This window comes from Modicisalibacter muralis (assembly GCF_900102945.1).
Lineage (GTDB): Bacteria > Pseudomonadota > Gammaproteobacteria > Pseudomonadales > Halomonadaceae > Modicisalibacter > Modicisalibacter muralis.
Window position 1 is genome coordinate 1 of the sequence record NZ_FNGI01000002.1, and the last position, 113332, is coordinate 113332.

Here is a 113332-nt window from a genome sequence, read left to right on the forward strand (position 1 = left end):
TAGGCTTTGTCTGAAAAGTAGGTTCTGCTAATTTTTGCTATGTGACATCGGCATAGGTGCAATATGGCAGGACGCTACGAAATTACCGACTATGGTTGGTCCCTGATCGAAGACATTGTCTCGCCACCCCAGGTGATGGGCCGGCCCCGCCGGGATGACCGCCAAATGCTCAACGGGATCTTCTGGATCCTGTGCTCCGGCGCGAAATGGCGAGACCTCCCCGAACGGTATGGCCCCTGGAAGACCGTCTATCAGCGCTTTCGCCAGTGGCGAGACGACGGCACCTTCGACGCCTTGCTGTCACGCTTGCATCTTGAGCTGCGTGAAGATGGTCTGATGAATTTGGATACCTGGATGATCGATTCTACCGCTATCCGGGCAACCCGCGCCGCCTCGGGAGGTGGCAAAAAGGGGGATCAGGCGAACCCGTAGACCATGCGCTGGGCCGCAGCCGTGGCGGCCTGACCACCAAGCTCCATATGGTCTGCGATCGGAATGGCTATCCTCTGTCCTTCGTGTTGTCGCCCGGCCATCATGCTGATTCGAGCTATTTCATTCCCACGATGGAGACCATTCGATTGCCGAGCCCTCAGGGGCGGCCAAGGAAGCGTTGCCAACATATCGTGGCCGATAAGGGGTACGACAGTGATGCGCTGCGGCGCTACTGTGATCGGTATCGCATGCGTCCCACGATTGCTTATCGTCGGATGCATCGTAAGCCCCGACCAGGACTGCCGAGGATATTCGACAAGGTCAAATACCGGCAGCGCAACGTGATCGAGCGCTGCTTTGGCTGGCTGAAGGAGATCCGGCGGCTGTGCACGCGATACGACAAGTTGGCGAGCAGCTTCAGGGCAATGGTATGCCTGGCGTGCATAGTTCGTTGCTTGCGCGCTGACTTTTCAGACAAAGCCTAGAGCAACCCAGCCTTGTCGACAAGGTGGCACTTCCGCACTGTGGATCGGCGATACGATCAGGTCAAGGCGCTGCTGGTTAGCCAAATTTGTTATTGTCTCGCTAGACATCGCGATCACCGCAAGGAGGCAGCACATGGCAGGCAACACCTGCTCGGAGAACACCCCCACCACCATGTCGGCGATGCTGCTGACCGGCCACGGCGGCATCGACAAGCTGGTCTACCACCAGGACGTACCGACGCCCTCGCCCGCCGCAAGCGAGGTGCTGGTGCAGGTCACGGCAACGGCGAAGAACAACACCGACCGCAAGGCGCGTGAGGGGCTCTACCCCACCAGGGACAAGGGCGAGGTGACGTCGTTTCAAATCGGCGGTTCGCCGACGCTGACTTTCCCGCGCATTCAGGGCGCCGATGTGGTCGGCCGCGTGGTCGCGGTGGGTGATGGGGTGGCGGCCGAGCGCATCGGCGAGCGCGGCCTGCTGGACTTCAACCTCTATCCCGACACCCGCCGCAACATCAACCTGGCGCCGGATTATTACGGCCACGGTGCCGATGGCGGCTTCGCCGAGTACATCGCCGTACCGGCGGATCAGTTCCATGCGGTGGACAACCCCGAGCTGGCCGACGCGGAGCTGGCCGCGATGGGCATGTGCTCCTACCAGACCGCGCTACACATGCTCAACGCGGCGGGCGTGACGGCCGGCGAGCGCGTGCTGGTCACCGGCGCCAGCGGTGGCGTGGGCACGGCGCTGATTCAGCTTTGCCGCATTATGGGCGCGATTCCCTACGCCCTGAGCACGCCGGACAAGGCCCAGGCGCTGAGCGAACTTGGCGCAGAAGCGGTGCTGGATCGCTCGGCGATGCAGGACTTCACCGACAAGGTGCGCACCGTGACCGACGGCCGCCCTTTCGATGCGGTGATGGATCTGGTCGGCGGCGAAATGACCGACCGCTTCATCGACAGCATGATCTTCGATATGAAAGGCCGCGCCAGCTACCCACGCCTGAGCATCGCCGGGGCCAGCGGCGGCAACCTCAGCGAGATACTGTGGACGCGCATCTACCTGTATCAGGTGCAGATATTCGGCGTCTCTCACGGCACCCGCGACGAGGCCGAGCAGTTGGTGGCGTGGATCCGCTCTGGCCAGCTCAAGCCGGTGCTGCACGCGGCATTCAAGCTCTCCGACCTGCACGACGCCGAGAATTACTTCGTCGATCGCGGCAGCAACTTCCTGGGCAAGATCGTGATCGTCCCGGATTCGCAGTGGCAGGCACATGGCGCGCCCTTCGCGCTGGAAGCGCCGCGCTGAAGCGCCGCTAGGTTCCAGCCGCAGCGTTTCCTACACTGGTAGGGTAAACCACCCAACCAGGAAGGGGGTTCCATGCAAGCATGCAACTATCGCCGTGCCACCGGCGCCTTCGGCGTGGCGCTATTCGCCCTGGCGATGACGACAGCCATGGCGCAGGAGTCGAAGGAAAAGGTCCAGGGGGAGGCCCAGGAAGTGGTTGGGCAATGTCAGCAACAAGCCTTGCAGGGACCGGCGGGGCAAGCGCTGACCGGCAATCCGATATATGAAACCAATGCGGCCGACTACGAGCCCGGTAAAGCGTTCGAGTTGCAAATCAGCTTCCTTGGTCATGGCAACACCTTTCATACCGTTACCTGCCAGGTGGATGAACAGGGCAACGTGACCTACAAGGGCGTTGAGGAAACCGGGCAGCCTCAAATTTGAGTGTGGCGGCATGTTGATCGTCATCGGTGGTTTGCCGGGCACCGGCAAGACCACTATCGCGCGTGAACTCGCCAACCGATGCCAGGCGACCTACCTGCGCATCGACTCCATCGAGCAGACGCTGAGAAACGCGCGGGTGCTCGCCGATGAGGTCGGTGCGTCCGGTTACGAAGTCGCCTGGGCCCTGGCGCGGGACAACCTGAATCTCGGCCGGACGGTGATTGCCGAATGCGTGAATCCCCTGGCGATCTCGCGTGATGCCTGGCGCGAGGTCGCCAGAGGCACCTCCTCTCCATTGCTGGATGTAGAGATCGTTTGCTCCGATAGCGACGAGCATCGTCGCCGGATCGAGAGCCGGACAAGCGATATCTCGGGCTTGGTGCTTCCCACTTGGGAAGCAGTTCTGGCTCGCGAGTATGAACCCAGATCGGATGAGCGACTGGTGATCGATACCGCGACCGTGAGTGCCGATGAGGCGGCGGCGCGAGTCCTGGCGGTGATGCGGGCCCACGGAAACGCTTCGTGATCGTCGTCGATGGTCGTTCTCTTGGCATCATCGCTACGGCATTTCATCGCTAGCCGCGAAAAGTTCTTCCATCAGGATGGCAATGGCCAGCAGCCGAGCGTCGCTACCCGCCGAGGCCATTATCTGATAACCGACCGGTAGCTTTCCGGCCTCTCTTGGTAAAGGAATCGTGGCGGCGCAAAGCCCCAAGTAATTGGCGGGCTGCGTATTGCGGGTCATGCTCAGCGCTTGCTGGTGGCCACTCTCGGGATCCTCGAGTTCGGCAACTGCCGGGGCCACGCTGGTCGTAGTCGGGCTGACCCAGGCATCGTAGCCGCTGAACAAGGCATCGACCTCGCGAATGGCGACCCTTCTACGCGCTTCCAAGGCCAAATGGTCGATGGCAAGTGTTTGTAAGCCAGCGGCTGTGCGCCTGGCTATCACCGGGTCCATGAGATGTTTGTTGGCTTCGAAGCGCTCCGCTCCCAGGGTCGTCAAGAGGGCAACGGGCATACTCACGGGAAAATAGCGTTCGCGCTCGCGTGCCTGGGGAACCACCACTTCATCGAAGGCGACGCCTGCCGATTGCAGCCTGGCGGTGGCTGTCGCCATGGCATTTTCCACCTCAGGGCTCAGGTCGCCGAAGAAATAGTCTGTCGGCTTGCCGAAGCGTAATCTCGACAACTCCATCGAGGGTAAGGCCGCCCCGCGCTCGCCATGCAAGATGCCTGTAATTTCCGCATAAGCGGTGACTGCATCGCGCGCGGACCTGGCCAGCAAGCCGATGGAGTCGAGCTCTGGCGCAAGCGGGAAGGCGCCCTGCATGGGCCAGAGCCCGAAGGTCGTTTTCAAGCCGAAGACACCGCAGAGCGCAGCCGGCACTCGCACCGAACCACCGGTATCGGTGCCGATGGCCAAGGCGCACAGCCCGGCGGCAACGGCCACGCCCGCGCCGGAGCTCGAGCCACCTGGCAAACGATGAGTCGAAGGGTCGCAAGGGTTCCAGGGCGTTCCACGCGGGGTCGATACGCCGGTTATCCCGAACGCGAACTCGACCATCCTGGTTTTTCCCAGAATGACGCAGCCCGCACGCCACAATGCCTGGATGAACGGACCTTCTTTCGGGTCCGCGATATCCGAGATATCGATTCGGGAGCCGGCGGTCATTGGCATGCCGTCGACGGTAAACAAATCCTTCACGGTGATCGGCAGGCCCATGAGTGGGCCAAGGTCCGTGCCGCCAGCGCGTAACTGATCCACGGCCCTTGCAGCGGCAATGGCCTCTTCCACCGCAATGTACTCGAAGGCGCCGAGCTGCTTGTCGAGCGCTTGAATGCGCGTGAGATAGTCACGCGTCGTCTGCTCCGATGTGAGCTCGCCCGCACGAAATGCAGTGGCGAAGCCGTCAATGCCACCGGCGTCGAGGACAGGATCGGGAGGGAGCTTGAGCTTGAGCATGTGACACGTCTCCTGGGTGCCGAGCGAAGGGCGCATCTTGACGGATATTGTTCAACAAACTATGTTCTAAAAAAATATTAAACTCTACACCTTATACAACAATCATAAAGAGGTATGGAAAAATGACAATAAAACAACAGCTTAATAAGATATTACTGAGCTTGAGCCTATGCGCGGCCTCAACGCTTTTTGTTCAACAATCTTATGCCGCACCTGAATACGGCACCATTGAGCCAGACAAGCTACTGATTGGCTCGGACATGACATATCCGCCTTATGTCTATTTGAAAGAAGGTGAACCGGCCGGGTTCGAGATCGAGTTCATGGAGTCAGTCGCGAAGCACATGGGGCTGGAGCCTGAATTCGTGGATACACGCTTTGCACAGTTGATCGTTGGCCTGCGCTCCAACCGTTTCGATGTTATCGCCTCCCTCCTGTATATCACCCCGGAACGCGCCGAAGTGCTCGATTATGTTCCCCACACGCGGACTGGCACCTCATTGATAGTGCATAGCAGCAGCGATTTCGAACCGAAGGTACCCAAGGATTTGTGTGGCATGCGCGTCAGTTCGATAAGTGGAGCCTCATGGATTCCGAAGCTGAACAAGGTCTCGCAAGAGTATTGTCTGCCGAACGATAAGGGGGCCATCGATATTCGTTCATTTGCCACGGCACCTGTAGCAACACAAGCCCTTCTTTCAAAGGGAGTCGATGTACAGTTCGCCGATGCGGCCGTGGCAAAGCTAGCCGTCAGCAAGATGGAAGATGCACTAAAAATAACCTCTGAAAAACCCCTTTACCCGATTGCCGTGGGTCTCGGCGTCAACGAGAGCAAGCCAGAATTGAAAGCCGGCATTGCCGCGGCCATTGAAGAAATGAAAAAAAGCGGTGAATACCAAAAGATACTGGGGAAATACAATCTTAGCGAGCCCGACCAGAGCGAGGTAGAAAAAGCGCTTAAAGATAGCTGATGTCGTTTAATACCAGCTAGTTATGGGTGCCTCCATTGTCGCTGCGGAGGCACCTTGTTTTTAACGACCCAAGGGCGCCAAACTGATGTCTTTCGATTGGGAATATGCGCTTAGCCTCCTATGGTATGCCCCACTCTGGGAAGCCTCACTGGTCGTAGTGGCGCTTAGCGTGCTTTCGTGGCTAATAGCGACGTTTCTTAGTTTCTTCCTGGCGCTGGCCAAACTGTCTAGCTATCCCCTATTGAAACTACCGGTTTCAGCGTATGTCTGGTTTTTTAGAAGCCTTCCCCTGCTGGTCCTGCTTATCTTCATATATAACCTTCCTCAGGTCATTCCCTGGACAGGCAATTATCTTTCAGACCCTTTCACGGCTGGCCTGGTTGCCCTTATCCTGAGCGAAACGGCATACATCGCGGAGATCCATAGAGGCGGGCTATTATCGGTGCCGCCGGGGCAGCGTGAAGCGGGTCAGGCGTTGGGTATCAGTTACTTCGGCATACAGAAGCTCATCGTCATACCGCAGTCCATCAGAATCGCCCTGCCCACGCTGGCCAACCAGTTTATAACGATCGTCAAGCTTACCTCCCTCGTTTCCGTCATTTCATTGGCGGAAATACTGCTCGTCGGCCAACGACTGTACACTCAGAACTTCAAGGTTCTTGAAACGATGCTCGCCGTGGCATTCTTCTACGTGTTCATCGTCACCTTCTTCGACAACCTGCTCAAGTGGGGCGAAAGAAACCTGGATGTCACACATCGCAAGAGCCGGAAAAACTATACGGATAAAACCCAACTGGAAAAATCAGTATCCAGCAAGCCGGATTATCAAGAAAGCGCCTCACACGAAGCCGATGAAGGCCAATCCGGTGTCGTGATAGAAGCGACTGGAATCAACAAAAGCTTTAGCGAACTCCAGGTCCTGAAAGACGTATCCATCAGTGTGAAAAAGGGAGAAGCCGTATCCATCATAGGGCCATCCGGCTCTGGCAAGACGACGTTGATCCGCACCTTGAATGGCCTTGCCGTACCCGACACTGGAATCATAAAACTGGATGGCGAAAACATATTCTTTAGCCATCCAGACCAACCTCGCTCGCGCCGCTTGCCCCGACAGAACGAGATCAAGAAGATCGGCATGGTGTTCCAGCAATTCAACTTATTTCCCCATAAGAACGTTCTGCAGAATATTACGCTTGGTCCACGCTACCACCGTAGGGGAAGCAAGGCGCAGTTGGAAACCGAGGCCATGGGTTTTCTCGATAAAGTCGGCATGCTCGAGCACGCCTACAAATACCCACACCAGCTATCCGGTGGCCAACAACAGCGCGTTGCCATTGCTCGTGCGCTGGCAATGCACCCTAAGGTAATGCTATTCGATGAACCAACCTCGGCACTGGACCCCGAGCTGGTTGGCGAGGTATTGAAAACCATAGAGGTGCTGGCTCGCGAGGGCATGACACTCATCATCGTTACCCATGAAATGCAATTTGCCCGCCGCATATCGGATAAGATCTACTTCATGGACGAAGGCAGTGTCGTCCATAGCGGCTCCCCGCAAGATATGTTCGACAACTGCGACGAGCCTCGCGTCAGGCAGTTTCTCAAAGAATTCAATGGATCATGAAAATAGTGTAGATCATCTACCATGACGAAAGACGAGCACCCTTCACTATCGGCATTTGATAAAGAAACTGACGAGAGTGCCAGCGACAAATCCCTGTCCGATTGCGTAGCAGAAAGCCTGCGAGAAAAGATTATCTCGGGCGATATCATGCCGGGAAGCTCGCTGACCGAAGCGCACCTTTGTCATCAGCATGGCGCCTCGCGCAACACGATACGCGAGGCGCTTCGCCACCTTCGTTTAGAAGGCCTAGTGGTCAATATGCGCCATAAAGGCGCGAGGGTTAAGGCGCTCACCCTCCCCGACGTGCACGATATTTATAAGGTCCGCCACACGCTTGAATTGATTGCAGTAGAGCGCAGCGCCTTTGCGAGCGAGCCACTCTTCGATCATATAACGCAAGCCATCGAGTCGGGCGAGGCCGCCATCAAGAAGAACGATTGGAAAGAGGTGGGCACGCGAAGTTTGCAGTTTCATCAAGCGGTGGTGGCGTTGATCGAGAGCGAACGCATCAATGTATTTTTCAAGGCAATCGTCGCCCAGCTTCGCCTCACATTCGCATTATGCGAGGACGAGAAGCAATTCCAGATGGGCTGGATAGCTCGAGACAGGGTGATTCACGACTATTTGATAAACGGGAAGCGCCAGGAGGCCGCCGATGCGATGCAGCTTTATCTCAAGGATTCGGAGGCCATGGTCATAGACACCGTGCGTGCTTTTTACGCCCGCCAACCTGGATCAACCGGTACCTTCTAAACCAAGGAGCTGTGCGTCATGGACAATCAGGAAAACAATACGGCTGCTGCATACCAGGCCTCGGAAGGCAGCGCCCTGGCGGTCGACTCAAGCTTTTATAAAGCGATAGCCGACTCAACCCATCGTGAAATCGTCGACAACTTTGTCGTTCCCATTCGTAGCGGTCGCGCCTGGAAGGTTCCCGCCGGACATGTTTTCAGGATATTGACCAACGATGGACCCCAGGTCGGCGATCTCAACTTGTGGAACCTGAACAACCCCCGTGAGCGGATGTGGGCATCCAGAACGCGGCAATTGCAAAAAGCCCACGTCACCACCTTCGATCGGCTGTGGTCCAACCTTCCTTATCTGCGCCCGATGGTCACCATCACCCATGATACATTGAGCGACTACGGGAAGGATTCCGAGGGCGGGCGCGTCCATGATTTACTCGGCACCCGCTGCGACCCTTACGTCAACAAGCTGCTTACCGGCAAGGATTTTCACTTTCACTGCCATTCGAATCTCGTTCGCTCAGTATTGCCATACGGCCTGACCGAATTCGACGTGCATGATGTATTGAATGTCTTTCAATGCACGGGGCTCAATGAATCCGATCAATATTTCATGAAGGCCTGCCCTGCCGACAAAGGCGACTTTATCGAGTTTTTCGCGGAGATCGACCTGTTGTGCGCGCTATCGGCCTGCCCCGGTGGCGATCTTTCCGTACCCTTATGGGGGCCCGACGCCAGGGATCCAATCGATGTATGCCGGCCTCTCACGGTCGAAGTCTTCAGGCTCGACAAGGACTTATTAGCCGGCTGGGAATCACCGAAACCCGTCGATTACCCCGCCCTGCATGGGATGCATCCCGAAAGCGTAAAATGGCAACGGTAAAGCACATTCAGTCATTAAGATGTAAAGAAATCATGCATTCGGAAAAAGAGAAGATGCTGTCGGGAGAGCGCTACGATCCCGCAGATCCTGACTTGGTCGCTGAGCGGCTTCGTGCCAGAGAGCTATGCCTGGAGCTGAACAGTTTGCCGCCCCGTGCCTCCGATGCTCGGCGGCAAGATCTACTTACGCGCCTTTTCGGCACGCCAACCGATGCCTATGTTACCCCGCCTTTCTTTTGCGATTACGGCAGCAACATCGAACTGGGTAGCAATGTTTATTTCAACTTCAACTGTGTCGTTCTCGATGGGGCCAAGGTTACCATCGGAAGCAATGTTCTCTTTGGACCGGCAGTGCAGGTTTATACCGCCTTACATCCCATGGGTGTCGATGAAAGGCGCAGTGGCATCGAGTTCGGAGAACCGATTTTCATAGGCGACGACGTTTGGCTGGGAGGCGGGACGATCATTTGTCCTGGCGTCAGCATTGGCGACGGTTCGGTCATTGGCGCCGGTAGCGTCATAACCAGAGATGTCCCATCGGGAGTCTTTGCCGCAGGCAACCCGTGCCGTGTCATTCGCCCCGTCTAATCGATACCCCCGGATAGCTGTGGTCCGATTGCCCGCGTCCGCAGGTCTTGCGAATATGACGCCTTGCGCTCCGGAGACAACCCCATGCAAATAACGCCGATCACAGCAGACAATTTCGTGCTCTTCTGGCCGACCTTCAAGGCCGTGGTGCAGGCGCGGGAAACCTACGCCTTCGACCCGGATATCAGCTTCGATGACGCCTATGCCCTGTGGTGCGAACTCCCACAGTTCACCTATGTCGCCAAGGAGGACGGCGTGGTGCTGGGTTCGTATTACCTGAAGCCCAACGCCGCCGGGCCGGGCGATCATGTCTGCAACTGCGGCTACATGGTCGCCCCCGAGGCGCGCGGCAAGGGCGTGGCGCGCGCGCTCTGCCTGCACTCCCAGGACCAGGCCATCGAGGCGGGCTACCTGGCGATGCAGTTCAATGCGGTGGTGTCCACCAACGAGACCGCCATCGGGCTCTGGCAATCGCTGGGCTTCGCCATCATCGGCACGGTGCCCAACGGCTACCGCCACGCCCGTCAGGGACTCGTCGATACGCATATCATGCATAAGGCGTTGCGCTAGCGACTCACCAACACGATACCGCCCAGAATGACACCACCGCCGATCACGAAGTTGACCGTCAGCGGCTCATTTAGCAGCACGGCGCCGAACAGCACGCCGAAGATCGGTGACAGGAACGAGAACACGCCAAGCTGCGAGGCCCAGTAGCGGCGCAACAGCGAAAACCACAACAGCAGCGCTCCGAACGAGATCACCAGCGTCTGGAAGGTCAGGCTGGCCAGCGCCAGGCCGGTGACGTCGATTTCCTCAACATCACCAAGCAGGATCGCGGCCGGCAACAGCAGCAACGCGGCGACGCTCAGTTGGTAACACAGCGTCTGCTCGGGCGGCGCCTCGGAGAGCTTTGAGCGCCGCAGCACCAACGTGGTCGATGCCCACGACAGTCCCGCCAGCAAGCCGAGCGCATCGCCCAACATGAGCGCTCTCGCCTCCACACCGCTCGCCGTCGGCGCCATGGCGATCAACATGCCGGCGAATGCCATCACGACGCCCATCCATTGACGCCGGATCAACTGCTCGCCCAGCACCAGGAAATGCAACCCGAGCGCGGCGAACACCGGCGCGGTGTAGAGGAACACGGACATGTGCGAGGCCAGCGTGTAGTTCAACCCCAGCGCCACGAACGCGAACTCTGCGGTGAACCCCAGCCCGATGAGTAGCCCCGGCCCAAGATGGGTGCGGAAAGTAGTGATTCCGATACCGCGCCAGCACGCGAGTAGCGCGACCAACAGCGCCGCCACCAGCGAGCGCATGCCGACCTGGGCCAAAGGCGAGATATCCGCAGCCACGGCCTTGATGGCGACCTGCTGGAAGCCGAGTATCAGACAGAACAGCGTCATCAAGACACTGGCCGACATGTCGATGGACCGGCGAGCGTGAGTGCAACTCAACACCGAATCGACACATGGGGTGGATGTTCTGGAACCGTTCATGATGTCTCTCCTAGCTTGGAATGGAGGACATTGCAGCAATTGCAGTGACCGGTTCCAAACGATTACTCTGCCACCCTAGGCTCAGGAAAACTCAACTCATGAAGATCGAACGGCTGCCCCTCAATGCACTGCGGGCCTTCGCGGAAGCGGCGCGGGAAGGAAGCTTCAAGACGGCGGCGAATCGCCTGGGCGTGACGCCGGGCGCCGTCAGTCGCCAAATCAAGCAACTCGAGGACCGGCTGGGCGTGTCTCTGTTCGAACGCCACGCCAACGGGGTGCGGGTCAACGAGGCCGGGCGCCTGCTGGCCGAGGACGTGAATGCCGGTCTCGCGCGCATCGCCAATGGCGTCAGAGCGGCCAGCGAGCGCGCCAAGCCCGCCACCACGCTGACCCTGAGCGCCCCGCCGTCGTTCACCCAGTTCTGGCTGCTGCCGCGCCTGGCGGAATTCGAGGTGCTGGAAAGCCAGGTCGAGATATCCCTGGACGCGGACCAGGACCTGACGGCGCCGACCTGGCACGGCAACGGCGCACGGCTCGCCCTACGCTATGGGCGCGGCCCCTGGTCCGGTGTGCGGAGCGTGCGGCTGTTCGAGGACGAACTGTTCCCGGTCTGCTCGCCTACCCTGCTGGAACGCACGCCCATCGAGACGCCCGCCGACCTGCTCGCCCACCCACTGCTCGAAGTCGTCTGGCAATCGCGTCAGAGCATCGACTTCCCCGGCTGGCGGGAATGGTTCGACGCCGCTGGCCTACCCGATGTCGAAGTGCCAATTCAGCGCCGCTATTCGCTCTCCGGGTTGGCGCTCGACCAAGCCATTGCCGGGCGCGGCGTGATGCTCGCCAACCCCGCCGTGGTCGCCGATCGCCTGGCCAGCGGCGTGCTGGTACGACCCTTCGACGACCGCTACGTGATCGACTCGCCGTTTACCTACGACCTGATCCTGCCCGCCACCGGCAGCGCGCCACCGACGGTGCAGCGGTTTATCGACTGGCTGGTTGAGGAAGCAGAGCGGTTTCGGGGGCAAGTCGGTTAGAGGATCGATATTCAGCGCAGCGGTTGATGAGCATCATTTTTCAACCCAATACGGTTCTTCTGGTAAATGCTCCCGGCACGTTCACCCATATTATGCTGCCGAGGTATACTTAATGACCTTGAATTTCAGTAGGTTATAGCTCACTTGGTAAGAGCGTTTATTTACTTGAACGCGCCGGTACGAGAACCCAATAATAGAGCGTGCGGACTAATCACTGTTGAACAAATGCTGAACTGTTGGGCGTCACGAGCACGCAGGAGGTTGCGTCATGAAGGCGGATGATCTACGGGCAATGCAGGCCCCGCTGAAGGACCGCTACAAGGAGATTCCTGAGGCGGCGCTGATAACCCTTCGTGCGCAAGGCCGCGCAGGCGAGGACGTTAGCTGCAAGATCGAAACGGGAAAAGGTCTCGTTGTTGCAGGCCTGCACCCAGCCACTGGCGGTACCGGCCAGCAAGCTTGTTCTGGAGACATGCTCCTTGAGGCGTTGGTCGCGTGTGCGGGAGTAACCCTCAATGCAGTGGCTGCGTCGCTAGGCATTGTGCTGCGCGAGGCTGTCCTGACAGCAGAGGGAGACCTGGATTTTCGTGGCACGCTGGGGGTGTCCAAGGAGGTGCCCGTTGGATTCCAGAACATACGCCTGCACCTATTCTTGGACACGGATACCTCAGAGGAACAGCTGGCTACCTTGGTGCGCCTTACGGAGCGTTACTGCGTGGTTTACCAAACGTTGAAGAATCCCCCACCCATATCAGTTAGCAAGAGCGGGGCATCTTGAGAAGGGTGACGCCCAACAAGGGCTTGCAGGCGACGCGCCGCAAGCGGCGCGCGCCTGAAGCCGGACGCTATGTGTTTTGACACCTGATACGTTACAGGGTACACTCAAAGGATGATTCGAAGCTTCAAACACAAGGGCCTGGCCAAATTCTTCAAGTCCGGCAGCACCGCAGGGATTCAGGCCGCTCATGCAAAGAGGCTTCGGCTTATTCTCGGTAGACTAAATGCAGCGTCAGACGCCAAAGATATGGACTTACCAGGCCTCCGGCTGCACGAACTCTCAGGGAATCGCGCCGGAATCTGGTCAGTGACAGTTAGTGGTAACTGGCGTGTGACGTTCCGGTTTGAGGACGGAGATGCCGAGATAGTGAATTACGAAGATTATCACTGAGGTACCGCCGATGTTGATGCACAACCCGCCCCACCCTGGTGAAGTATTGCGAGAGCTTTGCTTGGAGCCCCTTGGTCTGTCTGTAACGGCGGCTGCAGAAGCGCTGGGAGTAAGCCGAAAAACTCTGAGCGCTGTATTGAACGGCAAGGCTGGCATTAGTCCCGAAATGGCTATCCGACTTTCTATCGCGTTTAATACCTCGGCAGAAAGCTGGCTGAACCAGCAGTCCCAATATGAACTCTGGCATGCTGAGCAACACCGCAAAGAGCTCAGGGTCAAAAAGCTTGTTGCTGCCTAGAGCAGCACATAACCAAGCAATGCCGATGCTACGAGAGCGGCCTAACAACTAGCAAGGCCCTCACGCCTCCCCTGCCATCGTCTCTTTCAATCGCGCCGCTTCGGCCATCCTCACCACACTCCCCACCACGATCAGGCACGGCGACGGCAGCGGATGCTTGGCCAGCTTCTCGGACATATCGGCCAGGGTGCCGATCAGCGACTGCTGGTCGGGTAGCGAGGCGTTGGCGATCAGCAGGATCGGCCAATCGTCGGGTAGGCCGGCGCCGCGCAGGCCGTGGCAGATCGCTTCGACCTTGGCCAGCCCCATGTAGAACACCAGCGTCTCGTTGGTGCGGGCGAGCGATGCCCAATCGGGCGTGCCGCCCTCGCGGCACAGCTGGGCGGTGATAAAGCGCAGTTGCTGGGCGTGGGCGCGGTCGGTGAGCGCCATGCCCATCGCCGCGGCGGCGCCGGAGGCGGCGGTGATGCCGGGGACGATCTCGGCGGGGACGTCGGCTTCGGCGAGCGCGGCAAGCTCCTCGCCCATGCGCCCGAACACGCCCGGGTCGCCGCCCTTGAGGCGTACCACCGACTTGCCCTCCCCGGCTAGCTTGACCAACAGCGCGCCGATCTCGGCCTGCGGCACGCTGTGCTGGCCGCGCGCCTTACCCACGTAGTAGCGCTCGCGACCGGGGGGAATCAGCGCTAGCACGTCATCGCCGACCAGCCGGTCGTAGACGATGGCGTCGGCCTGGCCGAGCAGTTGCGCGGCGCGCAGGGTCAAAAGACTCGCGTCTCCCGGCCCGGCACCCACCAGATAGACACTGCCGGGGCGGCACTCACCGCGGCCGAAAGCGGCTGGTGTCGTTCCGCGACGCCCCAGGCCGCCAAGCAACGACGCCGCGCGCGAAGCGCTGTGGGTCACGCGCATCAACAGGCTGGGCAGCAACAACAGATTGGAGAGTTCAGACCGCTTCGCTTTCAAGGGCTTCACCGGTGACAGCACGGGCCGTCTCCTCTTCGATCAGGGATTTGAGTTCGGGAATGCAGGAGCCGCACTGGGTGCCGCAGGCCAGCCGCGCGCCCAATGCCTCGACGCTGCTGTCGCCGGCGCGGATCGCCTCGATGATGGCCTTCTGCCCGACTTGATGGCAGCTACATACCGTCGGGCCGCTATCGGCCTCGCCGGCAGCGCAACCGGCCAGCAGGCGACGGCGCAGGTCGCTGGGCAGCGCTTCGCCGGCGGCGGCCTCGGCGAAGCGTTCATCAAGCCAGTGAAGGGCCGGCAACTCGGCGGGCGAGCCGACCATCAGCCACCAGCTCAACCGCCCCTTGATGAAACCGGCGGCGCGCAGGCGGCCGCTGGCGACATCCTCGGCCCATAGCGCCGGTTCGCCGGGCAGATTGGCGTTGGCCCAATCGAGCCAATCGCGATGGGCGTCACCACCGGCAAGCTGCCAGCGCTGGCAATGGGCGAGCGGAATGTATGCCCAGTAGGCGCTCTCGTCGCGCCAGTCGGGCTCGCAGTCGGCCCCATCAGCGAGGACCAGCGTCGCCTCCCAGCCCGGCATCAGCGGCGCGAGGCTCACCGCGCCGTGCTTGGATTCCGGCTGGCCGGAAAGCGGATCGACATGCGCGGCGAGCAGCCCGCCCATGCGCGCCCGCCCGCTGAAACTGTCGTTCCAGTGCATCGGCACGAACACCTCACCCCGACGCATGGCGTTCGAGACGCGCACGCGGCCGAGGTAATCCCCACCCGCGCCTTCCAGTCGGGCCAGTTGCTGATCCTGCAGGTGCAAGTCGTCGGCGTCCTGGGGATGCACCTCGATAAACGGCTCACTGCGATGATTCATCAGTCGCGGCGAGCGCGCGGTACGGGTCATGGTGTGCCACTGGTCGCGCACACGCCCGGTGTTGAGGCGCAGCGGGCGCGCCGCGCTGAGCGATTGTTGCGGCCCACGCGGACGCACGGCGATCAACCGGGCCCTGCCATCCGGAGTGGCGAAGCGGCCATCGGTGAACAGCCGCGCCGTGCCCTTGGGCGCGAGGGCATTGACCGGCCACTGGATCGACTTGAGGGCGTCGTAGGCGGCGCGATCCAGCCCAACCAGGCCGGAGATATCGAACAGTCGATTTCCACTTTCGTTCTCGAAGCCGGTCAACCGTGCGTGCTCGTCGAAGATCTCTCCGGGGTGCGTATAGGCGAAGGCCTCGGCGAAGCCCAGTCGGTTTGCCACTTGGCTGATGATCCACCAGTCGTGGCGCGCCTCACCGGGCGGCGCCAGCAGACCGCGCTGGCGCGAGATGCGCCGCTCGGAGTTGGTCACGGTGCCGTCCTTCTCAGACCAACTCGAGGCCGGTAGCACGATGTCGGCATACTGCAGAATATCGGCGTTGGCCATGCACTCGGAGACGATCACCAGCGGGCAGGCCGCGAGGATGCGTCGCACGCGGTTGACGTCGGGCAGGCTGACGCCGGGGTTGGTGGCCATGATCCACAGGGCGCGGATCTCGCCGCGTCCGATGGCATCGAACAGCTCGACCGCCTTGTGGCCGGGACCGTCGGGCAGGCTCGGCGTCAGCGTGTCGGTAGTCCAGAAGCGGGTGACACGGTCGATGGCACCGGGCGTGTGGTAATCCATGTGCGCGGCGAGCTGGTTGGCCAGCCCGCCGACCTCGCGCCCGCCCATGGCATTGGGCTGGCCGGTGATCGAGAACGGCCCGGCGCCGGGCAGGCCGAGCTTGCCGCCGGCCAGATGGCAGTTGGTGATCGCGTTGCACTTGTCGGTGCCGCTGCTCGACTGGTTGATGCCCTGGGAGTAGAGCGTCACCACGTGCAGCTGGCTGGCGAACCAGTAGAAGAAGGTCTCCAGGCGCTCGGGGGCGACGTCGCAGTCGGCGGCGATGGCTTCGATGGAGCAGTCGTCCTCGCGCGCTGCGGTCAGGGCGTCGTCGATGCCCTGGGTATGCCGCTCGAGGTAGACCCGATCCAGGCGCCCCCGCTCGGCCATGAAAGCTAGCAGCCCATTGAACAGCCGCGCATCGCTGCCGGGCCGGATGCCCAGGTAGAGATCGGCGATCTCGCAGGTATCGGTGACGCGCGGGTCGATCACTACCACACGCAACAGCGGGTTGCGCTGCTTGGCGCTGCGCAGGCGCTGGTAGAGCACCGGGTGGTTCCAGGCCAGGTTGGAGCCCACCAGCACTACCAGTTCGGCCTCTTCCAGGTCCTCGTAGTTGCACGGCACGGCGTCGGCGCCGAACGCACGCTTGTAGCTGGCCACCGCCGAGGCCATGCACAGCCGCGAGTTGGTATCCAGGTGCGGCGTGCCGAGAAAGCCCTTGAACAGCTTGTTGGCGACGTAATAGTCCTCGGTCAGCAATTGTCCGGAAAGATACCCGGCAACCGATTCGCGCCCATGCGCGGCCTGCGTCGCCCGCAGTCGCTCGGCAACGGTCGACAAGGCCGTGTCCCAATCGACTTCGACGCCATCGACCCGGGGTCGCGTCAGCCGCCCGTGGTGGCCCAGCGTCTCGGCGAGCGCCGAGCCCTTCACGCACAGCCGCCCGAAATTGGCCGGGTGATCGCGGTCGCCCTCGACGCCGGTCAGCATCTGGCCGTCGTGGGTGGCGATCACTCCGCAGCCGACGCCGCAGTACGGGCAGGTAGTGGAAACGCGCATGGCCATCCTTCGTTGAATCCGATGTTGGAGGAGTAAGCAAGCGCGAGACCGGCCACGGCTTTTTAGCGTTAAATCATATCGTTAATTAATTGATACGCGAGTCGATGCTCGGCTTTCACACCCTCCTCGCCTTGCCACGCGCCAGCCTGGTGCATAACCCAGCGCCACTGCACAGCGAGCGGTCGTTTCATCTGTCTACGGCAGCGTCACTGGCACGCAATTCACCATCAAGCCCATGAAATAACAGCGTTAAATACAGCCTTGGCACGCGGTTGGCTTTGTTGGTGGAGAACATCGGTCAACCTGCGGAGGAAACGCCGTGCAGCCTCACGAACATCTGCTGATCGTCGGCAATGGCATGGCCGGGCATCGCTTGCTCGAAGCCCTGCTCAAACATGAGCACCGGCCGCGACGGATCAGCGTGATTGGCGACGAGCGCACCCCAGCCTATAACCGCATTCTGCTATCGGGCTGGCTTGCCGGCGAAACCACGCGCGAGGCGCTGACCCTGCGTGATGCCGGTTGGTACGCCGAACAAGGCGTCGAGCTGATATTGGGTGAGCGGGTCAGCGAGATCGACCGCGGCCGCCAACGCGTGATCACCGATGGCGGTCACGAACTCGGCTACGACCGCCTGGTGCTGGCCACCGGCTCACGCCCGGCAATGCCCGACGTGCCGGGCATCGAACTCAGTGGCGTGCAGGGTTTTCGCGATCTCGATGATGCCAAGTCGCTGACCCGAGCCAGCCAGAGCGGTCGGCGCGCAGTGGTTGTCGGTGGCGGTCTGCTGGGGTTGGAAGCCGCCGAAGGGCTGCGTAAACGCGGCATGCAGGTCACGTTGTTGCAACGCGGCGAGCGGCTGATGAATCGACAGCTCGATTCCACGGCGGCAGAACTGCTGCGTCGTGAACTCCGCCGTCGCGGCCTCGATATCGTCACCAACGCTCGACTGGCGAGCCTTGAAGACGACGGTCACGGTCATGTTCGTGCGGTGCATCTCGAAGACGGCCGCCGCTTCGCCGCCGACTGCGTGGTCATCGCCGCCGGCATCGCGCCCAATGCCGAGTTGGGCAAACAGGCCTGGCTTGCTAGCCACCATGGCGTAACGGTGGATGCCTGGCTGACCACCAGCGACCCGACGATCCACGCCCTCGGTGAGTGCTGCGAATTTCAAGGCCAGACCTACGGCCTGGTCGAGCCGATCTGGCGCCAGGTCGAGGTACTCGCCGCGCATCTATGCGGCGAACCCGGCGACGGCTACGTCGAACGGCCCAGCGCCAGCAAACTCAAGGTCAGCGGCATTTCGCTATACGCCTTCGGCCCCACCGAGCCCGAAAGCGGCCACGAGGTACTGACCTACCACGACCCGCAACACGGCGACTATCGCCGCCTGCTGCTGCGCGACAACCGCATTATCGGCGCCGTGCTCTACGGCGACACCGCCTTCGGTCCCTGGTATTTCGAACAGTCGCTCACCGGGCGCGATCTCGGTGCCTGCCGTCAGGCGCTGCTGTTCGGCGCCGGCGACGCCAAACCGCTCCTCGAGGAGGCCGCCTAGTTACGTGCCAAAGCGTTTTCATCGAGGCCCGAGGGCAGGTCGGCGCGAAGGTCATTCGTCAGGAATGACGAATGTAGCGCCCAGGGAAGGGTTCACAGCGCCTTCGCAATGGTCCGGCACTCCGGGGTCTGCCCTCGGGACCGCCTCTATTCATCGCCGAAATTGGGACAGGAGTTCTTACCCATGAGCAAACAACGTCTGATCGTCATCGGCAATGGCATGGTCGGCCACCATCTGGTCGAACAACTGATCGAGCGCAATGCCACCGTGGATTTCGAGATCGTGGTGTTCGGCGAGGAACGCCACCCGGCCTACGACCGCGTACATCTGTCGGAATATTTTGCCGGTCGCGACGCCCAGTCGCTGGCGCTCGGCGAACCCGACTTCTATACGAATAACGCCGTCGACCTGCACCTCAACGAAGCGGTCATGCGCATCGATCGCGACGCCCGCGAGGTCGTCACCGAGCAAGGCAACTACCGCTACGACAATCTGGTGCTGGCCACCGGCTCCTACCCCTTCGTGCCGCCGATTCCCGGCAACGATCGCCCCAACTGCCTGGTGTATCGCACCCTGGACGATCTGGATGCCATCCGCGAATCGGCAAAAACCGCCAATACCGGCGTGGTCGTGGGTGGCGGCCTGCTCGGGCTGGAAGCAGCCAACGCCCTGCGCGGCCTGAATCTGGACACCGCCGTGGTGGAGTTCGTGCCTCGGTTGATGCCCATGCAGGTCGACACCGAAGGTGGCGAGTTGCTGCGCGAGAAGATCGAAGCGCTCGGCGTTCAGGTGCTGACCGGCCGCGCCACGCAGCACATCGAGGATGGCCAGGCCAGTTTCCATCGCATGGTGTTCAGCGACGACAAGGTGCTGGAAACCGACCTGATCGTGTTCTCCGCCGGCATTCGCCCCCGCGACGAACTGGCTCGCGACTGCGGCCTGGAAATGGGCGAGCGCGGCGGTGTCGTCGTCGACGATCAATGCCGCACCAGCGATCCGGCGATTCTGGCCATCGGCGAAGTGGCGGTATGGAATGGCTCGTGCTTCGGCCTGGTCGGCCCCGGCTATCAAATGGCCAAGGCGGCGGTCGCCACGTTGATCTCCAAAGGGCAAGGCGAGAGCGAGCTGTCCTTCCAGGGTGCCGACATGAGCACCAAGCTGAAGCTGCTGGGCGTGGACGTGGGCGCCATCGGCGACGCGCATGGCGATCAACGCCCCGGCACGCGGATGTACCGTTATCTCGATCAGATCAAGCAGCACTACCGCAAGCTGGTGGTCTCCAGCGATGGCAAGAAGCTGATCGGCGCGATGCTGGTAGGCGACAACAGCGTCTATGACACCTTGATGCAGTATTACAGCAACGGCCTGGAGCTGCCCGAGCGACCCGAAAGCCTGATTCTGCCCGCCGCCGAGGGCGGTGCACCAACGCTGGGCGCCGATGCGTTGCCCGAGACGGCGTCGATCTGCTCGTGCCATAACGTTACCAAGGGGGCAATTTGCGCGGCCATCGATGCCGGCGCCGCCGATCTCGGCGCGGTCAAGGGCGCAACCAAGGCCAGCACCGGCTGTGGCGGCTGCGCGGCGCTGCTCAAGAGCGTGGTTGATCACGAACTGGAGGCGCGTGGCGTCGAAGTCGACCCATCGATTTGCGAGCACTTCGCATATACCCGCCAGGAACTGTATTCGCTGGTGCGTGTTGAAGGCATCAAGACATTCTCGGCGCTGATCGAAAAACACGGCCGAGGCCCTTCATCAGCCCCGAAACTTGGCTGCGATATCTGCAAGCCGGCGGTGGCGTCGATTCTCGCCTCATGCTTCAACGAGCCGATTACCGATGTCGCCCACGTGCCACTGCAGGACACCAACGACACCTTCATGGCCAACATGCAGAAAAACGGCACCTACTCGGTGGTACCGCGCATTCCCGGTGGCGAGATCACCCCCGAGAAGCTGATCGTGCTCGGTGAGGTAGGCAGGAAATACCGCCTGTACACCAAGGTCACCGGTGGCCAGCGCATCGACCTGTTCGGCGCGCGCCTGGAAGACCTTCCCGACATCTGGGGCGAACTGCTCGCCGCTGGCTTCGAGACCGGCCACGCCTACGCCAAGTCACTGCGCACGGTGAAGTCCTGCGTCGGCAGCACCTGGTGCCGCTACGGTGTGCAGGACAGCGTGGGCATGGCGATCCTGCTCGAGAACCGCTACAAGGGCCTGCGCTCGCCACACAAGCTCAAGCTCGCCGTTTCCGGCTGCACCCGCGAGTGCGCCGAGGCGCAAAGCAAGGACGTCGGCGTGATCGCCACCGAGCACGGCTGGAATCTCTACGTCTGTGGCAACGGCGGCATGCGCCCACGCCACGCCGAGCTGTTCGCCACCGACCTCGACGATGCCACGCTGATTCGCTACATCGACCGCTTCCTGATGTTCTACGTGCGCACCGCCGATCGCCTGCAACGCACCTCGGTATGGCGCGAGAACCTCGAAGGCGGACTGGACACCCTCAAGGACGTGATCATCGACGACAGCCTCGGCCTGGCGGAAGAACTCGAAAGCCAGATGCGCACGGTGATCGATAATTATCACTGCGAATGGGCCAATGCACTGGATGACCCCGACAAACTCAAGCGCTTTCGCAGCTTCGTCAACGACGGGCGGCCCGACCCGGATATTATCGTTACCGAAGAACGTGGCCAATTGAGGCCAGCCTAGGAGAATGATTTCATGAGCACGGCAATGGCATTCAAACGTGATACCGAAGTGACCTGGCGGCAGATCTGCACCAGCGCCGATCTGGTCGCGCATTCCGGCGTGGCGGCGTGGCTGGAAACCGGGGATGGAAGCACTCAAATCGCCCTGTTCTATTTACCCAGCCCAAACACGCCGGAGCTTTCCACCGGCCCGAACACGCCGGAGCTACCCAGCCATGCGGGCGAGCTGTACGCCGTGGACAATCACGACCCCTTCTCAGGCGCCAACGTCATCGCGCGCGGCATCGTCGGCGATGTAAAGGGCGAGCCGGTCATCGCCTCACCGCTTTACAAGCAGCACTTCCGGCTAAGCGATGGCGTCTGCATGGAGGATTCGCAGACGCGCCTGCGCCACTGGCCAGCGCGTTTCGATGGCGACCGGGTAATGATCGCCATCGCTGCAGCGGCGGTTTTGGGCCGCATATAAGCGGCGGCATCGGGCCGCATCGAGGAAACAACGGCGGCATCGGGCCGCATTGAGCGGCTATCAGGCTGGTCGTTCATTGCGCGAATAGCTGTTCTTGCCGAATAGTGAAGAAGGCCCACCGCCGGCGATGGAGCGGTGGCGGTGATAAAGAAAAACCAGTATTAGCAGAACCATGCCGGGGATGTCGGTCATTAGCCCCGGCTTGATCATCGCCAGCGAACAGCCCAGTACCAGCACACGCTCCAACCAATGCATGCGCGTGACCATATAGCCCTGTATCGCGATAACGAAGGCCAATATGCCGACCGTTGCCGTGAAGACGACCCAGGCACCGTTGTACCAACTGCCCACGTCGATCAATAGTAGCTGGGGGTTGAAGAAGAACATGAACGGCAGAATCGCCGTGCGCATGTCGTAAGTGAACGCCTGGACGCCGGTGCGTATCGGGTCGGCCCGGGAAATGGCCGAAGCCGCATACGCCGCCAGCCCCACCGGCGGGGTGTCATCAGCGAGAATACCGAAATAGAACACGAATAGATGGATGGCGACCATCGGCACGGCGATGCCGGAGTCGGCCGCCAGGCTGGCGATCACCGGCGCCACCAGCGCCGCCATGACGATGTAATTGGCGGTGGTCGGCAGCCCGATACCCAGGATCAACGAAGCGATCGCCGAGAAAATCAGCACCAGCCAGATATTGCCGAAGGATACGACACCAATGACTTCGGTCAGGCCATAGCCCAGATTGGTCATGGTGACCATGCCGACGATAATCCCCGCGGCGCCCGTGGCAATCGCGATGGTGGTCATGTTGCGCGCGCCCATCTCGAAGCCCTGGAAGACCTCCTTGCAACCTTTCCATAGCCCGGAGGCAAGGCCGGCAGCGCCGCTGTCACGCACACCGCGCCAGGCCTCCTGGATCAGGATCAGCGCGATCAGCATGGCGATGGCATTGAGCGCGCTGCGCTCCGGGGTGAGCTGGATCCACATCAGTTCGTAGAGCAGGAAGACCACCGGAATCAGGTAATGGATGCCCTTCATGAAAGTCGGCCAGAATGGCGGCAGATCGGCCTTGGGCATGCCCGCTAGGTTCATCTTTAACGCTTCCATATGCACCATGAACAGCAGACCCAGATAGGACAGCAGCGCGGGCACGATGGCGTAGATGATGAGCTGGGAGTATGGAATATTCAGAAAGGTCGCCATGATGAAAGCCGCCGCGCCCATGATCGGTGGCATCAACTGGCCATTGGTCGAGGCCGCGCATTCGACCGCGCCGGCCTTGATCGGCGGGTAGCCGACCCTCCTCATCAGCGGGATGGTGAATGTCCCGGTGGTCACGGTATTGGCGGTCGACGAGCCGGAGACAACCCCGGTCAGCAGGCTCGCTACCACCGCCGCCTTGGCCGGCCCGCCACGGTACGAGCCCAAGCCGCTGTAGGCCAGGTCGACGAAATATTGCCCCGCGCCGGCGCGGTCCAGCAGCGCACCGAACAGCACGAACAGAAACACGAAGGTCGCCGATACCTGAATCGGCGTGCCCCAGATGCCCTCGGTGGAAATGTACAGTTGCTGAATGATCTGCTGCCAGTCGTAGCCGTTATGCAGAAAAATGACATCGGGCGGAGTCAACGGAATGATGCCGGCCGGGCCGGTGATGCCATACAGAATGACGATGCCGGCGATGATCGGCAGCGCAATGCCGACGATGCGCGTGGCCGCGATCGCCAGCGTAATCATGAGTATCGTGCCCACCCATATGTCGCGCGTGATGGGCAAGCCGCCTTGAACCGCGACCAGGTTGTAGTAGTTGACGACGATATACAGCGACGACGCGACACCGGCGATGGCCAGCAGCCAATCGCTCCAGGGGATACGCTCGGTGGGCCCCTTGGATGTCGGATAGGCCAGAAACGCCAGGGCAAAACCGAAGGCCAGGTGAATGGCGCCGACCTTCTGCGGGCTGATAGAGCCGAAATAGGTCGCGTAAAGCTGGAATACGCTCCAACTCACCGCAATCAGGATCAGCAGCCAGCGCAACCACTGCTGACGCGGCGCACGCGCACCGACATCGGCCGCGTCGACGATTCGCTGGGCCTCGGCTTTCTCCTCATCGGTCGCTTTACCAGTATCGTTATCGCTTGACTGATCGGCCATCGACCACTGCTCCCCTACCCTATGTCACGGTTTCGGGACCGCTCACGCAAATCGTCGGACCCCGGAATGACCGGGGCCCGACAGGTCGGAACTGACTATTCAGATGTTGATTTGGGTGGCATCAGGTCGCTGGGAACCTCGATACCCTGCTCCTTGTAGAACTTCACCGCACCGGCATGCAGGGGGATGGACATGCCTTCGATGGCGTTTTCCACGGTGAAGTACTTTTCCAGATTGGGGTTCTGCACGTCACTGTAGAAGGCGTCCAGCTTCTTGTTGAAGATCGTGTTCATGAACGTATAGACGTCGTCCTCGGACATCTCGGACGAGGCAGCGAGCATGGCCTTCAAGGTCACCGTCTGTACGTCTTCATCGACGCCGGGATAGGTGCCGGCGGGAATCGTGAACGGCGTATAGAACGCATACTCCTCCTGGAGCTGGTTGAGCTGCTCCTCGGTGATCGACACGACCGTGATCGGCGCGGTCTGCGCCGCCTCGACGATCGCCGCCGAACCCAGCCCGACGGTGTAGAACATTGCGGCGATCTGGTCGTCGCGCAGCAGACCCACGGCGTTACCTGAGCTGCCGCGTACCGCCGTCTGCAGGTCATCGAAGGTCAAGTCGAAGGCGCCCATGATGTTCTTGGCGTCCTGCTCGGTGCCCGAGCCCACGTCACCGACATACACACGCTTGCCGGCCAGATCGGCCACGCTCTCGATACCGGCGTCCGAGCGCGCCAGAATGTGAATGGCCTCCGGATATAGTCCGACCAGGCCACGCAGGTTCTCGATCTTGTTGTCCTTGAATGCCTCCACGCCGGTACCGTTGTAAGCGTAATAGGCAATGTTGTTCTGCATCATGCCCATCTGCATCGAGCCCTCGCCGATGGCATTGGCATTGAATACCGAGGCCCCGGTGGAGCGAGCATTGGCCCGCAGACCGACATCGGCATCGTTGAGAATATTGGCGATGCCCACCGCAGTCGGGTAATACAAGCCGGACGTGGAGCCCGAGCCGATAGTAATGAATGAGGATTGAGCCCAGGCCATTGCCGTCGTCAAGGCCAGGCCGCAGCTTACCGCCAGGATGCGTTTGCCGAGTTTCAAACTCATTTCAGTTTCCCCTCGTGATTGTCTAAACACCGCTGTTTTTCAGGGTAAATCGGTGCTTCTTTTTAAACCTAACAGCGATAGCCGGAAACGCAAATGCGCTTGCGCTATAGCCCCCTGAGAATAGCCACCGGAACCGTCCGCCCGACTCGGCTATATTCTGTATAGCCTAGACGGCGAATCTAGGCTGCGAATGCACCATCGTTTGCTCAGGGAAAAAGGAGAGATCAATGGAAGAACGTACCTGCGCCTGCACCTATTGCGATTGCAAGGTGCCTGAAACCGCGGTACCGGTCGGCGACAAGTACTACTGCTGCGAGGCTTGCGCCACCGCGCACCCGGACCGGCAGCCGTGCCAGAACCCCGACTGCGATTGTCACAAGCACGGCTGGGGTGGTATCAAGACCTGAACCGATGTCAACCGTGGAAACGATCGCTGGCATTCTTCGCAAGGACGGTTCATCTTCAAAATGTCATGACTGTCCATTCATTCACCGCTTACAGGAGCCCACCGACCACCGACACGCACCAGAGAGGCGACGCTGAGCCACCAGCGCAGAGATAACGTCACAGCCCTGTCATCTTTCGCTGCCAGCGTCGACATCGCCGTTACTTCAAGGAGTGCTTCCGCCGATGGTACGAATCGACAAGAAAGCCACCCGCCTCTACGTGCTCGACACCAACGTCCTGATCCACGATCCCGCTGCGCTCTATCAGTTCGAGGAACACGACGTCGTCATTCCCATGACCGTGCTCGAGGAACTCGACAAGCACAAGAATGGCATTCGCGAAATCGCCCGCACCGCCCGTCAGATCAGCCGCACCCTTTCCGAACTCACCGCTCAGGTTACCTTCGACGAAATACAGCGTGGCATACCCTTGAGTGCCGGCGTCGCCGGTACCGGCCGTTTGCGTTTTCTGTGCTACAACGATTTGCGCCCTCTCGATCATCTGGAGGACAGCCCCGACAATCGCCTGCTTGCGGAAACCTGCCGCCTGCGCGACGAACGCCCCGATGCCTCGGTGATCCTGGTCACCAAGGACATCAATCTCAGGGTCAAGGCGTCGGCATTGAACGTGCCGGTGGAGGATTACCTCAACGATCGCGTGTTCAGCGACAACGACGCGATGATCGAGGGTACCAAGGTGTATACCGAGGCCGGCAAGGACGGCGCGGGCCTGTGGGAAACGCTGAACGTCGAGGTCAAGGTCGAGCGGGTCGATCACCACACCTTCTATCAACTCAGCGGCGAAATGCCCGACGATTGGCACCTTGGCATGCTGGTTTCCGATAGCGACAATGGCGCCGACTTCGAAGCCATCGTGCGCAACCTGACGCCCACCAGCGCACGCTTGCAGTTACTGACCAACTATCGCCATCACGCCGGCGTATGGGGCGTGCACGCCCACGACAGCCGTCAGAACTTCACCCTCAACCTGTTGATGGACCCGGATATCGACCTGGTGACCATCGCCGGCAGCGCCGGCACCGGCAAGACCTTCATGACGCTCGCCGCGGCCTTTCAGCAGACGCTGGACACCAAGCTTTTCGAGCGCATCGTGTTCACCCGCGCGCCGATCCCGATGGGCGAGGATATCGGCTTTCTACCCGGCACCGAGGAGGAAAAGATGTCGCCGTGGATGGGCGCCTTCCACGACAACATGGACAACCTGCTGCGCGACGAGAAGGACGGCAGCTCGAGCTGGAGCGAGGGTGCCACACGCCAGTTGATCGGCTCGCGGGTGCAGATCCGCTCGCCGACCTTCATGCGTGGCCGCACCCTCAACGACACCTTCCTGATTATCGACGAGGCGCAAAACTTCACGCCCAAGCAATTGAAAGCGCTGATTTCACGCGCCGGGCGCAATACCAAGATCGTGTGCCTGGGCAATGTCGGCCAGATCGACACGCCCTACCTCACCGCCAACACCTGCGGCATGGCCGCCTTGGTCGAGCGTTTCCGCGACTGGCCACATGCCGGGCATGTCACGCTGAAGAGCGTCGAACGTTCACGTTTGGCGTTGGCCGCCGAGGAGCTTTTATGACATCGAACACGGCATGAATGCCTGATAGCAGCGAGCCACGGGCTACGAGCACGCCACCGGCGTGGCTCGTAGCTCAGTGCTTATGATCGGCATTGATCGCCTTTTCGATCAACGCCTCGCTCTCGCTGCCCGGCCCCTTGGCCAGAATGGTCTGGGCCTCGTGGTAGAGGCAGATGTAGGCATTGCAGGACGCGCAGAACACCTTGTCATCGGGGTTGTGCACCTCGGATACGCGCATCAGGTGGCTGCCGCAGTTGGGGCAACCCACCGGCAGGCGCAGTTCCTCGGAAAGATCGGTCATGGGCATGCTCTCCTTTGCCACGCATAGGCGGTAATACCTATGCTTTACACCCTTGGGGTGGTCGAGGATTAATCAAGCGGCGGCGCCATGCTTGAACATCAGGCTTGAACATCAGGCTTGAACACCAGGCTAAGATTGTTGGCCGGCATCTCGACGACACGCTCGAGCGTCAGGCCATGCGACTGACCGAGGGACTCGACGGTCTCGAGATCGCGAATGCCCCAGCGCGCATCGCGACGTCGCAAGTCGGCATCGAAGGCGGCGTTGCTCGGCGCGGTATGGCTGCCCTCGCGCTTGAAGGGGCCATATAGATACAGCACGCCACCGACCGGCAGGCGCTGGGCTTCGGCGAACAGCGCCTCGGCCGCCTCCCACGGGGCGATATGCAACATATTGATGCACACCAGGGCGTCGTAATCCACGCTGGGCCAGGGGCGCCGCGTCACGTCCAGCGCCAATGGCGCGCGCAGGTTGGGTGGGCCGCCCTTGGCGCGCCAGGCACTGATCGATGCCCTGGCCGCCACATTGGCATCGCTCGGATACCAGGTCACCTGAGGCAGGTGATAGGCGAAATGAAAGGCATGTTCACCGCTGCCGCTGGCGATCTCGAGCACGGTGCTATCCTGGGGCAATATCTCATTCAATACCCCGAGAATAGGGTCGCGATTGCGCTGCACAGCGGGGCTGGAAAGACGTTCATCGACACCCTGATTATCGAACCCGTTCATACGACCCCCGCGTTTCGGTAAATAAGAGTCTCGGTAAAAGATCATGGTCTTTATCATCAGGTAAGCATGCCCACCGCATGGCGTCCATAGGTAAAGCAATAGGGGAATGACATTCATGACGGAGCACTTGATTCCCGCCCTGGGAACGCAACAGGCGCACCCATCGCCGCAGCGGGATTTGGCAAGCGCGGTGGCAAGATTGACGCCCGAGGACGGCATCTTTCCCTCGGCGATCCCGACGCTGTCGCTGATGCGCGCCAGCGCAGCATCGCCACCCACGGCGTGTATCACCGAGCCCAGCCTGTGCGTCGCCATACAGGGGCGCAAGCGCATGACGCTGGCCGGCCGGGCGTTCACTTACGACCCGCTCCACTATCTGGTCGTCTCGCTAGACCTGCCCGTCACGGCGCAGATCATCGAAGCCTCGGCCGAGGCGCCGTATTTATGCGTGAAGCTGGATATCGACTTCAGGATTTTGGGGGAATTGCTGCTCGAGAAGACGCCCGGCGAGCGGACGGAAAGAGCGGGCGACCCTGGTGGGCTTTTCGTCGCGCCGATGTCCGGTTCGTTGATCGACTCGCTGCTGCGCCTGATACACCTGCTGGACCGACCCCACGAGATTCCCGTGCTGGCCCCGCTGGTGCTGCGCGAGATTCATTATCGCGTGCTGTGCGGCGAGTTGGGCCATCGCTTGCGCGATCTCATCGCCATCAACGGACAGGAGAAGTCCATCGTCGAGGTCATACGCCTGCTGAAGGCCCACTACGCCGAGCCGCTGCGCATCGAGAGACTCGCCACGGCGGTGCACATGAGCCCCTCCACGCTGCATCACCGCTTCAAGGCCATGACGTCGATGTCGCCCCTGCAGTTCCAGAAGCAGCTTCGCCTGCACGAGGCGCGCCGTTTGATGCTGGTCGAGGGAGCGAGCGCGGCGACCGCCAGTCACCGGGTCGGCTACAACAGCCCCTCGCAGTTCAGTCGCGAATATCGCCGGCTCTTCGGCGCCCCGCCGCAACAGGAAATCGCCCAACAGCGCGATGTGGTGACTTAAAGTCGTTCACGCCCATGATAAACGCCCACCACGTCGGCCATCACCGCCAGGGCGATCTCGGCCGGCGTCTTGCTGCCGATGTCCAGGCCGATCGGCATACGAATGCGCTCGACCTGCTCTCGGTCGAGCCCGCCCGAGCGCCGCAAGCGCTCGGCGCGTGTCGCCGAGGTCTTGCGCGAGCCCATCACGCCGATGTAGAACGCCGGGGTTCGCAGCGCTTCGATCATCGCCAGGTCGTCGATGCGCGGATCGTGGGTCAGCGCCACCACCGCCGTCGAGGCGTGGCAGCCTTCGCGGGCGAGATACGACGACGGCAGTTCGGGACGCAGCTCGACATCCGCGACGTTGAAGGTGGCGATGAGTTCATCGCGCGGATCGCACACCACCACCTCGAAGCCCAGGCTGCGCGCGAACTCGGCGCAGGCCACGGAGACCGGCGACACCCCGGCGATGACCAGGCGGCGCGTCGGCCCCATGCGAATGCACACCCGATCACCCTTGCGCTGAATACGTGGACGTTGTCTTTCCGTCGGCGACGCCTCGTCGGTCTCGAGCCCCGTCGCCCCGGTTGCCAGGCTCACCTCGCGAACCAGACGACGCTGGCCATGCAGCGCCTCCCTGAGCGCGGTCAATAGCCGCAGCGATTCCCGCGTCGCCGGCAGGCGCTCCACCAGCACCTCGAGAATACCGCCACAGGGCAATGCCAGGCGCTGCCGATCGTCTTCGGATTCGCCATAGCGAACGACCTGGACCGGGGACTGGAAGTCGCCGGCCTGAAGCCGCGCCAGGAAGTCTTCTTCCACGCAGCCACCGGACAGCGAGCCGACACAGTGGCCATCGCGGCGCGCCGCCAGCAGCGCCCCCGGTTCACGCGGCGACGAGCCGTAGGTCGCCAACACCGTGCACAGCCAGACATCCTCGCCCGCCTGGCTCCAGCGAGCCGCGCTTTCAACCACTTCATTGTCGAGAGGCTGCATGGTTCAAGTAGTCAGCTTATTGGTGAATGGCAGCTTGCGCAGGCGCGTGCCGGTGGCGTCGAAGATCGCGTTGGCCATGGCCGGCGCCAGCGGCGGCACGCCCGGCTCGCCCACCCCGGTCGGCGCCTGCGTGGAGGGCACGATATGCACCTCGACCGCCGGCATCTCGTTAATGCGCAGCACCGGATAATTATGGAAGTTGGTCTGCTGGACGACCCCCTTGTCCAGGGTGATCTCGCCGTGCAGCACGGCCGCCAGCGCGTAGCCGATGCCGCCTTCCATCTGCGCCTTGATGACGTCCGGATTGACGGCGACGCCGCAATCCACCGCGCACACCACGCGATCGACGCGATAGCTGCCGTCCTGCCTGACCGTGACCTCGGCGACCTGGGCGACGAAGGAGTTGAACGACTCATGCACGGCAACGCCCCGGCCGCGCCGCTCGCCCTCGGCGCCGGGTTCGAGCGGCTGGCTCCAGCCGGCCTTGTCCGCGACCAGGTCCAGCACACCACGATGGCGCGGATGCCCGCCCAGCAGCGCACGGCGAAACGCCACCGGATCCTGCCCGGCAGCCACCGCCGCTTCATCGATCAGGCTCTCGGTGGAGAACGCCGTGTGGGTGTGGCCTACCGAACGCCACCACTGAATCGGTACGTCGATGTCCTGCGGCGTGTGCAGCTCGACCTGTAGATTGGGCACGTCGTAGGCCAGATTCGCGGCGCCCTCGACCGAAGTCGCGTCGACCCCGTCCTTGACCATGAACGCCTCCATGGCGGTACCGGCCGCGATCGACTGACCGACCAGACGCTGATGCCAGGCGATGAGCTTGCCGTCGGCGTCCAGCGCGAGGCGCCCGCGATGGAAATTCATTGGCCGATAATAGCCGCCCCGGGTGTCGTCCTCGCGCATCCACACCAGTTTTACCGGCGCATCGATGCCGTTATCGCGTGCCGCTTTGGTGATCGAGACCGCCTCCAGCACGAAATCCGAATGCGGGTTGGCGCGCCGGCCGAAGCTGCCGCCGGCAAAGAGTTGGGCCAGACTGACCTTTTCCGGAGCGATGCCCAGCAACTCCGCGACGGCGCTCCGGTCCAGGCCTTGAAACTGCTCGCCGTGCCAGATATCGCAGCGCCCATCGCCGAGTTGAACCAGACAGTTCATCGGCTCCATGGCCGCGTGGGCGAGATAGGGGAACTCGTAATCGGCCTCGATCAGTGTCGCCGGCTCGGCCAGTGCGGCATCCACGTCGCCACGCTGGCTCGCCATCGCCCCTTGCCCATCGGCCAACTCGCGATAACGCGCCATGATCTCGTCGCTGCCCAGCGTGAACGCCTGGCTCTCGTCCCATTCCACATTCAGTACGTCACGGCCCTGGCTCGCCGCCCAGGTGTTCGTTGCCAGCACCGCCACGCCGTCGAAACGCCACGGACCACCGGCGAATCGCACGACATCGACCACGCCCGGCACCTTTCGGGCCTCGGTATCCTCGAAGCGCTTGACGGTGGCGCCGAAGCGGGGCGGGTGTGCCGCTACCGCCACCAGCATGCCGGGCAGTTTCATGTCCTGGGTGAAGATCGCGCTGCCATCAGTCTTGGCCGGGCTATCGGGGCGCGGCGTTTTCAACGTCCCGATCAGCGTGAAATCCTTGGGGTTCTTGAGCGTGACGTTACCTGGCACCGGCTGTTCGGCAGCGGCCTCGGCAAGCTGGCCAAAATCGGCTTCGCGGCCCGATCCGGCATGACGCACCAAGCTCTGTTCGACGCTAATGCTACTGGCGGGCACGCCCCACTGCGCGGCAGCCGCCGCGACCAGCATGGCACGCGCGGTCGCTCCGGCCATGCGCATCTGCTCATAGGAATTGGCGATGGCGGTGCTGCCGCCGGTGCCCTGCATGCCGAAGGCCAGGTTCTTGTAGCGCTCGGCATCGGCGGGCGCGCCTTCCACCCGTACGCGGCTCCAGTCGGCATCGAGTTCCTCGGCGACCAGAGTCGCCAGGCCGGTATAGGTGCCCTGACCCATTTCCAGATGCTTGGCGATTACCGTGACGCTGCCGTCGCTGTCGATGCGCACGAAGGCATTGGGCACGAAGTCGGCCTGCGTGGTCGCCGCCGAGGCGTTGGCGCTATCGACGAGCAACGGCGCCAGATAGACCCCCAGCGCGAGACCGGCCGTACCTTGCAGGAAACGCCGACGGCTGACGTTGATCACCGCCGTGCTTTGCTGACTTTCCTGCACGGGCGATGGCATGCGGTCGAGAATTCTCATGTCAAGGCTCCTTTGGCAAATGCGTCAGGCAAGCGTGCTGGCGGCATCGTGAATGGCGGCGCGGATACGCACGTAGGTCGCGCAGCGGCAGATGTTGCCACCCATGGCGTTGTCGATATCGTCATCGCTGGGATTGCGATTGCCATTCAGCAGCGCGGTTGCCGTCATGATCTGCCCCGACTGGCAGTAGCCGCACTGCACCACATCGAGCTTGCGCCATGCCGTCTGCACGGCCTCGCCGACCGGGTTCTCGCCGACGGCCTCGATGGTCGTCACCTGCTTGCCGACGGCGGCGGAAACCGGCGTGACGCACGAACGGGTCGGCTGCCCATCGAGATGCACGGTACAGGCGCCGCACAACGACATGCCGCAACCGTATTTGGTCCCGGTGAGGTCCGCGACATCGCGCAGCGCCCACAGCAGGGGCATCTCGTCGGGTACATCGAGTTGGTGGGATTCACCGTTGATCGTCAGAGTCGCCATGATTCTCCTCGCGTTCTTCTGATTATGTGCAACATGGCGCGTCGCGGGGGCGCCATGCTGCCGAGTGAGTCGCTGAAAGATTCGAAGCCAGCCCCTGGAGGCTGGCTGGGTCCCGAGCGGTTCGCCTTCGGGACCCAGCCAAGTATAGAAAGGAAGCTTGCGAAGCGATTAGCTCATTAATGGCGGATGATTGCCTAATCCTGCCGTTGGCTGTCACCTGCCTACCGTGGCCATCCCCTCCTCCCCATAGCGGGAGCCGGCGGCAGCACGTGGCGGAAAGATGGCAGCGAGGCGTTGCAGGTCGTCATCGCCGAGAGTCAGATTCAGGGTGGCCAGGTTTTCCTGCAGGTAGCGGCGGCGCTTGGTACCGAAGATGGGCACGATGTCCTTACCCTGGGCCAGTACCCAGGCGAGCGCCAATTGGGCGGGCAGTACGCCTTTCTCCTCGGCCAGAGCCTTTACCCGTTCCACCAGTTGCAGGTTCTTCTGGAAGTTTTCGCCCTGAAAGCGAGGGTTGTGGCGACGGAAGTCGTCGACATCGAAGTCCTCCGGGGACTGAATGGCGCCGGTGAGAAAACCCCTGCCCAGTGGACTGTAGGGCACGAATCCCACACCCAGCTCGCGGCAGGTTTGTAGCGGGCCTTCTTCGGCATCACGCGTCCATAGCGAATATTCGGTTTGCAGCGCGGTGATCGGATGAACCGCATGGGCTCGGCGCAGGGTGTCGGGCGCCGCTTCGCTCAGGCCCAGGTAACGCACCTTGCCCTCTTCGACTAACTCGGCCATGGCGCCGACGGTATCCTCGATAGGCACCGTGGGGTCGATACGATGTTGGTAGTAAAGATCAATGGTTTCCACATCGAGCCGCTTCAGGCTGCCCTCCACGGCGCGACGCACATACTCGGGGCGACCGTTGACGCCTCGGGCATACGGGTCGTCGTCGGCACGCTGAATACCGAACTTAGTTGCCAGGAACACCTGCTCGCGCTTGCCGGCGAGCGCCTTGCCCACCAATTCCTCGTTGGTATGCGGACCGTACATGTCGGCGGTATCGATCAGGGTGACACCCTTTTCCAACGCCGCGTGAATCGTGGCGATGGATTCCCGGTCGTCCCTGTGCCCGTAGAAATCGCTCATGCCCATGCAGCCCAAACCCAGGGCGGACACGCGAGGACCGCCGTTACCCAGTTGACGTGTTTGCATCCCTGTCTCCTTGTCGAATAAGGCCAAAATCAGCCCAAGGCAGTGTGCGTATTCGCAATTACTAGATAAACAGGCGTTAATGGTTAACTCTATTCAGAAAATTTAAACAATAGATACGGGAAACAACATGGATCGCTTCAAGGCCATGCACGTGTTTACTCGGGTGGTCGAGGCAGGCAGCTTCACCCGTGCCGCCGAAACCCTGGAGATGCCGCGAGCCACGGTGACGGCCGCCATCCAGCAATTGGAAGCGCATCTCGGCGTTCGACTGCTGTACCGCACGACCCGCCGAGTCTCGTTGACGCTGGATGGCGGCGCCTATTACGAGCGCTGCCTACGCCTGCTTGACGAACTGGCCGATACCGAGGCCATGTTTGCCGATCAGCATCGGCCCACCGGGCGTCTCAAGGTCAATTTGCCAGGGCCGCCGGCACGCCGGGTGATCATCCCTGCGCTAATGGCCTTCTGCGATAAATACCCGCGAATCGACCTGGAAATGGGTGTCAGCGATCACCCGGTGGATCTCATCCAGGAGGGCGTCGACTGCGCGCTACGCATCGGGCCGCTAGCCGATTCCAGCCTGATCGCTCGACGGCTGGGGCAACTCACCGAAATCAGCTGCGCCGCGCCGGCCTATCTCGAGCGCCACGGCACCCCACGAACCCCGGCGGATCTCGACCGGCATCTGAGCGTCAACTATCACTCGGGTCGCACCGGCCGGCCGCTACCCTGGGAGTACACCGAAGATGGCAAGCTACGTGAGGTCACGATGGCCGGCCGGCTTACCGTGGACAATGCCGAAGCTTATATCTCCGCCGCCCTGGCCGGCTTTGGACTGGTGCAGGTGCCGCTCTACACGGCGCACCATTACCTACAGCGCGGCGAACTGGTGGAAGTGCTGACCGAACATCGCCCCGCGCCCAGCCCAATGTCCGTGGTCTATCCGTATAACCGCCATCTATCGAGCAAGGTGAAGGTATTCGTGGAATGGCTGACCCATACCCTGCGCGATCAGCCAGGCATGGTTTGATCCCGTCGATTGATTCGCGGGCTCTCGGGCCAGCGTTACTTGGTCGCGACGATAACCGGCGTATCGCGGTAGATATCCGCAAACAGGCGCTGGAGGTTGTCCACTTTCGGCCAATCGTGAACGACGATGTAGCGATGGTTCGGATTGCGGTAAGCGAAGTTCTGGTGATAAGCCTCGGCCGGGTAGAACGCGCTCAGCGGATCCACCTGGGTAACGATCGGCTTCTCGAAGACGCCAGCCTCGCCGAGCTGGGCTATATAAGCCTCGGCCATCGCTTGCTGCCGGTCATTGGCGTAGAAGATCGCCGAGCGATACTGCGGGCCAACATCCGGCCCCTGACGGTTCAGTTGGGTCGAATCATGGGCCACCGAGAAGTACACCTGCAACAGCTTGGCGTAGGAAATCGTCTGCGGATCGTAGGTGATTTGCACGGCCTCGGCATGGCCGGTCCGCCCGGAACTGGTAGCGCGATAACTGGCGGTGCTGCTGTCGCCGCCGCTATAGCCGGAAACGACGTCGCTCACGCCGTCCAGGTGCTGGAACACGGCCTCCATGCCCCAAAAGCAACCGCCCGCCAGCACGGCAGTCTGGGTATCGGCCGTTGAAGACGCCGGTAGGTTCGTGCTCGGCGGCGGCAACTCCACGCCATCGCCGGCGGCCGAGGCGGTCGATTGCCACAAGGCGAACAGCGCGGCGCTCCACAGGGCTGCGCCCACTCCCAGCAGCGGCTTACCCCGCTTACGACCCGATGAAGGTGTCTTGAGTAATGACAACATGGCATTGACTCCTTCTGAGTGAGGACACGTCCACGTTAGTCGCGAAGGCCGACGGCATTCATCACGATTCGGTCACGATGTTAATCGCGAATCATTTTTCCCAAGGCGGATGATCGCCCAACCGCCCGGCGAGAAAGTCGCTGAAGGCGCGCACACGCGGTGGTATCAGTCGGCGCTGCGGCATCACGGCATGGATATACGTCATCGGTATCGGATAATCCGGTAGCAGCACCTTCAAATCGCCACGGCCTATCTGCTCGTGAACGTGCCACAGCGAGTGCAGCGACAGGCCCAGCCCGGCCACCGCCGCATCGCGAATCAATTCGCCCTGGGTACTTTCGAAGCGACCTCCCACACGCTGGGTGATTTCATTGCCCTTGCCATCGGTAAAGCGCCAGACATTCTGGGGGCCACCACTGCCGACCAGTAACAGACACTCGTGCACAGCAAGATCCGCTGGCGTGAGTGGCGTACCGTGCCGACGCAGGTACGCCGGCGCGGCGCATACCACGCGCCGGTTGCTGGTCAGCCGGCGTGCCACCAGGGCAGAGTCGCGCAGCTCGCCAACGCGGATGCCGAGGTCGAAGCCCGCACCGACCAGGTCCAGCAATTCGTCATTGAGATTCATGCTGAGCCTGACATCGGGGTAAGCCGCCATGAACTCGGGCAGCAGCGGCGAAATGTACTGGTTGCCGAACGACGATGGCATGGTCACGCGCAGCGTGCCGCTGACGGTGCCCGCGCCCCGGCGCAGCCCCGAAACCAACGCATCCAGGTCCTCGACCAGCGCGCGCCCCTGCTCGGCCAGTTCCAGCCCCTCGGGCGTCGGGTGCAGGCTGCGCGTGGTCCGGTGCAGCAGGCGCACGTGCATCTCTCCTTCCAGCCGTTTCAGGCGCTGGCTGGCGACAGCCACGGAAATATCCAGGCGGCGCGCGGCGGCGCTGATCGAACCCGTGTCGAGCACGCGCAGAAACAGCTTGATGTCGTCGAGGCGATCCATGATATTCAATGATTAATTGAAAGTGATTAGTCATTTTGGTGGTTTTTGAATAAATGGCAAGCACCTACGCTGGTCGCCATTCCCAACCACCGGAGCCACCCATGTATCTTCCCCGCACTCGCTCCAAAACCCCGCCCGCGTTGTATGCGCTGGCCATCGGCGCCTTCGGCATCGGCACCACCGAATTCATGCCCATGGGCCTGCTGCAGCAGATTGCCGGCGACTTGCACGTGGGCATCGCCACCGCTGGCCTGTTGATCTCCGGCTATGCGCTGGGCGTGTTCGTGGGCGCCCCGTTGATCACGCTGGCCACACGCCGCTTGCCGCGCAAGGCGGTTCTGCTGGCACTGATGGGTATCTTCACACTGGGCAACCTGGCCAGTGCGCTGGCAACCGATTACACGACGCTGATGGCCGCGCGCATCATCACATCGTTGGCACACGGCACCTTCTTCGGCGTCGGCTCGGTGGTCGCTACGTCGCTGGTGGCCAAAGATCGCCAGGCTTCAGCCATCTCGACCATGTTCAACGGCCTGGCCGTGGCCACGCTGCTGGGCGTGCCGGCCGGTGCCTGGCTGGGTCTGCAGTTCGGCTGGCAGGCGTCGTTCTGGGCGGTGACTGCGGTCGGCATCCTGGCCATGGTAGCGCTGGCGTTGCTGGTGCCGGCCACGCAAAACGAGACCGCTCCGGTGGCATTGAGCACGGAACTGCGCACCATCGCCAGCAGGCCGGTACTGCTGGGCCTGGCAACCACCGTGTTCGGCTTCGGCGGCGTATTCGTGATCTATACCTACATCGCGCCCCTTCTGACCCAGATTACCGGTTTCGCCGACGCGGCGGTGTCACCGATCCTGCTGGTTTTCGGTGTAGGCATGATCATCGGCAACCCCTTGGGCGGACGCCTTGCCGATCGTCGCCTGACCTCCGCGTTGCTCGGTACGCTGGTCGCACTGGCTGTCGTCCTGGGCGTGTTCGGGCTGGTACTGCATAACCGCATTCTGACGGTGCTCCTCACCGGGCTGCTCGGCGCGGGCATGTTCGCCACCGTGGCACCGCTGCAACTGTGGGTCATGCAAAAGGCCGTCGGCGCGCCGAGCCTGGCATCCAGCCTCAATATCGGCGCATTCAACTTGGCCAATGCTCTGGGTGCATGGCTGGGTAGCCATGTGATCGCACGCGGCTTTGGCTTCTCCGCCCTGCCGTGGGCGGCCATGCTGGTAACCGCGATAGGGTTCGTGCTGGCGGCGTATGCACTGAGCGAGAAGCCTCGCGTGCGTACCGCGACCTGTCCGCAAGCCTGATTCGAACCGTAAACCCGATTTCCCAACCTTTAGGAGCATGACCATGGAATATCGCTTTCTCGGCACCTCCGGTATCAAGGTACCCGCTCTCGGCTTCGGTGCCGGCACGTTCGGCGGCAAGGGGCCACTGTTCAGTGCCTGGGGCAACACCGATGTCGACGAGGCCCGGCGCCTGATCGATATCTGCCTGGAGGCCGGGGTCAACCTGTTCGATAGCGCCGATGTTTACTCCGACGGCGCCTCGGAGTCGATTCTCGGCACGGCGATCAAGGGCCGGCGCGACGAGGTGATTCTCTCGACCAAGCTGACGCTACGCGCCGGCGAAGGAATCAACGACATCGGCGCCTCGCGCCATCATTTGATGCGCGCCACCGACCGCGCGCTCCAGCGCCTGGGCACCGATTACATCGACCTGCTGCAACTTCACCATTTCGACGCCATGACGCCGGTGGAAAGCGTGATGTCGACCCTCGACGACCTGGTGCGCGCCGGCAAGGTGCGATATATCGGCGCATCGAACTTCTCAGGCTGGCAACTGATGAAGTCGCAGGCCGTGGCCGAGCGGTATGGGTACTCGCGCCTCGTCGCCAACCAGACTTACTACTCGCTGGTCGGCCGCGACTACGAGTGGGAACTGATGCCGCTGGGCCAGGATCAGGGGATCGGCGCGATCGTCTGGAGTCCGCTGGGTTGGGGCCGCCTGACCGGCAAGATCCGTCGCGGCCAGCCACTGCCCGAGGGCAGTCGCCTGCACGACACCGCCGGTTTCGCGCCACCGGTGGACGAGGAACGCCTGTATCGCATCGTCGACACCCTCGAAGCCATCGCCGAAGAGGTGGGCAAGACGATTCCCCAGGTCGCGCTCAACTGGCTGCTGCGCCGCCCGACCGTGTCGAGCGTGCTGATCGGCGCGCGTAACGAGCAGCAACTGCGACAGAACCTCGGCGCGGTCGGCTGGCAACTCAGCGCCGGACAGGTGGCGCGGTTGGATGCCGCCAGCGCCGTGACGCCACCCTACCCGTATTATCCCTACTGGAACGGGCAGTTCGCCGAGCGCAACCCACCAGCGGTATGAATTCAGCGCGCTCGCCGCATGCCCTCGGCCAACTCACGCGTCAGGCCATGTACCGCCGCAATGGCGTCATGCGGCGTCGCAGCGCGTTCGACGCACTCTACCAGCGCCGAGCCGACCACCACGGCATCGCTGAAGCGGCCAAGCGTCGCCGCCTGCTCGGTATTGCGGATGCCGAAGCCGACCGCAATCGGCAGGTGGGTGTGCTCGCGCAGTTGACCTACCGTTCGTTCGACATGTTGTGACGTCGGCGCGCGGCCACCGGTAACACCGGTCACCGAGACGCAATAGACAAAGCCCGAGGCATTGCCGAGCACCCTGGGCAGCCGTTTGGCGTCGGTTGTCGGCGTAGCGAGGCGGATGAAATCGATGCCGTGTTGTGCCGCTGGCAGGCACAGCTCGTCGTCATGTTCGGGGGGCAGGTCGACCACGATCAGACCATCGACGCCGGCGCGGACGGCATCATCGAGAAAGCGCTCGACGTCGTAACGATAGATCGGGTTGTAGTAGCCCATCAGCACGAGTGGCGTTTGCGTATCCTCTCGACGGAAGGCGCGCACCAACTCGAGCGTCTGCGCCTGAGTCTGCCCGCTTTGCAGGGCGCGCAGCGCCGCCTTCTGGATCGCCGGGCCGTCGGCCATCGGGTCGCTGAATGGCATGCCGAGTTCGATCACGTCGGCACCCGCCGCCGGCAGCCCCTTGAGGATGTCGAGAGAGGTTTCGAAGCCAGGGTCGCCGGCAGTGATGTAGGTCACCAGTGCCGGGCGATTTTCCGCCTTGAGTGCGGCGAAGCGCTTATCGAGGCGAGAGGCGTCGTTCATGGAGGACTCCTTGGCAGGACTCATTGGAATTTCTCACCGAGATAGTGGGCGACGCTCAGCATATCCTTGTCGCCGCGCCCGCTCAGGTTGACCACCATCAGGTGATCGCGGGGCAGCGTCGGCGCCAGTTTGACGGCCTGGGCCAGGGCGTGGGCCGATTCGAGCGCCGGAATGATGCCTTCCTGGCGGCAGCACAACTGGAACGCATCGAGCGCCTCGTCGTCGGTGATCGAGACATAATCGACACGCCTCTGCTCATGCAGCCAGGCGTGCTCGGGGCCGATACCGGGGTAATCGAGCCCGGCCGAGATCGAGTGGGCGTCGATGATCTGGCCGTCCTCGTCCTGAAGCAGATAGGTGCGATTGCCGTGCAGTACACCCGGCGTACCGCCATTGAGGCTCGCCGCGTGCTGGCCGGTATCGACGCCCTTGCCGCCCGCCTCGACGCCAACCATGGCGACTGTCTCGTCGCCCAGGAAGGGATGAAACAGTCCCATCGCATTCGAGCCGCCGCCGATGCAGGCGACCAGCGAATCGGGCAGTCGCCCTTCCTGCGCCAGCATCTGCTCGCGGGTCTCTCGTCCTATCACCGCCTGAAAGTCGCGCACCATCGCCGGGTAGGGATGCGGTCCGGCGACCGTGCCGATGATATAGAAGGTATCGGCGACATTGGTCACCCAGTCGCGCAGCGCCTCGTTCATCGCGTCCTTGAGTGTGCCGGTGCCCGCCGTGACCGGAATCACTTCGGCGCCGAGCAGCTTCATGCGGAACACGTTGGGCTGCTGGCGTTCGATGTCGGTCGAGCCCATGTAGATCACGCACGACATGCCGAAGCGCGCCGCCACGGTGGCGGCGGCCACGCCATGCATGCCGGCGCCGGTCTCGGCGATGATGCGCGTCTTGCCCATGCGCCTGGCGAGCAGGATCTGACCGATGCAATTGTTGATCTTGTGCGCGCCGGTATGATTCAGCTCCTCGCGCTTGAGGTAGAGCTTCGCTCCACCGAGATGCGCGCTCAGCCGTTCGGCGAAATACAGTGGACTGGGCCGACCAACGTAGTCGCGCTGGAAGTAGGCGAGCCGGCGTTGGAATTCAGCATCTCCCCGGGCGGCGTCGTACTCGGCCTGGAGATCGAGAATCAGCGGCATCAACGTCTCGGCGACGAAGCGACCACCGAAGCGGCCGAAGAAGCCATTGGCGTCAGGCTGCATCGAATGTTGGGGCATGAGCTACCTCGAAAGGCCATGAGCGAGAAGGATGTCCACGAGGTTAGTGCAGGCGGGAACGGCGAAAAATCGATAAGATTGCAGCCATATGTGAGCTGGAGTAACAGATCGATGATTAACACCATGCCGCCTCTCAGCGCGCTTCGCGCCTTCGAGGCCACTGCGCGGCTGGGCAGCGTCACCGCCGCAGCACGTGAGCTCAACGTCACCCACGGCGCGGTCAGCCGTCAGCTTCGCAGCCTCGACGAGCATTTCGGCGTAGCGCTGTTCGCGAAGGCCGGTCGCGGCCTTGAACTCACCGATCAAGGCGAACGGCTACAGCGTGGCGTCGGCGAGGCATTCGCCCGCTTGCGCGACAGTTGCTCACGGCTCAAGCGTGACGTCGAGGATGCACCGTTCACGTTGGCCTGTCCGGGCAGCCTCCTGGCACGCTGGTTCATTCCCCGCCTTGACCGCCTCCACCATGAGTTGCCCGAACTCAAGCTGCATGTCTTTTCCAGCGAAAGCGAACTCGACCCCAGAAGCGACGACGTTAGCGCGACGCTGACGTTTTCCGCACCGCCGTGGCCGGCCGACATGCGGGTGATCGAGCTTGCAAGCGAGCACATCTGCGCAGTGGCGAGCCCCCAGCTCGCCGCGCGACTCGACCCTGAGCAACCGGCAACGCTGTTTGCCGCCAAGCTGCTGTATACCGCCTCGCGTCCTCAGGCCTGGCCGCAATGGGCAAGTGCGCATGCACTCGATTCGGCGCGCCTCGATCAAGCCCTGGACGAAGGCCAGGGCTTCGATCACCTCTATTACCTGATGGAAGCGGCAGTGGCGGGATTGGGGGTGGCGATCGCGCCCCGGCTGTTGGTAGCCGATGACCTGCGTAGCGGGCGACTCGTTGCACCCTGGGGATTTATCGAGACACCCGCCCGGCTATGCCTGTGGCTACCGCGCCATGCCGACCATAGGCGCAGCGTTCGACTCGCCGAATGGCTCAAGCGTGAATTGGACGACACGCCATTGCCGCGGTGACCGGCGCCTGGCTATTCGCCGCCCCCGGCGATATCCGCCGGTAGATCGTGATCGAGGCCGGTCAGGGTCGCGATCATACGCGCCCTGACGAACGGCAGCCTGATGGACCATGGCAGGACGAAGGTTCGCACGAAGCGGAAGAATCTCGATTCGCCCGAGGCCATCCGCGAGACGAGCTCTACCCGTCGCACCACCTGGCGATCGACCGCTCGGCGCAGGCCATCGTACTCCTGCAATCGGCCGCTTTTGACAAGTTGCGCGAATACCCAGGCGTCTTCCAGGCCGAGGTTCATCCCCCGCGCGCCAACCGGAGAGTGGATGTGGGCCGCGTCACCCGCGAAATGGATGGCGCCGTCCGTCAGGGTCGTATTGATACGATGCGACACGCGAAAGCTCGATTCCCACACGGGTGGGCCGTCCTGCTCGGCCTGGATCATGCGCTTCAACGGCTCGGGGCGGTTGCCCAGCACCCGCCACAGTGGGCTCTTCGCCTGATCACTCGCAGCATCGTCGACCACGCGAACCATGAACTGAAACTCGCCGCCGTCCGAGAAGAAAACGTGCGCGCGGTCGTCGTCAGGTGCCGCGCGCAGCGGCGCGTCGGCCAGGTGCCACTCGCGTGCGAACGAGGTGCCTGGAAAATCGATGCCTAATTGTTGTCGGGCCATGCTACGGGCGCCTTCCGCGCTCAGTAGCCAGGGGCATCGGACGATGTCACGCGCTCCACCGTTCGTCGCCTCGACAACCACCTCGACCCCATCGCGGACATTGCGACACTCGACCATCCGCATGCCGCGCTCGATGACGCCACCCGCCGCCTCCAGCGCCTCGCTGAGCAGCCGTTCCATGCTCGCCTGCGACAGCGCAATCAGAAACGGGTACTTCGGGTGGATTCCCGCGAACGACAGCGCCGCGATCACGCGCCCCTTGCGATGAAAATGAGCACCGTGAATGGGCTTTCCCAGCGCCAGAATTCGCTGGGCCACACCCGACGACTCGAGGAGTTCCAGCGTGCGCGGATTGACCGCTAGGGCCCTGGAGTGCGGTGATGGCGTATCGCGCATCTCGATGACACGCGGGGCTCGCCCCTGCATGGCCAGAAACAGCGCCGCCCCGAGCCCCACCGGGCCTGCGCCGACAATCAGAGGTCGATCGGCAGAATTCATGGCACCGCTCTATTCACCTGATGTTTTAGAGAATCTTATACCGCACTTCTGCCTCATGACCTGCATGTCGCATGAGCCCAATTTTCGACATACTGAACCATTGAGCCTACATGCTCAGGATCGTTTGCGAGCTCGGCCAGTTCCGAAAGTCGGTGCTGGCCGGTGAGAATGTCAATACGCCGACGATCGATGCAACGTCCGGTCAGCGCCTCGTATTCCGTCACGATCCGCTCCGTCAGATCGTGCGAGATGAAGTTCGAATAGATGAATTCCTGATGCAGCGGACCGAAGCCAGAATCCCCAAAGTCATATATACCAGTCAGTTGTTCCTGCGCATGATCGAACGCCATGTTCCAGCCATGGCCGTCAAAGAAACCGAAAGTCGTCCCGTAAGGATCATCCGGCAAATTCTCGAACGCCTCTACAATCGCCTCAGCATAGCTACGCAACGCAGGAGTCAAGGCTGGCAGGGCGATTGCCCGAATCGCATCCGGTGTTTGCCATGCCTCGATCGCTTCAGCGCCAGCATTCGCCATGCTTTGAGCGTCGAGTTCATGGAGCTGCGCATAGAAGCGCGCCAGTTCGGCCGCCATGCGCTGCCGGGTAGCTTCCGACAGGCCTTCATATTCGACCCTTAGCAGATGGTCGCCTTTTAGTTTTCGGTGATACGAAAAGGTCGGCGGGCCTTCATGAATCTCGATATTGGGGACTGTCATTGACACGACTGGACGAATGACTTCAAGAAGCCTGGCTTCTTTCAAAAGCGCCCTTTTAGCGACTTGATGTTTAGGAAACTTGAAGATCAGGCGATCATCGACATCTACGGCTGTCGAGTGCCAACCCATCGTCAGTGGCTTGAACTGCGCCCCTTTGAGCTGAGGGAACACGCTCAGAATGGTCTCTTTATAAGTATTGATGTCAGTCATTGTCTTTTCACGTCCATGTCGTCGGCGAATTTTCCATGACGTTACTGACGGTGGCAATGCCCACATATTCTGACATTCTTGAAAATCAAGATCAGTTATTCAGGCCCCGACATTTACCGCAAAAAAGACCCGCCTGGCGGCGGGTCAACAACAGCGCTGGGCTGTCGAGAGAGACGATGAACCTACTAATAAGTAGGTCTTAATGATGAAAGCGTTCGGCGGCTTCACGCGCCAGTGCGCGAATGCCATGCCAGTCCTCGGCGTCGATCAGCTTCTTGGGGGTTACCCAGGAGCCACCAACGCACATCACGTTGGGCAGCTTGAGATAGTCCTCGGCGTTATCCGGGGTGATACCGCCGGTGGGGCAGAAGCGCGCCTCGGGAATCGGCGCGCCGAAGGCCTTGATCGCCGCCGCGCCGCCGCTGGACTCGGCGGGAAAGAACTTGAAGCGACGATAGCCGTACTGCCAGCCGGTCATCAGCTCGGAAACAGTCGCCACCCCCGGCAGCATCGGCACCGGGCTGCCGATGCCGTGAAGATACAGCGCCTCGGTGGCGCCCGGCGTGACCACGAAATCGACACCGGCCTGCTCGGCCAGACGATACTGGGCGGGCGTCAGCACGGTGCCGGCGCCGATACTTGCGCCGGGCAGCGCATCACGCATGCGCCGAATGGCGTCCAGCGCGCAGTCGGTACGCAGGGTGATCTCGAGTACCGGCAGGCCGCCTTCGACCAGCGCGCGCCCCAGCGGCACGGCGTCTTCGAGGCGTTCGATGGTCAACACCGGAATAACCTCGGCCTTGAGGCAGATACTGTCGAGCTCGGTGGTGCGGGTAGAGGGCAGTTGCTTGTCGATGGTCATATCATCGGCTCCAGAAAACGCGTATCGAAGAGGAATACCAGACACTCAGGGCGCCCAGTAGATGGCCAGCGGACAGGCCAGAAAAGCGCGAATGGGTAGCTCGCGAGCGTCGTCGCCGGCCATCGCATGCGCCAGCACGGCGCGCTTGTCGTCACCGGCGATATGCAGCACATGGCGACGCGCCTGATGCAACCGGCTCGCGCTCAGGGTAATGCGTGGCTGCGCGACACTCGGCGCACGCACCGCCACCGTCGCCTCGTCGGTGGTCAGCGCCAGGCTCAGCTCGCCGCTGTCGGGGAACAACGAGGCGGTATGGCCGTCGCCGCCCATGCCCAGAATCACCACGCTGGCCGGCCAGGACAATCGCATCACGCGCTCGGCGACCGACGCCGCGCCCTGTTCGGGCGTGCCATCGCCGGTGGTCAACGGGTGAAAAGTGGCCGCGGCGGCCGGGCCCTGCAATAGATGCTCGCGCACCAGTCGGGCATTGCTGTCCTTGTCGCTCTCGGCGACCCAACGCTCGTCGGCGAGGGTCACGTCGATACGCTCCCAGGGCAGTTCAAAGGCCGCGAGGCGATCGAAGAACGCCAGCGGTGTCGAGCCACCGGAAACCACCAGCAGCGCACGTGGCTGGTGCTCCAGATCGGCGCTCAACGCGCCGGCGACCGACTCGGCCAATTGCCCTGCCAGTTGCTCGCGCGGTGACAGCGGTTCGCGGTTAGTGGAATCTCGGCTCATCGCTCAATAGTCCTCGTACCAGGAGCGCCCGTCCTGGGTAATCATGGCAATTGATGCCACCGGCCCCCAGGAGCCGGCAGGATAACGCCGCGGCGGCATATCGCGCTCGGCCCAGCCGGCGATCAACTGGTCGGCCCAGCGCCAGGCGTATTCGACCTCGTCGCGACGCACGAACAGGTACTGCTGGCCCTTCATCACCTCCAGCAGCAAGCGCTCGTAGGCATCGGGAATCCGCGATTTGGGAAAGGCGTTGTTGAAGTCCAGATGCAGTGGCCCCGGACGCAGGCGCATGCCCTTGTCGAGCCCACCGTCCTTGGTCAGCACCTGCAGGGCGATGCCCTCCTCCGGCTGCAGGCGGATGATCAGCTTGTTCGAGGCCAGGCTGCGCTGGTCGGGGTCGAAGATGTAATGCGGTTGCTGGCGAAAGTGAATGACGATCTGCGACAGCTTCTCCGGCATGCGCTTGCCGGTACGCAGGTAGAACGGCACGCCCGCCCAGCGCCAGTTCGCCACCTCGGTCTTCATGGCGACGAAGGTTTCGGTGCGGCTGTCGGTATTGGCGCCCTCTTCGTCCAGATATCCCGGCACGCTGGCGCCGTTGATCGAGCCGGCGATGTATTGGCCGCGCACTACGTCGCGGCCAATGGTTTCCTGGCTGAACGGCTTGAGCGCCTTGAGCACCTTGACCTTCTCGTCGCGGATGGCATCGGCATCGAGATTCGACGGCGGGTCCATGGCAATTAGGCACAGCAGTTGCAGCAGGTGATTCTGGACCATGTCGCGCAACTGGCCAGCCTTGTCGAAATAGCCCCAGCGTCCTTCGATGCCGACCTGCTCGGCGACGGTGATCTCGACGTGGGATATCTGGTTCTGGTTCCACTGGTTGCCGAACAGCGGATTGGCGAAACGCAGCGCAATCAGGTTCTGGACGGTCTCCTTGCCCAGGTAGTGATCGATGCGATATATCCGCGATTCGGGGAATACCGAGCCGATGGCGTCGTTGATCTCCTTCGACGACTCGAGGTCGTAACCGATCGGCTTTTCCACCACCACGCGGGTTTCATCGTCGAGGCTGCCGCTGGCATCGAGATTACGGCAGATATCACCATAGATGCTGGCGGGCACCGCCAGATAGACCGTCATCGGCCGCTCGTCAGGCGCCGCTTCGCGCCAGTCGCGGATGGCTTCATAGCCCTCGACGGTGGCGAAATCGAGCTTGAGATAATCGAGACGACCGATGAACCGTTCCAGGCAATCGCTATCCAGCACCGCGGCCTTGACGCGCTTTTTCAGCGCCTCGCGGACGCGTTTGCGGAAATCTTCACCCTCGATATCCTGACGCGCCAACCCCAGCACGCGCGCGCCATCCGCAAGCAGGCCATCGCGGTCGAGGTGATAAAGCGCCGGGTACAGCTTGCGCAGCGCCAGGTCGCCCAGGGCGCCGAACAGCGCCAGATCGACATCGGGCGTGGTGTCATGGATCATGCCTCGGACCCCTTCAATCTGGTTAACTTACCAATAAAATACGTTATTACTGCCTAAAACTGCAATTAAATTGAGTAATTTTACCACTAAAATAGCATTCGTTTTCCGCACGACTTGGCGCTTGCGAGCAGCGCGGCTAGGATGCGGCTAACAATGTAGTTAAATCACTACATCTACGATAGTTTAGTTACGGAGATTCACCCCCTCATGGCCAGCCACGACCTCATCGACCGGATCCGCGCGCGCCTGGACGAGCTCAACCGCTCGGAGCGCAAGGTGGCCGACGTCATCCTGCAGGACCCGGCTACCGCGACTGGCCTGAGCATCGCCACCCTGGCCCAGCGCGCCTCGGTCAGCGAGCCGACCGTCAATCGCTTCTGCCGTAACTTCAACGCCAAGGGTTACCCCGACTTCAAGATCAAGCTAGCGCAGAGCCTGGCCGGAGGCACGCCCTATGTCAGCCGTAGCGTCGAGAGCGACGACGATGCCGCACGCTACGGCGACAAGATCTTCGGCGCGACCATCGCCGCGCTCGACGATGCCCGCCGTGCGCTCGACACCAAGCGCGTCGAGCGCGCCGTGGACTACCTGATCCAGGCCAAGCAGATCAGCTTCTTTGGGCTCGGCGCCTCGGGGCCGGTCGCCCAGGACGCCCAGCACAAGTTCTTCCGCTTCAACCTGCCGGTGATGGCCTACGAGGACGTGCTGATGCAGCGCATGGTCGCCGCTGCCAGTCATACCGGCGACGTGATCGTGATCATTTCCTACACCGGGCGCACCCGCGAACTGGTCGAGATCGCCCGCGTCGCCCGCGACAACGATGCCGTGGTGCTCGGCATTACCGCACCGGGTTCGCCGCTGGCCCGGGAATGCACCGAAACCCTGGAAGTCATCACCCCGGAAGACACCGACGTTTATATGCCGATGACCTCGCGGATGATTCACCTGGCGCTGATCGACGTGCTGGCGACCGGCGTGACCCTGCGCCGCGGCGAAGACTTCCTGGTTCACCTGAAGAAGATCAAGGAAAGCCTGCAAGCGACGCGCTTTCCCGTCGGTGGTGGCGATTGAGGCATCCGGCTTGCCCGAAGGCGAACGAAGCACAACAATAGCGCCTCTCGTTCAATGCAGGAGTTGCCATGCGCTGGCTCGCCGTTACCGCCCTCGCCTTGTCGCTGTTCGCTCAAACCGCCAGTGCCCAGACCTTTCGTTTCACCGCGATCCCCGATGAGGACCAGTCACGCCTGGTCGAGCGCTTCCAGAAGGTCGCCGACTATCTGGAGCGCAAGCTCGAGGTCGATGTCGAGTACGTGCCGGTAAAATCCTACAGCGCCGCGGTCAGCGCGTTTCGCAACGACCAGGTGCAACTGGCCTGGTTCGGCGGGCTGTCCGGTGTGCAGGCGCGCCGCCTGGTGCTCGGCTCGCAGGCGTTAGCTCAAGGCGTCGAGGACGCCGCTTTCCATAGCTACTTTATCGCCCACCAATCGACCGGCTTGGAAAGCGCCGAGCGCCTGCCCAAGGCCATCGAAGGCTTGTCGTTCACCTTCGGCGCCAAGACTTCGACCTCAGGCCGGCTGATGCCCGAGCATTTTCTTCAGGAACGGTTTGGAAAGTCGCCGCAGGAGCTGTTCTCGCGGGTCGGTTTCTCCGGCGATCATTCGCGCACCATCGCCTTGGTCGAGGCCGGTACCTACGATATCGGCGCGGTGAATTTCAGCGTGTGGAATGCCGCGGTCGAGGACGGGCGCGTCGACACCGACAAGGTGCAGGTAATCTGGAAATCGCCGGCTTATACCGATTACCAGTGGACCATTCGCGGCGACGCCGATGAGCGCTTCGGCGACGGCTTCACCGTCAAGGTGCGCCAGGCGCTGCTCGACATGCACAACCCCGAACTGCTGGCGAGCTTCCCGCGTTCGGGGTTCATCCCCGCCGACAACGACGACTACGCACCCATCGAGACGGTCGCCGAATCGCTGGGGCTGCTGCGCTAACGTGATGTCGCAAGCCACGTTGCTCGATCTGCGCGACGCCAACCTCGGTTACGGCGACAGCGTCGTCGTGTCGCGGCTTTCGTTGACGCTCAGGGCTGGCGAGCGGATCGCCTTGCTCGGCGCCAGCGGCGCGGGCAAGTCCACCCTGCTCGCCGAGTTGCGTCAGCGGCTCGCCGAGCGGGCCGCCTGGTGTCCGCAGAGCCATGGCCTGGTGCCGCAACTGGCGGTCTACCATAACGTCTACATGGGGCGTCTCGAACGCCACTCGGCGCTGGCCAACCTGTGCAATCTGCTGCGCCCCAACCGCCGCGCCTGGGCCGAGATCTCCGAGCTGTGTCGCGAGTTGGGCCTGGACGGTCTGCTCAAGCGGCCGGTTGGCCAGCTCTCCGGCGGCCAGCGTCAGCGCGTCGCCATCGCCCGCGCACTTTATCAGCAACGCGAGCTGTTCCTGGGCGATGAGCCGGTGGCCAGTGTCGACCCGCATCAGGCCCTGCGCTTGCTGGCACTGATCGACAAGCGCCACGCCACCAGCGTGATCGCCCTGCACCAACGCGAGCTGGCACTGACGCATTTCAACCGTGTGTGGGGCCTGCGCGACGGGCGTCTGGCGATCGACGCACCGGCAGACGAGCTGACCCTGGCCGATCTCGACCGGCTCTACCCCGACGCGCATGACGCCAACGATGCCGAGGGCTGAAGCCATCTCGGCAGCACCCGGCGGGCTGCGCGGCGATTCACCGGGGCTGCGCCTGGCGCGGCGCTCGTTGACGCTGATCGCGGCTTGCGTGGTGTTGCTGCCACTGGCCGACATGGCGGTCATCACCCGCGACCCGTGGAGCGAGCTGGGCCGCATGCTCTCCGGCATGGCCTGGCCGCACTGGTGGTCGCTACCCTCGCCGATCGGCGCCATTGCGCTGACCGTCGCCGTCGCCCTGTGGGGCACCTTGCTTGGCATACTGCTGGGCTTTCCACTGGCGCTGGTGTTCTCACGCTCGCGCCTCGTTCGCGCCGGCTGCGCCTTCGTGCGCGCCATTCACGAATTGTTCTGGGCGCTGCTGTTTTTGCAGGTATTCGGCCTGACGGCCGTCACCGCGCTGGCGGCACTGGCGATTCCCTACGCCGGGATTTTCGCCAAGGTCTACGCCGAGATTCTCGAGCAGACGCCACCGGCACCACGCGACGCCCTGCCGCCGGGCGTCGGGCGTGTATCGCGTTTCGTCTATGCCGAGCTGCCGCTGGTCTGGGAGCGGCTCGCCGCCTACACCCGCTATCGCTTCGAATGCGCGATGCGCGCCAGCGTGCTACTGGGTTTCGTTGGCCTGCCGACGCTGGGTTTCCATCTGGAAAGCGCCTTTCGTGAAGGGCGCTATCACGAAGCCGGTGCGCTGCTGTGGTTGTTCTATCTGCTGATCGCCTCGCTGGGCGTATGGGGCCACCGCCGCCTGCTGCCGCTGCTGGTGGTCGGCAGCGCCTTTCTGCTTGGCCCCTGGCCGCGTATCGATGGTGATCTGCTGTGGCGCTTTGTCAGTCGGGATCTGTGGCCGGCACCCCTGCGTGAAGGCGATTGGGCGGGCCTGCTCGCCTGGCTCGGCGAGATTCCCGAGCTGCTGCCGGCGATCGGCAACACCCTGCTGCTCGGGCTGATGGGCACGGTCGGCGCGCTGCTCGTGGCGTTGGCGCTGTGGCCGCTGGCCAGCCGGCATTTCGGCAATCGCGCCACGCGCCTCGGCGGGCGCGGCCTGTTGATCGCCTTGCGCTCGACACCCGAGCTGATGCTGGCGTTCATCTTCCTGCTACTGCTTGGCCCCTCGATGCTACCGGCCTGGCTGGCCTTGGCGCTGCACAACGGCGCGTTGATCGCCTTTCTCGCCGCGCGCCACGCCGATGCCCTGCAACCCGGCATGCCCGGGCTGAACGCCAGCGGCCGCTACGCCTACGAATTGCTGCCACGTATCTACCCCGGCCTGCTCGCGCTGCTGTTCTACCGCGCCGAAGTGATCATCCGCGAAACCGCGATACTCGGCATGCTCGGCATCGCCACCCTGGGTTTTCATATCGACTCGAGCTTCGCCTATTTGATGTTCGATCAGGCGTTCTTTCTGCTGCTGGTCACCGCCGCGCTGAATCTCGGCGTCGATGCCCTGTCGCGGCGCTTCAGGCCGCGCGACGTGGTGCTCGACGACCCTTGTAGTCGTTAAGATGACAGCTTTCAAGAGTATGGCCTGACAAGAGCGACTCGCGTAGGGTATGAACGCAGTCGGTGGAATATGGATAGCTCGATGACAATGGCTTCGATCAGCCTGCAAGACTGGCGTGCCTGGCAGCCCGGCAGGGTCTCGCATGATGACCCGCGCCTGTCGGTGGCCGAGCACCCCAAGGGGGCATCGGTGCCCGCCATGTTGCGCCGCAGACTCAACGATATGGGCCGCGCGGTCTGCGACATGCTCGCCGAACTCGACCCCCGCGCCGAGTGCGTGCTGTTGCATGCCTCGCGCCATGGCGATGGCGAGCGCACCCTGGAAATGCTTTATGCCCTGGCCGAGGACACACCGTTGTCACCCGCGCGTTTCAGCCTGTCGGTACACAACGCGATGCTCGGCGTACATTCCATCGCCAGCGGCAATCGCCGCTCGTTGCAGGCCATTGCCGCAAGTGGCTGTGAATGGGCAGCGCTGCTGAGCGAGGCACGTGGCTATCTGATCGATGGCGAAACGCAGGTGATTGCTGTGTTCAGCGACGCCCCCGTGCCGGCACGCTTCACCGAGCACATCGCGATACCCGCCGAAATATCCGCGGTCGCCTTGCGGCTGTCCTGCCACGCCGGCAAAACCATCGAATCCCAGCCGGCGAGCCAGCCCCAACTCGCGCAAGCCCATGCACCTCAGCCGAGCGATGTCATCGACTGGCTGCTGGGTGAAGCGCCGCTGGTTTGTCCGACACGCGGTCTTGCCTGGTCGCTGACAAGCTAATGCCGGGGACACTCGATAGATTCATGTGGCTAGGTATTGGCTGCGATCGCTGGTGGCGGCGTGGTGCCACGGGTGCCTGCTTCGTGATTTTCGCGATCTGTGCGCTGACGGTCGGTTTGGTTGCAGCCCCACTGGTACGCCTCGGCAGTGTGACGCGCCAGCGCGCGCAGCAACGCGTGCGCCGAGTCATTGGCCTGGCCTGCCGCGGCTTCATCGGCCTGATGCGTGGCCTGGGTCTGATCGACTACCGAATCCTCCATACCCAGCGCTTGAACCAACCGGGGCGGCTGTTGCTCGCCAATCATCCGTCATTGATCGACGCGCTCTTCCTGCTTGCGTTCACGCCCAACGCCGGCTGCATCGTCAAGGGACGCCTGGCCAGCCATCCGGTAACCCGTAGCGTGATTCGCGCCGCCGGTTTCATCGCCAATCGCGAACCGCGCGGCGTGATTGCGGCGGCGCGCGAAGCACTGGACAATGGGCAAACGCTGATCGTGTTTCCCGAGGGCACCCGCACCACGCCCGGCGAGCCGATTCGTCTGCGTCGAGGTGGCGCGGTCATCGCCCTGGCAAGCGGTGCCTGGATCACCCCGGTGCGCATTCGCTGCCAGCCCAGCACCCTAATCAAGGGCGAACCCTGGTATCGTGTGCCGCCGCGCAGACCGTATTTCGTCTTCGAGGTCGGTGAGGGTATCTACCCGGATGGCGACGCACCACTCATAAAACATCACGCTACCGGCGAGCTGACCCGCCGCCTCGAAGCGTACTTCAACCAGCCTACAATGGACGAGGGAGCCGTGCATGGCGAACGCGTTGGAACTTGAACTCAAGCACCTGATCATCGACACCCTCGAACTCGAGGATGTCACCCCCGACGACATCGATCCCGACGAACCGCTTTTCGTCGAGGGCCTGGGGCTGGACTCCATTGACGCTCTGGAACTGGGCTTGGCGCTACAGAAAACCTACGGCATCAAGCTCGAGGCCGATAGCGAGGAATCGCGCCGGCACTTCGCCAACTTGAAGAGCCTCGCCGCCCTGGTGGAGGCACGTCGCGTCGATTAGCGCCCGCCATGTCATCACCCATGAATGCATCGCCAAGCGCTCGCCCGCTCTCGCGGGTGTCTGCGCTCACCTTGCTGCTTGGCCTGTTGGCCTTGGCCTGGCCGCTGCTGGTTCATCTACTGCTGCCGCACGCGCCGGCCTGGCCGCTGCTGGCTATCGCCGTGGCGCTGGTTTGCTGGCGACTGCCGGCGGGCCACAAGCGCTGGGGTATCGTGCTCGCGGCGTGCGCCGCCGGCCTGGCCTGGAGCGGTCATGCCGAGCTGGGTGTGCGCGCCTGGCCGGTGTTGATCAACGCCGGCTTGCTGGGTGTCTTCCTATGGAGTCTTTATCACCCACCGACCCTGATCGAGCGCCTGGCGCGACGTCAGGAACCCGACCTGCCGCCCAGCGGCGTGCGTTACACACGTCGCGTCACGCAGGTCTGGTGTGGCTTTTTCGCCATCAACGGAACGCTATCGCTGTTGACCGCGCTCTATGCCGACCCAGCGTTGTGGACGCTCTACAACGGCGGCATTGCCTACGTCCTGTCGGCGCTGTTGTTCGCTATCGAATGGTGCATACGCCAAGGTGTCAAACGGAGGGCTCGGCATGACTGACAACACGCTGCTATCCGCCCCCTGGCGACACGGCATGCCAATGCATAGTGTCGCCTGGCATGCCGATACCGGCACCGCCGTCACGCTGAATGAGCTGCACGCTCGCATCGCTGCATGGCAGACGACCCTGGACGGCCTCGCCGCCCCTGGCCAGCGCTGGCTGCTTCACCATCGCGATCCGTTCGACTTCGCCGCCGCGCTGATCGCGCTCTGGGAGCGCGGCGACAGTGCCGTGCTGCCCGCCGACGACCGCCCCGAAACGCTCACCGCGCTCGACGCGCAGACCGCCGGCCGGCTGGGTGATGTAGCTGACGGCCATCTCCCTGATCATGGCGGTGCCAAGCCGCGCTGGGGATCGCTGGTGGCCGGGCGTGTCGCCGTCTCGCTGTATACCTCCGGCTCCAGCGGCGAACCCAAGCGTATCGACAAGACCTTCGCTCAGCTCGACGCCGAACTCGCCACCCACGCCGAATTGTGGCCACTGGAAGGTCGTCTGACGATCAGCCAGGTCAGCCATCAGCATATCTATGGCTTGCTGTTCGCCATTCTACGCCCACTATGCGAAGGCGCGCCGCTGGCCGGCGCTACCTGCCGCTACCCGGAAACCCTCGCCAATTGGCTGATGCGCCTTGCTGATGCGCGCCAAGGCGACTCCCAAGTCCAGGCTCAAGTCCCACCTGGCGCCGTGTTGATCAGCGCCCCACCACCCCTCGAGCATCTGCCCACTGAGCTCGATTGGCGAGCCGCACCCAGCGTGCTGGCGCGCGTCTACTCCTCCGGGGCAGCGCTATCGCAAGCCGCCAGCGAGCATGCCTACGGCGTGCTGGGCGTTGCAGTCAGCGAGATCTACGGCAGCTCCGAGACCGGCGGTATCGCCTGGCGCCAGCAACAACGCGGCGAGTGCTGGACCCCGCTGCCCGGCATCGAGGTGCGCGACGACGACCATGGCTGCCTGTGGCTGCGCTCGCCCTACCTGCCGTCGCCCGGCATATGGGAGCGCCAGGCCGATCGCATTGCGCTCGAAGGCGACGGCTTTCGGCTACTCGGGCGTGTCGATCGCATCATCAAGGTGGGCGGCAAACGGCTCTCGCTGACCGGCATGGATCGCGCCCTGGCGGCGCATCCCGAGGTGCTCCAGGCACGCACGCTGGCACTACCCCGCCATGACACCCGCCTCGGCGCCATCGTCCAGCTCCGCGCCGAGCACCTGCCCGTCGATCACGCCTCGCGCCGCGAGATGATCGCCGCGCTGCGATCAAAACTGCTTGGCGCCTTTGAACCGACCGTGATTCCGCGCTACTGGCGTTTCGTCGAGAGCTGGCCGACCAACGCCCAAGGCAAGCTTTCCGCCGAGTTGATGGCACGGTTGTTTCGCGATCTCGACGATCGCCGCCAGCCGCGCTGGCTGGGTGTCGAGCGACTCGGCGACAGGCAGTGCCGGGTCACGTTGGAAGTTCCCGAACGGCTGACGTATCTGCCGGGCCATTTCGACAGCCGCCCGGTGGTGCCCGGCGTGGTCATGGTGCAATGGGCCTGCGAGCTGGCCCGCGAACACCTGGAGCTTGTCGGCGAGTTCCAGCGTCTCGAACGGGTCAAGTTCGCGCGCCTGCTGCTGCCTGGGGAGCGCGTGACGCTGACATTGGCGATAACGCCCGTTGCACAGGGCGCGCGATTGGATTTCAGCCTCGACGGGCGACATGGCGCCTATGCCTCGGGCAAGGCGCTGTTCGGGCATTCGGCCGATGAGCGGGAGGCGGTGCATGTCGAGTGAGCACGCCGACAAGCCAACGGCACGGCCTTGCGTGCTGATTCCCGTTTACAACCATGCCGCCGCGATCGGCGATACCTGCGTGGGCGCGCGGCGTCTCGGGGTACCGCTATTGTTGATCGACGACGGCAGCGACGCCGAGTGCGCGGCGGTGCTCGATGAGTTGGCCATGGCCGACGATGTTTCACTGGTGCGCCTCGCCGCCAATCGCGGCAAAGGCGCGGCGGTCAAGACCGGGCTACGCGAGGCCGCGCGGCTGGGTTTCACCCATGCCTTGCAGGTGGACGCCGATGGCCAGCATGAACCCGACGACTTCCCCGCCTTTCTCGAAGGGTTGCATGCCGGCGATGAGCGGCTGCGCATCGGTTACCCGCGCTTCGACGCCAGCGTGCCACGTCTGCGCTTCTACTCGCGCTACGCGACGCATGTGCTGGTATGGCTGAGTACCCTATCGTTCGAGCTACGCGATACCATGTGCGGTGTGAAGCTCTACCCGCTGGCCACCGTCAATCGTCTGGTCACGCGCCACGGGTGCGGTAATCGCATGCAATTCGACACCGAACTTCCGGTGCGCTGGCTATGGGCCGGCCTGCCGATCATCAATCTGCCGGTGAGGGTGTATTACCCACGTAACGGCATATCGCACTTCGCGCTATGGCGTGACAACCTGCTACTGGCCGCCATGCACGCCCGGCTGTTGTGCATCATGCTGTGGCGTCTGCCGACACTGTTGGCGCGTCTTGCCAAGGCAAAAAGGAATATGCACAAATGAGTTCGCTCGACGACACACCCCAGCACTGGGCGCGCATTCAAGAGTATGGCTCGGTATCCACCATGCGCATCATGGTATGGATCCGTCGCCATCTCGGGCGCCTGCCGTTTCGCGTCATGCTGAGCCTGGTGGTGCTGTACTACTACATTTGCCATGCACCGCCGCGCCGCGAATCGCGCCGTTATCTGGAGCGGGTCTGGCCATTGCATAGCAATCGACCGCTGCGCTGGCGCACTTGGGTCGGCCTGCGTCATTTCCTGGCGTTCGGCCAGTCGCTGATGGACAAGATCGACGCCTGGAGCGGAATCCCCATCGAGCTGAAGATGTCGAACGAAGACCGCCAATGTCTCGACCAGGCGATCAGCAGTGGCCGTGGCGGGCTGATGCTGGTCTCGCATATCGGCAATCTGGAAATCTGCAGCGCGATGAGCGACAAGCGCGACGACTTCCATGTCACCCAGCTCATGCATACCCATAACGCCCTCAAGTTCAACCAGCTTCTCGACCGCTCGACGCTGCGGCGCGGACCCGAAATCATCGAGGTCAGCGAGATCACTCCGGCCACCGCGATGCGCCTGGCCGAGCGCATCAATGCCGGTGGCTTCGTGGTGATCGCCGCGGATCGCGTGCCGCTGAACGACGACGGGCGCACCCGTTCTCTCGAGTTTCTCGGCGCCCCGGCCGAGTTCCCCGAAGGCCCGTTCTGGCTGGCCACGCTGCTACGCTGTCCCATCTATACACTGAGCTGCCTGCGCGACGGCGAAGCGCATCGCGTCGAGTTTAGCCCCTTCGACGACACCACCCGGCTCAAGCGTGTCGATCGCGACGCCTGGCGCGAATCCGCCATGCAGCGCTACGTGGATTGGCTGACCGACCAGTGCCGTCGGCAGCCACTGCAATGGTTCAACTTCTTTCCCTTTTGGCAGACCCATGACCGTACCCACTCCTGAACACAGTGACCGTGCACGGCTGATTCTCGACGGCAGCGCAGTTGCCATCGAAGCCGTGCAGAACGTCGCCCAGCGCCTTACCCGCGTAGTGCTCAGCGACGATCCAGCGTTTCGTGCGCGCATCGACGCCGGCCCGGCTTTTCTCGATCGCCTGCTCGACGAAGACGGCGTGGTCTATGGCGTAACCACCGGCTACGGCGACGCCTGCACCCGCGTGGTTCCCGCCGAGCAGCTCGCCGAATTGCCCCAGCATCTGTATACCTTTCACGGTTGCGGGCTTGGCAACGTACTGGACGTCGAGGCCGCGCGCGCGGTGGTACTGGTGCGCTTGATCTCGCTGTGTCGCGGCGTGTCGGGGGTCAGCGTCGAGCTGCTCGAACGGCTGGCGTGGCTACTCGACGAGGACGTCATACCGGTGATTCCCGCCGAAGGCTCGGTCGGCGCCAGTGGCGATTTGACGCCGTTGTCGTATCTCGCCGCAGTGCTGTGCGGCGAGCGCGAGGTGTTCGACCGGGGCCACCGCCGCCCCACCGCCGAGGCGTTCGCCGAGCGCGGACTTAGTGCCTATCGCCTACGCCCCAAGGAGGGTCTGGCGCTGATGAACGGCACCGCGGTGATGACCGCGCTGGCCTGCCTGGCCTATGGCCGCGCCGAGCGCCTGTCGCGGCTGGCCACCCGGATCACCGCGATGAACGTCTGGGCACTGGATGGCAATCCGTACCATTTCGATGCCGACCTGTTCGCGGCCAAGCCGCACGCCGGGCAGCAGCGTGTCGCCGCAAGGCTGCGCCAGGATCTGCATGCCGCCGACCCCGGCGAAGACTGCACCCAGGCACCGCGTAACTCGTCGCGCCTGCAGGACCGCTACTCGACACGCTGCGCCCCGCATGTGATCGGTGTGCTCGAAGACAGCCTCGCCTGGCTGCGCGGCTTCATCGAAGGCGAACTCAACAGCGCCAACGATAACCCGCTGATCGACCCGGTCGCCGGCAAGGTCATGCACGGCGGCCACTTCTACGGCGGGCACATCGCCTTCGCCATGGACTCGCTGAAGACCCTGGTGGCCAACGTCGCCGACCTGCTCGACCGCCAGCTCGCGCTGCTGGTCGATACCCGCTACAACCACGGCCTGCCGGCCAATCTGAGTGGCGCCAGCGCCGAGCGCGCGCCGCTCAACCACGGCTACAAGGCGGTGCAGATCGGCGTCTCGGCGTGGGCCGCGGAAGCGCTCAAGCTGACCATGCCTGCCAGCGTCTTCTCGCGCTCCACCGAATGCCACAACCAGGACAAGGTGAGCATGGGCACCATCGCCGCGCGCGACGCCCAGCGAGTGCTGACGCTGACCGAGCAGGTCGCTGCCGGCGTGCTGCACGCCGCCTGCCAGGGGCTGGAGTTACGCAGTGCGCTCGGCGCGGCGCCACCACCGGCATTGGCGGCGTTTCATGCCGAGTGCCGCGAGCGCATCGCTTTCGTCAGCGAGGACCGCGCGCTGGAAAGCGACCTGCGTGAGTTGTGCGCCCATTTCCAGGCCATTGCGCGGAGGCTTTATGCGTGAGCGTTCACCACGGCGGCCGTCACTGGCGCGCCCGATGGCTGTGTTGCTGCTGTTACTGCCCTTGCCCGCGCTGGCTTTCGATCTTAACGACCTGCAAGCGCAGTTGGGACAAACGAAGGCCATCGAAGGGCAATTCGAGCAGCAGCGCTACCTTGCCGATCTCGATACGTCCCTCGACAGTCGCGGCCACTTCACCTACCGGCGCGGCGAGCGCGTGGTCTGGGTACTCGAGGCACCGGTCAAGGACCGCCTGGTATTCACCCCCGACTCGGCCAGCGTGATCGATGAGTCGGCGAACGCCAGCAACGATCGCCGCCGCGACCAGGTGGCGGCGCTGTTTCTGCGCTTGCTGGGTGGCGACTGGCAAGCGCTGGCCGAGCGCTTCGAGATCGCCATCGACGGCGATGTCGACGACTGGCGAGTCACGCTGACGCCCAAATCGGCGGCGCTGCGCGAGCGCATCACGGGTATCGAGCTACAAGGTGGGCGTTATCTCGAGTTCCTGACCTTGCATGCCGCCAACGACGACGTGCTCGAAGTTCGCCTGTTCGACCAGCACCCACTCAGCGATAGCAATGCCGACTGAGTCTCACGAGCGTCATTCACGCGCGTTGGCCTGGTCATGGGGCCTGGTATTGCTACTCAGTGCGCTGGCCACGACCTGGCTGTTGCGCGATGGCCTGCCGACCGACACCCGGCTTACCGCGATGCTGCCCGAGGATCGCCAGGCGCCGTTGATCGAACGCGCCGATGCGCGCTTGAGCACCAGCTTCGAGAACCGCTTCGTGGTACTGCTGACGGCACCCGACCTGCGCGGTGCCACGCGTGCACTGGCCGAGCGACTATCCAGCGCCGGTGGAGCCTCGCCGCTGCTGTCACGATTGATCTGGCGCGACGTGGATCTCGCCGAAGCCGACCCGCGAGAAGCGCTGGGAGCCTATCGCTACCGCCTGCTGACTCCGGCCCTGCAGCAGACCATCGATGCCTATGGCGGCGCGTCACTGGTCGCTCCGGCGCTGCGTTCGCTATTCTCGCCGGCCGGCCAGCCGCAGCTCGTCGCCGACCCTTTCGGCCTGCTCGGCCGCTGGCTGGCGGCTCGCGACGCTAGCCCCGTCGAGGCCCACGACGGTCTGCTGACCGTCACCGACGATGGCCAGCGCTATGCGCTGCTGATCGGTGAACTGGCCGACGGTCCCTATTCCCTACCCGCCCAGCAAGCGCTCACCACGGCTATCGAGGATTTCCAGCAGGCGCATCCCGATGCCGGCCTGTTGCGCTCGGGGCTGATCTTTCACGCCGCCGCCGGCGCCGAACAGGCCAAGCGTGAAATCAGCACGATTGGCCTGGGCGCCTTGATCGGTCTGGTAATTATCCTGCTCGTGGTGTTCCGCTCGCCACGCGTGCTGGCACAGATGCTGTTGCCGCTGGGCTGTGGGCTACTGCTCGCCCTGCCGCTGACCCTGGCGCTGTTCGGCCAACTGCACGTTTTGACGCTGGCCTTCGGCGCCAGCCTGATCGGCATCGCCATCGACTACGCTCTGCATTTGCAGTGCGAGCGCGCCGTGGCGGGTAGCCGCTTTCGCCTGCGTCCGTTGCTGCCAGGGCTCGCGCTGGCATTGGTCTCGAGCCTGTTGGCCTATCTCGCCCAGGCGCTCACGCCCTTGCCGGGGCTGCGCCAGATGGCGACATTCGCCGCGCTGGGGCTACTCGGCGCCTGGCTCACCGTGGTGCTATGGCTGCCGAGGCTAGTGGCGCCGGCTCACCCCGCCACCGCGCGAATCGCCGAACGCCTATGGCGAATCAGCATGCCACGCCGGCGGCTGTCACCGAGTGTCGCATTGCTCGGCGCCGGGCTACTCGCCGCCCTGGCCGCCTGGCAATTGACCGCCAATGACAGCCTGAGGCTGCTCAACCCCTCGTCGCCCGCCATGCTCGCCGAGGAGCGTCAGGTTCAACGCCTGATGGGCAGCGACACCGGCAGTCGCTATCTATTGGTGAGCGCCGCCGACGAGCCTGCCCTGCTCAGCCGCCTGGCCGAGATCGGCGACACGCTCGATCGCTGGATCGCCGAGGGCGTCGAGCTGCGCTATACCAATCTGGCCGACAGCGTGCCGCCGCCAGCGGTTCAGCAAGCCAACCTGGCTCGCGTCGAGCGGCTGTACAGCGAACCGCTAAGCGAACTGGTAGCGCGAGCGGGCCTGCCCGATAGCGTGATCGAGCGAGCCCGGTCGCGCATCGAGGATGTGCCGATACTGGACGTCGCCACCTGGCTGGGCAGCGCTATCGGCGAAGCCGATCGCCGGCTATGGTTGGGAAAGATCGATGCAGCACAAGCGGACATGCCCGGCAACATGGCGGCAGTCATGCCATTGTCGGGCGTCGAGTCGGCGGCACTTGAGCGGCGCTTGACGGCCTTTGCCGAGCGCCACGCCAATGTCGTCTACGTCAACCGCGTCGAACGCCTGTCGAGCCTGCTCGGCGAGTTGCGCGAACACATCGCGCTGTGGCTCGGCATGGCATTGGCCGGCATGGCCATCGTGCTGGCCTGGCGCTATCGTGGCCTGGCGTGGCGGGTACTGGTACCGCCCACCGGCGCGGTGTTGATCGTCCTGGCGATATTTGGCGTGATCGGCGTGCCGCTCAACGTTTTCAGCCAATTGGGCATGTTGCTGGTGCTGGGCATTGGCCTGGATGCAGGCATCTTCAGCGTCGAACATGCCCGGCGCCCGTCGACCTGGCTGGCGATCAGCCTGTCGACCTTGACCAGCCTGCTGGCATTTGGCTTGCTGGCGTTCAGCGCCACGCCGGCCTTGCATCATCTCGGCCTGACCTGCCTGCTGGGTCTTGCCGCGGTATGGTTGCTGGTGCCCTGGGTTCGACCGACTCACGTGGGCTCATAACGAGAGGACTCTCATGACCGATAACGCCGATCAAACCGTCGAGGGAGAGACAACCAACATGACCGATACGGATGTCGCGATCATCGGTGCCGGCCCGGCCGGCGCGGCCGCTGCTGCGCGCCTGGTCCGACTCGGCCACCGCGTGCATGTCGTCGAGCGCAGTCATTTTCCACGCTTTTCGATCGGCGAGAGCCTGCTGCCGCAATGCATGGCGTATCTCGACGAGGCCGGACTGCTCGCAACGGTGCAAGCCGCCGGCTATCAATCCAAGAACGGCGCGGCCTTCACGCGGAGTGGCGTAAATACCGCCATCGATTTTCGCGAAAAGTTCACCGAAGGCTGGGGAACGACCTATCAGGTCGAGCGCGCCGACTTCGATCAACGCCTGATCCAGGCCGCCGCCGAACAGGGTGCCAGGGTCAATTTCGGCGTCACGGTCACGGCCTTTCACCCCGACCCCGAGCGCCCATACCTGAGCCTTGTCGACGAACACGGCCAGACCTCGACGTTGAGCGCGCGTTTCGTTCTCGATGCCAGCGGCTACGGCCGGGTACTCGCCCGCCAGCTCGATCTGACCCGCGACCCGCGCCTCGAGCCACGCATGGCGCTGTTCACGCATGTCGAGGACCGCATCGACGACCCGAGCTACGATCGCGAGAAGATCCTGATCGGCGTACACCCCAGCGACGCCTCGATCTGGTACTGGCTGATTCCCTTCGCCAACGGGCGAGCGTCGGTCGGCGTGGTTGGCGATGTCGACACCCTGAACGGCCATGGCGATAGCCCCGCTGCCCGCTGGCAGGCGCTGATCGACGCCGAGCCCCGCCTGCACGCGTTGCTGGGCGAGGCTCGCCCGCTACGCCCGGTGGATGAACTCAAGGGCTACTCCGCCGATGTCACCACCCTGCATGGCCCCGGCTATGCCCTGCTCGGCAACGCCGGGGAGTTTCTCGACCCGGTATTCTCATCGGGTGTGACAGTGGCGCTGCGTTCGGCGAGCATGGCCGCGCCGCTGGTCGACCGCCAATTGCGCGGCGAGACGATCGACTGGCAAAGCGCGTTCGAAACACCGTTGCGTGAAGGCGTGGAGACTTTCCGCGCCTACGTCGATACCTGGTACGACGGCCAATTGCAGTCGATCGTCTTCCACGATTCGCAACCGGCCGATGTCAAGCGCATGATCAGCGCGGTGCTGGCCGGCTACGCCTGGGATCGTGACAATCCCTTCGCCAGCGCGCCGCGCAAGCACCTGGCCACCTTGGCGCAACTGTGCGGTCATTCCCCATCGGCGGCCGGGCTCACCGCGCAATGAGCCAGCCAGTCCGACGTCCGGCGGCCCAGAGCCGAGCCTGGCTCTGGCTATCGATGACGCTGCTGTTGTCGATGGCCTTGGCCGGCTGCGCCACGCGACCATCACCCGCGCCATCGCCGGCATTCGCTAGCGTCGACTTCGCTGGCACGCTCAAGCGCCGCCTGACCTTCATCCCCTACGACGATGACCGGCCGACGCGCGAGTTGATCGGACTGGTCGAGCTTGGTGATAACCGCCTGCGCGCGGTATTGCTGACGCCTTTCGGCCAACGCTTGGTGACCTTGGAACACGACAGCGAAGGCAGCCGTTTCGTGCCCGGCGATGTCCCGCCAGAGGCCCTGCGAGAAGCGCTACCCATCTCGCCCGAATGGCTGGCTTCACGGCTCGAATGGAGCTTGTGGCCCACCCAGGCCCTGCGCGACGCCTTCGCGGGCAGCGAGTGGTCGGTCGCGATAGATGATGGCAGGCGGATGATTCGCCATCACGACGACGTGGTGGCTCGCATCGCCCCGGCCACGGCAAGCGCCGAAACTGTCGGCACGGTATTGCTCGACGACCGTCAGGGCCACTACCTGCTGCGTATCTCGCCGCTCGACGCGCCCGACCACCAGGAGCCCGACCATGACTGATCGTGCCGCCTTGCCGAGAATGCCTTGTCACCTGTCCGCGCCGGGCATCGTCTGCGGTCTCGGCGATAGCCTCGAAAGCGTCGCCGGGGCATTGTTCAGCGGGCGCCGTGGCCTGTTCACCAGCGATGCCTTCACGCCCGGTCGCCCGCTGCCGCTGGGGCAGGTCAATACGCCGCTGCCCGATACCCACGACTGGCCGATGGAACATCGCAGCCGCAACAACCAGCTACTGGCCGTCGCGCTGGCGCGTCTCGACAAGACGCTGACCCACACCCTCGCCACGCATGATCCATCACGCATCGGCGTGGTCATCGGCACCAGTACTTCGGGGATCGGCGAGACCGAGCAGACGCTGGCCAGCATCGGTCGCGAAGCGCCACTGCCCGAGGATTTTCGTTACTCGCGCCAGGAGCTGGGCGCGCCGGCGCGCTTCGTCGCCGAGCGGCTAGGCATCGCAGGCCCGGTGTATGCCTTGTCGACCGCCTGCAGCTCCAGTGCGCGCGCGTTGGCCAGTGCGCGGCGCCTGCTGCGTTCGGGCGAATGCGACGCGGTAATCGCCGGTGGCGCCGATAGCCTGTGCCGGCTGACCGTGAATGGCTTTGCCAGCTTGGAGGCGATCAGCGACGCACCCAGCCTGCCCTTTTCGGCCAACCGTTGTGGCATCAATCTCGGTGAGGGCGCGGCGCTGTTCGTGGTCACTCGCGAGCCCGGCGGTATTCAGCTCGAGGGCGTCGGCGAGAGCGCCGATGCCTACCATGTCTCGGCGCCACGGCCGGATGGCAGCGGCGCCCTGGCCGCGATGCGTGCGGCATTAGCGCAGGCCGGGCGTGAGCCCGATGACGTCGACTATCTCAATCTTCACGGCACCGGCACCGCGCATAACGACGCCATGGAAGCCCTGGCCGTCAGCGAGCTGTTCGCCACGCCACCGCCTTGCAGTTCGACCAAGGCGCTGACCGGTCACACTCTGGGTGCCGCCGGCGCTCTCGAAGCCGCCTTCTGCTGGCTGGCGCTCACCCATGGCAAGCGCCCGCTGCATGTCTACGATGGCTATTACGACCCGGTATTGCCGACACTGCCCCTGGTAACGGATACCCAAGGTGAGCCGCCCCGGCTGGCGCTGAGCAACTCCTTCGCCTTCGGTGGCAATAACGCCGCTTTGCTGTTGGGGCGGGCCGACGCATGACCGTTCATCCAGAGCCAAGCCCGGCACTGCCCTGTGCTATCGCGCCTTTCGTGCCGCAGACTCAGGGTATGTGCCTGCTGGATCGCATCGTCGCCGTCGGTGATAACGACCTCAGCGCAGAGATCACTCCCAGCACCGAGGATGTTTTCGCCCGCGACGATGGCATTCCCGGTTGGGTCGCTCTCGAATGGCTGGCCCAAGCGGTCGCCGCCTGGGCCGGCTGGCATGGCGCGCAGCGCGGCGAGCCACCCGCGCCGGGCTTTCTGATCGGTACGCGGCGCTTCACCACGACGCGGGATCGCTTCGCGTTCGGCGAGACGCTGCGCGTGACGGTCAGCCTGGAATTTCGCGCCGATAACGGTCTCGGACATTTTCACGGTGAGCTGCATGGTGGCGATGGCATCCGCCTGGCCCACGGCAGCCTGACCGTCTTCCAACCCGATTCGAACGATGACGCCCTCGATGACAACCGATGAGTTTCGCCCCATGAACGACACCCTGCTAGTCACTGGTTCGAGTCGTGGCATCGGCCGCGCCATTGCCCTGCGCCTGGCGCGCGATGGCTTCGATATCGTGTTGCACTGCCGCCAGCGGGGCGACACCATCGAAGCGGTAGCCGGAGAAATCCGCGACCTGGGGCGCAACGCGCGCGTACTGTGCTTCGATGTCGCCGACCGCGAGGCCACGCGTGATGCCATCGAGCGTGACATCGAAGCGCATGGCGCCTATTACGGGGTCATCTGCAACGCCGGCATTACCGCCGATGGCGCCTTTCCGGCACTCTCCGACGACGATTGGGATAGCGTTATTCGTACCAACCTCGATGGCTTCTACAACGTGGTCAAGCCACTGGTGATGCCGATGATTCGCCGTCGCGCGGCGGGACGCATCGTGGTGATGTCATCGGTTTCGGGGCTGATGGGCAACCGCGGCCAGGTCAATTACAGCGCCGCCAAGGCCGGGCTGCACGGCGCGGTGAAAGCACTCGCGGTGGAATTGGCCAAGCGAAAAATCACCGTCAACTGCGTGGCACCGGGATTGATCGACACCGATATGACCGAAGACAGCGTGAACGGTGAAGCGCTGAAGATAATCCCCATGCAACGCACCGGAACCGGTGAGGAAGTCGCCGCCACGGTGAGTTTCCTATGCTCGCCGGATGCCAGCTACATCACCCGCCAGATCATCGCCGTGAATGGGGGAATCTGCTGATTCAGTCACAACAGCGACAAGAGTCGAAGCCCCTGCGCCAATGATTTCCCACCTTGATGGATATCGGCAGTACCCGTCGGCGTTCGAACTGCCTCGCTCACACGGCACCCTGAATGCTTTTCATGGCGCCGTACTCATCTTGCGCCACCTTGCCTAACTGCGGCGTCAATCGGCAGCGGCGCTGTTGCCAGGGGTAGTCGTGCTGCGCCTGATGCAGCGCGGCACCCGCGCCCTGCTTCCAGGCATCGAGGTCAAGATCGCGCCAGTAGCGCGGGGCGCGGCCGGTTTGCCGGTCATGCTCGGCGTCAGTGAATCGCGGGATTGCCAGTTGCATAGTCAGGCGGTGGCGAGGCTACGCGCCAAACTGATCGAGTAGTTTTCTGGGATATCTACCCGATAGCCGTCGGTATTTAATGACTGAGTGGGCTCAGCGTAGAACGTGCAGATGCTTCGCATGGGTTAGTGCGTCGTTTCAGCGAGATTGAAGCGCCCTAGTTTCTCGTTATTTTCTGTGTAATGATGCAGTTGTTTTTGGCATTTTAAGCAGCGAATCAAAGTTGCAATACGCGTAATTTGTTCATCATATCCTCGCCGATTAGAGCGCTAAACTTAGGCTGATGAACCAGTATACCCCAATGTTTATCCATTAATTTTGCTAGATCATTACCGCTGATTTTCGCAACAGGAGCGCGAGAATGAATGCCACCTAAGCAATCTTCATCCTCTGCAATTATCACTGTGCTTTTTACGCGATATAGGTCTCGCCTAACCAGCTTGCGCCCAACAACACGACGGCGAAGAACAACAATAAATTGAGCATGGAGGAAGCTTTTTAGCAATAGATCGCACATCTCAATGCTGGATTTTTTATAACCAAACTCTTTCGTTATTAATCTAGGCTCATAATGCTGTTTGTAGCGACTTGGCTGTATTGTCTTCTCAATCGCCCTCTCGAAGCAATGCAACTCACAAGGCCACGCTCTTGACTCTTGTATAACTCTCTTATCTCCTGAAAGTTTATTGAGCAATGATGAGAAGCGATTGGACAAAGAAGGAAGGTAGACTTTTACAGCCGCTGGAATTAAGAAATGACTAGCCACCAAACCAAGAATATATGGTAGAAAAGAGGAGAATGGTATCGCGCGCGGACGAAACTCTCTGGCCTTTCGAATTTCATAATCCGTAGGATATATATGAAACCCTTTCATCACTACATCTTGGATCTGAAGTGTGACAAAAAGTGGCATTGCTATTATTGTATATACGATAGCTTTTTCCCAAAATGGTACACCGCGTTTTTCTAAAAAACGCTGGTCTAGCCTCCTCCACAATACCCAAGGAAGGATGAACATGCCAAGAATGGCTGGGGCGTACATTACCATCCCCACGAAAAAACCAAGCATACATCACTCTCTTCTAACTATTTATTAATTGATAGCGTTTTTCGGGGGCAGTGAATAATTTCCTGATTCTTTTCATAAGTTTTAACTCGTAGTTTCAGCGGGATTGGCCTGCGTTTCCAAACCATCATGCAGCCCCTCAGCCAGTTCCAGATCGTAGAGTCGGGTCGTCGGGCCATTCGGGCGGCTGCGCTCGCGCACCAGGGCATCCCATTGGCGCTTTTCGCAGCGCCAGCGGGCCACGGCGGTGGTCCAATCCTGAACGATCATGGATGGGTAAAAAAGGATAATAAAAGCCATAAAAAAAACGGTGAAACCAACGCTCTCCAAGCCTTTCGCCCTTGCCTCCTTGCTGCTTTCCCAGGCACCTCTAAGATCCGCCTTCTTGCCAGTGCGGCTCGCCAATATCTCGCCTCGGTTGGACTCTTTCAGCGGCTCGCCCTGTGCATCGAACCAGGGCCCCTTCTCCATGTAACAGCGCAGGTATTCCCAGAGCATGCCCTGGATTTCTGGCGTCTTGCCGAGCGGGATCGAGAGCTGCATGGCGATCACCTCGCGCGGCTGGCGAAAGCGCTGCATCAGCAGTTGCAGCAGCGTCATGCGCGTGGCGCCGGTATATTGGGTGACCTGGCGGGTCTGCTGCATCCAGGCGATAGCTTCATCCCAGGGCACGTGATAGAGCTTGCCCTTGTCCTGAAAATACACCTCGCGGGTGCGCCGGTTGAAGCGCAGTGGCATAGGGAAGGGCAGTAATACCTCGATGAGAAAGCTAGCAAAAGTTAATCCTGAAATGGTACCCACTGCCATCAGGAAGGTTTCAACTTTTTCGGCTCCCTCGAAAAGCAAGTTAGAAAGCAGAAGAATGGTATAGAAAGTACCCAAGGCTAGAATGCCGGTCAGCCCGCCCTTGCTGAACTCCGCCCCGGTGGCCAGATCGAGATAGACGGCATTCTGCTCCTGAACGTCGCCGAGTTGGAACGGCTTGTTGGCGGCGCGGCGCTTGGGCGACAAGGTGATGACCTCGTCGGCGAGGCCGAGCCGCTGGGACAGATCGGCGAAGAAGGTGCGAATGCTCTGCATGAAACCTCGGCAATCAGTCGATGATGATCTCAATGGGTGACAGGGTCAGCCCGGGACGTGGTCGGTAGTATAAGGTACCGCTCAGGCGGCTTAGCGATTCGTCCTCACGGCCCTCGTGGTAGATGCGCCGATACACCGGGCCATTGGCATGCTGGCCGCCGATATCCAGCTCCAGCTCCTTTTCGGTGATCACCACGTCACGAGCTTCGTCACCAAACCAGCCGGCGCTCCAATGCGCCTTCGCCTGGAAGGTGAACATGCCGGGGAACGGCGGCGTGGCGCCGGGGAACTCGACCAGCAGCCACACCGACTGGTAGCGGGTGTTCAGGGCATGGTTCCAGGTGTCACGACGCTCCAGGCGTAGGCGCGGCGCATAGATCAGGTGGAACAGCTTATCGAGCTCCTTCTGGAGGTCGCCGGCCCAGGCAGCGGGATTGTTGCCGAAGCGGGTATTGCGCAGCCACTGTTGCAGGGGCGTCTCGCGGGTGAATTGCAGGCTGATCGCGCCGCCCACCACCAGCAACACCAGAGAGAGCATCAGCCCCGGCGTGCCGGCGCGGCTGGCCAGTGCCGCGGCCTGGGCGGCCTCTCTCATGGCCAGGGCGGCGCGGGCTTGGCGGTAGAGCCAGAAAGCGCGCGCCGCGAGCGCGGCTTGCCCGGCGCTGGCGGCACTCATGCCGGCCTGGATGGCGGCGGAATCGCCATCGCCCTTGGCCAGGCTATCCAGAGCCTGCTTGCCGAAGTAAATAGTATCGAAGGCGGTGGCCGCGCCGAGCGCGAAATTCGTGGCCTGTCCAGCTATCAGGAAAAAGCCATAACGGCTTTTCCACATTTTCGACATGCCCTCGGTCATTTGAATCTTTTCGGCGTTCAGTTCCAGCATCTGCTGGCTAATCGCGCCGACCACGCTAGCGGTGCCCAATAGGCTGGAGAAAAACGATGTGCCCGTTTTCACTGACCAGCCTTTTTCGTCGATATTCTCGTCGGCCTTCACCAATATCCCAATGTTTACTCCCAGTATTAGGATTTTCAATCCAGCACTGTCCAGGGCGTCGACGTACGGATTGCCTCGCGCCGGGGCGGCATCGTTGGCAGCCAGGCGCAATGTCATAATGCGCTTGCCCTCCAGCTCGGGCAGCAGGTCCGGGCGCAACTGGCTCAGTGAGGGCGGTGCGCCGGCGGCACGAGCGGCGGGTTCGTTGAGCCAGTCAAGCATTTGCCGGGCCGGTACCGCCTCGGCGCTCAAGCGTTGCCCGCCGCGAGCCAGCGCGGCGGCGAAGTAGCCGGCCACTAACGTATTGTGGACCGACGTTGCCCCGTGCTGCTTGAGCAAGGGGCCGACCACCGGGCCGAGGGCGATGAATAGCCCTTCGCGAAACGCGACGACGCCCTGGCCGAGATTGGCCGAGAGCTGGTTGAGGCTGTTGGCCCAGCCCTGCCAGTCGCTTTCCATTGCGAGATCGCCCGCTATCAGCATTCGCGACACATCGGAAGGCGTTAGCTGCTGACCGCTACTTAGCACCACGGTCCATAGCGAATGCCAGGTCGTGTCGCTCTGCGGGCCTTGTTCGGGGTTCATCAGCCGTTCGACGAGTGCCACGCCCTGCTGGCTCTGGGTGGGGCCGAGCAAGGTAGCGGTCCACAAGGTTTCCATGGCGTCGTGATGCTCGGCCAGCGCTGGATCGAAATGCGCCTGGGCCGCCGCCAGGCTGGCAACGTCGCCTTGAGTCCATAGCGTTTCCATCCAACGCTGCCAATCGGCAACGAGCCCAGCGAGGCGTGATTGCAGCTCCGCGATGTCGGCGTCGTAACGTTTGGCGGCTTCCTCGATTCGCGAGTAATCCGCCAGGCTGGGTATTTCCGCCCAGAATTCGCGATTCTGTTTGGCCAGCGCCATGATGTGTTGGGCCAGAATGCGCTCCTCGCCCTCCTTGGCGAACCAGTCTTCGCGTTGGGCCAACCCGCGCCGGTAGAGATAGGCCAGCTCGATGACCACGCCCCAGGGATCGTCGACGACCGCCACGGCCTGGATTTCCGCCTGGGTCAGTTGCGGCATCAGCGCTTCCCAGCGCGGCAGGTCGCCGTGGGGCTCGCTGCTCCAGGCGAAGGTGGCATTGTCCGCTCCGACCAGTTCCGGTACCTGCGTGGCCCATTCCAGGGGACCACTGGCCGGGCCCTGCCCGGGAGTGATGGGCCGCATCAGCGCATCGCGTTGGCTGGCGTTGCCTTGCAACTCAGCGTAGTGCGCGTCGCTCCAGCGCACTGGCGACCAGGCCAGCATCGCCGTTTCTCCAGCAGGGAGAAACAGATACGGGCCGCCGCCGGGCATTACGACCGGGCCGCCGCGTGAGGTTTCCTCGAGCGCGCCCTGGGATACCTGATATTCGACGAGGCGCTGTTGGGCGCCTAGCCACACATAACACCAGCCATCGCGCAGGGGGCGTGCGACATAGGCCAGGGCTTGTTCGTCTTGTGCCGCCGACTCGCTGATACACCGGCCACTGAGTTCGGGCAGTGGCAATCCCGCCAGAAACTCGCTGGCCGCTTCTTCGCAGCCAATGGCGTAGCGCACCGGGATAATCGCGGCCAGCAATGGACATTGCACGGGGCTCATGCGTTCTCCTGAAATGATGGGACCGCCGCTAATGCGTTCAGTTGGCGCTCGTCCAAGCGAAAAAGGGTATCGACTTGTTCGTCTAATGCTTCATTGGCATCGGTGTCAATCGGGCTGCACATCGCCTGTCCCGGCAACTGGAACGTCGTCGTGCCCCGCCAGAAGCCCGAAGGAAGTGCATGGAGTTCAAACCCACGAGCAATAACCCGGGCATCGGCGAAACGTAGCCAGACGCGGCGGTTCGAGGGGGCGCTCATTAACAGGCGCCGTCGCCAAAGCACGGCAAGCTCATCGATGGCATGAGCGCTCGACAGCCACCAGGCATGACGAAAAGGCACTTGCCCGGATTGCCAGCGCTCGGCGATTTGGCTGTCTGGCCCCACACTCGCCAGTAACGGTCCCGAAGCGCTCAGTGGTGCATGAGGCGTGCCGGCGAGGATAGGCACGACTGTGCCAGCCATATTCGGTGCGTAGAGCAATGGCAAGGCATTGGGATTCAAGGCGCCGTCAATAAGAACGTAGTGATGGAGCTCGGTTGTCATCGTCCCGGCTCCGTCCCATTCGGCTTGGCCGCTTCGCAAAGCTCACAGATGCCTTCGCCCTTGTTAGCCGCCTCGTGCAACACATATTGCTGCTTGAGTAGCCCTGCCGGGGGTTCCAGCGTCACATCCTCGCTAACTTCGGGAATTACATGCCCCGGCAATAGCGGTTCCTGCGCACTCTGACCACTCCCCGAACCGGGGCTGCCGCCGGCATTGAGTTTGACGCTGGGGCCGGCCATTGCCACGCCGCTGCCGTTGACGGTGAGAAAGCTGCCACCGGCGTCGAGGGTCATGCCCTGCCCGGCCTCGAGCACGACCTGCTGGCCGGCCTTGATGTGCAGTTCGCGCCCGGACTCGCTGAGCCAGGCCTGGCCGGCCTTGAGGTGCAAACTGCCATCGACGGTCAGGCTCTGGCTGGCGTCGACCTTCTCGCGGCGCTCGCCGTGGATCGTGAGGTGCTCGTCGCGGTCGAGCTCGCTGATCCGGTCGCGCTGGATCGCCAGGTGGCTGTCGCGGCGGATTTCCTCGGTGCGGTCGTTGCCGGTCAGCAGTTCCAGGTCCTTCTGGGCGTGCAGCCAGATCTGTTCGCGGTCGTGCTGGTCTTCGAAGCGCAGTTCGTTGAAGCCCTCGCCCTGGTGGGTCTGGGTACGAATCACGGTGCGCGTCTTGTGCTCGGGGAGTGCATACGGCGGGGTATTCACCGCGTGATAGGTGCGCCCGGTGATCAGCGGCTGGTCGGGGTCGCCTTCGAGGAAACTGACGATCACTTCGTGGCCGATGCGCGGGATCGCCATCGCGCCATAGCCGCCACCCGCCCAGCCTTGGGATACCCGCAGCCAGGCGCTACTGGTGTCATCGCCTTGGGCATAGCGATCCCACGGAAACCGCACCTTGACCCGGCCGTGTTCGTCGCAGTGGATCTCCTCGCCCTCGGGGCCGACCACCATGGCGACCTGCGGACCGTCGACGCGGGGGTGCGGATTGGGCTCGGGGCGCCAGGCCTGGTCGGCGGGGATCAGCGTCAGTGTATTGGCGTAGCGGGTCATGGCTTCTAAGCCTGCCTGCCCCTGCAGGCTATCGCCCACGGCGTCTTCTTCCAGCGCCTGGGGCTGTTGGCCGTCGTGCACCACCGTGACGAGCTGCCAGTCGCGATTGAGCGCGGCGTTGTCGTGCCCGGTGAGGGTGAATCGCGCCCCGGGCAGCAGCTCGGGCAGGTCGCTTTGGGCCGCCACGCTCAGCGCATTGGCGCGCAGATGCTCCAGGCGGGCTTGGGTAAACGCCCGGCCCGAGGCATCGGCCTTGTAGCGCCCGGGGTAGTCGTAGTGTTCATAATGGTGGGGAGAGCCGACCGGTTGGGCGTGTGCCTCCGGCCCGTCGGCCCGGGGTTGATGGATGGCTTCGTGTAGCTGGGAATAGGCGGGCTGCTTGAACGAATAGTCCTTGAGCGTCACCGACGCGGGACCCACCCGCGCGGTCTGGCGCAGGCGGCGGATATGCCGCTTGGGAGCCGTGCCTCCGGCGCGGCCGTGATAGGGCCTGGCGCCGAGGCTGGCAAAGGCCCGCGGGTCGTCGGCGAACACCAGGCGCGGAGCGTTCGTGTCGTTCTCGGCATCCGATGAACTGCCCTCTGCGGTTTCACCCGCAGGCGCGATGCGCTCGTAAAAGTAGCACCAGCCTTCCTCGGCGGCGAGGCGCTCGATAAAGGCCAGATCCGTCTCGCGGTACTGCACGCAGTACTCGCGCTCGGCCGGCTCACGGCTGAGCGCAAAGGCCACCTCGCGGATGCCGCGCTCGGCGAGCAGGGTATTGATGATGGTCTGCGGCGAGACGCGCTGGAAGATGCGTGAGTTGTGCCTGAGCGACAACCGCCACAGCGCCGGGCGCACGATAATCGAGTAATGCGTGCGGCGATGGCCGCGATCGCCCTGGGCGAACTCGGCGACGATGCCGTGAAAGCGGCGCAGCGCCACGCCGTCCTGCCACACCGTCAGGCCCACCTCGCGGTCGAGCCAGTCGCCCGGCGACAGGTCATGGCGACGGCTGGCGAAGGCCACGCGCAGCTTGAACGGCGCCGACAGGCTCTCCGTGCCCTCGAAGTCGACCACCGCCAGGTCGGCCGCGTCATCGTTGGCGGGCGTTAGCGTGAACTGCAGACCGGTCGAGCGGGCCATGAGCGTTCCTTGGGGATGGGCAAACAAGGGACGCTACGTGAACCGCGTCGGGGTGGAAATAGCCAATCGATTAAAGTTGTGTAGGAAATATCTTACAAAGTGGATAGTGCTCGTTAGGACGCGAAGAACCTAAATGTTTCCCACCATCGGCCGATAGCAAGTAAGCGACATAGTGACCCGTCGCTCCCCTGCCGACCTGGAGAAATACGTGAGAGCAGCGATCGTTTTGGTGGTGCTGGCGACACTGGCACTGGCCGCACTCGGTATCGTGGCTAGTGACCTTGGCTGGCCGCTACCGGTTGCCATGCTGGTACCGCTGAGCCTTTATGCGCTGGCACTGGTTATCGCCATGGGGCTGCTGATTCTGCTGATCGTGCTGGTGGCCAACCAAGGCGCCCAACAACGTGCCTTGCTGGCGAGTCTCGATGCCCAGCGGCGCGAACAGCGCGGCATGGAAGTCGCGCAATTGATGGAGCGCTTCGTGCATCAGGCCGAGCGACTGCTCGACAAGGACAGCCTCGATCCTAACAAGCGCAGCGTGCAGCGCTGCCTGGCGATCGATGCGCTGCGCGGCAATACTGGGCGCGGCGATCCCAATTACCAGCGTCTTGGGCAATTGTTCGAATGGCTGGCGGTTGAAGCCGACGACGCCAAGGGCGACGACCCACGCCTGCGGCTGATCGAGCCCGTACTGCGCCAATACGCGGAAATCGCCGATCAGTTATGCCGCGTCGGCGAGGCGGATGAGGAGCGGTTGAAAGCCTTCCTGCGCTATCAACCGCAACCAAGGGTTCACACAGACGACGCTTAGCGCCCTTTTACCGCTGCGGTGACGGTAACTTCCACTTTCAACTCATCGGCGGGCATCGGCGCGATGATACAGGTCCGCGCCGGCGCGTGGCCCTGCGGCACCCAGGCATCCCACACCGCATTCATGGCGGCGAAATCCTCGCCGTTCTTCAGGTAGATGGTCGCCGAAAGCAGGTGCTCGCGATCGGAGCCGATCTCTTCGAGCAGGCCATCGACACGGGCCAGCGTGCTGTGGGTCTGTTCGGTGATATCGCCCTGGCGGGCCTCGGGGCCGGCCACTTGGCCACACAGGTAGGCTGCACCGTTATGAATGACGGCGCGGCTCATGCGGGCCTGGGTGTCGTGACGTTGAATGGTCATGCGGTTCCTCAATGGTATGGGGGTTAACGCAACAATAATAATGGAATGTCGGCGCTACGCAGCATGGCAGTGGTAGTACTGCCAACCAGCAGGCGACGAATCCTCGAGTGACCGTAGGCGCCCATCACCAACAGGTCGATGGCATGCTCCCGGCAGTAGTCATGCAGCGTGGTTTCGACGTCGCCGTTGCGTACCGCCCCGTGTGCCTCGAAACCGGCATTGTTGAGGGTATCCACGGCCCAGTCGCTTTGGCTTCGAAGATCGGCAACGTCGGCGCCGACCATCACCACATGACAGGCGATACGCTCGAACAACGGGCTCGCGGCTAGCGTTTCGATAGCCTTGCGCATGGTCTTGCTGCCGTCGAAAGCGATCGCCACCCGCTCGGGAGCACTAAACGTTTCCGGTACCATCAGTATCGGCCGGTGCAAGGCGCGCGCCACTCGCTCGAGATTGGAGCCGAGATGCTCGCTGGCCAGGTGCGCCGACTCGCCACGCTTGCCGAGCACCAGCAAGCGCGTTTCGCTCTCGAGCTCGGATAGCGTTTCGACCAGCTCACCGTTGCGCTGGCGAACATGCGGCTCCGCGATGCCATCGCCGATGGCGCGCTCGCGCGCCGCTTCGAGCATCACCCGCCCCTGCTCCTGGGCGAGCTTGGCGCGACGCTCGTCGAGCATCGCCAGTTCTTCGAGTAGATGCTCGCGGCTGCCCAGGCCAATGTTGCCCGAAAGATTGCCTTCGTCCGGCGGCGGATGATTGTCGAGCACATGCAGGAAAGTCAACGGTGCATCGAGCCGCTGGCTGATCCATGCGGCATAATCACAGACCGCCATGGCATGGCCGGAGCCATCGATACAGGCCATTACGTGGTCGCTCATGTCGGCATCCTTTTGTTGGCGCTTTTCAACGTTCTAACTCATAGCGGCGCTCATGAGAATAGCACCGGTGGGCAACTCGCATGACGTTCAGTGGCCGCCGCCCATCAGTTTTTCGATAGCATCGGGCTTATCGTGGATGGCGAAGCGATCGACGATGGTCGCGCTAGCCTCGTTCAGTCCGATAATCTCGACCTCAGTGCCCTCGCGGCGGAACTTGATCACCACCTTGTCCAGCGCGCCGACGGCGGTGATATCCCAAAAATGCGCGCGTGACAGGTCGATGCGAACTCGCTCGACGGTCTCCTTGAAATCGAAGGCGTCGGTGAAACGCTCCGCCGAGGTGAAGAACACCTGCCCCACAATCCGGTATTCACGGGTGCGGCCGTCGACGCTCATCTCGCTGTCGATATGGAGTATTCGACCAACCTTATTGGCAAAGAACAACGACGACAGCAGAACGCCGACGAACACGCCAATCGCCAGGTTATGTGTCGCGACCACGACCGCCACGGTAGCGACCATGACGATATTACTACTCAGCGGGTGCCTGTTGAGATCGCGCAGCGACTCCCAACTGAAGGTGCCGATGGAAACCATGATCATCACCGCGACCAGCGCGGCCATGGGAATTTGCGATACCCAATCGCTCAGAAATACCACCATCAACAGCAATACCACCCCGGCGGTCAGTGTCGAAAGCCGGGTACGCCCACCGGATTTCACGTTGATCACCGACTGGCCGATCATCGCGCAACCGGCCATGCCGCCGAACAGGCCGGCACCGATATTGGCGATGCCCTGCCCCCGGCATTCACGATTCTTGTCGCTGGGCGTGTCGGTCAGCTCATCGACGATGGTCGCGGTCATCATCGATTCCAGCAAGCCGACTACGCTTAGCATCAACGCGTAAGGGAAGATGATCGACAACGTTTCCAGCGTCAGCGGCACATCCGGCCATAGGAATATCGGCAGCGTATCGGGCAATTCGCCCATGTCGCCGACGGTGCGGATATCCATGCCCGAGACCAGGTAGACGATGGTCAACACGACAATGCATATCAGCGGCGACGGCACCGCCCTGCCGACTCTGGGCAGCAGCGGAAACAGGTAGATGATGGCGAGGCCGGCGGCGGTCATCGCATAGACATGCCAGGTAACATTGGTCAACTCAGGCAACTGCGCCATGAAGATCAAGATCGCCAGCGCATTGACGAAGCCGGTGACCACCGAGCGCGAGACGAAGCGCATCAGTTCGCCCAAACGCAGGTAGCCGGCGACGATCTGCAACACGCCGGTCAGCAGCGTGGCGGCGAGCAGGTATTCGAGGCCGTGATCGCGAACCAATGTGACCATCAGCAGCGCCATGGCGCCGGTGGCTGCCGAGATCATCCCCGGCCGCCCTCCTGCAAAGGCGATCACCACGGCGATACAGAAAGAGGCATAGAGGCCAACCTTGGGGTCGACCCCGGCAATGATCGAGAACGCGATCGCCTCGGGGATCAACGCCAGGGCGACCACGATGCCGGCCAGTGAATCGTTCTTGATATTGGAAAACCAACTTTGTCGGATGGATCGAATCATTCTCGGTTCCACTGCATTGCCGCACGCCCACGGTGATCTGCCCATCGAGCGGCGAGACGCCTCGATGCATATTATCCGTGACGAACGGCGGGATTGTAGAGCGCAGGCCACGGCCATGACCGGTGGTTACATGGCCGTGACGCTGCTGGATTACGGCAAAAATCGGAATCAACGATACGGTGACGATGAGCGACAGGACGGGCTCATGACACCGGCGCGCGAACACGCAGGAGATTAGAAGGATCGAGCCCTAGGGCGGACTGCAGGCAGTCATGGTCACAGGCATGGGGCGTGATTCGGTCCGTTTGCGGAGACTGGATTATTCGGAAGCCGCGCATTCTAGCAGTTTCGCGCGCCCGGTTCATCTTGGGCGGCATCCCGTCGGGCGGCACCCCGTCGGCTGCGCTCGAAATGCAGATCGATCAGCCCCTTGGCCAGCAAGGTACCCAGCACCAGCGCGCCGCCGACAAAGGCCAGCGTCGAGGGGCGCTCGCCCAGCACCCACCATACCCACAGCGTGCCGGTCACGGTTTCCAGCAACAGCAACAGGCCGACCTCGGCGGCGGGCAGGTACAGCGGCCCGCGCTGAATCAGGGTAAAGCCCAGCGGCAGCAGCACCAGGCACAGCAGCACCAACCAGCCGGCTTGGCTTGCATCGGGCAACGCAATGCCGCCTGACGGGAGCGAGAACAGCAGCGCCAGTGTCGCCACAATCAGCCCCGAGAATGCCGGCATCGGGCTCATGTCGACACCCGGACGCGTGCGGCACAGCGTGAAATTGCCGGCCAGCGATACCGCCGCCAGCAAGGCAAAGCCATTGCCTACCCAGGAACCGGGCCCGGCATCGTCGAAGACGATCAGCGAAGTGCCGATCAGGCATAGCGCGATGGCTATCCAGGTCAGCGGCGGCAAGCGCTCATGCAGGAAAACGCGGGATAGCAAGGCGGCGATCAGCGGCGCACCAGCCAGAATCATCAGCACATTGCCGCCCTTGGTGTACTGGTTACCGAGCACGAAGCCAAGGATCGAACAAGTGAACAGCAGTGCCACCCCCATGCCGGTGCCACCGCAGCGACGAAATGCCTCGACCGTGTGGCGACCGTTACGCAGCAACACGATGGCCAGGAAGCCCAGTGCAACGAGCAGCCCGCGCCAAAACAGCACCTGACTGTCAGGCATGCCGATCAGCTTGATCAGCAGCGCATCGGGGGAAATGATCAGCGGGCCCGCCGCAGTCATCAACAGGCCCTTCTGACGCAAGGAAAGCGAGGAAAAAGACAAGGCTGGCTCTCTATCGGGCTGTCCGGTCGGTCAATCAGACTGACCGCTTTGCCGCGTCGAGGCAAGTCGCTGCGCTGGCGCGGCAGGGCTATCGCAGCGGGGTATGGAAGGGAGGCCAGGGGCAGGTCGAAGCAAGGGTCTTTTGCCATGGACGGCAAAAGTAGCGCCCACGGACGGGTTTACAGCGCCCTTGTGAAGACCTGCCGCTGGACAGGCCCCGGCAAATGGGCTGCCGGGAGTCATCTGCGATTGCCTGGCTGGTGCGGCTAGCCCAAATCGGTGCCATCGCCACCCTGTTCGTTGCGCTGCGACCGGCTTGACGGATCGTCGTGCCCATCCTGCGGTGCGGTGGGCCTAGCCAGGCCCGGCCCTTTGCTCATCGACTTGAAGGCTTCCATGATGTCCATCGGCAGCGGGAAGACGATGGTCGAGGCATTCTTGTTGCTCATGTCACTAAGGGTCTGCAGGTAGCGCAACTGCAGTGCCGCCGAATTCTCGGACATGACGTTGGCCGCCTCGACGAGTTTTTTCGAGGCCTGCAGCTCGCCCTCGGCGTGAATCACCTTGGCGCGCCGTTCACGCTCGGCCTCCGCCTGTCGGGCAATCGCACGGATCATGCTGTCATCGAGATCGACGTGCTTGATCTCGACGTTGGCGACCTTGATGCCCCACGACTCCGCCGAGCTGTCGATGATCTCCTGAATATCGCTGTTGAGCTTGTCACGCTCGGAGAGCATTTCATCGAGGTCGTGCTTGCCAAGCACCGAGCGCAGCGTGGTCTGCGCTAGCTGGCTGGTCGCGGTAACGAAATGCTCGACCTGAATGATCGCCTTCTCGGCGTCGACGACGCGAAAATACAGCACCGCGTTGACACGCACGGTGACGTTGTCCTTGGAGATTACGTCCTGCTCCGGCACGTCCATGGTAATCACCCGCAGATCGACCACCTCCATCTTCTGAATCAGCGGAATGACGATCACCAGGCCCGGCCCCTTGACCGCCTGAAAGCGCCCGAGAAAGAACACCACGCCGCGCTTGTACTCCGGCAGGATGCGAATCGACGCGGCGATCAGCAGCAGTACCAGCACCACCGGGACGAGATAGGAAATCAACATGATGAACCTCCTTGAGTCGCGACGATCAGCACGCCGCTGGCGGGGAATCGGCTGGCGTCACCTCGACGGTAAGCCCATCGACGGAGACCACCCTGAGTCGTTGACCCTGACTCACCGGCGTCGATGCGCGCGCATTCCAGCGTTCGCCATGCAACTGCACATGGCCATTGTCGGTGAAGTCGTGCAGCGCGATGGCCACGGCGCCGAGCATCTCTTCCTGACCGATACGCGCACGGCGCCGGCGCAGTTTCATGAAACGCATGACCACCCACAGCATGAAACCGGAGGCCACCAGGGCCACGCCACCGATCAGCGGCAGCGATACTGCCAATTGATTGTCGTCCATCAGGATCACCGAGCCGAAAACGAAGGCGACGATACCGCCGAAACCGAGAATGCCGAAGCTGGGCATCAGCGCTTCGCCGATAATCAACCCCAATCCCAGCAGCACCAATGCCAGGCCTGCATAGCTGACCGGCAACACCTGAAAAGCGTACAGCGCCAGCAACAGGCAAATGCCACCGACCACGCCGGGGACGATGGCGCCTGGGCTGATCAGTTCGAAGACCAGACCGTAGAAGCCGACGATCATCAGCAGATAGGCCACGTTGGGGTTGGTGATGACCGACAGAAGCTCGGTACGCCAATCAGGATCGAAACGCTCGACGATCAGATCGGCGGTAGCCAGTTGGCGCTGGCCATCGGCCATTACCACCGTCTGGCCATCGATCTGCGTCAGTAAGTCATCGATACCCGTTGCCATCACCTCGATGACATTGCGCTCGAGCGCCTCGCGGGCGGTGAGGTTGACCGCCTCGCGCACCGCGCGTTCGGCCCACTCGGCGTTACGGCCATGGCGCTGCGCCAGGCTGCGAATCGTCGCCACGGCGTCTTCCAGCACCTTGCGCTGCATGGCCGTCTCGCCACGCCGTTTGGCATCTTCACTAGGCTCGCCGCTTTCTGCGCTCTCACCACTTCCGCCACTCTCGCCACTTTGCTCGTTCGCATTACCCGCGCCATTCGCCGAATCGTCATCGGCCGGCTCTTCGCCACCCGTTCCCGGCAATCCGCCGATTTGCACCGGCGTCGCCGAACCCAGATGCGTGGCCGGCGCCATCGCCGCCACATGGCTGGCATACAGCAGGTAGGTGCCGGCGCTGGCGGCTCGCGCCCCGGCGGGCGCGACATAAATCACCACCGGCACCTCGGAAGCAAGCATCGCCTGGATCATGTCGCGCATCGAAGCATCCAGCCCGCCGGGCGTATCGAGTCGCAGAATCAGCACTTCGGCGGCTCGCTCCTCGGCCATTTCAATTCCGCGCTGAAAGTAGTCGCTGGTGGCCGGGCCGATGGCGCTGTCGATGGTCAACACCAGTGCCTGACGAGAGCCGCCTTGGGTGGGCTCCTCCTGAGCCATCGCCAACATCGCAAGTCCCAGAGCCAACAACAGACTCAGCAGCGACAACGCCGGATTCAGCGCGCGAGGCCCAGGTGCCTGCATGACAACCTCCAATAACGAAAGGGCTGTTGTTACTGTAGTCGAATGCCCACTTTGTCACCGTGTCGGCCCGGGTCGCCAGCGGCTCGGCTTGATTCAGGCGTTAGCGGACATGAGTGTCTACACTGCACATCAAAAGCAATGAAGCTCATAGACACTTGCCCAAGGCTTGCAATCGACCATGAGGGGTATCGATAAATGAATAGCATGAACCCAAAGGTTGATGCACTTTTAAACAAACCCAGTTGGCAAGAAGAAAGGAAGGCGTTGAGAGCGATTGCTCTTGACTGCCAACTGACCGAAGAAGTGAAGTGGGGCAAATTGTGCTACACGTTTCAGAAAAACAATGTAGCCATGATATATGGGCTGAAAGAATACTGTGCGCTTGGTTTTTTCAAGGGCGCCCTGTTGAATGATCCCGATGGGGTTCTCGTCAAGCCTGGGGAACATTCACAGGCGATGCGCCAAATTCGCTTCACAGAGGCCGGCGAAATAAGTGAGATGGAAACCAGCTTGAAGGCGTATATCCATGAAGCCATTGAAATAGAGAAAACTGGCTTGAAAGTGGATTTCAAAGAGAAACACGAACTTGAAATTCCCGAAGAACTTCAGGAAAAGTTAAACAGAGACCCTTCTTTTAAAACTTCTTTCGAAGCACTGACACTGGGACGACAAAGAGGATACATCCTCCATTTTTCTGGCGCCAAGCAATCCAGGACCCGGGCATCAAGGATCGAGAAGTGCATATCGAGAATTCTCGATGGGAAGGGATTGCATGATAGATAAACCAGTTGCCATAAAGTTTGCCATGGAGAACGCGAATGACCCATAAAGGCAGTTGTCATTGTGGCCGCATCTCGTTTGAAGTCGAGGGTGACCCCGAGCAGGTCATGGAATGCAATTGTTCCCACTGCAGTCGGAAAGGCTATCTGCTGTGGTTCGTGCCGCGGGAGAAGCTGCGGCTTCTCACTCCTGAAGATGAACTCTCCACTTATACGTTCAATAAACACGTCATCAATCATCACTTTTGTCGCACTTGCGGATGCGCCCCGTTCGGCTTTGGCGAGGACCGCACCGGTGCTTCGATGGCCGCTATAAATGTCCGCTGTTTACCAGAGCTCGACAGGTCGGGACTCGATGTAAAACAAGTCGATGGACGCAGTCTATAAGGCGCTGCCCAACGGGGAACTGCAGCCGGCATTCGCCCACGAATGACAACGAATCGAGCACCGACAAGAGAGGCCTTGTGAGCGATCGGAGCACATCCCAGCGAAGTAACGAAATGCGCGTGCTGATCGTCGGAGGGGGCATCGCCGGACTCACACTGGCGGCATTGCTCGAGCGCCAAGGCAAGTCACCCGTCGTTGTCGATCGGCGGGCCGGAGCGGCCGATCCCGGTTATGGCCTCGCCCTATGGCCGCACGGAAGCCGGGTCTTCCATGCGCTCGGCATCCATGACGCCTTCGTCGCCAAGAGCGAGCCCATGGTGCGCTACACGGCTAGGGACGACCGGGGCCGCCTGATCACCTCGTCGGAGATACCGTCGGCCATCAGCCGTTTCGGCCACCTGGGCATCATCCCTCGCGCCGATCTCATCGAACTCCTCGATCAAGCGCTCGGCGACACCGAGGTGCGTCACGGCCTCAGCATCGACACGCTGTCGCAGGCCGACGATCACGTCGAGGTCCGGCTCAGTGACGGGACGCAGGAGACCTTCGACCTGGTGATCGGCGCCGACGGCATCCATTCACGCATCCGCCAGCTGCTGTTCGGCCGACTCCCGGAGAACGACACGGGATGGGGCTGTTTCGTCTGGTGGGGCGACTCGCGCCTCGTCGCCAGCGGCGAAACGACCGAGCACTGGGGCGCCGCAAGCTTCCTGGGAATATACCCCTGCCGTGAGCAGGTGTGCATCATCGTCGGCGCGCCGATCGAGAGGCTCCGGCCAGACGAACCCGACGGTCGCGCTGATCGGCTGGCGACGCTACTCACCCCGTTCGGTGTTGCGGTCGACGACTATCTTGCCGGCCTGCCCGCCGATACCGAACCATTGTTTCTATGGCGGATGACCGACGTCCGTGCGCCCGCGTGGGTGGATCGCCGCGTGGCTCTGGTCGGCGACGCCGCGGCTGCGTTCTTGCCGACCGCCGGTATCGGCGCATCGATGGCCCTGGAATCGGCCGCCGTGCTGGCCGACGAACTGTCCCGCACCAACTCGACGTACTTGACGAACGCGCTCGACCTCTACGTGAAGCGCCGCCGCGGCCGGGTGGAGGCGGCACAGGACCAGTCGCGCCGACTCGCACGATTGATGTTCATCAAGTCGCGCGTCCTGGCTCACGGGAGAGATCGCCTCTTGAGGTTCTTCAGCATGGAGCAGATGCTCGCCCCGCTCATCAAGGATCTAAAGAAACCGTTATGACGATAGCGGAGGAGAAGATGATGCGTATCCTCGCTTACTGGATTTTGGCCGGCCTGGTCCTCGCCATGTTTGCCGGTTGCAGCCTGCAAGCTGAAACCGGCCGCGCCGGCGACACGCCAAGCTCAGGAAGCCGAGCGGCCCCCGAAGATTGGAAAACCATTACCAGCACGGCGTACGATATCCGCGTTCGTTATCCGGCCGATCTCGAGTTACGGCAGGGCTTCCGCAAGAGCTATTTCACCAATGGCCGTTGGAAAACCTACACCGGCCCCGACTCCCCGCCGGGAAAACCGCTCATGGCTTTGGTCATGCCGGCCTCCAACCGAGTCACTGCGGGTGAACTGCGGATTGGTGCCAGCCGCGACCCAGTTGCTATCCGCACCTGCAAAGAGATTCCGGCATCAGTACGCCCAGGCAGCGTGGAAGAGACGATGATCGACGGCGTTGCGTTTACCACGTTCAAGGCCGGTGACGCCGGTATGAGCCATTATCTCCTGGTGCGCAGTTACCGCGCCGTGCATGCCGAAACCTGTTATGCGATGGATGTCCTGGTATTCGGCACCAACCCCAACGTTTACGATCCGCCGAAAGCACCGCCATTATCCCGGCAGCAGGTCTTTGCTCGACTGGTTCCCGTGGCCGAAGAATTGCAGTTCATCGATGCGGCGACCCCTATAACCCGCCACAACGACCTGCCCTAAGGAATTGCTGAATAAATAGCCGAACGGAATGAAGCACGAGACGCACGGAACACAGAAAATGAGACATAACATGGAGTTAGGCGAATTTTCGAGTACCGCGCAACGAAGTGATTCGTCCGTGCAGGCATTTATGCAGCGGTTCCCTAAGCGTGAGACGTTGCACTAGGCCCGAGGGTGGCTCGCCACCACGTCGGCGCGAATCACGCTCTGCACCTCGATCAGCGGCGTGACCACCTCGCGCGAGGCCTTGTAGTGCGGCGTCTGCTTATGAGCCGCTAGTGCCTGCTCATCGGCGTAGATCTCGTAGAGATGGAAAAGATCGGGTGTGTCGCGGTCCTCGATGACGTCGAAGACGTGACAGCCCGGCTCCTCGCGTACCGAGGCGGCGGCATTCTCGGTCATCGCGGCCATGAAGCGCTCGCGGTTGCCGGGCTTGAGCTGAGTTCTGACGATAATGCAGTACATGTGGATTCCAGGTCGGGGGGATTGCGTTCGATTGCCATCGAGCCATCATTAATGGAAAATATTTCCATTAATCTTTCCGAACACTAACCGAGCTTCAAGGAGGCAGCAACATGCAACGCCCCGCCCCACTCAATGGCATGCGCCATATCGCCCTGCAAGTGCAGGATCTCGAGGCCTGCGAACGCTTCTATGTCGATCTGCTTGGCATGCGCCTGTTGCGCCGCGCGCATGCCGATCTGGTCTACCTGACGCTGGGCAACGACAACCTTTCACTGAGTCGGGCCAGCGATCCCACCGGTGACGACCCGCAGCGCCTCGACCACTTCGGTTTCGTCGTCGACCGCCGCGAGGATGTCGATGCCTGGCACGCCTATCTGCGCGAGGCCGGCGTCGTCGTCAATAGCGCACCCCACGATCACGGCGATGGTGGCCGCAGCTTCTATTGCCTCGACCCGGACGGCAATAGCGTGCAGCCACTCTATCATCCCAGCGTCTCGGGCCAGCGGCTGAGTTGAGTCCACTACCAGACTCGCCATGCAACGGGGCCAGGGATGCATCTTGCATGGCATGGACTGCGTATACATAAGCGTATGAATGGCATACAAATGGAGTCATCCTTTTTCCGATCGATCACACCGCCAGGAGTCTCGCCGGATGCCCCTCTTCTATCGCTTGCGCGGTCTGAGCGTCGCGCTGTTGACTGGCGCGGCGCTCATCGCCGCGCCACCCGCCCAGGCCTACCAACTCGACGATTGGCACTCAGTCGTCGAAGAGGCTGAAGGCCAAACGGTCTACTGGAATGCCTGGGGCGGCGACGCGAGAATCAACGCCTATATCGACTGGGTCGGCGAGCGCATGCAGGCACGCCATGGCATCGAGGTGGTGCATGTCAAGGTCAACGACATCGCCCAATCGGTATCGCGCGTATTGGCCGAAAAGGCCGCCGGCAACCTCACGGAAGGCACTATCGATTTACTGTGGATCAACGGCGAGAACTTCGCGGCGATGAAGCGCAACGATCTGCTTTATGGCCCCTGGGCCGAGCGGCTGCCGAATTTTCCACTGACCGCCCCCGACGCCAACCCCGAAATGCGCAACGATTTCAGCGTGCCGGTGGAGGGCCTTGAATCGCCCTGGGGCAAGGCACAACTCACCTTCTATTACGATAGCGCTCGCGTCGAGTCGCCACCGCGGACCCTGCCGGAACTGCTCGCTTGGGCCAAGGCCAATCCCGGTCGTTTTACCTATCCGCTGATTCCCGACTTCCTCGGCAGCACGTTCCTGAAGCAGGCGCTGTTGAGTCTGACCAAGGATTCCGCGCCACTCTACGAACCGGTCAGCGCGGCGAATTTCGCCAAGGTCACCGCGCCGCTATGGGACTACCTCGATGCGCTGCACCCACATCTGTGGCGCAGCGGCGAGAGCTTTCCGAATAGCGGCCCCGATATGCGCCAGTTGATGGGCGACGGCCAGCTCAGCCTGGCCTTTACCTTCTCGCCACTGGGCCCCGCAGCCTGGGTGGCCGACTATCAATTACCGCCGACCACCCGCAGCTACGTACTCGAGAATGGCACCCTGGGAAACGTGCACTTCGTCGCCGCTCCCTTCAATGCCAGTCACAAGGCCGCGGCGCTGGTGCTGGCCAACTTTCTGCTCTCGCCACGAGCACAGGCCCGCAAGCAGGATATCGACGTGTGGGGCGACCCTACCGTGCTGGCGATGGATGCGTTGAGCGAAGAGCAACGCCAGGCCTTCGATTCGCTTGAAGACAATCCTGCGGCACTACCTCCCGATGCGCTTGAACGCACCCTGGCCGAGCCCCACCCGAGCTGGGTCGGACGTCTGGAAGGCGCCTGGCTCAAGCGTTACGGGGCGGACTAGAAGCTTGTCGGGGTACGCACTCGGCATACGCCTGGCGCCATGGCTGGCGATTGCGCTGCTCAGCCTGCCAGTGATCAGCGGTCTGGCCGGCGTCATCGCCCCGGCTTTCGGCTGGCTGCCGGCACTCGGCGGCGACATGCTGACGCTGGCGCACTGGCAAGCATTGTGGCAAGCGCCAGGGCTCGCTCGCATGGTGCAGTTGAGCTACACGACCGGACTGATCAGCGCCGCGCTATCGCTGACCATCGTGGCGCTGTTTCTCGGCGCCTTCATGCAAACGCGGCTGTTCACCGCCGTGCGCCGGCTGCTCTCGCCGCTACTCGCCGTGCCGCATGCCGCGGCGGCTATCGGCCTGGCCTTTCTGCTGTCGCCCTCGGGTCTACTCAGCCGCAGCCTGTCACCGTGGCTGACTGGCTGGCAGTATCCACCCGACATCCTGTTTCCCGGCGATCCGCATGGGTTCGCGCTGATCGCCGGGCTGGTCATCAAGGAAATACCTTTTCTGCTGCTGATGAGCCTGGCCGCGCTACCCCAATGTCAGGCCAATGAACGGTTACATGTGGCACGGGCGCTGGGTTATGGCCCACTGACGGCCTTCCTCAAGGCGGTACTGCCGGGATTGTATCCGTTACTGCGGCTGCCGGTGTACGCGGTAATCGCCTTTGCCTCATCGACGGTCGATGTGGCGTTGATTCTCGGCCCAACCACGCCACCACCACTGGCGGTAGCGGTGTTGCGTTGGCTCAACGACCCCGACCTGGCAATGCGTTTCATGGCCTCGGCCGGCGCCCTGCTGCAATTGCTCGTGACGTTGGCGGCGCTGGCCAGTTGGTGGCTGATCGAACGCCTGATCCACTGGTCGACCACTGGCTGGCTGGCAAACGGTCGTCGACGCAGCGCTGACCGACTGCTCGGGGGTATCGCACTGGGGGCTATCAGCGTGGCGCTGCTATTGATGCTGAGCAGCCTGCTCGGTCTGACTCTGTGGTCGCTGGCGGCCTACTGGCCGTTTCCCCAAGCATTGCCACAGCCGCTAACGCTGCGTAACTGGATGGACGCCACCGGCGGCCTGGGCGATCCGTTGTCGCAGGCGGCAGTGATCGGCATTGCCGCCACGCTACTGTCGCTGGTACTGGTGGTCGGCGCGCTGGAAGCCGAAACGCTCAATGAATGCCCCACCCGGCCCTGGGCACAGCTGGTTCTTTATCTGCCGTTGCTGGTGCCGCCGGTGGCGTTTCTTTTCGGATTGGTGATGCTGCAGGCTCAGTTCGGCGTAAAACCGGGACTGACGGTCGTCGTCTTCAGCCATGCGGTGTTCGTATTGCCTTATGTGTTTCTGTCGCTGGTCGAGAGCTATCGACGCCTGGACCCACGCTGGGCACGGCTCGCACGTAGCCTCGGCGCCAGCCCGGCGCGCGTGTTCTGGCGAGTGCGCTTGCCCATGCTCTGCGCGCCACTGCTGACCGCCGCCGCAGTGGGTTTCGCGGTGAGCATCGGGCAGTATCTGCCAACGCTACTGCTGGGTGCCGGGCGGGTAAGCACCATCACTACCGAAGCGGTTAATCTGGCCAGCGGTGGCGATCGGCGCTTGGCGGCGGTTTATGCATTACTGCAATTGGCGCTGCCTGCGCTGGGCTTCGCGCTGGCGCTTGGCCTGCCACGGCTGCTGTTTCGCCACCGCAGCGGCCTGCTGACATCTGCGTGAATGAATATCGATTGGCCGACTCGGAAACTGCTGAATAATTTCTTCAGGCCGGTTGCGTGAACGGGTAGCCCAGCCGGCGCGCCGCACCGGCCGTTTCGGTCTGGATGATTTGCATCTCTTGCGGGGTGAAGCCGGGTTCGTAGTAGGAAGGAAAATGAATGCCGCTGGCGGCGTCATCCAGAAACGCCGTGTCGATGGGTAGACCACAGTGTTCGAGAACGCCTTCCAGGTTCTCGCGGGGCGCTTGGCACATATCCTCGAAGCGCACGACGAGTGCGGCCTTGCGCAGGTCCTCGTCACCCTCCAGTCTATCCATGATGTGATTATGGATCAGCGCCCAATAACGCGCCCAGCCAAGCACGTCATCGCCACGCTCCCAGCAGGCCTCGATGTCGGCAACGGCCTCGTCGTCATCCAGATTGATGACTCGACGGTCGAGGCCGAACTCGAAGTGGCCGACGCGCTGCATGTGCGTCAGCGCCTCAGGGTGATCCCGCTCGCCGGCGAGAAACAAACGGTGCTGCTTCATCAACGAGGCGATGTGCCAAACCGGGTCGCGCACGGGAATCACGAAGCGGGCGTCGTCGAATATCCTGCGCAGATAGCCCAGCCTCGAGACGTTGTAGTTACCCTTGGCGATATAGCGGGACGCCTTGCGCACCGCCAGCAATTTACGAATATGCTCACGATAAAAGCGCTCGAACGACGGATTGCTGGTGTCGCGAGTCAATACCGAGCTACGCGTTGAATCGTGAATCTCCGGGAAGTATGCCATCCATAGCACTTCCTCGAACGCCTCGGGGCTTTCCGAGGTCACCTTGATGCCATCGGCGTGAGTGCGCTCGGCGGCTTGCTCGGTGCGCTGCGGCACCTTATCCAGCCAGCGATTCCAAAGATATGGCGTGAATACCAGCGGGTAATCCCGGTAGCGGTGGCTGGCGACGTCCGGGTGCGAGGCCAGGATTTCCAGCAATTTGGTGCTGCCGGAGCGAGCGAGGCCCGCGACGTAGATCGGCCGGTCGACCTCGATGTCTTCGATGGCGTCATTGGCGATCTTGGTCTCGAAATTACCGAGTCGCTTCCATAAACCGGGATTTCGGGCAACGAAGCCACCCAGGGTACTGACCCAGCCGGTAACCTTGAAGCCTGCGGTATTGGGTTGAGAGCTGGACGCCATCGCCAATCTCCTACTTGATCCGCGAGAATCGATGAATGAGCAGTGAGACGATCACCAGCACCGGAAAGAACACGAACAGCCAGGAATGCATCCAGCTCGGGCCGATCTCGAGATAGCGGCTCTCGGGAAGTTCGATGTTGATACGCTCCACGCGGCCATCCTCGGGTAGATAACCGGCCGGGTTGCCGATCAACCAGTTCCACCACTGCCGCTCATGAATCACCGGCACCGGGGAGACCAACTCAAAGTCGCTGCTGACCTCGCCATTAGAGCCGAGCACCTGTACATGCGGCACGCCACCGGGTTCGCTCGGCGCTACCCAGCGAGTCTGCACAGATTCCGGCTGAGTGGTAATCGTCGGCGTCTGGTTAGGCGGTGGATAGGCGTTCCCATACGTCGCCTCCAGCCAGATCAGCAGGCATAGCACCGGCAACGACGCCAATATCGTACCGGGCAGCACCAGGCCGATGTGGCGAAACGACGTCTTGAACTGATCGCCGATCAACGAACCGGCTTCCGAAAACTCGCCGTCGAAATCATTCAAGCGACGCCGTGCATCGGCCGCCTTCTGCTTGGCAATGCCGATGCGTTTCTGCGGTGTCAGAAAATAGTAAAGCAACATCGATACGACGGCACCGATCAGGGCCCAGACCACCAGCCTCGCGGTCGGCGGGAGTACAGTCGCAAAGGCGGCGTCGATTCCGTCGAACAGCGGGGCTGGAAGATCCAGCAGACCATAGCTCATCGTGTACCTACATCAGTGGGTTTTTTCTCATCGTCATGCACGGCTGAATCTTGCGCAGTCGATGCATTCGGGTCGGCGGACGTTGAGTGCTCGGTCGATTTTTGCGCAACCGTATCGTGGGTCGTCTCACTCTTCTGCTGATCCGGCTGCGTTTTTTGCTGTGCTTTTTGCTGTGCTTCTTGTTTCGGTATGGCGTTGGCCTCCTTGGCCTCGCGCTTGCGACGCAGCATACGGCGGAATGGCCACAGCAGAACGAAGAGCAGTGCCGCACCTACCGCGGCAACCAGACCCCACAGGGCGCCAAGCAAGCTAAGCCCCGCGCCGGGTCCGATGTATGCCATGGCAGGCGACGCAACGAGAAAGAGCAGAAATAATACGCTGGAACCACGAGTAATCAGTTTCATATTGGGCCTCCTATCGGCCGGACTCGAGTGTCGAACGAAACTCCGGTTTCAAGCTCGCCGGGTCGATTCTAGTACCTGACGATACGACCGGTGTGTATTGATCCGAGTTCCCACCGCGTACTGGATTGAAATATTCCCATACGATATCTCCCTCGCGAGTGACTTCCAGCAGACGCCCACCATTGGACTCGGTGATCAAGGTATTGCCATTGGGCAAGCGCTGTGCCGAAGAACGTATGGCGCTGGATAACGGATGCTCGTCCGTGCCGTGATAGGACCAGGTAATTTCCATGTTTTCCGGGTCGAACTGCAGCACTCGCGAGAGATTTTTATTCTCGAAATTACCGTAGTTGTCGAACAACATAATGTCGCCATTTGGCAACAGATCGGCATCATGCTGTTCGATCCAAGGGCCGCGTGTCGCCCAAGTGATTTCCTCGCTTTCAGGATCCAACACCGCGACCGTGCTGATGTTTCGGAAGGAAATCAGCAGGTCGCCCGCTTCACCATAGGGGAAATTCTCCGCTGCCTCAGCGGTAATGAATTCGATGCCGTTGGTGTGCAGCGCATCCCGGGTCGCGTGGTAAGCAGCACCCCGCACGAGCAAGTCGTCATACCTGGAGCGCGCCATTACGGGCAATAGCGGAATCTTTTCCAGTTCCTTGCCCTCCGGCGACAGAATCACCGCGTAATCCATGATGTATGGCTGCTCCAGGAAATCCACGCCCTCGATCGGCTCGGATGCGTATTCGTGGGTTAACGCTGCTATGCGACCATCCGGACCGATATCTATGTCGTGATGGGCATGCTCGAGATACTTCCAGATGACGTTCGACTCACTGTCCAGCTTGACGATGCCATAGCCGTAAGGCGAGTCGCCTGATGCGATGTATTGAGCCAGTAGATCGCCATTGGGATAGACCCGCGCCTCGCGCATGGTGACCAGTTCGTCGGGCTGCGGCTTGTCCACCGCCGACTCCGATGTCCAGAGCTCGCTATAGGGCTTGCGCCACTCATGCAGCAGAGTGCCATCCATCGCGACCAGTCGTGTCGACGAATAATTGTCCGTCGAGGTATACAGCGTATAACCGGGGTAAACTTGCTCGCTGTCGTTGATCGTGACCCCACGCTGCTCCGAGCGCGCCGGGTTCCAGAAGTTGGTTTTCAGTGGATCGTCATATTCAGTATTCTTCTCGATCAAGGCAATTCCTGCATCGTAAGCATCGCTCAGGAATTTGTAGGGCGGCACCTTGGCCAGCATCAAGATGGCACCGCCAACGAAGGCGATGAAAAGTAGTGCGAGAAAGAAGATCAAACCACCGACCTTGTCGGCTTTACTGTTCGGCATGCTTGCAGTCCCTGGCAAGAAAATAAGGTGCTACCAATATAAACAAGGTAATAAAAGTTTCTATGACCGCTCAAGCGTCGAAAAACACAGACACCAACATCAATCGGTACGCACGACTCAGTTATCCTATAGCCTACAAACATAGCCCAAGCGGCTAAAACGGCTAAGAGACCACGAATTCGACCCAGGAGAATCATGCTCCCGCTGGCATTGGAAGGTATCCATATCACCCTGGATGGCGCACCGCTATTGAGTGTCGACACCGTCATCGCTCCGGGGGAAGTGTTGACGGTGATGGGCCCCTCCGGGGTCGGCAAGTCGACCCTGCTGGCGTATATCGCCGGCTTTCTGTCGCCGGCGTTCGTGGCAAGCGGCCACGTCCGGCTCGGCGATCGCGAACTCACCCGACTACCCGCCGAGGAACGCCGCGTGGGGCTACTGTTTCAGGACCCGCTGTTGTTCCCGCACCTTAGCGTCGATGGCAACCTGGCTTTTGGGATGAGCGCCGTAGGTTCGCGGCGCGAACGCCAGCAGCGCAGCGAAGCGGCGCTGGCCGATGTGGGTCTCGAAGGGTATCGCCATCGCGATCCGGCCACGCTATCGGGTGGGCAGAAGGCGCGCGTGGCACTACTGCGCGTACTGCTATCGGAGCCCGGCGCGATGCTGCTCGACGAACCGTTTTCCAAGCTCGATGCGACACTGCGTGACGAGATGCGCGCATTGGTATTCGCTCGCGTACGCGAACGGGGATTGCCAACCCTGATGGTGACGCATGACGCCGCCGATGCCGAGGCGGCCGCTGGTCGCGTCATCGAACTGGGACAATAGCGCCGACGCCCTATCGCTAGCGCTCCTCGCCAGCGGCCTCGCGCGCCAATTCGCTGACCAGCCTGGCCACCTTGTCGGGCGACAGATTGCAGCCTTGCAGGCCATGGCGTTCGACGAGATAGGCGGGATCGTTCCATTCGATACGCGTGACGTCGTCCACCATGCGGATCACCATCTTCTGCGGCAAATCCAATGCCACACTGCCCTGGCAGCGCATCATCGGTGTACCGACCTTGGGATTGCCGAAGATGACGGTGCGCGTGGGCGGCAGCTCGAGACCGGCATCGACCGCTCCCTGAGCGTGATCGATCACCGTGAACAGCGTTAAGCCACGCTTGTGCAGCGCTTGACGCAACAAGGCCTCGACCTCGTTCACCGACTCCTCAGTGGTTATATGCCGAATGCCTGGATAGACCGTTTTATTCTTATCGGCCTGCGGCTCGGCCTGGGCTGTCGCCGAAAAGAGACACACCAGTACAATAACCGCCACTACCGCGCGCAATGCCATGGAACGCTCCTGTGTGGTGAATTCTCCAATAAGACGGCTACCGATGAGATAAGTGCGGATTATCTTGCGCCTATCTTGCAAATATCGACGCCAACTCATCGAGATCGGCAACGGTGACATCCGGCTCGCCACCCCAAGGGTCGAAAGGCGCTTCGGCGCTGCGCCGCACCCAGGCGGCATGCAGACCGGCATGCTTGGCACCGATTACGTCGAAGGGATTGGAAGAAATCAGCCAGGTATCGTCGGCGGCCGCTTCCAGCCGCGAACGCAGGTGCGCATAAACCACCGGATCTGGCTTGAAGCGCTTGACCTCCTCGACGCTGACGATGTCATCGAAGTGCTGGATGATCCTGGCCTGCTCGAGTAGCCCTGTCACCGCCTGACGGCTGCCGTTGGAAAACGCCACCCGCCGGATGCCGTTTTCGGCCATACGCTCCAGCGCCTCGGCCACGTCGACAAACGCCGGCAACCTCGCGTAACTGGTCATCAGGCGATCCTTGTCGGTCTGCGAAAGGCTTGTGGCCATCGCCCGGTCGACGAACTCCAGCGCCTCGCCGGTGCACTGGGCAAAGTCGACATAAGCGCCCATCAACCCTCGGCGAAACGTGTACTCGAGCTGCTTATCGCGCCAGTGTTGAGAAAAAACCGTGGCCTGATCGCCGACGCGTTCCTTGAGTTCCTCGATCACGCCGTGAGTGTCGATCAGGGTGCCATAGACATCGAAGGCCAGAACCCGTTTCATGAACGCACTCCCTCGTCCGCTGAAAGATACCCATACCGTGCGCCCTTTGGCCGAGACGCACAAGCCATGCAAAGGTCGGTTGCTAGCTCGTCAACCGCGATAGCGCAAAATTGGCAATCGCGGTGTCCTGCACGCCGGTGCCGGTCAGATCGCAGACCGTGATGCTGGCATCCGAGACGCGCAGACGCTGGCCTTCGGCGATTACCCGACCCAACTCGTAAACCTTGAAAGGAGGTTCTTTAAGTCCCCCGAAACCGGGGCTTTTATCGCCTTTTATACCAGCCGAGCCGTTCTGGGTGTCCTGGTCGGCCTTTCTGGCGAACGCCTTGAGTTCACCGTTGTTCTCGCTCTGGGCGCGAGTGTCGCAGACGAAGGCATCGGCGCGGATCATCACCGACTCGTCGAGTTCGCGCTTGTCGGGGCTGTCCGAGCCCATCGCCGTGACATGCACGCCTTCGGGCAGATCCTGCGCGCTAAGAATCGGCTCACGCGCAGGGGTGGTGGTAACGATAATATCGGCCTGTTCACAGGCCGCCTTGACGCTGTCGTGCACGTTGACGGTCAGGCCCAGCGCGCGCATGCGCTCGGCGTAGGGCTCGGCCGACTCGCGCCGGCGCGCCCAGACATCGAGGGTGTCGATATCGCGCACCAGTTGCAGCGCGCGCACTTGCAGCTCGGCCTGCTCGCCGGCACCCAGCACGGCTACACGGCGGCTGTTCTCCCGTGACAGGTGCCGGGCGGCGATGGCGCCGGCCAGTGCGGTGCGCACTGCGGTAAGGTAGCCCTCGTCGAACAGCACCGCATCGACCAGCCCGGTCTTGGCCGAGAACACCATCACCAGGCCGTTGAGACTCGGCAAACCCAGCTTGGGATTGTCGAAGAAGCCGGGGCTGACCTTGATGGCGAAACGCTCGAAACCGCGAATGTGCGCGGTTTTGACGTCCACCTCGCCGTTGGATTCCTCGATGGCCATCGACAGGATCGGCGGCTGCACCACCTCGCCACGACCCAGCGCCGCGAAACCGACTTCCACCGTGTCCATGGCCTCGCGGTCGAGCTTGACCGCCGCTTCGATCGCCTCGCGTTGATAGAGTTGCATAGCGAAATTCCCTCTTCCGGAAAGCTCAATACCTCATCAATCGCAGCAAGCTCAGCCGCGATTTACAAGGCCGCGTGCGTGATCAAATGTTTCCAGTGACACCCCATTGCCCGAGACGATCAGCGCCACTTTCTGGCCGCGCACGTCCAGGCCATGTTCTTCGATGGCCGCCAGGCCGACGGCGGCGGCACCCTCCACCAGCATCTTCTCGTGTTCCAGCAGGTCGACCATGGCCCGCGCGATGGCAGGCTCCGAGACTTGGCAGTGATCGTCCATCACCGCGCGTACCAGCTCGAACGTGCAGATGTTTTGTAGCCCGATGCCGCCGCCCAGCGAATCGCCCAGGCTCTCGACCTCCTCGACATCCACCGGGTGGCCGGCCTCGAGGCTCTGCCACATCGCAGCACCCTGGGAGAGACTGACGCCGCTGACGCGAATCTCGGGGCGAATCGCCTTGAGCGCCGCGCCGATGCCACCCAGCAGGCCACCACCGGAGAGCCCGACGAAGACACGATCAAGATTTGGCTGATCCTCCAGCAACTCCAGGCCGATAGTGCCCTGGCCGCTGGCGATCAGCGGGTCGTCGAACGGTGGGATCAGCGTCATGCCCTGCTCGTCGACCAGCCGCGCGACCTCCTCGAAAGCCTCATCCTGGCTCCGGCCGACGCGCCGCGCCTCGGCGCCCAGCGCCTCGATGGCGCGTACCTTGTTATCCGGCACCAGCTTCGACAGGCAGATCACCGCCGGCACGCCCAGGCGCTTCGCGGCATAAGCCACCGCGCGGCCATGGTTGCCAGTGGAAGCGGTCGTCACGCCACGCCGCAGGTGTTCCTCGCCATGTTTTTCCATCAGCGCGGCGATCATGTTGGTCGCCCCCCTGAGCTTGAAGGCACCACTGGGCTGATGGTTCTCCAGCTTGAGGAATATCTCGGCATCGAAGCGCTGCGACAGCGCCAGCGAGCGAATCAGCGGCGTGCGCGCCACCTGCCCGGCGATGCGTGCCCGCGCCTGATAGATCGATGCCAAGGTGACACCGTGGCTGGGTTGAGTCATGGCCCCTCCCTTTCAAACAAATCGTTGTCCACTACAAACAATAGCGCCGCGAAAGCAGAACTTCCGCAGCGCTATCGCTACATTACCTCAAGTGACTGAACGCCAACGAGCGATGGTGAGGATAGGCGGGGTGCTGACGGGAACGCGGAGTGGACTAATGTCCATGAGCATTTCCCGGCAGCGACTCAACAACGCCTCACCGAGCGTAGTCAGTTCAAGCCTTGAAATCGCCGGACTTGACTAGCTCATCGGTAACCCTATCGACCGCCCGCTTGGCCCGCGCGATGATCTCGTCGACCTCGTCACGCGTGACCACCAGCGGCGGCGCGAAGCCGAGAATGTCGCCGTGCGGCATGGCGCGGGCGATCAAGTCCTCGTCCACGGCGGCGGCGCTGATCCGCGGGCCGACCTTGAGAGCCGGCGCGAACTGCGCGCGGGTCGCCTTGTTGGGCGAGAACTCCAGCGCGGCCAGCAGGCCGACGCCACGCACGTTGCCGACCAGCGGATGCTCGCCGAAAGTGGCCTGCAGCTGCTGTTGCAGGTAGGCGCCGGTCTCGGCGGCATTCTGGGTCAGGCCCTCGCGCTCGATGATCTCGAGATTGGCCAGGCCCGCTGCGGCACCCAGCGGATGACCGGAATAGGTCCAACCGTGGCCGATCGGGCCGTATTCGCCGGTGCCCTGCTCCAGCACGCTCCATACCTTGTCGCCGACGATCACGCCGGACAGCGGCTGATAGGCGCTGGTCAGGCCCTTGGCGACGGTGATCAGGTCGGGCTTCATGCCGTAGAAGTGCGAGCCGAAGTCGGTGCCGATACGCCCGAAACCGGTGACCACTTCATCGGCGATCAACAGCACGTCGTACTTGGCCAGCACCTTCTGGATTTCTTCCCAGTAGCCCTCCGGCGGCGGCACGATACCGCCGGTACCCAGCACCGGCTCGCCGATGAAGGCGGCCACGGTATCCGGGCCCTCGCGGAAAATCATCTCCTCAAGCTTCTGCGCACAGTCCTTGGCGAACTCGCGCTCGCTCATGTTGGCCTGGGCGTCGCTGCGGCGGTAGTAGTACGGCGCCTCGGTATGGCGGATGGTGTCGATCGGCAGATCGAAATGGTTATGGAACGCCGGCAGGCCGGTCAGCGAGCCAGAGGCGATGCCCGAGCCGTGATAGCCGCGCTGGCGCGAGATGACCTTCTTCTTCTGCGCGCGACCGAGCACGTTGTTGTAGTAACGCACGATCTTGAGCTGGGTCTCGTTGGCGTCACTACCAGACATGCCGTAGTAGACCTTGGACATGCCCATGCCGGCGAGCTTGATGATCTTCTCGGACAGCTCGATCAGCGGCTCGTTGGAGGTGCCGACATAGGTATGATAATAGGACAACTCGAGCGCCTGCTTGTAGATCGCCTCGGCCATCTCGGTACGACCATAACCGATGTTCACGCAATACAGGCCGGCGAAGCCGTCGATCGTTTCGCGGCCTTCCTTATCAACGATCTTGATGCCCTTGCCGCCGGTGATCACACGCCCCGGTGCATCGCCATGCGCGTAGTCGCGCAAATGGGTAGAGGCGTGAAACGTCACCTTGCGATCGCGTTCGATCAGGTCGTTCTGAGTGGTCATGGCAATCTCCTAAGCATGTTCAAAGCAAACGTGTTTCATAGAAAGTTGAAGGTTCTTAACCAACACCGAAGAGCTCTACGAGCGGTGGCTAGACAAGGCGCACTTTGACAAGGGCCGCGGAGTTTACATGGCGTAAATGAGCATGCCCGAGTCAAAGTCCAACGCCGTATAGCCGCAGCGCAGTTAGCTCCCTGATACAGAGCCAAGGCCACCGAGGCAGTAATACTTGGTATCCAGATACTCATCGATACCGCTGGTGCCGCCCTCGCGCCCCAGGCCGGATTGCTTCACCCCACCGAAGGGAATCGGCGGGCCGGTCATCTTCACGCTATTGACCGAGACCATGCCGTTCTGCAGTGCCCGCAGCATCTTCCAGATTCGGCGGATGTCGTGGGTGAAGATATAGGCAGCGAGACCGTATTCGGTGTCGTTGGCCAGTTCGATGGCCTCGTCGTCGCTGCTGAATTTGGTAATCCCGGCCACCGGGGCGAAGTTCTCCTCGCGCCAGATCTTCATCTGTGCCGTCACGCCGGTCACCAGCGTCGGCATGAAGAAGTTGGGACCGGGGGCCATGGACTGATCGCCATGCACCAACGTCGCGCCCTTGGAAAGCGCGTCGTCGACGATGCTTGCGGCCTTTTCCACGGCACGCCCATGAATCAGCGGACCGAGATCGATCTCGCTGACCAGCCCGTTGCCGACCTTGAGCGCCTTCATGCGCTCGGCAAAGCACTCGACGAACTCGTCGTGCACGTCTTCGTGAACCAGGATGCGATTGGCGGCCAGGCAGTCCTGCCCAGCGGTCTGGAACTTGGCGGCGACGGCGGCCAACGCGGCTTCCTTGGGATCGACATCAGGGCCGACGATGAACGGCGCGTTGCCGCCCAGTTCCAGCGACACCCGCTTGACGGTGCTGGCGCATTGCTCGAGCAGCAGCCGACCGACCGGCGTGGAACCGGTGAACGACAGTGCCTTGACGCGCTCTTCGCTGCACAGCACTTCGGAAACCATCGCGGCATCGCCCAGCACCACGTTGAACACGCCGGCGGGAATACCCGCGCGCTCGGCCAGTTCGGCCAGCGCCAGCGCACTGAACGGCGTTTCGCTGGCCGGCTTGACGATCACCGGGCAGCCGGCGGCCAGGGCAGCGGCGGCCTTGCGGGTGATCATCGCCAGCGGGAAGTTCCACGGCGTGATCAGCGCAGCCACCCCGACCGGCTCCTTGATGGTGCCCAACGCGGCATTGGGAATATGACTAGGAATGGTCTGGCCGAAGGTGCGCTTGCCTTCTTCAGCGAACCAGCGCACGAAGCTGGCGCCGTATTCGACCTCGCCACGCGCGTCGGGCAGCGGCTTGCCCTGCTCGAGCGTCATGATGGTGGCCAGGTCCTCACGGTTGGCCTGCAGCAGGTCGTACCAGGCCAGCAAGCGCTCGCAACGCTCGTCGACGCGCAGCGCCCGCCATTGTACGAAAGCGCTATCGGCGGCGGCCACGGCGGCACTGATCTGACCCGGCTCGAGCGACGGTATGTGTCCCAGCGTCTCGCCAGTCGCGGGATCTATCACGGCCTCTTCATGGCCACCATCGCCGTGCACCCATTTGCCGTCGATATAGGCATACTGGCGAAAAAGACGCGGATCGTTAAGCTTCATAGGACACCTCCCCCGAACACGCCGGCGGGGCTACCACCGGCTGCAAAACATGGCGACAGCCTGGCTGTCGATGTGCTCAGGATAAGGGGTTATGGCGAGGGAGAATTTTCGATAATAGGGCGTTGCAATGTGTTTCTTTTTGTCCCGCTGCATCTAATTGCAGAATTTTCTGTGGATGGCCTAACACCCTGTCGCGAGACGAAAAGCACCCGACGATCAGGCGTCGTTCACCTGAATGGGCGGCGTTTCATCCTTGACTGTCTTGGTCACGATGTAGGTGAAGTAGCGCTCGATGCCCAGCTCCGAAGTCAGCCAATCGTCGATCAGTCGCTGATAGGCATCGACGGATTTGGACTCGACCTTGACCAGATAGTCCACGCCGCCGCCCACGGCCACGCATTCAGTGACCTCGGGGGTATCGCGCATGGCGTTCTCGAAGCGCAGGAAGCTCTCGGCGTTGTGTTGCTTCAGCTCGATCTGCATCCATACCGGCGTGCGCTTGAGTACCACGCGAGGATTGATCCGCGCGCCGTAGCCTTCGATGATGCCGGCCTTTTCCAACCGCCGCACCCGCTCCCAGCACGGACTCACCGAGAGACTGATCGCCTCGGCCAGTCGCGATTTGGTGATGCGGCCGTCCTTGGCCAGAATTTCCAGTATCTTGAGATCGTAACGGTCGAGCTTCATGCGTGGATTGAGCCTTATAAATCGAGCGAATCGACGACTTCGGCAATAACGGCAATGGTATCGCCCATATTGACCTGAGCCGGGAAGCGTCGCGCCACCAGCAGGCCGCTGCGCTCGGCACGGTATTCCACCGGCACCGCACCGGTGCGGGTCATGTCGTAAACGCGGGCAATCACGTCGCCCATGCTCACTGTATCACCCAGGGCTAACGTAAGCTCGAGCAGGCCGGTATGTTCGCTTTGCACATAGCAGGAGGCGTCGGGCATATCGACGTAGACCTGCGGCTCGGCCGGGGGTTCGAGCTCGCCATCGACCAGGCCATAATGAATCAGGAAGTTGCGCACGCCACGCTCGGCGATCACCATGCGCTCCGGCGTGGTGGTGCCGCCGCCGCCGAGTTCGGTGGCAACGAAAATCTTGCCCTGACTCTCCACTGCGGTGTCGAACAGCCTGGCGGCATCGAGTTCGAACATCACCATCGCGGTCGGTGCGCCAAAAGCCTTGGCCCCTTCCAGCGCCTGGCGTTGCTGTTGCTTATCGTCGAGCAGGTGCGAAGCGGCGAACGGCACGATATCCAGCGTGCGACCGCCGGAATGCAGGTCGAGCACGACATCGACCAAGGGCACCAGGGTACGCGTGAAGTAATCGGCGATCTGCTCGGTGACGCTGCCATCGGGATCGCCGGGGAAGCTGCGATTGAGATTGCCGCCATCCATCGGCGAGGTACGCCGCCCGGCCTGGGCCGCCGGCATGTTCATCATCGGCACGATGATCACCCGGCCGTGCACGTCCTCGGCCTTGAGACTGTTGGCCAGCTTCAAAAGCGCGGTGATGCCCTCATATTCATCGCCGTGGTTGCCGCCGGTAAGCAGCGCGCTTGGGCCCTCGCCGTTATTGACCACGGTGAGCGGAATCATCACCGCGCCCCAGGCGGACTCATCGTTGGAAATCGGCAGCTTGAGAAAGCCGTGCTGCACGCCCTGTGCGTCGAAGTCGACAGTGGCGGAAATCGGACTGGGCCGCTTACTCATGGTTGTCCTCTCGTTGCATGCTCGTTGTCTGCTGACGGGCTGGTGAATGACTCGCGTATCATTATTTGACGAAGAGCTGGCGTGGGAAATTGGCCAGCGGCTCGGCGCCCTGCTCGGTGATCAGGATACTCTCGGTGATCTCGAGCCCCCAATCGTCCATCCACATGCCCGGCATGAAATGGAAAGTCATGCCCGGCTCGAGAATCGTCTCGTCGGATGGGCGCAGACTCATGGTGCGTTCGCCCCAATCCGGCGGATAGCTGATGCCGATAGGATAGCCGCAACGCGCGCCGCCGCGGTCGAAGCCGTATTTATCCATCGCCGCGCCCAACGCCATGGCGATATCCGCGCAACGGTTGCCGGGCTTGGCCACCGCCAGGCCATTCTCGATGCCTTCGAGCAGCGCCGATTCGCCGCGCACGAACTCCTTCGGCGGCTTGCCGAGAAACACCGTGCGCGACAGCGGCGCGTGGTAGCGCTTGAAGCAACCAGCGATCTCGAAGAACGTGCCTTCGCCTTCGCGAAACGGCGTGTCGTCCCAGGTCAGGTGTGGCGCCGCCGCGTCGGAGCCGGTCGGCAGCAGCGGCACGATGGCCGGGTAGTCGCCGCCATGAACGGTGCCATCCGGTGCCGTCCAGCCCTCGATGCCGACGCGATAGATCTCGGAGACCAGCTTGCTCTTGGCTAGCCCCGGCTCGATCATCTCGAGAATGCGCGAGTGCATGCCCTCGACGATGCGCGCGGCGACCCGCATGTAGGCGATTTCCTGCGGCGACTTGATCGCCCGGCACCAGTTGACCAGCGCGTTGGCATCCATGAAGCGCGCATGGGGCAACTCTCGGAGCAGGCTCTGGTAGGCCTTGGCGGAGAAATAGTAGTTGTCCATCTCCATGCCCACCACGCCCTCGTGCCAGCCACGCTCCGGCATGATCGACTGGGCGAGATAATCCATCGGGTGCATGTCCGGATTCTGCACGTAGTAATCCGGGTAATAGGTGATGTTCTCGGGGTCGATCCAGCAGGTGCGCAGCGCGCCGTTACTGTCCTGGCGACGGCCGTACCACACCGGCTCGCCTTCGAGCCCCAGCAGCACGCATTGATGCACATAAAATGACCAACCGTCGTAGCCGGTCAGCCAGGCCATATTGGAAGGGTCGCTGACGATCAGCACGTCGATGCCACGGCTGGCCATCGCGCGACGCACCTTCCACAGGCGGTTTGCATATTCTTCACGGGTGAACGGTAGGGAAACCTCGATCATGGCCTCGCCCCAAAACGAAATCGCCAAAACCGACCTGCCCCCTGAGTCGTGGTAGGTCGAGTCGCCGTCATGGACATTCTTGGTGTCTTCCTCTCGACCCAGCGCATCAGCGCGCCCTTGAAGAAGCTGGCATTATTATTGTCATGACTTTCGATTATTTTAAATCATGACAATTGCCTATCAATGTCCTTATGCGGATACTAGCACTAGGGCAGAGCTGGCCGTCAAAGGCTTTATTGAATCATGACAATTGACCTGACACCGTACCTGTCCGAGCATGGCCCCAAGTATCTGGCCATTGCCCGGGCGCTTTCCGAGGCGATTCGTCAAGGCGAATTGACGCCCGGCACCCGGTTGCCGACGCATCGACAGTTGGCCGAGTCGCTGAGTGTCAGCGTGCAAACCGTATCGCGGGCCTACGCTCAGGCTGAAAAGATGGGTCTGGTGCAGGCACGCGTGGGCAGCGGCACCTGGATCAACAGTCTCGACGACTCCCGCGAATCGGAGTATTTGCGTGTCAGCGAACCGCGCTTCGAGGCGGCCTCGATCGACCTGTCGATCGCCCATCCGGTCTGCCTGCCCATGCATCACCTGCGCTTTCGCGAGGCGCTGGCCGAGCTGGCCGATCAGGCTTCTCCCGATGTGATCGCCGCCTGCCGCCCGATTGCCGGGTTGATACACCAGCGCGAGCGCGCCAGCGCCTGGCTGCACGAGCGACTCGGCGTACCCGGCGACGTCGACGACCGCCTGCTGTGCAACGGCGCCGCTCACGGGCTGATGTTGGCGATCGCCACCGTGGTTCAGCACGGCGACGTCGTGCTGACCGAGGCGCTGACCGATCATGGGCTGATTGCGCTGTCGCGCACGCTGGGCTTTCAGCTACGCGGCGTGGCCATCGACGACGAAGGCATCGTGCCCGAAGCGCTGGACGCCGCCTGCCGACGTTTTCAGCCACGCGCGGTGTGCCTGACCCCGACCCAGCTCAACCCCACCGGAGCGACCATGAGCCAGGCCCGCCGCGATGCGGTGGCCGAAGTGTTGATTCGGCATGGTATCTGGCTGATCGAGGACGACGTCCATGCGCTGCTCGAGCCGCCCGGCCTGACGCCGCTTACCGCGCGGCTGCCACGCCAGAGCTTTCACGTCACCAGCCTGACCAAGGTGACTGTGCCGGGACTGCGCGCCGGCTACCTGAGCGTGCCACGCGGCCAGCTTCACCACACCCTGCCGCGCCTGCGCGCCACCAGTTGGATGGCCACGCCGCTGATCTTCGAGCTCGCCGACCTGTGGCTGGCCAACGGTACCGTCGATGAGTTGGCCGGCGAGCAACGCCGGCTGCTCGACGAGCGCCAGCGGCTGGCGGCACGCCGCCTGCGCGGGCACGAATTCTCGGCCCGCCCCAGCAGCCTGCATGTGTGGCTGTCGTTGCCGCCGACCTGGCGTGCCGAGGAGTTACAGCAACAGGCCGAGCAGGAAGGCCTGGCGATTACCACGGCGCAACCGTTCATGGTCGAGCAGACGCCGCCGCCGCGCCGGGTACGCCTGAGCCTGGGCGCCGAAACCGATATCGAGCGCCTGGATCGAGGCCTGGAACTGTTGGCACAGTTGCTCGACGAGGCGCCGCCACCGATGCTGCAGATCGTTTATTAGGGAACCACTGTATAATGCCTGCACGGACGAATGGCTGCGTTGCGCGGTACTCGAAGACTCGCCTAACCTCATGTTATGTCTCGCCTTCTGTGTGCCGTGCGCCTTGCCATTCATTCCGTTCGACAATTTATTCAGTAGTTCCTTGGGCCCACTTCAAATTGCTGCACTCGGCGATACGTCGTTAAGATTGCCTTCCAAATGCTCATGCCCTGCGTGGAGAAAAAATGCGCGTATTAGTCCACATTAGCGATGCCGATGCCTGGCGCGACGCGCTGGCCAAGCGCCTGCCCGATGCCGACGTCGTTACCAGCGACGACGACAGCGACACCGCCGCCGACTATCTCGCCGCCTGGAAACCGCCGGCCGAGCTGCTCAGGAAACAGACGCGCCTGAAAGGCATCGTCAATCTCGGTGCGGGCGTCGATGCCCTGCTCGCCACTCCCGGCCTGCCGAGCAACGTACCGATCGTCAAGCTGCGCGATGCCGGTATGGGCCCGCTGATGGCCGATTACTCGCGCTACGGCGTGCTGCACTTTCAGCGCGATTTCGACCGTTACCTGGGCCAGGAAGCCAACGCCGAGTGGCGCGAGGTGCCATTGATCGACAAGGCCGACTGGCCGGTCGGCGTACTCGGGCTCGGCGCGATTGGCGCGCACGTCGCCCAGGCGTTGGCTGCCGATGGCTTCCCGGTACACGGCTGGAGCCGTTCGCCCAAGGCGCTCGACGGCGTGACCTGCCACCATGGCGACGACGGCCTGCCGACGTTGCTCGGCGCGGTGCGTACGCTGATCACCCTGCTGCCAGACACCACCAGCACGCGTGGCATCATCAATGCCACAACCCTGGCACAACTGCCCGAGGGCGCCAGCCTGATCAATCCCGGTCGCGGCACGCTGATCGACGAGGCGGCGCTGCTCGACGCGCTGGGGCCGGCTCGACAGCCCGGTCGGCTGCGCGGCGCCATTCTCGATGCCTTCGCCGAAGAACCGCTGCCAAGAACCAATCCACTGTGGGCTCATCCGAGAGTGCGTATCACCCCGCATATGGCTGGCCCCACTCCGGTGCGCGACGCCGCCGATCAGGTCGCCGAATCGATCCGGGCCATGGAAAACGGCGATCCCATCGAAACCATCGACCCCCAGGCCGGGTACTGATCATGCCGATTCAGCGCAGCATCGTTCACCTCATCGACAAGCAGCCCGACGGCCAACCGGCGGTACTCCATGCCCGCGACAGCGAGTTGGCCGCCTCCCAAGCCATGGAGGACCTGCTGGCCAGGCTCAACGACACCTACAACGCCAAACCCAAGGTCTGGGGATTTTTCAATAACGACAGCGTCACCTACCCGTTCAGCACATGGCTGGGGCGCTACCTGGACGACGGCGATTTCGTCGCTTTCAGCCGTCAAGCGGCGGATCACCTGAAAACGCTGATGGAAGGCAACAACCTTTCGGTGGGCGGCCATGTGCTGTTCGCGCATTATCGCCAGGACGAGAGCGACTACCTGGCCATCGCCCTGCTGCATCACAGCGAAGGCGTCGGCGTTACCGAATCGCTGGACGTCGCCTCGACGCGCCAGCTCGACCTCGCCCAGTTGCATCTGGCGGCGCGTATCGACCTATCCGACTGGCGCAGCGATGCGCCCTCGAAACAGTACATCTCCTTCACCAAGGGCAAGGGCGGCAAACGCATCGCCGACTACTTTCGCGACTTCATCGGCTGCGAGGAAGGCCTCGATGCGCCCGGCGAAACGCGCACCCTGCTCAAAGCCTTCAGCGATTATGTCGAAAGCGAGGACTTCGCCGAGGAACAGGCCCGTGAAAAGACCGACAACCTGATCGATTACGCCAACACCCAGGCGCGCGCCGGCCAACCGATCACCCTGGACGAACTTTCCGGACTGGTCGACGATGAACGGCCCAAGGCGTTTTACGATTACATACGCAACAAGGATTACGGTCTCGCCGCCGAGATCCCACCGGATAAACGCACCCTGCATCAGTTTCGCCGGCTCACCGGCCGCGCCGGGGGATTATCGATCAGCTTCGAGAGCCATCTGCTCGGCTCGCAGGTCGAATACGACGAAACCCAGGACCGACTGATCATTCATCAGGTGCCGACGTCGCTACGCGATCAGATCAAGCGGCGCGGGGAATAGTATCTTCCGATAGAGCAGTCCCCTCTTCAGCGCCGAGCGCGAATGAAATAATCGTAACCCTCGACGCCGGGCTTGAGCACGCCGCGCTCGTCCCAGTCGCTCCAGCCGGTAAAGGGGATCGGTGTGTCCTCTTCCAGATTCTCCAGGCGTTGCGCCCAGTCTGCCTTATACGTCTCTAGCTGGGCCTTGAAGGTATCCTGCGCCTGGTAAATCGGGCCGCCGCCCTGAATGCCATGAGCGAGAAACGGCGGCAACACGTCATAGCCCATGTAATACAGCGAGTAGTTCATCGGCCACAGCAGCAGTTCGATATCGCCGCCGCGACCGTTATGCCCAAAGGTCGCCGCTGGCCCGCCGGTGGTGACCGAGCAGATGGCGCGACGCCCGCGAAAATGGCCGCAATCGTAGCGGCGCTTGCCCGTATACAGCCCGCCATAGACGAACACGCGATCCATCCAGCCCTTCAACATGGCCGGCTGGGCGTGCCACCACAGGGGAAACTGGAAGACCACCAGGTCCGCGCGCTCGAGCCGTGCGATCTCGCGCTGCACGTCGGCCGGCAGCGTGGCTATTTCGCTGTTATAGCGCTGCTCAGTCAGCGCAGAGAAGGTTCGCGGATCGCTGCGCTGAGCATAGTGCTGTGGCCCTTCCGCCGGCTCGAAGCCCTCGGCGTAGAGATCTGACACCTCCACCGTATGACCGAGCCGCTGCAGTGTTTCGACCGCTACATCCTTTAGTGCGGCATTGAAGGAGTGGGGCTCGGGATGGCAATGGACGATCAGTACATGCATGTCGAAGTCCTCTTCCTGTGAATCGCAGAGGCTTCAAACGATAGACTTTGCATAATAGGATTGAAATTATCCATTATCAAAAACCAACTTTGCAAAAATGCACAACAAAATTCTTTGGGACGACCTTAAAACCGTCATGGCCATTGCCGAGGCTGGTTCTCTGTCGGGCGCGGCGCGCTGGCTAGGCGTCAGTCATGCCACGGTCTTCCGGCGCCTCGGTGATACCGAGTCGCGCTTGGGTGCCAAGCTGTTCGAGCGCTCGCGGACTGGCTATGCACCGACACCGGCGGGCGAGGATATCGCCGCCTCGGCACGGCGCATCGAGGCCGAGGTATTGGGTGTCGAGCGGCGTGTGGCCGGGCGGGATCTACGCCCTTCGGGCAGCGTTCGTATAACCACCACGGACACGTTGCTCGCCGGGTTGCTGTCGCCGATCTTCACGGCCTTTCGCCGTTCACATCCGGAAATTTTTCTGGAAATCGCGGTTTCCAATCAACTTTTCAACTTGACCAAGCGCGAGGCCGATGTCGCCATTCGCCCCTCTCTGGCACCCCCGGAAATGCTGGTCGGGCGCCGCATCGGCACCATCGCGCAAGCGATCTACGCTTGTTCCAACACGCAGATTGCTCATGACGGCACAGCGGAGTTCAGTGACCTCGATTGGGTGGGGCCGGATGAGCGGCTGGCGTACCGTCCATTGGATGTCTGGATGGCAGGCCACGGAGTCGATGAGCGCTGCCACTATCGCGTCGATACGCTGATGGGAATGCTCGCGGCGGTTCGCGATGATATCGGGGTGGCTGTGCTGCCCTGCTATTTATGCGATGGCGACGAGCGATTGGCGCGAGTCGGCGAACCGATCGCCGAACTTGCGACCGACCTATGGCTACTGACTCACCCGGACCTGCGCCGGGTCGCGCGAATTCGGGCCTTCATGGATTTCGTGGCGCAAGCGGTGAAAGAGAGGCGCGAGCAACTTCTGGGTGTATGACTTAAGCCGTGGATGACGAACCGTGCGCCCCAACTACTCTGGTGTCGCTCCGACACCAGAGTAGCCCTCGGTGTTTAAAGACCTGAACGCCTACGCTTGGCGGTAGCGAGACCATCTCCCGGTCAATGCACCACCATTTCGTGAGCGATCTGCTCCCCATTCAGAGCCGATGGATAGTAGGTCGGCCAGTTGGTGACTTCTTGCAGCAGTGCTTCGCGATCGTCGCCCCAATACAGGTGATAGTGATCGGCGCGAGCGGGTGAAATACCGTGATCGCTGAACTGAATGAATTGTGGTGCGTCATCATCGCCACGGGTCAGTTCGAAAATATACCTCACCCCCCTGTTGCCCGCTGCGTAGGTCAGAATCTCATACCCATCGGCGGTGTACTGCCCCTCGACCTGTTCGTTACCGTCGTGGAATGTGACCGTAGCCCCCTCGATGACAATGCGGTCGACATCGGTGCGGTAGCCCGCCTCGTAGTATTCCCGGTATTCCTGAGCGCTCTTATCACCATGCTCGGCCTTGTGAGCCATCACAGGATCGAGAGTCCCGTCTTTCAGATACGGATATACCGATTGCCAGTCACCTGCCCAATTGGAAAGCGGACGCGCCTTAACCTGACTGTCTTCGAAATAACCGTTGTGGATGTCGTCGTGATCATGTGAGTGGCCATGGTCGTGGCTGTGCTCCGAGTGTGAGTGTTGGCTTTCGGTAGGCTCCGTCACCTTCACAGTGGATGACCCCGCCCCCTCGACATTCCCGCTGCCTTGCGCCTGCGCGGCGAGTAACGCCAGCGAACCGAAAGCCAACATGCCCAAACTTTTTCTAGACATCATCTGCATCCCAACTCCCTTCGTCTGCTTATGGCATCGCGTCAATATCGACGCAGAAAAATGATATGTTATAACGTAACATAAAACAATCGATTATGCCGGTTACAAGAGATGTATCTGCCCGCCAACTGGCGCATAGAGAGTTAGAATATTAGCGGGCGCCATCGTCGATTCGCCGCTATTTTTAATCGGGCAATGACGAAGTGCGTGGCACTCACCTATCGTTGGCCTACCCTTGCCCACCGACATACCAGGAGACACACATGCCCGACACTCTGGTGCTCTACACCAACCCCATGTCGCGCGGACGAATCGCCCGCTGGATGCTCGAGGAAACCGGCGCGCCCTACCGCACCGAGATACTCGAATACGGCACGTCCATGAAGGCGCCCGAGTACCTTGCCATCAATCCGATGGGCAAGGTACCGGCCATCCGCCATGGCGACCAGGTGGTAACGGAATGCGCCGCCATTTGCGCCTACCTGGCCGACGCCTTTCCCGAAGTGGGGCTGGCGCCGCCACCCGATGAGCGCAGCGCTTATTACCGCTGGCTGTTCTTCGCCGCCGGCCCACTCGAAGCGGCCATCACCGACCGCGACCTGGGCCTGGAGCCCGATGCCGAACAGCAAGGGCGAGTTGGCTATGGTACCTACGCCGCCGTGATCGATACCCTGGAACGTGCCGTTACCGCAGGTGGCTATATTGTCGGCGAGCGCTTCACGGCGGCGGACGTGTATGTCGGTGCGCATATAGGCTGGGGCCTGCAGTTCGGCACCATCGATGATCGCCAGGCCTTTCGCGACTACTGGGCTCGGGTCAGCGAGCGCGAGGCTTATCGACGCGCCAACGCAATGGACGACGAGGCCATGCAGTAATCAGTTAGTTAATCACCGCCTGCTGCCTTGGCAACATACGCCGCAATGGACTGCAGCTGTTGCTCGCTAAGTGCACCCTTGTAGGCAGGCATGACTCCCAGACCGCCTTTTACCGCTGCATAGACACGGTCGCTATCGGGTTGAAGCACATCAAGGTTCGGGCCGATACTTCCCGTTGCTCCGGCATCGGCGAGCGTGTGGCATACGGCGCAGGGAGGTGTAGCCTTCTGGGTAAACAACTTCTTGCCCATGTCCAGGTCAGGTTCATCATCAGCAAACGCCTGAGCCGATGTAAAGCAACAAGCAAAAAGAGCCGCTACTACTGCGTAGCGGCTTTTATCAACACGATTGTCTCTCATGAAGCATTCACCCGACCGTGATTTCGATGGCGTGGTCCTGCCAACTATTGTTCCCGTAGCCACGCTCGTTCTCCACTCGGGCCTTGGGCTGTGTGTCGCCGCTGGCATCGGTCGCCCGGCTGGCAATCGTGTGGGTACCCTTACCAAGCTCAGCAGTAAACATGAACTGCCGCCACGCATAACGCCCCAGATTCGGCCCAATGAACTCGGCCTGCTGCCAGGTTTTTCCACCGTCGACGGACACTTCAACCTTTTCCACCGGATCCATGCCGCTGAATGCCACCCCATCGAGTAGCACCTTACCCGGAGCAATCTCCTTGTCAGCCGTAGGGTGATTGACCCAGCTCTTCACGTTCATCTCCCACATCGTGGGTTGATCGGGAGCCCCGCTGACACCAATGGGTCGGATGCGATAGCTGGTCTGCTGCATGCTGGCCTTGCTTTCTTCCGCCGTGAAGGCCACCCGGGCAACATACTTAATATTATTACAGCCGTAATAGCCGGGGACGACCAAACGCAGTGGGCCGCCATGAGCCAATTCCAGCGGAGCACCATTCATTTCCCAGGCGAGAATGGCGTCATCCATCGCTTTTTCCAGCGGAATCGAGCGCTCGACCACAACCGTATTACGCTCCAAGGCAGCCGGAAGCTCTTCGCCGCCGGTGCTCGTCAAGAACTTCATGCCGCTGGTGGGGCCACCCAGACTCTCGATCACATCGCGTACCCGCACGCCACTCCACACGACGGCGCCTGCAGCACCTACCGTCCACTGCGATCCACTGGCTCCGTGGGGAAAGAACCCACGGCCATTACCGGAGCATTGCAGTACCGTGGAGACGGTATGCAGGCCAATTTTCTTCAGTTCCTCAAGGGTCAATGTCTTGGGCTTCTTGACCCCTTCGAATGACACTTGCCAGGCGTCCCGGTTGGCTACGATCGTGGGGTCCGGCACCGGAAGATTATTGCGGATATACAAGCGCGTATCCGGAACGAGCGTGCTGGTGCCGAATGCCGCGCGCCGGGTCTCCATGGTAATCGGGTTAAGTCCGTGCACGATGAATGCGTCTTCGTCTTTCCAGGAGACGGCATCCGGCAACGAGGGGGCATCCTTGGCTGTCGCGCTTTCGGCGGCCCAAGCGGCACTGCCGACAGCCAATCCGCCGGCACTCAATGCGACCATCCCACCGCCGGTACCAATGGCTCGCGTAAGAAAACCGCGTCGGCTGGTCATGGCGATGTTATGGAATGGCCGCCCCGGATCCAGGGGCTCATCATGCGCCGGCTCGATATTCGATGTCTTTTCGGAATCTTTAAACATTACGCACTCCCTCTAGCTATAGAGTTTGGTAAGCCAGCGATTGTTCTTAGCTCATTTAAAGATATCCTTATTCTAATTATTGTCAAACAGGCCACTGGCGCCCATGGTCGCTACGTTAGAGCTGCTTGTGCACGATGTCCGGCGACGATCGTCTGAAAGACCCGATCAGCGCCGGGACCACGCAGGCCGCCGATAGCAGCGCACAGGCGGCGAAGCCGAGCTGCTCGAAAATCGGGCGATAGGCCAGCGCGCCGACGAATACGCAGAAATAGGTGATGGCGCTGTACAGCCCCATGATCGCGCCGCGCTGCTGGGGATCGAGCTGTGTCAAGCGGCGAACGAGCAGGTTGAGGCCGATGTGGTTAGCCACGCCCCATGCCACGCAGCACAGCATCAGGATGAAGACATGGCCGGCGCTGGCCGCCAGGCCGAGATATGTCAACGTCAGGCCCGCGAAAGCAGCCGTGGCCGCGGTCAGCGTACCGTAGCGATCGACCAGACGGCCCAGTGGTGCCGCCACGCCGAAGCCTACCCCATAGGCACAGATCGCCACGCCGGCGAACGTTGCGGGAAGCCGCAAGGCCACGCCGAGGTGTGGGCCAAGATAGCTGTAGAGACCATAAAAGGCAGTCATGTAGGCGGCGACGTTCAAGAGCACGGGCACGATCCCCGGCACTCGCAGCGCCGTGAACGGCGAGGTCGGCATATCGGCGCGTGCGGCCGTCCCCCAGTTCCGGCTCCCGCCAATCGCCACCGCCAGCCCGACCGAAGCCGCTGCCAGCAGCGAGAAAACCGCGCGCCAATGCACGATATCGGCCAATACCGCCGAGAGGCTGACCCCGGCGACCAGGCTCAGCGTCCAGCCCGTCAGCACGACGCCCAGGGTCTCGCTCTCGCGGCCTTTCTCGGCTATCTGGGCCGCTAGCGTATAGATCGCCGGCAATGCCACCCCCGCCGCCAAGCCGGCCAATGCCTGAGCGGCGCAGAGCACGATCAGCGTTGGCGACGATGCCGCGCCCATCAGTGCCACGCTCAACACCAGCAGTGCGTACAGCAAAGCACGTTCGGCGCCGATACGATCCGCCGTTGATGCCAGCGTCAGCGCACTGACCGCCGTCGAGAGCCCATAGATGGCCGATGCGGTCATGACGTTGGCCGCATCGATGCCGACGAACGACTTGGCGACCGACGCAGCGACCGGACTCAGCACCAGGGAGTTGG

Annotated in this window: 109 protein-coding genes (1 of these 109 cut by a window edge); 57 read left to right on the plus strand and 52 right to left on the minus strand. The window is 62.2% G+C overall.

What is annotated here, in order from left to right:
* Positions 1–63: 63 nt before the first annotated feature.
* The 4 genes from BLR92_RS04575 to BLR92_RS04590 all read left to right on the plus strand — a co-directional run bounded on the left by BLR92_RS04575 (position 64) and on the right by BLR92_RS04590 (position 3175).
* Positions 64–917, plus strand: a protein-coding gene (locus tag BLR92_RS04575) for an IS5 family transposase (protein ID WP_175488723.1) whose coding sequence is annotated in 2 segments (ribosomal slippage) — positions 64–406 and positions 406–917 — 855 coding nt in all. Because the reading frame shifts where the segments join, the coding sequence is not laid out codon by codon here.
* A 133-nt stretch (positions 918–1050) separates the two neighbouring features.
* The gene (locus BLR92_RS04580; RefSeq protein ID WP_245704066.1) at positions 1051–2226 is read left to right on the plus strand and encodes a zinc-binding dehydrogenase; all 1176 of its coding nucleotides are present in this window, start codon (positions 1051–1053) and stop codon (positions 2224–2226) included.
* A 72-nt stretch (positions 2227–2298) separates the two neighbouring features.
* Positions 2299–2649 carry a hypothetical protein gene (locus BLR92_RS04585; RefSeq protein ID WP_089726033.1) on the plus strand — a complete coding sequence of 117 codons (351 nt, stop codon included), beginning with the start codon at positions 2299–2301 and terminating at the stop codon, positions 2647–2649.
* A 10-nt stretch (positions 2650–2659) separates the two neighbouring features.
* Entirely contained in the window at positions 2660–3175 is a 516-nt protein-coding gene (locus tag BLR92_RS04590; RefSeq protein ID WP_089726035.1) for a P-loop nucleotide/nucleoside kinase family protein, read from the plus strand.
* Between the two features lie 33 nt (positions 3176–3208).
* Here BLR92_RS04590 and BLR92_RS04595 read toward each other — a convergent pair whose 3' ends face one another.
* Positions 3209–4612 carry an amidase gene (locus BLR92_RS04595; protein WP_089726037.1) on the minus strand — a complete coding sequence of 468 codons (1404 nt, stop codon included), beginning with the start codon at positions 4610–4612 and terminating at the stop codon, positions 3209–3211.
* Between the two features lie 122 nt (positions 4613–4734).
* Here BLR92_RS04595 and BLR92_RS04600 point away from each other — a divergent pair, with 122 nt between their 5' ends.
* From BLR92_RS04600 to BLR92_RS04625, 6 genes are all read left to right on the plus strand, one after another.
* Positions 4735–5583, plus strand: coding sequence for an ABC transporter substrate-binding protein (locus tag BLR92_RS04600; protein ID WP_089726039.1), 849 nt, complete (start codon positions 4735–4737; stop codon positions 5581–5583).
* A gap of 85 nt (positions 5584–5668) precedes the next feature.
* The gene (locus BLR92_RS20070) at positions 5669–7207 is read left to right on the plus strand and encodes an amino acid ABC transporter permease/ATP-binding protein (RefSeq protein WP_089726041.1); all 1539 of its coding nucleotides are present in this window, start codon (positions 5669–5671) and stop codon (positions 7205–7207) included.
* Positions 7208–7228: 21 nt separating this feature from the next.
* Entirely contained in the window at positions 7229–7960 is a 732-nt protein-coding gene (locus BLR92_RS04610) for a GntR family transcriptional regulator (RefSeq protein WP_089726043.1), read from the plus strand.
* A gap of 18 nt (positions 7961–7978) precedes the next feature.
* Positions 7979–8836: an urea carboxylase-associated family protein gene (locus BLR92_RS04615; RefSeq protein ID WP_089726045.1), complete on the plus strand. Its 858-nt coding sequence runs from the start codon at positions 7979–7981 to the stop codon at positions 8834–8836.
* Positions 8824–9423 (plus strand): sugar O-acetyltransferase, encoded by a 600-nt coding sequence (locus tag BLR92_RS04620; RefSeq protein WP_245704067.1) that lies wholly within the window; start codon positions 8824–8826, stop codon positions 9421–9423. Before BLR92_RS04615 ends, BLR92_RS04620 begins: the two co-directional genes overlap by 13 nt.
* A gap of 84 nt (positions 9424–9507) precedes the next feature.
* The gene (locus tag BLR92_RS04625; RefSeq protein ID WP_089726048.1) at positions 9508–9993 is read left to right on the plus strand and encodes a GNAT family N-acetyltransferase; all 486 of its coding nucleotides are present in this window, start codon (positions 9508–9510) and stop codon (positions 9991–9993) included.
* Here the strand turns inward: BLR92_RS04625 and BLR92_RS04630 are convergent.
* Entirely contained in the window at positions 9990–10925 is a 936-nt protein-coding gene (locus BLR92_RS04630) for a DMT family transporter (protein WP_245704068.1), read from the minus strand. The genes BLR92_RS04625 and BLR92_RS04630 overlap by 4 nt on opposite strands.
* Before the next feature lie 98 nt (positions 10926–11023).
* On the opposite strand from BLR92_RS04630, the gene BLR92_RS04635 reads away from it, so the two are divergent.
* From BLR92_RS04635 to BLR92_RS04650, 4 genes are all read left to right on the plus strand, one after another.
* Positions 11024–11959: a LysR substrate-binding domain-containing protein gene (locus tag BLR92_RS04635; RefSeq protein ID WP_089726052.1), complete on the plus strand. Its 936-nt coding sequence runs from the start codon at positions 11024–11026 to the stop codon at positions 11957–11959.
* 268 nt (positions 11960–12227) lie between these two features.
* Positions 12228–12737 carry an OsmC family protein gene (locus tag BLR92_RS04640; RefSeq protein WP_089726053.1) on the plus strand — a complete coding sequence of 170 codons (510 nt, stop codon included), beginning with the start codon at positions 12228–12230 and terminating at the stop codon, positions 12735–12737.
* Positions 12738–12848: 111 nt separating this feature from the next.
* Positions 12849–13127, plus strand: coding sequence for a type II toxin-antitoxin system RelE/ParE family toxin (locus BLR92_RS04645; protein WP_089726054.1), 279 nt, complete (start codon positions 12849–12851; stop codon positions 13125–13127).
* Positions 13128–13137: 10 nt separating this feature from the next.
* Positions 13138–13425, plus strand: a complete 288-nt coding sequence (locus tag BLR92_RS04650; RefSeq protein WP_089726056.1) for a HigA family addiction module antitoxin — start codon at positions 13138–13140, stop codon at positions 13423–13425.
* A 60-nt stretch (positions 13426–13485) separates the two neighbouring features.
* On the opposite strand, the gene cobA is transcribed toward BLR92_RS04650, so the two are convergent.
* Together cobA and BLR92_RS04660 are read right to left on the minus strand one after the other, a co-directional pair.
* Positions 13486–14412 carry a uroporphyrinogen-III C-methyltransferase gene (gene cobA, locus BLR92_RS04655; protein WP_245704070.1) on the minus strand — a complete coding sequence of 309 codons (927 nt, stop codon included), beginning with the start codon at positions 14410–14412 and terminating at the stop codon, positions 13486–13488.
* Positions 14372–17089: a nitrate reductase gene (locus BLR92_RS04660; protein WP_089726058.1), complete on the minus strand. Its 2718-nt coding sequence runs from the start codon at positions 17087–17089 to the stop codon at positions 14372–14374. The genes cobA and BLR92_RS04660 overlap by 41 nt, the downstream gene beginning before the upstream one ends.
* Positions 17090–17408: 319 nt before the next feature.
* Here BLR92_RS04660 and BLR92_RS04665 point away from each other — a divergent pair, with 319 nt between their 5' ends.
* The 3 genes from BLR92_RS04665 (at position 17409) to nirD (ending at position 21821) form a co-directional block, all read left to right on the plus strand.
* On the plus strand, positions 17409–18647 hold the full coding sequence (locus tag BLR92_RS04665; RefSeq protein WP_281242886.1) for an NAD(P)/FAD-dependent oxidoreductase: 1239 nt from the start codon (positions 17409–17411) through the stop codon (positions 18645–18647).
* 183 nt (positions 18648–18830) lie between these two features.
* The gene (nirB, locus tag BLR92_RS04670) at positions 18831–21356 is read left to right on the plus strand and encodes a nitrite reductase large subunit NirB (protein WP_089726060.1); all 2526 of its coding nucleotides are present in this window, start codon (positions 18831–18833) and stop codon (positions 21354–21356) included.
* Between the two features lie 12 nt (positions 21357–21368).
* Complete coding sequence (gene nirD, locus BLR92_RS04675) at positions 21369–21821, plus strand: nitrite reductase small subunit NirD (RefSeq protein ID WP_089726062.1); 453 nt, start codon at positions 21369–21371, stop codon at positions 21819–21821.
* Positions 21822–21881: 60 nt separating this feature from the next.
* Here nirD and BLR92_RS04680 read toward each other — a convergent pair whose 3' ends face one another.
* Positions 21882–23978: a TRAP transporter permease gene (locus tag BLR92_RS04680; protein WP_089726064.1), complete on the minus strand. Its 2097-nt coding sequence runs from the start codon at positions 23976–23978 to the stop codon at positions 21882–21884.
* Positions 23979–24073: 95 nt separating this feature from the next.
* Positions 24074–25090, minus strand: coding sequence for a TAXI family TRAP transporter solute-binding subunit (locus tag BLR92_RS04685; protein ID WP_089726065.1), 1017 nt, complete (start codon positions 25088–25090; stop codon positions 24074–24076).
* A gap of 227 nt (positions 25091–25317) precedes the next feature.
* Here BLR92_RS04685 and BLR92_RS04690 point away from each other — a divergent pair, with 227 nt between their 5' ends.
* Entirely contained in the window at positions 25318–25497 is a 180-nt protein-coding gene (locus tag BLR92_RS04690; RefSeq protein WP_089726067.1) for a hypothetical protein, read from the plus strand.
* A 223-nt stretch (positions 25498–25720) separates the two neighbouring features.
* Positions 25721–27133, plus strand: coding sequence for a PhoH family protein (locus BLR92_RS04695; protein WP_089726069.1), 1413 nt, complete (start codon positions 25721–25723; stop codon positions 27131–27133).
* A gap of 73 nt (positions 27134–27206) precedes the next feature.
* Here the strand turns inward: BLR92_RS04695 and BLR92_RS04700 are convergent, their stop codons facing one another.
* Together BLR92_RS04700 and BLR92_RS04705 are read right to left on the minus strand one after the other, a co-directional pair.
* Positions 27207–27434, minus strand: coding sequence for a hypothetical protein (locus tag BLR92_RS04700; protein ID WP_089726071.1), 228 nt, complete (start codon positions 27432–27434; stop codon positions 27207–27209).
* A 98-nt stretch (positions 27435–27532) separates the two neighbouring features.
* On the minus strand, positions 27533–28162 hold the full coding sequence (locus tag BLR92_RS04705; RefSeq protein ID WP_089726073.1) for a DUF938 domain-containing protein: 630 nt from the start codon (positions 28160–28162) through the stop codon (positions 27533–27535).
* 115 nt (positions 28163–28277) lie between these two features.
* On the opposite strand from BLR92_RS04705, the gene BLR92_RS04710 reads away from it, so the two are divergent.
* On the plus strand, positions 28278–29213 hold the full coding sequence (locus BLR92_RS04710) for an AraC family transcriptional regulator (RefSeq protein ID WP_089726897.1): 936 nt from the start codon (positions 28278–28280) through the stop codon (positions 29211–29213).
* Here BLR92_RS04710 and BLR92_RS04715 read toward each other — a convergent pair.
* The 4 genes from BLR92_RS04715 to BLR92_RS04730 form a co-directional block, all read right to left on the minus strand.
* Complete coding sequence (locus tag BLR92_RS04715; protein ID WP_089726074.1) at positions 29210–30190, minus strand: XdhC family protein; 981 nt, start codon at positions 30188–30190, stop codon at positions 29210–29212. The genes BLR92_RS04710 and BLR92_RS04715 overlap by 4 nt on opposite strands.
* 3 nt (positions 30191–30193) lie before the next feature.
* The gene (locus BLR92_RS04720) at positions 30194–32455 is read right to left on the minus strand and encodes a xanthine dehydrogenase family protein molybdopterin-binding subunit (protein ID WP_245704072.1); all 2262 of its coding nucleotides are present in this window, start codon (positions 32453–32455) and stop codon (positions 30194–30196) included.
* 24 nt (positions 32456–32479) lie between these two features.
* Positions 32480–32938 carry a (2Fe-2S)-binding protein gene (locus tag BLR92_RS04725; RefSeq protein WP_089726076.1) on the minus strand — a complete coding sequence of 153 codons (459 nt, stop codon included), beginning with the start codon at positions 32936–32938 and terminating at the stop codon, positions 32480–32482.
* Between the two features lie 213 nt (positions 32939–33151).
* Positions 33152–34141, minus strand: a complete 990-nt coding sequence (locus tag BLR92_RS04730) for an aldo/keto reductase (RefSeq protein ID WP_089726078.1) — start codon at positions 34139–34141, stop codon at positions 33152–33154.
* 127 nt (positions 34142–34268) lie between these two features.
* On the opposite strand from BLR92_RS04730, the gene BLR92_RS04735 reads away from it, so the two are divergent.
* Positions 34269–35171, plus strand: coding sequence for a LysR family transcriptional regulator (locus BLR92_RS04735; protein WP_089726080.1), 903 nt, complete (start codon positions 34269–34271; stop codon positions 35169–35171).
* 35 nt (positions 35172–35206) lie between these two features.
* Here the strand turns inward: BLR92_RS04735 and msrA are convergent, their stop codons facing one another.
* Positions 35207–35947 (minus strand): peptide-methionine (S)-S-oxide reductase MsrA, encoded by a 741-nt coding sequence (gene msrA, locus BLR92_RS04740; protein ID WP_089726082.1) that lies wholly within the window; start codon positions 35945–35947, stop codon positions 35207–35209.
* Between the two features lie 91 nt (positions 35948–36038).
* Positions 36039–36947: a LysR family transcriptional regulator gene (locus BLR92_RS04745; protein ID WP_089726083.1), complete on the minus strand. Its 909-nt coding sequence runs from the start codon at positions 36945–36947 to the stop codon at positions 36039–36041.
* 101 nt (positions 36948–37048) lie between these two features.
* On the opposite strand from BLR92_RS04745, the gene BLR92_RS04750 reads away from it, so the two are divergent.
* A complete protein-coding gene (locus BLR92_RS04750) occupies positions 37049–38248 on the plus strand; it encodes an MFS transporter (RefSeq protein WP_089726086.1) in 1200 nt (399 codons plus the stop codon).
* Positions 38249–38291: 43 nt separating this feature from the next.
* Positions 38292–39323, plus strand: a complete 1032-nt coding sequence (locus BLR92_RS04755) for an aldo/keto reductase (protein ID WP_089726088.1) — start codon at positions 38292–38294, stop codon at positions 39321–39323.
* Positions 39324–39325: 2 nt separating this feature from the next.
* On the opposite strand, the gene trpA is transcribed toward BLR92_RS04755, so the two are convergent.
* Positions 39326–40141, minus strand: a complete 816-nt coding sequence (trpA, locus tag BLR92_RS04760; protein ID WP_089726090.1) for a tryptophan synthase subunit alpha — start codon at positions 40139–40141, stop codon at positions 39326–39328.
* Positions 40142–40161: 20 nt separating this feature from the next.
* A complete protein-coding gene (gene trpB / locus BLR92_RS04765) occupies positions 40162–41367 on the minus strand; it encodes a tryptophan synthase subunit beta (RefSeq protein WP_089726092.1) in 1206 nt (401 codons plus the stop codon).
* Positions 41368–41478: 111 nt separating this feature from the next.
* On the opposite strand from trpB, the gene BLR92_RS04770 reads away from it, so the two are divergent.
* Positions 41479–42387: a LysR family transcriptional regulator gene (locus BLR92_RS04770; protein ID WP_089726094.1), complete on the plus strand. Its 909-nt coding sequence runs from the start codon at positions 41479–41481 to the stop codon at positions 42385–42387.
* An 11-nt stretch (positions 42388–42398) separates the two neighbouring features.
* On the opposite strand, the gene BLR92_RS04775 is transcribed toward BLR92_RS04770, so the two are convergent.
* From BLR92_RS04775 to zwf, 5 genes are all read right to left on the minus strand, one after another.
* Positions 42399–43553, minus strand: coding sequence for an FAD-dependent monooxygenase (locus tag BLR92_RS04775; RefSeq protein WP_089726096.1), 1155 nt, complete (start codon positions 43551–43553; stop codon positions 42399–42401).
* Between the two features lie 53 nt (positions 43554–43606).
* Positions 43607–44479 carry a phosphotransferase family protein gene (locus BLR92_RS04780; RefSeq protein ID WP_089726098.1) on the minus strand — a complete coding sequence of 291 codons (873 nt, stop codon included), beginning with the start codon at positions 44477–44479 and terminating at the stop codon, positions 43607–43609.
* A gap of 199 nt (positions 44480–44678) precedes the next feature.
* Entirely contained in the window at positions 44679–45341 is a 663-nt protein-coding gene (locus tag BLR92_RS04785; RefSeq protein WP_089726100.1) for a bifunctional 4-hydroxy-2-oxoglutarate aldolase/2-dehydro-3-deoxy-phosphogluconate aldolase, read from the minus strand.
* Between the two features lie 45 nt (positions 45342–45386).
* Positions 45387–46079 carry a 6-phosphogluconolactonase gene (gene pgl / locus BLR92_RS04790; protein WP_089726102.1) on the minus strand — a complete coding sequence of 231 codons (693 nt, stop codon included), beginning with the start codon at positions 46077–46079 and terminating at the stop codon, positions 45387–45389.
* A gap of 3 nt (positions 46080–46082) precedes the next feature.
* A complete protein-coding gene (gene zwf, locus BLR92_RS04795) occupies positions 46083–47564 on the minus strand; it encodes a glucose-6-phosphate dehydrogenase (protein WP_089726104.1) in 1482 nt (493 codons plus the stop codon).
* Positions 47565–47771: 207 nt separating this feature from the next.
* Between zwf and BLR92_RS04800 the strand changes: the two genes are divergently transcribed.
* The 19 genes from BLR92_RS04800 to fabG all read left to right on the plus strand — a co-directional run bounded on the left by BLR92_RS04800 (position 47772) and on the right by fabG (position 66472).
* Complete coding sequence (locus BLR92_RS04800; RefSeq protein ID WP_089726107.1) at positions 47772–48635, plus strand: MurR/RpiR family transcriptional regulator; 864 nt, start codon at positions 47772–47774, stop codon at positions 48633–48635.
* Positions 48636–48703: 68 nt separating this feature from the next.
* Entirely contained in the window at positions 48704–49558 is an 855-nt protein-coding gene (locus BLR92_RS04805; RefSeq protein WP_089726111.1) for a putative selenate ABC transporter substrate-binding protein, read from the plus strand.
* Between the two features lie 4 nt (positions 49559–49562).
* Complete coding sequence (locus BLR92_RS04810) at positions 49563–50255, plus strand: ATP-binding cassette domain-containing protein (protein WP_089726901.1); 693 nt, start codon at positions 49563–49565, stop codon at positions 50253–50255.
* Positions 50242–51756 (plus strand): PhnE/PtxC family ABC transporter permease, encoded by a 1515-nt coding sequence (locus tag BLR92_RS04815; protein ID WP_089726113.1) that lies wholly within the window; start codon positions 50242–50244, stop codon positions 51754–51756. The genes BLR92_RS04810 and BLR92_RS04815 overlap by 14 nt, the downstream gene beginning before the upstream one ends.
* Positions 51757–51837: 81 nt before the next feature.
* Positions 51838–52527 carry a beta-ketoacyl synthase chain length factor gene (locus tag BLR92_RS04820; protein ID WP_089726114.1) on the plus strand — a complete coding sequence of 230 codons (690 nt, stop codon included), beginning with the start codon at positions 51838–51840 and terminating at the stop codon, positions 52525–52527.
* A 23-nt stretch (positions 52528–52550) separates the two neighbouring features.
* Positions 52551–53351 carry a lysophospholipid acyltransferase family protein gene (locus BLR92_RS04825; RefSeq protein WP_175488724.1) on the plus strand — a complete coding sequence of 267 codons (801 nt, stop codon included), beginning with the start codon at positions 52551–52553 and terminating at the stop codon, positions 53349–53351.
* The gene (locus BLR92_RS04830; protein WP_089726118.1) at positions 53329–53592 is read left to right on the plus strand and encodes a phosphopantetheine-binding protein; all 264 of its coding nucleotides are present in this window, start codon (positions 53329–53331) and stop codon (positions 53590–53592) included. Before BLR92_RS04825 ends, BLR92_RS04830 begins: the two co-directional genes overlap by 23 nt.
* Before the next feature lie 20 nt (positions 53593–53612).
* On the plus strand, positions 53613–54188 hold the full coding sequence (locus BLR92_RS04835; RefSeq protein WP_089726903.1) for a COG4648 family protein: 576 nt from the start codon (positions 53613–53615) through the stop codon (positions 54186–54188).
* On the plus strand, positions 54181–55959 hold the full coding sequence (locus BLR92_RS04840; RefSeq protein WP_089726121.1) for an ApeI family dehydratase: 1779 nt from the start codon (positions 54181–54183) through the stop codon (positions 55957–55959). The genes BLR92_RS04835 and BLR92_RS04840 overlap by 8 nt, the downstream gene beginning before the upstream one ends.
* Positions 55949–56728, plus strand: a complete 780-nt coding sequence (locus BLR92_RS04845; RefSeq protein ID WP_089726123.1) for a glycosyltransferase family 2 protein — start codon at positions 55949–55951, stop codon at positions 56726–56728. Before BLR92_RS04840 ends, BLR92_RS04845 begins: the two co-directional genes overlap by 11 nt.
* Complete coding sequence (locus BLR92_RS04850) at positions 56725–57678, plus strand: LpxL/LpxP family acyltransferase (RefSeq protein WP_089726125.1); 954 nt, start codon at positions 56725–56727, stop codon at positions 57676–57678. Before BLR92_RS04845 ends, BLR92_RS04850 begins: the two co-directional genes overlap by 4 nt.
* Entirely contained in the window at positions 57659–59233 is a 1575-nt protein-coding gene (locus BLR92_RS04855) for an HAL/PAL/TAL family ammonia-lyase (protein ID WP_089726127.1), read from the plus strand. Before BLR92_RS04850 ends, BLR92_RS04855 begins: the two co-directional genes overlap by 20 nt.
* The gene (locus BLR92_RS04860; RefSeq protein ID WP_175488725.1) at positions 59226–59819 is read left to right on the plus strand and encodes a LolA family protein; all 594 of its coding nucleotides are present in this window, start codon (positions 59226–59228) and stop codon (positions 59817–59819) included. The genes BLR92_RS04855 and BLR92_RS04860 overlap by 8 nt, the downstream gene beginning before the upstream one ends.
* Positions 59809–62133, plus strand: coding sequence for an MMPL family transporter (locus BLR92_RS04865; RefSeq protein ID WP_089726128.1), 2325 nt, complete (start codon positions 59809–59811; stop codon positions 62131–62133). The genes BLR92_RS04860 and BLR92_RS04865 overlap by 11 nt, the downstream gene beginning before the upstream one ends.
* Before the next feature lie 13 nt (positions 62134–62146).
* Positions 62147–63445, plus strand: coding sequence for an NAD(P)/FAD-dependent oxidoreductase (locus BLR92_RS04870; RefSeq protein WP_089726130.1), 1299 nt, complete (start codon positions 62147–62149; stop codon positions 63443–63445).
* A complete protein-coding gene (locus BLR92_RS04875) occupies positions 63442–64074 on the plus strand; it encodes a DUF3261 domain-containing protein (RefSeq protein WP_089726132.1) in 633 nt (210 codons plus the stop codon). The genes BLR92_RS04870 and BLR92_RS04875 overlap by 4 nt, the downstream gene beginning before the upstream one ends.
* Positions 64067–65260: a beta-ketoacyl-ACP synthase gene (locus BLR92_RS04880; protein ID WP_217636537.1), complete on the plus strand. Its 1194-nt coding sequence runs from the start codon at positions 64067–64069 to the stop codon at positions 65258–65260. Before BLR92_RS04875 ends, BLR92_RS04880 begins: the two co-directional genes overlap by 8 nt.
* Positions 65257–65736 (plus strand): hotdog family protein, encoded by a 480-nt coding sequence (locus BLR92_RS04885; RefSeq protein WP_089726134.1) that lies wholly within the window; start codon positions 65257–65259, stop codon positions 65734–65736. Before BLR92_RS04880 ends, BLR92_RS04885 begins: the two co-directional genes overlap by 4 nt.
* Before the next feature lie 10 nt (positions 65737–65746).
* The gene (gene fabG / locus BLR92_RS04890) at positions 65747–66472 is read left to right on the plus strand and encodes a 3-oxoacyl-ACP reductase FabG (RefSeq protein ID WP_089726910.1); all 726 of its coding nucleotides are present in this window, start codon (positions 65747–65749) and stop codon (positions 66470–66472) included.
* Between the two features lie 97 nt (positions 66473–66569).
* On the opposite strand, the gene BLR92_RS04895 is transcribed toward fabG, so the two are convergent.
* From BLR92_RS04895 to BLR92_RS04915, 6 genes are all read right to left on the minus strand, one after another.
* Positions 66570–66806 carry a hypothetical protein gene (locus tag BLR92_RS04895; RefSeq protein ID WP_175488722.1) on the minus strand — a complete coding sequence of 79 codons (237 nt, stop codon included), beginning with the start codon at positions 66804–66806 and terminating at the stop codon, positions 66570–66572.
* 217 nt (positions 66807–67023) lie between these two features.
* On the minus strand, positions 67024–67875 hold the full coding sequence (locus tag BLR92_RS19530; RefSeq protein WP_139171571.1) for a hypothetical protein: 852 nt from the start codon (positions 67873–67875) through the stop codon (positions 67024–67026).
* A gap of 81 nt (positions 67876–67956) precedes the next feature.
* Entirely contained in the window at positions 67957–68952 is a 996-nt protein-coding gene (locus tag BLR92_RS04900; RefSeq protein WP_089726136.1) for a DUF6708 domain-containing protein, read from the minus strand.
* A gap of 13 nt (positions 68953–68965) precedes the next feature.
* Positions 68966–71566: a toxin VasX gene (locus BLR92_RS04905; RefSeq protein ID WP_089726138.1), complete on the minus strand. Its 2601-nt coding sequence runs from the start codon at positions 71564–71566 to the stop codon at positions 68966–68968.
* Positions 71563–72108, minus strand: coding sequence for a DUF4123 domain-containing protein (locus BLR92_RS04910; protein ID WP_089726140.1), 546 nt, complete (start codon positions 72106–72108; stop codon positions 71563–71565). The genes BLR92_RS04905 and BLR92_RS04910 overlap by 4 nt, the downstream gene beginning before the upstream one ends.
* Positions 72105–74279 (minus strand): type VI secretion system Vgr family protein, encoded by a 2175-nt coding sequence (locus BLR92_RS04915; protein ID WP_089726142.1) that lies wholly within the window; start codon positions 74277–74279, stop codon positions 72105–72107. Before BLR92_RS04915 ends, BLR92_RS04910 begins: the two co-directional genes overlap by 4 nt.
* Positions 74280–74487: 208 nt before the next feature.
* On the opposite strand from BLR92_RS04915, the gene BLR92_RS04920 reads away from it, so the two are divergent.
* Positions 74488–75090 (plus strand): hypothetical protein, encoded by a 603-nt coding sequence (locus BLR92_RS04920; RefSeq protein ID WP_089726146.1) that lies wholly within the window; start codon positions 74488–74490, stop codon positions 75088–75090.
* Here BLR92_RS04920 and BLR92_RS04925 read toward each other — a convergent pair.
* The 6 genes from BLR92_RS04925 to BLR92_RS04955 form a co-directional block, all read right to left on the minus strand.
* Positions 75087–75449, minus strand: a complete 363-nt coding sequence (locus BLR92_RS04925) for a RidA family protein (RefSeq protein WP_089726148.1) — start codon at positions 75447–75449, stop codon at positions 75087–75089. The two genes, BLR92_RS04920 and BLR92_RS04925, sit on opposite strands and share 4 nt — an antisense overlap.
* Positions 75450–75472: 23 nt before the next feature.
* The gene (locus BLR92_RS04930; protein ID WP_089726150.1) at positions 75473–76327 is read right to left on the minus strand and encodes a universal stress protein; all 855 of its coding nucleotides are present in this window, start codon (positions 76325–76327) and stop codon (positions 75473–75475) included.
* 87 nt (positions 76328–76414) lie between these two features.
* A complete protein-coding gene (locus BLR92_RS04935; protein WP_089726153.1) occupies positions 76415–77908 on the minus strand; it encodes a SulP family inorganic anion transporter in 1494 nt (497 codons plus the stop codon).
* 339 nt (positions 77909–78247) lie between these two features.
* Complete coding sequence (locus BLR92_RS04945) at positions 78248–79189, minus strand: DMT family transporter (RefSeq protein WP_245704075.1); 942 nt, start codon at positions 79187–79189, stop codon at positions 78248–78250.
* A gap of 266 nt (positions 79190–79455) precedes the next feature.
* On the minus strand, positions 79456–80304 hold the full coding sequence (locus BLR92_RS04950) for a slipin family protein (protein WP_089726159.1): 849 nt from the start codon (positions 80302–80304) through the stop codon (positions 79456–79458).
* A gap of 25 nt (positions 80305–80329) precedes the next feature.
* On the minus strand, positions 80330–81805 hold the full coding sequence (locus BLR92_RS04955; protein WP_089726161.1) for an NfeD family protein: 1476 nt from the start codon (positions 81803–81805) through the stop codon (positions 80330–80332).
* A 195-nt stretch (positions 81806–82000) separates the two neighbouring features.
* Here BLR92_RS04955 and BLR92_RS04960 point away from each other — a divergent pair, with 195 nt between their 5' ends.
* The 4 genes from BLR92_RS04960 (at position 82001) to BLR92_RS04975 (ending at position 84925) form a co-directional block, all read left to right on the plus strand.
* Entirely contained in the window at positions 82001–82588 is a 588-nt protein-coding gene (locus tag BLR92_RS04960; RefSeq protein ID WP_089726163.1) for a YdeI/OmpD-associated family protein, read from the plus strand.
* A 35-nt stretch (positions 82589–82623) separates the two neighbouring features.
* Positions 82624–82971, plus strand: a complete 348-nt coding sequence (locus tag BLR92_RS04965; protein WP_089726164.1) for a GFA family protein — start codon at positions 82624–82626, stop codon at positions 82969–82971.
* Positions 82972–83084: 113 nt separating this feature from the next.
* Positions 83085–84224, plus strand: a complete 1140-nt coding sequence (locus tag BLR92_RS04970; protein ID WP_089726166.1) for an FAD-dependent oxidoreductase — start codon at positions 83085–83087, stop codon at positions 84222–84224.
* Positions 84225–84244: 20 nt separating this feature from the next.
* Positions 84245–84925, plus strand: coding sequence for a hypothetical protein (locus BLR92_RS04975; protein WP_139171572.1), 681 nt, complete (start codon positions 84245–84247; stop codon positions 84923–84925).
* Between the two features lie 162 nt (positions 84926–85087).
* Here the strand turns inward: BLR92_RS04975 and BLR92_RS04980 are convergent, their stop codons facing one another.
* Positions 85088–85390 carry a putative quinol monooxygenase gene (locus BLR92_RS04980; RefSeq protein WP_089726170.1) on the minus strand — a complete coding sequence of 101 codons (303 nt, stop codon included), beginning with the start codon at positions 85388–85390 and terminating at the stop codon, positions 85088–85090.
* A 110-nt stretch (positions 85391–85500) separates the two neighbouring features.
* On the opposite strand from BLR92_RS04980, the gene BLR92_RS04985 reads away from it, so the two are divergent.
* The 3 genes from BLR92_RS04985 to BLR92_RS04995 all read left to right on the plus strand — a co-directional run bounded on the left by BLR92_RS04985 (position 85501) and on the right by BLR92_RS04995 (position 88976).
* Positions 85501–85905 carry a VOC family protein gene (locus BLR92_RS04985; RefSeq protein WP_089726172.1) on the plus strand — a complete coding sequence of 135 codons (405 nt, stop codon included), beginning with the start codon at positions 85501–85503 and terminating at the stop codon, positions 85903–85905.
* 139 nt (positions 85906–86044) lie between these two features.
* Complete coding sequence (locus BLR92_RS04990; RefSeq protein WP_089726174.1) at positions 86045–87271, plus strand: ABC transporter substrate-binding protein; 1227 nt, start codon at positions 86045–86047, stop codon at positions 87269–87271.
* Positions 87272–87275: 4 nt separating this feature from the next.
* Positions 87276–88976: an ABC transporter permease gene (locus BLR92_RS04995; RefSeq protein WP_245704077.1), complete on the plus strand. Its 1701-nt coding sequence runs from the start codon at positions 87276–87278 to the stop codon at positions 88974–88976.
* 43 nt (positions 88977–89019) lie between these two features.
* Here BLR92_RS04995 and BLR92_RS05000 read toward each other — a convergent pair whose 3' ends face one another.
* Genes BLR92_RS05000 through BLR92_RS05015 form a run of 4 tightly spaced genes read right to left on the minus strand, consistent with a single transcriptional unit; the run spans position 89020 to position 92650 of the window.
* Entirely contained in the window at positions 89020–90153 is a 1134-nt protein-coding gene (locus BLR92_RS05000) for a sulfotransferase family protein (RefSeq protein ID WP_089726179.1), read from the minus strand.
* A 10-nt stretch (positions 90154–90163) separates the two neighbouring features.
* Positions 90164–90898 carry a hypothetical protein gene (locus BLR92_RS05005; protein ID WP_089726180.1) on the minus strand — a complete coding sequence of 245 codons (735 nt, stop codon included), beginning with the start codon at positions 90896–90898 and terminating at the stop codon, positions 90164–90166.
* On the minus strand, positions 90895–91302 hold the full coding sequence (locus tag BLR92_RS19660) for a hypothetical protein (RefSeq protein WP_175488726.1): 408 nt from the start codon (positions 91300–91302) through the stop codon (positions 90895–90897). The genes BLR92_RS05005 and BLR92_RS19660 overlap by 4 nt, the downstream gene beginning before the upstream one ends.
* Positions 91303–91312: 10 nt before the next feature.
* Entirely contained in the window at positions 91313–92650 is a 1338-nt protein-coding gene (locus BLR92_RS05015; protein WP_089726182.1) for an arylsulfotransferase family protein, read from the minus strand.
* Positions 92651–92845: 195 nt separating this feature from the next.
* Between BLR92_RS05015 and BLR92_RS05020 the strand changes: the two genes are divergently transcribed.
* Positions 92846–93478: an ATP-binding cassette domain-containing protein gene (locus BLR92_RS05020; protein ID WP_089726184.1), complete on the plus strand. Its 633-nt coding sequence runs from the start codon at positions 92846–92848 to the stop codon at positions 93476–93478.
* Between the two features lie 16 nt (positions 93479–93494).
* Here BLR92_RS05020 and BLR92_RS05025 read toward each other — a convergent pair whose 3' ends face one another.
* The 9 genes from BLR92_RS05025 to doeA all read right to left on the minus strand — a co-directional run bounded on the left by BLR92_RS05025 (position 93495) and on the right by doeA (position 103133).
* Entirely contained in the window at positions 93495–93986 is a 492-nt protein-coding gene (locus BLR92_RS05025; RefSeq protein WP_089726186.1) for a DUF302 domain-containing protein, read from the minus strand.
* A gap of 70 nt (positions 93987–94056) precedes the next feature.
* A complete protein-coding gene (locus BLR92_RS05030; protein ID WP_089726188.1) occupies positions 94057–94728 on the minus strand; it encodes a haloacid dehalogenase type II in 672 nt (223 codons plus the stop codon).
* An 82-nt stretch (positions 94729–94810) separates the two neighbouring features.
* The gene (locus tag BLR92_RS05035; protein WP_089726190.1) at positions 94811–95827 is read right to left on the minus strand and encodes an ornithine cyclodeaminase family protein; all 1017 of its coding nucleotides are present in this window, start codon (positions 95825–95827) and stop codon (positions 94811–94813) included.
* A 51-nt stretch (positions 95828–95878) separates the two neighbouring features.
* Positions 95879–96880 (minus strand): hydroxyectoine utilization dehydratase EutB, encoded by a 1002-nt coding sequence (gene eutB / locus BLR92_RS05040; RefSeq protein ID WP_089726191.1) that lies wholly within the window; start codon positions 96878–96880, stop codon positions 95879–95881.
* 214 nt (positions 96881–97094) lie between these two features.
* Complete coding sequence (locus tag BLR92_RS05045) at positions 97095–98501, minus strand: aspartate aminotransferase family protein (protein ID WP_089726193.1); 1407 nt, start codon at positions 98499–98501, stop codon at positions 97095–97097.
* A 183-nt stretch (positions 98502–98684) separates the two neighbouring features.
* Positions 98685–100154: an NAD-dependent succinate-semialdehyde dehydrogenase gene (locus BLR92_RS05050; RefSeq protein WP_089726196.1), complete on the minus strand. Its 1470-nt coding sequence runs from the start codon at positions 100152–100154 to the stop codon at positions 98685–98687.
* 216 nt (positions 100155–100370) lie between these two features.
* The gene (locus BLR92_RS05055; protein ID WP_089726197.1) at positions 100371–100841 is read right to left on the minus strand and encodes an Lrp/AsnC family transcriptional regulator; all 471 of its coding nucleotides are present in this window, start codon (positions 100839–100841) and stop codon (positions 100371–100373) included.
* Between the two features lie 14 nt (positions 100842–100855).
* Complete coding sequence (doeB, locus tag BLR92_RS05060; protein ID WP_089726199.1) at positions 100856–101872, minus strand: N(2)-acetyl-L-2,4-diaminobutanoate deacetylase DoeB; 1017 nt, start codon at positions 101870–101872, stop codon at positions 100856–100858.
* 61 nt (positions 101873–101933) lie between these two features.
* Entirely contained in the window at positions 101934–103133 is a 1200-nt protein-coding gene (doeA, locus tag BLR92_RS05065) for an ectoine hydrolase DoeA (protein WP_089726914.1), read from the minus strand.
* Between the two features lie 243 nt (positions 103134–103376).
* Here doeA and ehuR point away from each other — a divergent pair, with 243 nt between their 5' ends.
* The 3 genes from ehuR (at position 103377) to yejK (ending at position 106941) form a co-directional block, all read left to right on the plus strand.
* Positions 103377–104783, plus strand: a complete 1407-nt coding sequence (gene ehuR, locus BLR92_RS05070) for a MocR-like ectoine utilization transcription factor EhuR (protein WP_089726201.1) — start codon at positions 103377–103379, stop codon at positions 104781–104783.
* Between the two features lie 224 nt (positions 104784–105007).
* Complete coding sequence (locus tag BLR92_RS05075) at positions 105008–105937, plus strand: 2-hydroxyacid dehydrogenase (RefSeq protein ID WP_089726203.1); 930 nt, start codon at positions 105008–105010, stop codon at positions 105935–105937.
* A gap of 2 nt (positions 105938–105939) precedes the next feature.
* Entirely contained in the window at positions 105940–106941 is a 1002-nt protein-coding gene (gene yejK, locus BLR92_RS05080; RefSeq protein WP_089726204.1) for a nucleoid-associated protein YejK, read from the plus strand.
* A 26-nt stretch (positions 106942–106967) separates the two neighbouring features.
* Here the strand turns inward: yejK and BLR92_RS05085 are convergent, their stop codons facing one another.
* Positions 106968–107732, minus strand: coding sequence for an NAD(P)H-dependent oxidoreductase (locus tag BLR92_RS05085; protein ID WP_089726206.1), 765 nt, complete (start codon positions 107730–107732; stop codon positions 106968–106970).
* Between the two features lie 97 nt (positions 107733–107829).
* Between BLR92_RS05085 and BLR92_RS05090 the strand changes: the two genes are divergently transcribed.
* Positions 107830–108723: a LysR family transcriptional regulator gene (locus BLR92_RS05090; protein ID WP_089726208.1), complete on the plus strand. Its 894-nt coding sequence runs from the start codon at positions 107830–107832 to the stop codon at positions 108721–108723.
* Positions 108724–108845: 122 nt separating this feature from the next.
* Here BLR92_RS05090 and BLR92_RS05095 read toward each other — a convergent pair whose 3' ends face one another.
* Positions 108846–109568: a ZinT family metal-binding protein gene (locus BLR92_RS05095; RefSeq protein WP_089726210.1), complete on the minus strand. Its 723-nt coding sequence runs from the start codon at positions 109566–109568 to the stop codon at positions 108846–108848.
* A 254-nt stretch (positions 109569–109822) separates the two neighbouring features.
* Between BLR92_RS05095 and BLR92_RS05100 the strand changes: the two genes are divergently transcribed.
* On the plus strand, positions 109823–110434 hold the full coding sequence (locus BLR92_RS05100) for a glutathione S-transferase family protein (protein WP_089726212.1): 612 nt from the start codon (positions 109823–109825) through the stop codon (positions 110432–110434).
* An 8-nt stretch (positions 110435–110442) separates the two neighbouring features.
* On the opposite strand, the gene sorU is transcribed toward BLR92_RS05100, so the two are convergent.
* From sorU to BLR92_RS05115, 3 genes are all read right to left on the minus strand, one after another.
* Positions 110443–110793 carry a SorU family sulfite dehydrogenase c-type cytochrome subunit gene (sorU, locus tag BLR92_RS05105; protein WP_089726213.1) on the minus strand — a complete coding sequence of 117 codons (351 nt, stop codon included), beginning with the start codon at positions 110791–110793 and terminating at the stop codon, positions 110443–110445.
* A gap of 7 nt (positions 110794–110800) precedes the next feature.
* Entirely contained in the window at positions 110801–112111 is a 1311-nt protein-coding gene (sorT, locus tag BLR92_RS05110; protein WP_217636538.1) for a SorT family sulfite dehydrogenase catalytic subunit, read from the minus strand.
* A gap of 115 nt (positions 112112–112226) precedes the next feature.
* Positions 112227–113332 carry the 3' portion of an MFS transporter gene (locus BLR92_RS05115; RefSeq protein ID WP_089726215.1) on the minus strand. 52 nt of this gene lie beyond the right edge of the window, so only the last 1106 of its 1158 coding nucleotides appear in the window; its start codon lies off the right edge, out of view; the stop codon is at positions 112227–112229.

Excerpts from the sequence above, each read along its gene's own strand:
- BLR92_RS05045 (WP_089726193.1), bottom strand. The coding sequence starts at position 98,501 with ATGACCACTCAGAACGACCTGATCGAACGCGATCGCAAGGTGACGTTT.
- BLR92_RS04635 (WP_089726052.1), top strand. The coding sequence starts at position 11,024 with ATGAAGATCGAACGGCTGCCCCTCAATGCACTGCGGGCCTTCGCGGAA.
- BLR92_RS04805 (WP_089726111.1), top strand. The coding sequence starts at position 48,704 with ATGCGCTGGCTCGCCGTTACCGCCCTCGCCTTGTCGCTGTTCGCTCAA.
- BLR92_RS04930 (WP_089726150.1), bottom strand. The coding sequence starts at position 76,327 with ATGAGCGACCACGTAATGGCCTGTATCGATGGCTCCGGCCATGCCATG.
- BLR92_RS04770 (WP_089726094.1), top strand. The coding sequence starts at position 41,479 with ATGATTAACACCATGCCGCCTCTCAGCGCGCTTCGCGCCTTCGAGGCC.
- BLR92_RS05025 (WP_089726186.1), bottom strand. The coding sequence starts at position 93,986 with ATGGCATTGCGCGCGGTAGTGGCGGTTATTGTACTGGTGTGTCTCTTT.
- BLR92_RS04810 (WP_089726901.1), top strand. The coding sequence starts at position 49,563 with ATGTCGCAAGCCACGTTGCTCGATCTGCGCGACGCCAACCTCGGTTAC.
- doeB (WP_089726199.1), bottom strand. The coding sequence starts at position 101,872 with ATGAGTAAGCGGCCCAGTCCGATTTCCGCCACTGTCGACTTCGACGCA.
- BLR92_RS04820 (WP_089726114.1), top strand. The coding sequence starts at position 51,838 with ATGACAATGGCTTCGATCAGCCTGCAAGACTGGCGTGCCTGGCAGCCC.
- BLR92_RS05000 (WP_089726179.1), bottom strand. The coding sequence starts at position 90,153 with ATGGCGTCCAGCTCTCAACCCAATACCGCAGGCTTCAAGGTTACCGGC.
- ehuR (WP_089726201.1), top strand. The coding sequence starts at position 103,377 with ATGACAATTGACCTGACACCGTACCTGTCCGAGCATGGCCCCAAGTAT.
- BLR92_RS04695 (WP_089726069.1), top strand. The coding sequence starts at position 25,721 with ATGGTACGAATCGACAAGAAAGCCACCCGCCTCTACGTGCTCGACACC.
- BLR92_RS04905 (WP_089726138.1), bottom strand. The coding sequence starts at position 71,566 with ATGAGCCCCGTGCAATGTCCATTGCTGGCCGCGATTATCCCGGTGCGC.
- sorU (WP_089726213.1), bottom strand. The coding sequence starts at position 110,793 with ATGAGAGACAATCGTGTTGATAAAAGCCGCTACGCAGTAGTAGCGGCT.
- BLR92_RS05075 (WP_089726203.1), top strand. The coding sequence starts at position 105,008 with ATGCGCGTATTAGTCCACATTAGCGATGCCGATGCCTGGCGCGACGCG.
- BLR92_RS05030 (WP_089726188.1), bottom strand. The coding sequence starts at position 94,728 with ATGAAACGGGTTCTGGCCTTCGATGTCTATGGCACCCTGATCGACACT.
- BLR92_RS04685 (WP_089726065.1), bottom strand. The coding sequence starts at position 25,090 with ATGAGTTTGAAACTCGGCAAACGCATCCTGGCGGTAAGCTGCGGCCTG.
- BLR92_RS05035 (WP_089726190.1), bottom strand. The coding sequence starts at position 95,827 with ATGCAACTCTATCAACGCGAGGCGATCGAAGCGGCGGTCAAGCTCGAC.
- msrA (WP_089726082.1), bottom strand. The coding sequence starts at position 35,947 with ATGTTGTCATTACTCAAGACACCTTCATCGGGTCGTAAGCGGGGTAAG.
- BLR92_RS04975 (WP_139171572.1), top strand. The coding sequence starts at position 84,245 with ATGCGTATCCTCGCTTACTGGATTTTGGCCGGCCTGGTCCTCGCCATG.
- BLR92_RS04705 (WP_089726073.1), bottom strand. The coding sequence starts at position 28,162 with ATGAACGGGTTCGATAATCAGGGTGTCGATGAACGTCTTTCCAGCCCC.
- BLR92_RS04955 (WP_089726161.1), bottom strand. The coding sequence starts at position 81,805 with ATGCAGGCACCTGGGCCTCGCGCGCTGAATCCGGCGTTGTCGCTGCTG.
- BLR92_RS04880 (WP_217636537.1), top strand. The coding sequence starts at position 64,067 with ATGACTGATCGTGCCGCCTTGCCGAGAATGCCTTGTCACCTGTCCGCG.
- BLR92_RS04835 (WP_089726903.1), top strand. The coding sequence starts at position 53,613 with ATGAATGCATCGCCAAGCGCTCGCCCGCTCTCGCGGGTGTCTGCGCTC.
- BLR92_RS04590 (WP_089726035.1), top strand. The coding sequence starts at position 2,660 with ATGTTGATCGTCATCGGTGGTTTGCCGGGCACCGGCAAGACCACTATC.
- BLR92_RS05020 (WP_089726184.1), top strand. The coding sequence starts at position 92,846 with ATGCTCCCGCTGGCATTGGAAGGTATCCATATCACCCTGGATGGCGCA.
- BLR92_RS04660 (WP_089726058.1), bottom strand. The coding sequence starts at position 17,089 with ATGCGCGTTTCCACTACCTGCCCGTACTGCGGCGTCGGCTGCGGAGTG.
- BLR92_RS04840 (WP_089726121.1), top strand. The coding sequence starts at position 54,181 with ATGACTGACAACACGCTGCTATCCGCCCCCTGGCGACACGGCATGCCA.
- BLR92_RS04895 (WP_175488722.1), bottom strand. The coding sequence starts at position 66,806 with ATGCAACTGGCAATCCCGCGATTCACTGACGCCGAGCATGACCGGCAA.
- BLR92_RS04830 (WP_089726118.1), top strand. The coding sequence starts at position 53,329 with ATGGCGAACGCGTTGGAACTTGAACTCAAGCACCTGATCATCGACACC.
- BLR92_RS04970 (WP_089726166.1), top strand. The coding sequence starts at position 83,085 with ATGCGCGTGCTGATCGTCGGAGGGGGCATCGCCGGACTCACACTGGCG.
- BLR92_RS04630 (WP_245704068.1), bottom strand. The coding sequence starts at position 10,925 with ATGAACGGTTCCAGAACATCCACCCCATGTGTCGATTCGGTGTTGAGT.
- BLR92_RS04700 (WP_089726071.1), bottom strand. The coding sequence starts at position 27,434 with ATGACCGATCTTTCCGAGGAACTGCGCCTGCCGGTGGGTTGCCCCAAC.
- BLR92_RS04910 (WP_089726140.1), bottom strand. The coding sequence starts at position 72,108 with ATGACAACCGAGCTCCATCACTACGTTCTTATTGACGGCGCCTTGAAT.
- BLR92_RS04615 (WP_089726045.1), top strand. The coding sequence starts at position 7,979 with ATGGACAATCAGGAAAACAATACGGCTGCTGCATACCAGGCCTCGGAA.
- BLR92_RS05005 (WP_089726180.1), bottom strand. The coding sequence starts at position 90,898 with ATGAGCTATGGTCTGCTGGATCTTCCAGCCCCGCTGTTCGACGGAATC.
- BLR92_RS05100 (WP_089726212.1), top strand. The coding sequence starts at position 109,823 with ATGCCCGACACTCTGGTGCTCTACACCAACCCCATGTCGCGCGGACGA.
- BLR92_RS04650 (WP_089726056.1), top strand. The coding sequence starts at position 13,138 with ATGTTGATGCACAACCCGCCCCACCCTGGTGAAGTATTGCGAGAGCTT.
- BLR92_RS04775 (WP_089726096.1), bottom strand. The coding sequence starts at position 43,553 with ATGAATTCTGCCGATCGACCTCTGATTGTCGGCGCAGGCCCGGTGGGG.
- BLR92_RS04745 (WP_089726083.1), bottom strand. The coding sequence starts at position 36,947 with ATGGATCGCCTCGACGACATCAAGCTGTTTCTGCGCGTGCTCGACACG.
- BLR92_RS04645 (WP_089726054.1), top strand. The coding sequence starts at position 12,849 with ATGATTCGAAGCTTCAAACACAAGGGCCTGGCCAAATTCTTCAAGTCC.
- trpB (WP_089726092.1), bottom strand. The coding sequence starts at position 41,367 with ATGCCCCAACATTCGATGCAGCCTGACGCCAATGGCTTCTTCGGCCGC.
- BLR92_RS05055 (WP_089726197.1), bottom strand. The coding sequence starts at position 100,841 with ATGAAGCTCGACCGTTACGATCTCAAGATACTGGAAATTCTGGCCAAG.
- BLR92_RS04720 (WP_245704072.1), bottom strand. The coding sequence starts at position 32,455 with ATGAGAATTCTCGACCGCATGCCATCGCCCGTGCAGGAAAGTCAGCAA.
- BLR92_RS04875 (WP_089726132.1), top strand. The coding sequence starts at position 63,442 with ATGAGCCAGCCAGTCCGACGTCCGGCGGCCCAGAGCCGAGCCTGGCTC.
- BLR92_RS04735 (WP_089726080.1), top strand. The coding sequence starts at position 34,269 with ATGGATCGCTTCAAGGCCATGCACGTGTTTACTCGGGTGGTCGAGGCA.
- BLR92_RS04620 (WP_245704067.1), top strand. The coding sequence starts at position 8,824 with ATGGCAACGGTAAAGCACATTCAGTCATTAAGATGTAAAGAAATCATG.
- BLR92_RS04780 (WP_089726098.1), bottom strand. The coding sequence starts at position 44,479 with ATGACTGACATCAATACTTATAAAGAGACCATTCTGAGCGTGTTCCCT.
- BLR92_RS05090 (WP_089726208.1), top strand. The coding sequence starts at position 107,830 with ATGCACAACAAAATTCTTTGGGACGACCTTAAAACCGTCATGGCCATT.
- yejK (WP_089726204.1), top strand. The coding sequence starts at position 105,940 with ATGCCGATTCAGCGCAGCATCGTTCACCTCATCGACAAGCAGCCCGAC.
- BLR92_RS04990 (WP_089726174.1), top strand. The coding sequence starts at position 86,045 with ATGCCCCTCTTCTATCGCTTGCGCGGTCTGAGCGTCGCGCTGTTGACT.
- BLR92_RS04980 (WP_089726170.1), bottom strand. The coding sequence starts at position 85,390 with ATGTACTGCATTATCGTCAGAACTCAGCTCAAGCCCGGCAACCGCGAG.
- BLR92_RS04865 (WP_089726128.1), top strand. The coding sequence starts at position 59,809 with ATGCCGACTGAGTCTCACGAGCGTCATTCACGCGCGTTGGCCTGGTCA.
- BLR92_RS04925 (WP_089726148.1), bottom strand. The coding sequence starts at position 75,449 with ATGACCATTCAACGTCACGACACCCAGGCCCGCATGAGCCGCGCCGTC.
- BLR92_RS05050 (WP_089726196.1), bottom strand. The coding sequence starts at position 100,154 with ATGAAGCTTAACGATCCGCGTCTTTTTCGCCAGTATGCCTATATCGAC.
- BLR92_RS20070 (WP_089726041.1), top strand. The coding sequence starts at position 5,669 with ATGTCTTTCGATTGGGAATATGCGCTTAGCCTCCTATGGTATGCCCCA.
- BLR92_RS04725 (WP_089726076.1), bottom strand. The coding sequence starts at position 32,938 with ATGGCGACTCTGACGATCAACGGTGAATCCCACCAACTCGATGTACCC.
- BLR92_RS04785 (WP_089726100.1), bottom strand. The coding sequence starts at position 45,341 with ATGACCATCGACAAGCAACTGCCCTCTACCCGCACCACCGAGCTCGAC.
- BLR92_RS04580 (WP_245704066.1), top strand. The coding sequence starts at position 1,051 with ATGGCAGGCAACACCTGCTCGGAGAACACCCCCACCACCATGTCGGCG.
- BLR92_RS04870 (WP_089726130.1), top strand. The coding sequence starts at position 62,147 with ATGACCGATAACGCCGATCAAACCGTCGAGGGAGAGACAACCAACATG.
- BLR92_RS04985 (WP_089726172.1), top strand. The coding sequence starts at position 85,501 with ATGCAACGCCCCGCCCCACTCAATGGCATGCGCCATATCGCCCTGCAA.
- BLR92_RS04965 (WP_089726164.1), top strand. The coding sequence starts at position 82,624 with ATGACCCATAAAGGCAGTTGTCATTGTGGCCGCATCTCGTTTGAAGTC.
- doeA (WP_089726914.1), bottom strand. The coding sequence starts at position 103,133 with ATGATCGAGGTTTCCCTACCGTTCACCCGTGAAGAATATGCAAACCGC.
- BLR92_RS04640 (WP_089726053.1), top strand. The coding sequence starts at position 12,228 with ATGAAGGCGGATGATCTACGGGCAATGCAGGCCCCGCTGAAGGACCGC.
- nirD (WP_089726062.1), top strand. The coding sequence starts at position 21,369 with ATGAGCACGGCAATGGCATTCAAACGTGATACCGAAGTGACCTGGCGG.
- BLR92_RS05015 (WP_089726182.1), bottom strand. The coding sequence starts at position 92,650 with ATGCCGAACAGTAAAGCCGACAAGGTCGGTGGTTTGATCTTCTTTCTC.
- BLR92_RS04950 (WP_089726159.1), bottom strand. The coding sequence starts at position 80,304 with ATGTTGATTTCCTATCTCGTCCCGGTGGTGCTGGTACTGCTGCTGATC.
- BLR92_RS04960 (WP_089726163.1), top strand. The coding sequence starts at position 82,001 with ATGAATAGCATGAACCCAAAGGTTGATGCACTTTTAAACAAACCCAGT.
- BLR92_RS04625 (WP_089726048.1), top strand. The coding sequence starts at position 9,508 with ATGCAAATAACGCCGATCACAGCAGACAATTTCGTGCTCTTCTGGCCG.
- sorT (WP_217636538.1), bottom strand. The coding sequence starts at position 112,111 with ATGTTTAAAGATTCCGAAAAGACATCGAATATCGAGCCGGCGCATGAT.
- BLR92_RS04610 (WP_089726043.1), top strand. The coding sequence starts at position 7,229 with ATGACGAAAGACGAGCACCCTTCACTATCGGCATTTGATAAAGAAACT.
- BLR92_RS19530 (WP_139171571.1), bottom strand. The coding sequence starts at position 67,875 with ATGCTTGGTTTTTTCGTGGGGATGGTAATGTACGCCCCAGCCATTCTT.
- pgl (WP_089726102.1), bottom strand. The coding sequence starts at position 46,079 with ATGAGCCGAGATTCCACTAACCGCGAACCGCTGTCACCGCGCGAGCAA.
- BLR92_RS04845 (WP_089726123.1), top strand. The coding sequence starts at position 55,949 with ATGTCGAGTGAGCACGCCGACAAGCCAACGGCACGGCCTTGCGTGCTG.
- BLR92_RS04595 (WP_089726037.1), bottom strand. The coding sequence starts at position 4,612 with ATGCTCAAGCTCAAGCTCCCTCCCGATCCTGTCCTCGACGCCGGTGGC.
- BLR92_RS04750 (WP_089726086.1), top strand. The coding sequence starts at position 37,049 with ATGTATCTTCCCCGCACTCGCTCCAAAACCCCGCCCGCGTTGTATGCG.
- fabG (WP_089726910.1), top strand. The coding sequence starts at position 65,747 with ATGAACGACACCCTGCTAGTCACTGGTTCGAGTCGTGGCATCGGCCGC.
- BLR92_RS04935 (WP_089726153.1), bottom strand. The coding sequence starts at position 77,908 with ATGATTCGATCCATCCGACAAAGTTGGTTTTCCAATATCAAGAACGAT.
- BLR92_RS04860 (WP_175488725.1), top strand. The coding sequence starts at position 59,226 with ATGCGTGAGCGTTCACCACGGCGGCCGTCACTGGCGCGCCCGATGGCT.
- BLR92_RS04825 (WP_175488724.1), top strand. The coding sequence starts at position 52,551 with ATGTGGCTAGGTATTGGCTGCGATCGCTGGTGGCGGCGTGGTGCCACG.
- trpA (WP_089726090.1), bottom strand. The coding sequence starts at position 40,141 with ATGAACGACGCCTCTCGCCTCGATAAGCGCTTCGCCGCACTCAAGGCG.
- BLR92_RS04715 (WP_089726074.1), bottom strand. The coding sequence starts at position 30,190 with ATGCAGCCTCTCGACAATGAAGTGGTTGAAAGCGCGGCTCGCTGGAGC.
- BLR92_RS04585 (WP_089726033.1), top strand. The coding sequence starts at position 2,299 with ATGCAAGCATGCAACTATCGCCGTGCCACCGGCGCCTTCGGCGTGGCG.
- BLR92_RS19660 (WP_175488726.1), bottom strand. The coding sequence starts at position 91,302 with ATGAAACTGATTACTCGTGGTTCCAGCGTATTATTTCTGCTCTTTCTC.
- BLR92_RS04755 (WP_089726088.1), top strand. The coding sequence starts at position 38,292 with ATGGAATATCGCTTTCTCGGCACCTCCGGTATCAAGGTACCCGCTCTC.
- BLR92_RS04690 (WP_089726067.1), top strand. The coding sequence starts at position 25,318 with ATGGAAGAACGTACCTGCGCCTGCACCTATTGCGATTGCAAGGTGCCT.
- BLR92_RS04680 (WP_089726064.1), bottom strand. The coding sequence starts at position 23,978 with ATGGCCGATCAGTCAAGCGATAACGATACTGGTAAAGCGACCGATGAG.
- BLR92_RS04885 (WP_089726134.1), top strand. The coding sequence starts at position 65,257 with ATGACCGTTCATCCAGAGCCAAGCCCGGCACTGCCCTGTGCTATCGCG.
- BLR92_RS04915 (WP_089726142.1), bottom strand. The coding sequence starts at position 74,279 with ATGGCCCGCTCGACCGGTCTGCAGTTCACGCTAACGCCCGCCAACGAT.
- BLR92_RS05095 (WP_089726210.1), bottom strand. The coding sequence starts at position 109,568 with ATGCAGATGATGTCTAGAAAAAGTTTGGGCATGTTGGCTTTCGGTTCG.
- BLR92_RS05085 (WP_089726206.1), bottom strand. The coding sequence starts at position 107,732 with ATGCATGTACTGATCGTCCATTGCCATCCCGAGCCCCACTCCTTCAAT.
- BLR92_RS04900 (WP_089726136.1), bottom strand. The coding sequence starts at position 68,952 with ATGCAGAGCATTCGCACCTTCTTCGCCGATCTGTCCCAGCGGCTCGGC.
- BLR92_RS04730 (WP_089726078.1), bottom strand. The coding sequence starts at position 34,141 with ATGCAAACACGTCAACTGGGTAACGGCGGTCCTCGCGTGTCCGCCCTG.
- nirB (WP_089726060.1), top strand. The coding sequence starts at position 18,831 with ATGAGCAAACAACGTCTGATCGTCATCGGCAATGGCATGGTCGGCCAC.
- BLR92_RS04710 (WP_089726897.1), top strand. The coding sequence starts at position 28,278 with ATGACGGAGCACTTGATTCCCGCCCTGGGAACGCAACAGGCGCACCCA.
- eutB (WP_089726191.1), bottom strand. The coding sequence starts at position 96,880 with ATGACTCAACCCAGCCACGGTGTCACCTTGGCATCGATCTATCAGGCG.
- BLR92_RS04850 (WP_089726125.1), top strand. The coding sequence starts at position 56,725 with ATGAGTTCGCTCGACGACACACCCCAGCACTGGGCGCGCATTCAAGAG.
- BLR92_RS04855 (WP_089726127.1), top strand. The coding sequence starts at position 57,659 with ATGACCGTACCCACTCCTGAACACAGTGACCGTGCACGGCTGATTCTC.
- BLR92_RS04815 (WP_089726113.1), top strand. The coding sequence starts at position 50,242 with ATGCCGAGGGCTGAAGCCATCTCGGCAGCACCCGGCGGGCTGCGCGGC.
- BLR92_RS04800 (WP_089726107.1), top strand. The coding sequence starts at position 47,772 with ATGGCCAGCCACGACCTCATCGACCGGATCCGCGCGCGCCTGGACGAG.
- zwf (WP_089726104.1), bottom strand. The coding sequence starts at position 47,564 with ATGATCCATGACACCACGCCCGATGTCGATCTGGCGCTGTTCGGCGCC.
- BLR92_RS04600 (WP_089726039.1), top strand. The coding sequence starts at position 4,735 with ATGACAATAAAACAACAGCTTAATAAGATATTACTGAGCTTGAGCCTA.